We start from the raw sequence: 115,343 nt of genomic DNA, 5'->3' as shown, positions 1-115,343 counted from the left end.
GCGAAACGTATGAAATTTTATTAGAATCTAAACTTATACAACCGCTATCAGGTTTTAGAAGACCTAATATAAGTTTTACTAGTGTACTCTTACAGCTTCCGTTTTCACCAAGTATAGATAGATAAATTCCAGTAGGTATATTAAGATTAATATTTTTTAATAAATCTGTTCCTTTTGTATAGGAAAATGATAGATTTTTTATAGTAATCAAATAATCAACTCCTTAAAGCATTATTATATTATACACTCAAATGCAAATAATTTGCAATAGAATATATTTTTATATTATGATTAATATCCAATACAATAACTATTTTATACTACAGTACTATAAAAATTTGTCATAGAAAGCCGCCTTTGATTATGAAAATATATTCTAATCATATGATTTTATATACTATGATAGAAGGGACTTTTGCATTGAAATATGTCTTAAATTAGTATAGAATTAAATGGAAATCGTAGTAGAAAAACAAGAAATAGGAGGGACAAATGAAAAAAAAGCTTATATATATGTTATTCCCTATTATTACAGCTGTAGTAACCGTTATGTTACTTAATATTTTTTTGGATAAAGAAATAGGAGCTATGTTAAAAAGCAAGGATTTAACTGAAATAAATATAGAGTATGGGAGCAGCTATAAAGATAGAGGACTCGTATATAATGAATTTGTTACAAATAATAACTATCAAATATTAGAGGGGTCATCAGAGTTAGGGGCACCAGTCTCACAATTAGCTACAACCTTTTTCCCTGTAGAAGGAATGGATACAATCGTAACTAATGGTAGAGCATATTGCCAGGACTTGACTCAGATATCTAATTTAGGAAGCCAGAATACCCAGAGGAAACCAAATGTTGCATTTATAATTTCACTTCAGTGGTTTATGAGTGATCATGGTGTTGACGGGACAGACTTTCAAGCTAATTTTGCACCAGTGCAATTTTATAAATTTTTATCAAATAAGGAAATAAGTGAAGAACATAAAAAGACATATACAGCTAGAGTGGATAAGCTTTTATCAGGAAGCTCACAATATATACCAGAAAAGCTTTATGCAAAACTTTATACAAACGATAATTTAATATCTAAAGTATCAAGTGTTATATTTAAGCCATATTTTGTTGCAAGGGAAAATATTGTTGAACTTAAAGACAAAGGTCTATTATATAGAAGGTTAAAGAAACTACCTGAAAAATCAGAAAAACAGCTAAGAACAGTTGATTGGAATGAAGAGCATAAGAAGGCCGAGGAAGAAGCAAAGAAACAAGTAACTAATAATGAGTTCTACGTATATGACACATATTATGACAAGAATTTAAAAAATAATTTACAATCTCAAAAAGATATAAATAAAAATGTTGATTTAATGAATTCAAAAGAATTTGATGACTATGAATTATATTTAGACACTTGTGTTGATCTTGGTATAAAGCCATATATAATTTTAGCACCAACTAATGGAAGATGGTATGATTACACTGGAATGACTAAGCAAAGTAGAGATGAGTTTTTCGATAAAGTGGAAGAAATGGCTAAAGAAAGAGGATTTGAAGTTTTGAACTTAAAAGATCAAGAATATACGCCTTATTTTATGTGTGATGTAATGCATCTAGGATGGAAAGGATGGCTTGAAATTGATGAGCAACTTTATAAACGAAATAAAGAAAAATAGAGCTTTAGGATTTGCATTAGTAAGTTCAATTGTAGTTATTTTAGCAATTCTAGTATTAACATTTGAACCATTTGCTGAAATACCATTTGTATATAATCAATTTTAAGGGAGATATAAATAATGAAGATTTTAGAAGGCATAAAAAAATACTCAAATAGTAATAGAATCGCATTAAAATGTGATGGAAATATTATGACATATGCAGAATTAGATACAATATCAGAATGCATAGCAGCTTTTTTATTAAGGGAATTTAAAGATGATAGAACGCCTATTATTATATATGGTAATAAGGAAAATTTAATGATGGCAGTTATGATGGCTTCTTTAAAGTCAGGAAGAGCTTATATACCAATAGATATTAGCTATCCAAAAGAGAGAGTGGAGGCAATTATCAGTGAGGTTCATCCAAAGGTTCTTATTGATTTTAGTAAAGAAAGCAATTTCGAAAGTATAAGGATCTTAAAAGATAAAGATATTGAAGAAATAGTAAAAGAATATAAAGATGTTAAAGTAGAAAAAGAAAATTGGGTAAAAGAAGATGAAAATGCATACATATTATTCACTTCTGGAAGTACTGGAAAGCCAAAAGGTGTTCAAATAAGCAGTAACAATTTAGATAATTTTGTTGAGTGGATTGCAGAATATTTAAATTTAGATGAAAAAGAAGAAGTATTCATGAATCAGGCTGCATACTCTTTTGATTTATCTGTAACATCAATTTACCCAGGATTATGTTATGGGAAAACATTACATGGTTTTTCAAAAGAAACACTTTCAAACTTAAAGAATATGTTTGATGACATAAGAAAATCTGATATTAATATATGGGTATCAACTCCTTCATTTGCAGGAATGTGTGTTGCAGAAAAAGATTTTGATTCTACAATGCTTCAGAATTTAAAAGCGATGATATTTGTAGGAGAGGTATTACCAAAGCCATTATGCGAGGAACTTATAAATAGATTCCCAGGAACAAGAGTGGTAAATGGATATGGTCCAACAGAGGCAACTGTAGCAGTTTCGGCTAATGATATGAGCAAAGAATTATTGTTAGAAGAAGGAAGCTTGCCTATTGGATATCCAATGAAAACATCAGTTGTAAAGATTGTTGATGATGAAGGCAACGTGTTAGGTGATGGAGAAAAAGGAGAAATAGTAATTGTAGGTCCTAGTGTAAGCAAAGGATACTTTAATAATGAACAAGTTACTGCAAAAGCATTTTTCTATGATGATTATAATGGATCTAAATGTAGAGCATATAGAACAGGTGATTTAGGTTATTATGTAAATGGAAATTTATATTATTGTGGAAGAAAGGATTTCCAAATAAAGCTTAATGGTTTTAGAATAGAAATAGAAGATATAGAAAATAACTTAGTTAAAGTTAGTAATATAAAAAATGCAGCTGTTGTTCCAATAGAGAAAGATGGAAAAATTGCATATTTAACTGCGTTTATTGAGTTAAAAGAAGATAATGGCTTAAGTGGATTAAAAAATGGAATAATGATAAAGAAAGAGTTGGCCAATTTGATTCCTTCATACATGGTACCTAGAAATATAAAAATTGTTAAGCAATTTCCGACTAATGTAAATGGAAAGATTGATAGGAAAAAACTATTGGAGGAAGTATAATGAAGTTGACACAATACGGAGATTACTTTTACTTATATATCTTGCTACTAACATTTATTCCTGCCATAGTTTTAGGGCTAAATGGGATTAAATCAAAATATTATGGAATAATCGCTTCGGCTTTAATGATATATTTGATTATGGGAAAAAGTTTAGGATTAGCTTTATTTTCAATGTTTTTAGTTGGCGAAATTTTTGTTATATACTTATATTTGTTTGTTAGAAAAAAAACAGATAACAAATATTTATATTGGTTATTCTTATTTGCATCAATAATTCCGCTTATATTAACTAAAGTAGCAGGGGTTACACATTATGCTTCATACATTGGGTTTATTGGTTTATCATATCTAAACTTTAAGGCAATACAGGTAGTAATAGAAATTTATGATGGTAGAATAACTCAAATAAATTTTATGACATTTATTCATTTTATAACATTTTTTCCGACCCTAAGTTCTGGACCTATAGACAGATGGAAAAGATTTGAGGATGATTTAAATAGAAAAGTAGAAAAGAATATATATTTAGAAGAATATTTAATTCCAGGTCTGAAAAAGATATTTATTGCAATTGCTTATAAATTTATACTAGCATATTTAATTGATACATATTGGTTGTTAAAAATACCTTCAGGTATTACACTATTAAATAGTGTAAATTATATGTATGCTTACACGATGTATTTATTCTTTGATTTTGCGGGATACAGCTTATTTGCGGTTGGATCAAGTTATATCTTTGGAATTAAAACACCAGATAACTTTAATAAACCTTTCTTAAGTAAGGATATGAAAGAATTTTGGACACGATGGCATATATCTTTATCACGATGGTTTGGAGATTATATTTTCTCAAGATTTGTGTTAAATTCTATGAGAAAAAAGAGGTTTAAGAATAGGTTTATCGCTTCCCACGTGGCTCAAATTATCACTATGTTTATAATGGGATTATGGCATGGACTAACTGCATACTATATAATTTATGGATTATATCAAGGAATTGCATTAGTTCTAACTGATATTTATCAGAGGAAATCAAGTTTTTATAAGAAACATAAAAAAGAGAAATGGTTTAATTATGCTCAGGTTTTAATAACATTTCACATAGTATGTTTTGGTATGCTGATATTTTCAGGATATTTATTTAAATAGAAATAATCAAGCTAAGAAATTAAAAAAATTAGTACTATAAGAAGGAGTATACTATTATGAAAGACAAAGTTTTAGAAATATTTACTGAAGTTACAGGAAATGATGAAATAGCAGAAGATTTTGATTTAGATCTTTTTGAAGCTGGATTACTAGATTCTCTAGCAATAATTGAAGTTTTAATTCAAATAGAAGAAAAGCTAGGAATCAAATTACAACCTACAGATTTAGAAAGAGAAGATATGTCAACTGTTAATAAGTTGGCTGCGTTCTTAGAAACTAGATAAAATCTATGATATCTAAATGTGAACTCGCATTTAGGCACAATCAAAAAAATAATAAACCAGTATGCTTGCCGAAATGAATAATATACTTTTGTTCCGGTTTCTAGGTAATTCTGATGGGGGATTCTAAGGCTATAAAGTTGCACCCAAAGTGCTAGCCTCAAAGAACAAGCTTTGAACTAGCACGTTTGGAACAACTTATAGCCAAAGAATCACATCCATCAAAATTACCAATGAAACATTCCACAAAAGTATATTACTCATTTCTGATTGTGTTATCTATATAGATATCCAATTTAAGAATTCAACTTAGTAGATGAATGTATTTACAAATTTGCTAAAACTTTAAGTTCATATCTTCACTAGAAATCATAAATATATTTGTGAAGAAAACATTTGAAAATGAGCTGTTAAAGGTTCTTAGCTGTAGGTTGTTCCATTTTAGCTTGTCAAACTGAAAGTTGGAGCGTGCTAAGGTGGCTACAACCTGCTGCTTAGAACCTTCAGCGATATTTTCATAGCTTTTCGGAATCAAAATATTTATGATTTCGGTAAGTTATCACATAAATGTAGTTTTAAATTTGGATATCTATATACAAAAAAAGAATCAGATTTATGATATGAAATTCTAGATACTAGAAAAAGGGTTAATCTTTTGTGCAGTGTTGCATTGAGAATAAGGCTGTAGGATTTCTTCATTGGAAATTGTTCCACTTTTTGCTTGTCATGTGCTTGCCACAGGAGCATGCAGAAATGGGTGCAACTTCTAATGTTAGAAATCCACAGCCCTATTCTCTAGCATACCGAAATAAAAGATTAACCCTTATTTCGGCTATTTTATTGCATAAGTATGAATTTATTTATTCGTCAAATATTTTTTCTAAGCACCAGCTTTTCTTATCATCCTTTTTAAAGCTTCCTTTAACTGAAATGGTTTTATGGGGAGCAGCCTTAGAAAGTCCAGATGCTTCAACAACAGCAGTTTCACCATCATTATATAGCAGTGACATTTTTTGAACTCTAAGGAGTTTGTTTTCTGATGAGAAGCCAGAAGTAAAGTTATGTTCTACAGAAAATCCGAGGTCCTTGGAATTGTTTGATATATAAATATCACGAGTCATAAAGAATGAAGCTATAATTATTATTCCGAAAGAAATAGTTAAAGATAACATGAGTCTTCTTTTATTTTTTAGAGTAATATTTTTCTGGAGTCTTCGTCTTCTTCTTTTTTTATAAACAAAGTACTCTTCTTGAATCTGTGCGCTATTCAGCATACTGTATACCTCCTTTATTTTTGATGTACCTAAAGTATAGTTTGAAGAAATTAATAAATAAGATTAAATTCACAGTATATGAGTGAACATAAGAAAATATTACCATATAATTCCATATAATAAAAACAAAAGCGTATGACAAAGTTAAGGAAAAAATATTATTATCTGAGTGGATTCTGAATATAGTCTTATATTTGGAAAAAAGTTTACCAGGTTTTATTTTTATGGTTATAAAATGTCTTTTTTGATATAATTTTATATGAGAAATTAACTATATATGTTTTAAATTAAGTCTATACTTTATTGAACTATGGCTAAAAATAGTAATGTAGGAGATTTCATAAAACTTATATATGTTTTGATTTACTAATATAAAAATAATTATTATAAAAATAACAGGATGGTGGAACTATGGATTTTTCAAGTTTAGTATTAATAGAAAAAGATAAAGAAACAGGATTTATAAAGAAAGAGCTAGGAAGTTTTGAAGTAAATGAAGGAGCATTGTTTGTAAAAAAACTTTATGTGTTGGATGATATTGTATATATGTATTTCGATACAAATAAAAATGTAGAAGAATGGGAATACTCAGCAATATATGATTTATTTAATAATAAAGCATTTACTGAAAAAGGATATGAAATTGAAGAGGATTTAGAAGAATACAATCCTACATATATAATAAAATTTAATTATGTGGATGACTATGATGTAATGAAAGGGAAGATACAAGAAGTGGTATCTATAATAGATAATGAGATGAATGCAGTATTTGAAGCTATTAAAGGAAAAGAATCTGAATATACTGAATAGATAAAAGATATTTTATAGTCATTTGTGTGCATTTCGAAAGCATATTCTTAAGAATATATATGGTAATATTCTTGAGATAAATAAGGTTTAGAATTTTACTAAAATTTTTGTAAAGAAAGGTGTATTTATATGAGTGATTTAAAGAAAAGAGAAGAAATAGAAGATAAGTTTAAATGGAAGGTTGATAAGATTTATAAAAGCATAGAGGATTGGGAAAAGGACTTTGAAGATGTAAAAAATGAAGCGGTTAAATTAAAAGATTTTTCAGGAAAACTTGTGAATGGAGAAGCAATACTAGATTATTTAAAATTCAATGAAAAAGTATCTAGGAAGGCAGAAAACTTATTTATTTATGCTCATTTAAAGTGTGATGAAGATACTTCAAATACCACTTATCAAAGTTTAATGAGTAAAGTTGATATATATATGGCAGAGCTTGCAAGTTACACAGCATTCTTTGTACCGGAAATTTTAAGTTTAGATGATAGCTTTATTAAAAGTGAAATAAACAGATTAGATGGATTAAAACAATTTGAATTCTTAATCGAAGATATATTAAAAGAAAAGCCACACATATTATCTAAAGAGATGGAAGAATTGTTAGCAGCGGCATCAGATTGTTTGGATGCCCCTTCAGCAATACACAATATATTAACTAATGCAGATATGACATTTGGAAAAATAGAAGATGAAGATGGTAATGAAGTTGAATTAACAGAAGGAAACTATTCTTCATTCATAAGAGGTAAAAATAGAGAGGTAAGAAAAGCAGCATTTGAAAGATTATTTGGGGAATATGATAAGTTGAAAAATACTCTAGCAACGTCCCTAAGTGCATCAATAAAAACTTTCAATTTTAGCAGCAGAGTTAGAAAATATAATAATGCATTGGAAGCATCATTGAAACCTAATAATATTCCTTTAGAAGTTTACAAAAATGCAATTAAAGTAATAAATAATAATTTAGATTCACTTCATAGATATGTAAAAATTAAGAAAAAACTATTAGGATTAGATGAAATTCATATGTATGATTTATATGTTCCAGTCATTGAAATTCCGAAAGAAAAAATTGAGTTTAATGATGGAGTAAATATAGTATTGAAAGCGTTAAGTCCTTTAGGAACAGAGTATTTAGATATCTTTAAAAGTGGAGTTAATAATGGTTGGATAGATATATATGAAAACAAAGGAAAAAGAGGAGGAGCATATTCTTGGGGTGGATATGATACTATGCCTTATGTTTTGTTAAATTATAATAATGAGCTAGGAGATGTTTCGACTTTAGCACATGAAATGGGGCATTCAATTCATTCATATTATTCAAGAAAAGAGCAGACATATTACTATGCAAATTACACATTATTCTGCGCAGAAGTTGCATCCACAACAAATGAATCATTACTTATTCACTATCTAATTGAAAATGAAAAGGATGAAAAGAAAAAATTATATTTAATAAATCAAGAATTAGAACAAATAAGAACAACTGTATTTAGACAACTGATGTTTGCAGAATTTGAGTTATATACACATGAGACTCTAGAAAAAGGAATACCATTAACAGCAGAAGATTACAATAAGGCTTGGCATGATCTAAATGTTAAGTACTTTGGAAATGAAATTGTTATAGATAAAGAAGTAGATGTCGAATGGTCAAGAATTCCTCATTTTTATTCAGATTTCTATGTTTATCAATACGCTACAGGTTACGCAGCGGCATCAGCTTTTTCTAAGGCTATCTTAGATGGTAAAGAAAATGCAGTAGAAAAGTATAAAGGTTTCTTAAAATCTGGTGGAAGTGATTATCCGATAAATATTTTAAGAAATGCAGGAGTAGATATGACAACAGATGCACCAATAGAAGCTACAATAAAGAGATTTAATGAGCTTTTAGATATGATAGATAACTAGGGTTTACAAGGTAATTCAGAAACCCAAGATGTATTTCAATAAGGCATATGAAAGAAAATAACGAGTCCCAAATGCCATGATTATTTTTCATTAGGAGAAGAAGCAGATTGGACTCATAGCGAGTCTATTACTGCAATCTGCTGATGAAGTATAATGGAAAATGGGCACTTATGAAAAGAGTAGCTATGCTGCAACAAGGAACTTTTCTTGGCAGATAGACTTGTTATTTTTTTGATTATGCCTAATATATATGTTGCAATTCACAATGCACATTTCACAATTACGGCTAAAATTCTTGCAATAGTTTTAGAATCATGATGAAGAATTATTTTTGCGATATATATAGAATGTGAAATTCACAATTGTGACATAAAATAAAATTGTCTATAATTGTGAATTTGCATTATAAAATAATAAGTTATGAATTTTTATATAAGAATAGGTAAGGTATTATGAATAACTTTAAAGAAGAATTTTATAAAATTTTAGTAAATGCAGAGAATTTCTATATGAAACAATATTATAGTGATTTTCATAAAAGAGAAATATTTCTTGCAATTAAAGAGTTATCAAATGGAATATACTGCGTTTTGATAAGCGAGGATGAAAATGAAAATATAGACTTTTTAGAAGCTTTTGAATATATAAAAACCTTAGGAAAAGACTTTTCTCTAAATATGATAGTTTTATCTAAAGGCGAATATACAAATGTAAATAAAACAGTTATGGTAAATAAACTTATTGTGGATAAAGAAAACTATACAGTTATTAAGTATGATGAATCATGTCTTCCCTTAAAAGAAATACTTGAACTATATATAAATAAAAGTAAAGTGAAAAATATTGATAATAAGAGAGAATTTTTTAGGTATAAAATTCCAACTATGATTTTAATATTGATAAATGTAATAATATTTATAATAATGCAAATTGATATTTATAATATTAAACATTCATTAGGTTCATCTCAGTTGTTGTCAGAGGAAATTATAAATGCAATAAATAATTCAGTACTAGTGACCTTTGGAGCTAAATATAATGCACTTATAAATAATGGAGAAGTATGGCGGTTATTAACTTGTGCCTTTTTACATTCTAGCATTATACATATAGCATTTAATATGTATTCTTTATATATAGTAGGTCCACAAATTCAGCAGATTTATGGGGCTAAAAAGTATCTAGTTATTTACATCACTTCTTGTATAACAGCATCAATATTAAGTTATCTAGCAAGTCCATATACTATATCAGTAGGAGCATCAGGCGGCATATTTGGTCTTTTGGGAGCTTTGTTAGCTTTTGCAATTATGGAAAGACATAGATTGCAGAAAAAATATATATCTAGCTTACTACAGATAATACTTATAAATTTATTTATAGGATTAAGTGTGAAAAATATTGATAATTATGCACACATAGGTGGACTTATTGGAGGAGCATTGATTGGATATGTCTCTTACAAAATATTAAATAAACAGTTGAAAAATTAGATAAATTTATATATTTTTATTGCTTGGGAAATATCATGAATTGAGCTAGAAAAAATCAAATGTAAAGGATTTTATTAAGGCAATATTAATTTTATCTTAAGAAAATAGGGTTGATTTTTTATTTTTATTGAAATATTATTAAATAGGTATAGTATGATGATAGATATAAAATAATAAATGGGAATATATCTCATTAAATATTAGGAGTGAATGTAATGGGAAAATACATTTTTACCATAACAGCATTTTTTCAAATTTTTGTTTTTGCAATAACATGTTACTATTTAGCTTTAGGACTTATAGGGCTTTTCAGAAAGAAAGAAAATAAGAACTATGAACCTAAAAATAAATTTGCATTGTTAATAGCAGCACATAATGAAGAAGTTGTTATTGGTAGTCTCATAGAGAGTATGCTAAAACTAGATTATCCTAAGGAAATGTATGATGTTTTCGTTATTGCAGATAATTGTACAGATGATACAGCTAAGATATCTAAAGGTTACGGGGTAAATGTTTGTGAAAGATTTGCAAAAGATAAAAGAGGAAAAGGTTATGCGTTAGAGTGGATGTTTGCAAAGTTATTTGCAATGGAAAAACAATATGATGCTATTGCTATCTTCGATGCAGATAATCTTGTACATAAAGATTTCTTAAAAGAGATTAATTCAAAGATGCAGGAAGGTTACAAAGTTGTTCAAGGATATATAGACAGTAAGAATCCAGATGATTCATGGATTGCTGCTGCTTATTCAATAGCTTTTTGGACTCAAAATAGAATGTTCCAGTTAGCTAGAGCTAATATAGGATTTTCTAATCAAATTGGTGGAACAGGATTTGCTATTGAAACTAAGACATTGAAGAAGTTAGGCTGGGGTGCCACTTGTTTGACAGAGGATTTAGAATTCTCATGTAAGCTTGTACTAAATGGAGAAAAAGTTGGTTGGGCTCATGATGCGATTATATATGATGAAAAACCACTAAAGCTTAAACAATCATGGACTCAAAGAAAAAGATGGATGCAAGGTTTTACAGATGTTGCTTCAAGATATTTCTTTAAGCTTGTTAAGAAGTCAATAATGGAAAGAAAGTTTTATATATTTGACTGCGCACTATATGTATTGCAGCCTTTTGTAACGTTATTACTTGGTATTTCAGCAGTTTTAACTTTAATACAGGCAAATACTACAGGCGTAAATATATTTATTATAAATTATTTGTTTAGTGATGTTGGATTTAAGACATTTGCGGCTATTCAATTTTTGATTACTCCGTTAATATTAACAATTGATAAAAAAATTACAAAACCATTCTTAGTTATGATGGTATTATATTCTAGTAATGTTTTCGTAGTTCCTTATTTAACAGCTAATATGGATAATTGGATTATTGCTTGGGTGAGTGGCTTAGCTTATAACTTAGCATTCTTGATATTAACAGGAATATTACTAGGAAAGAAAGAATTAATTTTATTCTTTAGATTCTGGTTATATGCGTTATATACATTAACATGGATACCAATTACAATTCAAGGTATATTAAATAAGAATAATAAAGAGTGGAGTCATACTAAGCATGTTAGAAAGATAGAAATATGTGATGTGTAATACTCTAAACAAAAGTATAAATTAGAAATCAGGATGTCGTAAAATGGTTAAAAGACCTTTTTGACATCCTATTTTTATTAGGATAAGGTATATGTTTTATGAAAATGTCAAATAAATATATATAAGTAGTAAGTATTGTTAGAAATATATATTTTAATATAAATATTAATGAGATATAATAATGAAATATTGTTTGTTTCATGCAATGCAAGGAACAGAGATCTTAGAAGATTAAAAAAATAAGAAATGTCAGAGCGTTTTTTATAAGGAGGCTCGACTCACGTTTGCTTATTTAGGGCTCACAGAGTAAGCGACCATCATAAAATTATAGATTAGAGATGTCTGCTTAAGTTTTTTTTGACATTAAAGCAGAAAGGCAGTATATTTTATAGAGCGAAATAATTACGAAAAAATAAGAACTGGTGTTCAGATGGAGGAGTTTTATGGAATTAAAAAATACTAATGCTTATGATGTAACAGATTTAACATCACTTGAAAAGCTAGAACCTGTAAGAATAAGACCGGGTATGTATATAGGATCTACAGGTAGTAAGGGGTTACATCACTGTATATGGGAAATAATAGATAACTCCATAGATGAAATAGCTAACGGATATGGTAACAAAGTAACCATAACGTTAAATGAAGATAAAAGTGTAACCGTATTGGATAACGGAAGAGGTATCCCTACAGGAATTCATCCAATCAAAAAGAAATCTGGAGTTGAAATGGTATTTACTGAACTTCATACAGGAGGAAAGTTTGATAATAAAAATTATAAAACATCTGGAGGACTTCATGGAGTTGGAGCAGCAGTAGTAAATGCTTTATCAGAATGGTTAGAGGTTGAAGTTTACCAAAACGGGAATATATACAGACAAAGATTTGAATATGCTTTTGATAAAGAATTAAAAAGAGAAATGCCAGGAACATCTGTTGGCAGCTTGAAGGTGATTGGAAAAACAGATAAAGTTGGAACAAAGATCACATTTAAGCCGGATAAAGAAATCTTCTCAACTACTGATTTTAAATTTGATATAATAGATAGCCGATTACAGGAATTGGCATTCCAAAATAAAGGGATAAGATTAGAATTAATAGATAAAAGAAAAGGACAAGAAATCACTAAAGAATATTACTCAGAAAATGGTCTTTTAGATTTCATAAATTATCTAAATGAAAGTAAAACACCAATTCATGAAGAGCCCATAATTTTTGACGGTGAAAGAACTGTTGGGGAACTTCAATTATATGGTGAAGTATGTATTCAATTTACAGATTCAACTACTGAATATATTGCAAGTTATGTAAATAACATTCCAACAACAGAAGCAGGGACTCATGAAACTGGATTTAAGACTGGAATGACAAGATCTTTTAAAGAATGGTCTAAAAAGTTAGGATTGGTTAAGGAAAAAGATAAGGAATTTGAAGGCGATGATTTAAGAGAAGGTATGACTGCTATTGTAAGAATTAAAATCACGAATCCTATCTTTGAAGGTCAAACTAAGACTAAACTTGGAAATAATGAAGCATATACTATGATGAATGATTTAGTGTATACTAAATTTTCTGAATGGATAGAAGATAATAAAACTTTAGCAACAAGTATAATTAATAACGCATTAGAAGCAGCTAAAAGAAGAGACAAGATTAAGAAAATAAATGAAGCAGAAAAAAAGAAAATAGGAAAAGGTACAGCACCGCTTGCAGGAAAAGTTGCTGTGTGTACATTGAAAGATAAAACTGTGAATGAATTTATAGTTGTGGAAGGAGATTCGGCAGGAGGATCTGCAAAGCAAGCCAGAGATAGAAGATTTCAAACTATCATGCCTTCAAAGGGTAAGATAATGAATACTGAAAAACAAAAACTTGAAAATGTATTGGCTTCTGAAGAATTAAAAATATTTAACACTGCTGTTGGAACAGGTACTTTGGATAATTATAGAGAAGAAGATTTAAAATATGACAAGATAATAATAATGAGTGATGCTGATGTGGATGGATATCATATTAGGACATTATGGATGACTTATATTTATAGATATATGAGACCGCTTATTGCTAATGGACATTTATATTTAGCGCAGCCCCCATTGTATAAAGTGTATAGGGAAACTAAAGGAAAAACTATAGTTAAGTATGCGTATAGTGATGACGAACTTGAAAATACAAAGAAACAAGTTGGAAAAGGTGCACTGATTCAAAGATATAAAGGACTAGGAGAAATGAATCCCGATCAATTATGGGATACAACACTAAATCCAGAAAGTAGAACTCTGCTTCAAGTAACTATAGAAGATGCGGCAAAAGCAGAAAAGATGGTTTCGTTACTTATGGGAGATATTGTTGAACCTAGAAAGAACTATATGTATAAATACGGAGAATTTTAAATCAATTCACAATTAACAATTTGAACAAGTTCCCATGGAACTTGAAAAATTTATATACTTTAAAAAGTTACTAACTACAGGAAAAACTTTCTTATTTAGAAATAGAGAGTTATGAATTAAAAGAAATTCCATAGGAATTTCACCATTAATTGTGAACTGTGCATTATGCATCAAAAAAGGAGAAGAGTATGGCAAAAAAGAATGAAAATATTATACCTAAAGATAATAATATAATTGGTATTCCTCTAGAAGAAGCAATGCCAGAAAATTATTTACCATATGCTATAGAAGTTGCTAAAGATAGAGCGCTTCCTGATGTTAGGGATGGTCTTAAGCCTGTGCATAGAAGAATTTTATATGGTTCATATATGCTTAAGGCTTTTCCAGATAGACCTTATTATAAATCTGCAAGAATAGTTGGAGATATCTTAGGTAAGTATCACCCTCATGGTGATTCATCTGTATACGAATCTATGGTAATACTAGCTCAAGATTTCTCAACTAGGGCGCCGTTAATTGAAGGTCACGGGAACTGGGGATCTATCGATGGTGATGGGGCTGCAGCTATGAGGTATACAGAGGCTAGATTATCTCCTATTGCAATGGAAATGCTAAGAGATATTGAAAAGGATACGGTAGAAATGGTTCCAAACTATTCTGATAGTGAAATGGAACCTAAAGTATTACCAAGTAGATATCCTAATTTACTAGTAAATGGGGCGTTTGGTATAGCTGTAGGGCTTGCAACCAATATACCTCCACATAATTTGGGAGAGGTAACAGAAGGAGTTCTAGCGTATATTGATAATAATGAAATAACTACTTCTGAACTCATGAAATATATAAAAGGACCAGATCTACCTACTGGAGGAATCTTGATAGGGGAAAAATCCATTTTATCAGCATATGAAACTGGTGAAGGAAAAGTAGCTTATAGAGCAAAGACTTCAATTGAAAAATTAGAAAATGGAAGAATCGGAATAATTATAACTGAATTCCCATATAGAAGAAATAAGTCTAGGATTCTCCAAACAATATCTGAAATGACTGGAGATAAGAGACATGCAAAAGCATTGGAATCTATAACAGATATTAGAGATGAGTCTGATAGAAGTGGAATAAGAGCTGTAATTGAATTAAAGAAAAATGCAGATGAAGATGTTGCAGATAAAGTGCTAAAGTATTTGTTCAAAAAAACTGATTTACAATGTAACATAAGTTTTAACATGGTAGCCCTTGCAAATGGAAAGCCAGAAACTATGAGTTTAAAGGCTATAATAAGATATTATGTAGAGCACCAGAAAGAAATAATAACTAGAAGAACCCAAAAAGAACTTGATGTGGCAAAAAAGAGGCATCATATTGTTGAAGGATTTATTAAAGCTATAAGTGTTTTGGATGAAGTTATAGCAACCATTAGAAGTTCAAAGTCTAAAAAGGATGCATCGGAAAACTTGATAAGCAAATTTGGATTTTCTGAGGCTCAAGCACAAGCTATATTAGAACTTATGTTATATAGGTTAACAGGTCTTGAAATAGAAATATTTGAAAAAGAATATGCTCAACTTGAGAAACTTATAAAAAAACTTGAGAAGATTTTATCTAGTGAAAAAGAGCTTTTGAAAGTTGTTAAAAGTGAATTAAAAGAAATAAGCGATAAGTACGGAAATGATAGAAGAACTGAAATTATACATGATGATAATGAAAGTAAAATTGATGTTGAAGAATTAATTATTGTAGAAGAAGTTATGATAACAATATCTAAAGATGGATTCGTAAAAAGAATACCATTAAAAAATTACACTAGATCTAGCTCTAATCCAGAAGATATTGAATATAGAGAAGGAGATTCTTTAAAATATTTAATAAATTCTAATACTAAGGATACACTTCTTGTATTTACGGATAAAGGTTTCATGTACCAAACGAAGGGTATTAATATTCCTGAAATGAAATGGAAAGAAAAAGGGGATAGATTAGATGATATTATTAAATCATTAAATCTTGATAATGAGAAGATAATTGCAGCTATATCCATAGATAATTTCAATCCTAGCAAAGCATTTAGATTTATAACGAAACATGGAGGAATTAAGTTAAGTTCTTTAGATAAATTCCAAACTGCATATGGTAAACTTCAAGCGTTAAAACTTAGAGATGGCGATGAGTTGATTGACGTATCCATGAGAGAATTGGAAGAAGAAGAGAAGTTCTTAAAAGTTAAGAGTAAACTAGGATTAGAATTTACTCTTGAAATAAAAAATCTAGAGGAAACGGCTAGAAATATTTTACCTACTCAGCTATTTAATTTCTCAGAAGAAGATGAAATTAGCCAGGTAGAAGATACTAGTGAAATTGAATATTTTGAATTAAGTGTTGGAGTTACGGATAAGAATAAGTTTAAATCCTATGAGAGGATAAAAGAAGATTCATTAAAAGTTAAAACAAATTCTTTAAAGGAACTACTTATCTTTAGCAATAGAGGATATGTTTATAAAATACCAGTATTTTTAATGAGAAATGTTTTAAATAAAGAAATAAATGTAGAAGCATTTATAGGTAAAATGGAAAAAGGGGAAAAGATAATAAGTTTAATCTCTATTGATTCTTATGACGAAGACTTAGGAGTATACACGTTTACGAAAAAAGGAATGGTTAAGAAAACATTATTAAAAGAATTTGAAGGCGACTTTTTAAGGCAAGCATGCTATAAGTTTAAGTTTGAAGATGATGAAGTTGTATCTGTAGAAATGAATCAAATAAAAATTGGTCACTTGATTATGATAACTAAAAAAGGAATGGCAATAAGATTCCCGGTTGAAAATGTAAATATTATGGGTAAAATAGCTTCGGGAGTAACTGGAATAAGTCTAAGGGATGAAGATCAAGTCATTTTTGGAAAGTATCATAGTAATTACAAGAAAAGTGATGATAATACCGTAATTTTATCTTCGGATGATACAAAAATTACACTTGTTTCTAAAGGCAAGGAAAGATCAGTAATGGATATAAGTGATATTAAACTTCAAAATAGAGCTGGAAGAGGAACGAGTATAATGATGGTTTCACTTGATGATGAAATAAAAGATGTACACATATAAAAGAAGTGCGAAGCACAATTAAGAACCTAGCACCTATAAAAAGGTGCGAAGCACAACCAAGAACTTATAACCTATAAAAAGTGCGCACTGCTAAGAAGAATACGAAGAACAATGGGAAACTTACTAAACATAACAAGTTATGTTGTATATAAAATAAAAATTTCTGATTCTTACTTTTTAGCAAAGTGAATGTCTCACACAAAATATATCATTATGTGTGAATCGTTTATGGCAGGTGGTTGGAAGAAAGTAAAGAAAATTATAGATTGGAAAGTTATAATTCTGACAATTAAGTTGTGGTAGTTAAACAATAAATGGGGTATAATGTAGGTATAAATTGAAGAGAAGCAGAATGAGGGTGTTCTAAAAAATAGTTTAGGATATCCTCATTGTTTAGATTTAAGGAGGAATTGATATGAAGAAAGTATGCGTTTTGTTAGCCGAAGGTTTTGAGGAAATAGAGGCTTTAACTGTATCTGATATAATAAGAAGGGCAGATGTAACTTGTGATTTAGTATCAATTGCAGAAAAGCAAGTTAAGTCAAGTCATGGTGTGGTAGTTCAGGCAGATAAGATTTTTGATGAAAATATGGAATATGATTTAGTGGTAATACCAGGAGGTATTCCAGGAGCTACTAACTTAAGAGATGATGAGAGAGTAATAAAATTTGTTAAAAAGCAAAACAAAGATGGAAAATTAATTGGAGCGATTTGTGCAGGACCAATAGTTCTTGGAAGAGCGGGAATCACAGAAGGAAGAAATATAACTTCTTATCCTGGATATGAAGATGAATTACCAAATTGTGAATATTTAGAAGATGCTGTAGTAGTTGATAAGAATATAGTAACCAGCAGAGGTCCAGCAACAGCAATGGCATTTGCATATAAGTTATTAGATATTCTTGGATATGAGAATAAAGTAGAAAGTATTTCATCTGGTATGTTATATAAGATGTTTATAGGGTAAAAGCTATCAAATTTACTAGGAAATTTTTTACTTTATTTCAGTATAAGAGAAATGAAAAATATAGAAATCTAAAGTATATAACCTCTAGGATCAAAGGTCTTAGGGGTATTGTTGCGGCATGCTGTGAGGGGAGAAGAAATGGCAGAAAGATGGTTTATAAAAAATATAAAAGCTGATTATAAATACATATCTAAAAAATATGCACTTTCAGAATTGGTTAGTAGGCTTATAGTAAACAGGAATATTATAAGCGATGAAATGATAAGAAGTTATATTAATCCGGATTTTGATAAATTTCATGAGGCCAGAGAGATGAAAGATTTAGAAAAATCAGTTGATATACTGAGTGAGAAAATAAAAGCTCAGAATAAGATACGAATTGTTGGAGATTACGATGTTGATGGTGTAATAAGTATTTATATTTTATACTCAGCTTTAAAAAGGTGCAATGCAAATGTAGATTATGAAATTCCAGATAGAATAAAAGATGGATATGGAATTAATATGAATATTATAAAGCAGGCGAAAGAAGATGGGGTTGATACCATACTAACTTGCGATAATGGTATATCGGCTATAGACCAAATAAAATACGCAAAAGAATTAGGAATTACAGTAATAGTTACAGATCATCATGATATACAATTTGTTGAGAAAGAAAATAACGTCAGAGAATTTATAAGTTTAAGTGCTGATGCTGTAGTAAATCCAAAGCAAAGTGAATGCAATTATAAATTTAAACAATTGTGTGGAGCGGGTGTAGCATTTAAGCTTGTAGAAATTCTTTATGAGACTTTTAATATAGATAAAAAAGAATGCTACAAATTCATAGAATTTTTGGCAATAGCGACAGTTTGCGATGTTGTAGATTTAGTTGATGAGAATAGGATATTTGTTAAAAAGGGATTAGAACTTATTAACAGTACAACTAACTTAGGACTACAAGAATTAATAAGAGAATGCGAATTAACAGAAAAAACTTTATCGGTATATCATCTTGGATTTATTATAGGACCATGCATAAATGCTTCAGGAAGGCTAGATTCGGCCAAAAGAGGATTGGAATTATTGCTCTCAGATGATGAAGAGGAGGCAGTAAGGCTCGCAAAAGAATTAGTTAAATTAAATGAAGATAGAAAAGATATGACCATGAAGGGCGTCGAAACTGCTGTTGAAATTATAGAGAAAAGTGGAATGATAAATGATAAAGTATTTGTTATCTATATTCCTGATATACATGAAAGTTTAGCAGGTATAATAGCTGGAAGAATAAAAGAAAAATATAATGTTCCAACTTTGGTTATAACAAAAGCAGAACATGGTGTGAAGGGTTCAGGAAGATCAATAGAAGAATACAATATGTTTGAAGAACTTATTAAGTGCAAGGATCTGCTTGAAAAGTTTGGTGGGCACCCTATGGCTGCAGGTTTTTCATTAAAAGAAGAAAATATAGATGAATTTAGGCGAAGATTAAATGAAAATACAATTTTAAAAGACGAGGATTTATTGAGAAAAGTTACTATAGACTCGGTTTTGCCGCTTGATGCTATAAGCTATGATGTGATAAATGATTTAGAAAGATTAGAGCCTTTTGGTAAATCAAACTCTAAACCATTGTTTGCTGAGAAAAATATTAATTTATTAAAGGCAACAATACTTGGGAAGAATAGGAATGTGCTAAAATTAAAACTCAAGACCAGGATGAATAAAGCTCTGGATGCCATTTATTTTGGCGATATTGAAAAGTTTGAAGAAGAAGTTAGCAGTAAATATGGAAATGAAGAATTGCAAAAACTCTATAATGGAGAATATAATCATGTGAACCTTGATTTAGTATTTTATCCAAATGTTAATGAATATAATGGTAATACTACTATACAAATAGTAATACAAAATTATAGGTAAAAGAATAGAGTTTTCGGTTAAGCATAAAAAGATGTTATGAATTTAAGATCATATATTTTGAGTTATTATAAGAAAGGATGATAGTTTTTGGCTAAGTATAAAATAATAATGACAGGAGGAGGAACTGCTGGTCACGTTACTCCTAATCTGGCTTTAGTTCCTAAACTAAAGCAAAAGGACTTTGAGATAAAATATATCGGAAGTTTTGACGGCATTGAAAAAGAAATAATAACTAAAAACAATATACCTTTTTTCGGAATTTCGTGCGGGAAATTACGAAGATATTTTGATGTGAAAAATTTTACTGATCCATTCAAAATTTTAAAGGGAATTGCTCAAGCACTAAAAATATTATCAAAAGAAAAACCAGATGTGATTTTTTCAAAGGGTGGTTTTGTAGCTGTTCCAGTTGTAATAGCAGCATCTATTAAAAAAATACCAGTGGTTGCGCATGAATCAGATATGACTCCAGGGCTTGCAAATAAACTTTCGGCACCATTTTGTGATAAACTATGTGTCACATTTAGAGAAAGTCTAAAGTTTATAAAGGATGATAAAGGAGTCCTTACAGGAAGCCCAATCAGAGAAGAAATACTTAACGGAGATAAGACTAGAGGGAAAAAGATATGTGAATTTTCTGACAATAAGGAGATTCTCTTTATTATGGGGGGGAGTCTGGGTTCTAAGCTCATAAATGAAGAAATAAGAAAAAATCTAGATAAGCTTTTAAAAGATTTTAATATAATTCATATTTGCGGAAAAGGTAATGTAGATAATAATTTTTTAAATAAAAAAGGGTATAAGCAATTTGAATATGTAACCGAAGAATTGCCTGACCTTATGAAGGCTTGTGACTATATAATTTCAAGAGCAGGTGCTAATTCTATATTTGAATTTTTAGCATTAAAAAAACCAACACTATTAATACCACTTTCAAAAAAGGCAAGTAGAGGGGATCAAATATTAAATGCTAAGTCGTTTGAAAAAGAAGGGTATTCATTAATGCTGCAAGAAGAAGAAATTAAAAATAATGTATTATATGAAAAAGTTCTTGAGCTAAAAAAAAGAAAAGATGAATTAATTAATAATATGGAAAAGAGTCAAGCCAAAAGCGGTGTTGAAGCAATAATAAACGTATTATTAAGAAGTGTTAAGGTAAAAAAATAAATTATTAAATTTGTAATTATTATTTAAATAAAGCACAAATTATACAATCAAATCTTGCAAAAAAAAATATGTGAGATATAATAAAAGAGTAAGTTCATTTTAGTGAAAACATAAGTTAATTATTTAACAAGAAGATGAGGTGCATTACAATGAAAAAAGTTTCAATCATTTATTGGAGTTGTGGAGGAAATATAGAAGCACTTGCGAACACTATGGCAGATGGTGCTAGGGAGCAAGGAGCGGAAGTAAGTGTGAAGCACGTTGCAGATGCCACATTGGAAGATGTTTTAGAAGCTGATTCTATTGCTTTTGGAAGTCCAGCAGTAGATGCCACTAAAATCGAGCAGGAAGAAATGAAACCATTTTTAGATCAATTACAAAACTATAAAGATGTAAACATAAATAAAAATTGTATTTTATTTGCAACTTACGGGTGGATTGAAGATACTTTTATGAAATTATGGAAAGATGAAATGTCATCTTATGGTTTTAATGTAATTGGAGATTTAACAATTAAAGATTCACCAACTAAAACGCAGGCAAACATTATTAAACAATTAGGAAAAAAACTAGTTAATTAATATAAGGTTTGTCATATTGTTTCGTGCGTCTATTGTTAAAAATCTCTTAAGCTAAATATTAATATGTTTATTAGGTGGTCTTTAAGACTAACTTATTAATAAATTTAAATTACTAATTTATGTTTAAAATTAGAAAGAGGGGTCAACGCGATGAGAAAAATGAAAACTATGGACGGTAATACTGCAGCAGCTCATATATCTTATGCATTTACAGAAGTTTCTGCAATATTCCCAATTACACCATCATCACCAATGGCAGAACATGTAGATGAATGGGTAGCACAAGGAAGAAAGAACATATTTGGACAACCTGTAAAAGTTATGGAAATGCAATCAGAAGCTGGAGCAGCTGGTGCAGTTCACGGATCTTTACAAGCTGGAGCTTTAACAACAACTTATACAGCTTCACAAGGTTTATTATTAATGATACCAAACATGTACAAAATTTCTGGTGAAATGTTACCAGGAGTATTCCACGTATCAGCTAGAGCATTAGCTACTTCTGCTTTAAACATATTTGGAGATCACCAAGATGTTATGGCAGCAAGACAAACTGGTTTTGCAATGCTTGCAGAAGGATCAGTTCAAGAAGTTATGGATTTAGCAGCAGTAGCACATTTAACTGCTATTAAAACAAGAATTCCATTCTTAAACTTCTTTGATGGATTCAGAACTTCTCATGAAGTACAAAAAATTGAAGTTTTAGAATATGATGAATTAGCAAGCTTACTTGATTGGGATTCAGTTAAAGCTTTCAGAGAAAGAGCATTAAACCCAAATCATCCTGTAACTAGAGGAACTGCTCAAAATGCAGATATCTATTTCCAAGAAAGAGAATCTGTTAATAAATTCTATAATGAATTACCAGAAACAGTTGAAAATTACATGGCTGAAATCACTAAGTTAACTGGTAGAGAATATCACTGTTTCGATTACTATGGAGCACCAGATGCTGATAGAGTAATTATAGCTATGGGTTCTGCTACAGACGTTTGTGAAGAAACTATAGATTACTTAAATGCTAATGGACAAAAAGTTGGTGTTATTAAAGTAAGATTATTCAGACCATTCTCAAATGAAAGATTATTAGCTGCTATTCCAAAGACAGTTAAGAAAATTGCTGTTTTAGATAGAACTAAGGAACCAGGATCAACTGGAGAACCATTGTACTTAGATGTAAGAAATGCATTCTATGGACAAGCTGATGCACCACTTATTGTTGGTGGAAGATTTGGTTTAGGTTCAAAAGATCCAAATCCAGGACATATTGCTGCAGTTTATGCTAACTTAGCACAAGATGCTCCTAAGAACGGATTCACAATCGGAATCGTTGATGACGTTACAAATACTTCATTAGAAGTAACTGAAGATATAGATGCTACTCCAGAAGGAACTACATCTTGTAAGTTCTGGGGATTAGGATCAGATGGTACTGTTGGAGCAAACAAGAGTGCAATCAAGATCATTGGAGATAATACAGACATGTATGCTCAAGCGTACTTCTTCTATGATTCAAAGAAATCAGGTGGAATTACAGTATCTCACTTAAGATTTGGTAAGAAAGCAATTAAGTCACCATACTTAATAAACAAAGCAGACTTTGTTTCATGTTCTAACCAATCATACATCCACAAATACAATGTACTTGAAGGTTTAAAACCAGGTTCTACTTTCTTATTAAATACTATCTGGTCTCCAGAAGATTTAGAAGAAAAATTACCAGCTTCATATAAGAGATTCTTAGCAAACAACAACATTAAGTTCTACACTATCAATGCTGTAGGTATTGCTCAAGAAATCGGTCTTGGTGGAAGAATCAACATGATAATGCAATCAGCTTTCTTCAAGTTAGCTAACATTATTCCAGTTGAAGATGCTATTAAGCACTTAAAAGATTCAGTTGTAACTTCTTACGGTAAGAAGGGTGAAAAAGTTGTTAACATGAACAACGCTGCTATCGATAAAGGTGTTGAATCAATTGTTGCAATAGACATTCCAGAAGCTTGGAAGACAGTTGCAGATGAAGCTCCAGTAGAAATTAAACATGCTACTAAGTTTGTTAAAGATATAGTTATTCCAATGAACAGACAAGAAGGAGATCAACTTCCAGTTTCAGCATTTGCAGGTATGGAAGATGGTACTTTTGAAAATGGTACTGCTGCTTTCGAAAAGAGAGGAATTGCAGTAAATGTTCCTGAATGGGATAAAGATAAATGTATTCAATGTAACCAATGTTCAATGGTATGTCCACATGCTTCTATAAGACCATTCTTATTAACTGAAGCAGAAAAGAATGCTGCGCCAAGTGCAAATAAGGCTGTAGCTGCTAAAGGATTAAAGACAGAAGAACCATTATTCTATACAATGGGTGTAACACCACTTGACTGTTCAGGTTGTGGAAACTGTGCTCAAGTATGTCCAGCACCAGGAAAAGCATTAGTTATGAAACCACAAGAATCTCAACATGATCAAATAGAAGCTTGGGATTACTTAACTCATGATATATCAGTTAAGAAGAACCCAATGAACAAGAAGACAGTTAAAGGTAGCCAATTTGAGCAACCATTGCTTGAGTTCTCAGGAGCTTGTGCAGGTTGTGGAGAAACTCCATATGTTAAAGCTATAACTCAATTAGTTGGTGATAGAATGATGGTTGCTAATGCAACTGGATGTACATCAATATGGGGAGGATCAGCTCCTTCAACTCCATACACTAAGAATAAAAATGGACATGGTCCAGCTTGGGCTAACTCATTATTCGAAGATAATGCTGAATATGGATTAGGTATGTTCTTAGGAGTTAAGGCTATAAGAGAAAGAATTGCAGAAAAAGCTGAAGCTGCTATAGCTGCAAATGATCCAGCAAAAGCTGAATTACAAGAATGGTTAGATAACGTAAATGAAGGTGAAGGAACTAGAGAAAGAGCTGATAAATTAACAGCTGCTTTAGAAGCATCTAACACTGAATTAGCTAAAGAAATATTAGCTGAAAAAGACTACTTCGTTAAGAGATCACAATGGATCTTCGGAGGAGACGGATGGGCTTACGATATCGGATACGGTGGAGTTGACCATGTATTAGCTTCAGGAGAAGATGTGAATATATTAGTAGTAGATACAGAAGTTTACTCAAACACTGGTGGTCAATCATCTAAAGCTACTCCAACTGCTGCAATCGCTAAGTTTGCTGCAAGTGGTAAGAAGACTAAGAAGAAAGATCTTGGAATGATGGCTATGAGTTATGGTTATGTATATGTAGCTCAAATTAACATGGGTGCTGATAAGAACCAAGTTATGAAAGCTATTGCAGAAGCTGAAGCTTATAAAGGACCATCATTAATAATAGCTTATGCACCATGTATAAATCATGGATTAAGAATTGGTATGGGTAACAGCCAAGAAGAAGCTAAGAGAGCTACTGCATGTGGTTACTGGCAAATGTACAGATTCAACCCAGAATTAAAAGATGCTGGAAAGAATCCATTCTCATTAGATTCAAAAGAACCAACTGCAGACTTCAAGGAATTCTTAATGGGAGAAGTTAGATACTCTTCATTAGCTAAGGCATTCCCAGAACAAGCTGATGCTTTATTTGAAAAGACTAAGAAAGATGCTATGGAAAGATTAGAAGGATACAAGAAATTAGCTAATCAACAATAGTAATTAAAATATTGAAATAACTAAATTTGCGCGAAAAGAGGAGTCACTTCTTTGTAGAAATTATTCTATAGGAAGTGGCTTCTTTTTTACATGCATTCGAAAAAGCAGATCCTTAAAAGATCCAAATCCAAAGTGATCTGAGATCTGATTTTTAGAAGAAACTTAATATAATGGTTGAAATAATAAAATTATATTTTCTTGTAAGAACTGTTTATTTTCTAATAAATTGTAATTTGAATTGAATTTTGATGAATAAAATGTTCTAGAACATATGTAATTAGAATATTTATTAAAATTACTTTACAATTTTTTTATTTAAGGGTTTTAATTTTTATGATTTAAGGGTAAAATTAATTAAGAACCAAAAGGAGGTTGAAACATGGAAAAAGATTTAGAAAAATGTGGATGCAATAGTGAAGAAGGAAGTTGTGGATGCGGTGGACATCACCATGATGAAGATCATGAATGTGGATGTGGATGCAATGATGAAGAAAACTTCGTTATAGATTTAGAAGATGAAAATGGAAATGTAGTTACATGCCCTATAATCGACGAATTTGAATATGAAGGAAAAGCATATTATTTAGCTCAAAATCCAGAAGAAGATTCAGTTTATCTTTTCAGACTTGATGAAGATGAACTTGTTGTTCCGGATGAAGAAGAATTTGATAGAGTATCAGCTTATTATCAAAATGAGTTAGTAGGCGAAGAATAAGAAGTTAAAGACTTTAGTAATTTATTACTAAGGTCTTTTGTTTAATATGTCTTAGGGACATTCAAAAAAATAACAAGTGAATCTGCTAAGAAAAGTTCCTTATTGCAGCATAGCTGCTCTTTTCATAAGTGCCCATTTTCCATTATACTGCTTCAGTAGATTGTCCTAATAGGCCCACTATGAGACCAATCTGCTTCATTGTCTAATGAAAAATAATCATTGCATTTTGACTTGTTATTTTCCTTCATGTCCCTTAAATATTCCATATTGTTTACAATTCAATATATTAATGATATATTTTTATTATGCGACAAAAGTATATATAAATGAATTAGAACATTTTTTATAATTCATTTTAAGGTCAAAATTGGAGGGAAAAAGCAATGCAATTATCTAAAAAAGCGGGGAATATCACACCATCAATTACATTAGCAATCACAGCTAAAGCTAATGAACTAAAAAGTCAAGGGATTGATGTAGTAAGTTTTGGAGCAGGGGAACCAGACTTTAATACACCAGAAAACATAATTCAAGCAGCTATAAAAGCTATGAATGACGGGAAAACTAAGTATACTCCAGCAGGAGGTTTGTTAGAATTAAAAACTACTATATGCAGTAAGTTTAAAAATGATAATAACTTAGAATATAAGCCAAGTCAAATAATAATTTCTACAGGTGCAAAACAATGTCTTGCAAATGTATTTATGGCAACTTTGAATCCAGGAGATGAAGTATTAATTCCTGTACCATATTGGGTTAGTTATCCTGAATTAGTTAAGTTAGCTGATGGAGTTCCAGTGTTTGTTGAAACATTAAAAGAAAATAATTATAAATATACAGTTGCTGATCTAGAAAAAGCTTTAACTAGTAAAACTAAAGCGCTTTTATTAAATAGCCCTAATAATCCTACAGGAACAATTTATCACGAAGATGAATTGTTAGAAATTGCTAATTTTGCAAAAGAACATGATTTAATAATTATATCAGATGAAATTTATGAAAAACTAATATATGATGGAGAAAAGCATATAAGTATAGCAGCATTAAATGAGGATGCCTATGAAAGAACCATAGTAATAAACGGCGTTTCTAAGACATATGCAATGACAGGGTGGAGGCTAGGATATGCAGCTGCAAGTGAAAGCATAACTAAGCTTATGACAAGCATTCAAAGTCACATGACATCTAATGTGAATACAATAGCTCAATATGCTGCAATAGAGGCATTAAATGGTCCAGTAGAAGATTTAAACAATATGATTAAAGAATTTGAGAATAGAAGAAATTTCATGATATATAAATTAGAAAAGTTAAATGAAATATCAATTATAAAGCCTAATGGTGCATTTTATATAATGGTTAATATATCTTCGTACTTGAATACTACATTTAAGGATCAAACTATTAACAACTCTGTAGATTTTGCAAAGGTATTACTAGAAGAAGAGAAAGTTGCAGTAATACCAGGTTCTGGTTTTGGTTTAGATGATTATATAAGATTATCATATGCGACATCTATGGATATAATAGAAACTGGAATAGATAGAATTTCAACATTCTTAAGCAAAATTAAATAATGTATATAGATATCCAACTTTAAAACTAAATTTATTTGGCAACTTACCGAAATCGTAAATATTTTGATTCCGAAAAGCTATGAAAATATCGCTGAAGGTTCTAAGCAGCAGGTTGTATCTATTTTAGCATGCTCCAACTTTCAGTTTGACAAGCTAAAATAGAACAACCTACAGCTAAGAACTTTTAGCAGCTCATTTTCAAATGTTTTCTCCACAAATATATTTATGATTTCTAGTGAAGATATGAACTTAAAGTTTTAGTAACTTTGTAAATATGTTAATCTAATAAGTCGAGTTCTTAAATACTTTATTTATGTAGATAAAGTATTAAGAATTATATTTATAGTATGCAGTTTATGGCTTAGATTGATTAAATAAAAAGTTGGTATTAGTTATAAGTTTCAAGTGATAAGTTAATTAAGAAAAGCCATCGGCTTTTCTTAAAATAATATTTTTAGAAATTTCTAAAGGAAATTCCATCCTTAACTTGTCACTTATCTCTTGTTACTTGTCTATAATCAAGAGATTATCTTCAGCTTATGAAAAATATGATTTGTAAATTGTAAATCGTATTGTTGATTTATTTGTCTATAAATACTAAATATGAAGAAAGAATATTATAGTTAGAATTGATTTTTAATTTTTGTATATATGTTGCAAAGATAGTTCTTCATCATAATTCTAAAAATGTTGTGAGAATTTTAGCTGTAATTGTGCATTGTGAAATATACATTGTGAATTGCAACATATATATTTACGATTTTCTTGTAATAATTAAAGTTATTATTACTTAAAATAAAAGAGTGATAAAAAGAATACTGAAATTGAGTTAAAAAAAGCCCAAGGATTTTTAATCAAAATTAATCATTAATAATATTTAGCTCTAAATACTTAAGGATTTAAAGTAAAATTAAATGATATGCTTGAGTGTTAAGAATTAAATATTAAAAAGGTAGGTATTTGTGTTTTGAAGAAACTTGCTATATTTGACATAGATTATACCATCACTAAAAAAGAAACCTTAATGGAATTATTTAAGTATGTAATTAAAAAAGATAAAAAAAATCTTAGATTCTTACCAAGAGCTATATACTGTGGAATTATGTACGCAATTGGAATATATGATGAGAGAAAAGTAAAAGAGACATTTTTAAGGTTTATAGATGGAATAAAAGAAGAAGAGTTAGCTGAACTTGTTAAAGAGTTTTATGATGAAAGGCTAAAAAATATTTTATATGATGATGCGTTGAAAATGATTAAAAAACTTAAAAATGAGGGGTATGATATATACCTGATTTCAGCATCTCCTGAATTTTACGTTAATGAATTTTACAATATAAAAGAAGTTGACAAAGTAATAGGAACTAAATTTGGATTTGAAAATGGAACTTTCGTAAGAAAAATGGTAGGGAATAACTGCAAGGGAGAAGAGAAGGTTAGAAGATTGAAAGAAGTACTTAAAGATGAAAAAATTGAGGTGGATTTTAAGGAATCGTATATGTTTTCTGATTCCTTATCAGATAAACCATTATTGGATCTAGTAGGTAAGCCATATTTAATAAACTATAAAAAGAATCATGATATAGAGATACTAAGATGGAAATAAAATATAAATTAAGATATCAGTCTTATTAAGAAATAAAATTGATTTGATTACATAGTATAAGCTGTGTTAAAGAATTTACATTAGTATATGATTAAAGTTTAGGCTTATGCAATTAATAATATTAATTTAATATTACAGATTATATATATATAATATATACATTGCAAAAATGATTCTTTATCATGATTCTAAAAATATTGCAGGAATTTTAGCAATGATTCTGAATTGTGAAATGTGCATTGTGCATTGTGAATTGCAATATCTATATATAGTAGAAAGGGATGGCAAGGCATGGAAGATAAAATAATTTATGAAGTTTTAAGAGTAATAGATAGAAAGTCAATTTTTCTAGAAAGTCATTTAAAAAGAATGAAAAATTCTTTTAATTTAATAAATGAAGAATTTTTAGTAAGTTACGAAGAAATAAGTAAGGAAATTGAGGAACTAATAGAAAGTGAAAATAGATCTGAAGGAAATATAAAAATAACATTTGGAGTAAATGAAAAAAAGCTAAGAGTATTTTTTATTGAACACTCATATCCATCTGATGAAATGTATATGAATGGGGTTAACACTATACTTTATTTTGGAGAAAGAGAAAATCCTAATGCGAAAATAATAAATGATACCTTTAGAGAAAGAGTTAATAAAGAGATAAAGGATAATAATGCGTATGAAGCTATTTTAGTCGATTCAAATGGGCATGTAACAGAAGGCAGCAGATCAAATATTTTCATGGTTAAAGGAAATAAACTTCTTACATCACCTGTAAAAGCTGTACTACCGGGAGTAACTAGAGGAGAAATAATAGATATTGCAAATAAGGTTGGGGTTGAAGTCGAGGAAGTAGAATATAAATATTCTGATATAGATAAATTGGATGGAATGTTTATTTCGGGTACATCCCCTAAAATATTACCAATAAAAACACTAAATAGCATAAATTTTAATGCAGATAATAACTTGATTAGAAAATTGATGAAAGAATATGATGATGAGATAGAAAAATATATAAAAAATCATTAAAATTAAGTTAATTTGTATTTTCATGTAAAATAATATAGATTAATATAAATAATGGATATAAAATTAAAATAGGCTGTGGTATACTTAGATAAAGGAGTATTTTAGGGGGAGATATTTATGGACTTGAAGTTTTCTGGATCATCCTTAAATGAATGTCTTGAAAAAGCATCTTCTGAATTAAATCTTTCGAAAGAAGTTTTAAAATATAGAATAATTAAGGAAGAAAAGAAGTTTTTTAGAAAGAAAGTAGAGATAGAAATAATAGAAGTTGACGAAAATAAGAGCAGCATTGAAGAAAAGGAAATAATTGAAGAATTACCAGAAACTAAAGAAGAATTTGGAGCTAAGATTGAGAATGGGAAAATAATAATAACAGAATATGATAATAAAGATGAAATTATTACTATAAAAACTTGTCCGGGTGTAATTTTAATTATTAATGGGCAAAAATGTGATGGAATAACGCCTGTAACATCACGAGATAAAATTGAATATAAATTTGAAGAGAACGAGCCTACAAGAAACATAAATATATCAATTACAGATGATAAAATGGAGGCATATGTTGATATAAAATCAACCCCAGCTCATATATATGAATTAGTTAACCAAGAATATCAAAAAAATTTAACAATCAAAAAGAAGAATGTTGATGATAAATATCCACCAAAATATACAGTAAAAGAATTAAAAGAGTTGCTAAAGAGTAATGGTATTAAATATGGAATTATTGAAAAAGAATTAGAAAGTATATGCAATGAACATAATATAGAAAAAAAGTTAGTTGCAAAAGGAGTGCCTGCTGTAGATGACATTCCAGATGAGATTCAAGTTCTATTTCACGATTCAGAAGAATTAATTCATTACAAAGACTCAGAAGAAAAAGTTGATTATAGAAATAGATTTCTAATTGCAAATGTTAAAGTTGGAGACGTTATAGGCGAAATAATACCTGGAAAATCGGGAAATGATGGACAAGATATATATGGTGTTCCTGTTAAAAGAAAGACTTTTAAAAAGACGGGAGTAAGACTTGGAGAGGGATGTAAACTTGAAAACAATAGTATTATAGCAACGTCTGAGGGTAAGCCAGCTTATAAAGCAAATACATTTGTAGTAAATAAATTATACAAGGTAGATCAAGTAGATTTAAAAAGCGGAAACATAGATTTTGTTGGCAATGTTGAAGTTGTTGGTAATATTTTAGAAGGAATGGAAGTTAAAGCAGGGAATGAGCTTCATGTTGGCAAAAATGTAGAATCTGCAATGATCAGGTCTTCAGGAGAAATTTTTATAGGCGGAAATATATTGAATTCAACAGTGACAGCTGGATGTGAGAATGTTGAGAAAAAGCAGTATTTAGAAAGTTTGAAGAGTCTGGCTCATATTATTGATGATTTAGTTGATTCAACAGTGCAAGTAAAAGAACATAACTTACTAGGTTCAAAAAAAGATGGAGAAATAATTAAAATATTAATAGAGAATAAGTTGAAATCATTACCTAAAATATGTAGAAATATTTTGAATTATAATATGTCTGAAGGAATTCAGCATAGTGACGTTACAACATTTATAATAAATAAGCTATTGGGCTTGGGCCCACTTAAAATAAATAATATTAATGAATTTGATATTTTTAAGGAATTGTTAGATGAAGAAATTTGCGAAATGGAAGATTTGATGGTAATTCCTACAAACGTGCATTTAGCGTATGCTCAAGGGTCTACCATAGAAGCATCAGGGAGTGTTTTTGTTACAGGTAAAGGACAGTATACCTGTAACATAATAGCATTGGAAAATATAGAGTTTACCAGTGAAAAAGCTGTTTGTAGAGGTGGCACACTTTCAGCAGGATCTGAAATAAAGTTAAAGACAGTGGGAAGTGCAGCTGGAGTTAGTACTGTTTTAAAAGTCTCTAAAAAAGGAAGAATTACAGCTGATATAGCTTATAACAATACTATTTTCTGCTTTGGAGAAAAACAAATTATGTTAGAGGTTTCTTCTAAAAATGTAGAGGCATATATAGATAAAACTGGAGAAATAACAATTGATAAATTTATACTATAGGAGGGTTCAAAGTAATGTCAAGTAATGAAGTGAAAATTTTAATATTTGGATTAAATGGAGAACATTACGCAACAGATATAAAAGAAGTTGAGAGGATTTTAGGATATGAAGAACCAACAATTCTTCCTGATTCGCCTAGTTTTGTAAAGGGAGTAATAAATTATGAACAAAGTATACTTCCAATAATTAGCTTATCCAAAAAGTTTAATTTTGGAGAAGATGAAGAAAATGAAAATAGAAAAATAATAGTTGTAAAAAGAGATGAAAATAAATTCGGAATTATTGTAGAAAATGTTTACGAAGTGCGAGATGTTAGTAGTGATTTGATGGAAGAAGCACCTCCTATAACAGCAACAATAGACAAAAGATATATAGCAGGTTTGATAAAATTAAAAGATAATATTGTTATTTTATTAGACTTAGAAAAGATACTGTCTTCAGAGGATGAAGAAAAAATCTTTTAGGGGGTAAAGATGGTAAGTGCAGAAGTAAAAGTTGGAATAGCTGATCTAAATTTAGTACTCGACCCAGGAACAATAATGACAATAGGACTCGGATCATGTATAGGAATCGCCTTATATGATAGAACAGTTAAGGTGGCAGGATTAGCACATATAATGCTTCCTGATAGTACACAATTTAAAAGTAGTACAAACCCCATGAAATTTGCAGATTTAGCTATTCCACTATTAATTGATAAAATGGAAAAGCAAGGGTGTAAAAAGAGAAATCTCGTGGCTAAAATAGCTGGCGGAGCTTCAATGTTTAATTTTTCTGATAAGAGCATAATAAGCGATATTGGAAAAAGGAATAGTGATGCAGTGAAGAAAAGTTTAAAAGAAGAATCTATACCTATAATTGCTGAGGAGATAGGTGGAAATAAAGGTAGAACTATGATCCTTTATGCAAGCGATGGAAAGGTAATACTTAAAGTTGTAGGGCTTGGAATTGTAGAATTGTAGAATTGTAGAATAAAGAGAGAGGTGTGATTAGGTGGGTAAGATAAAGATTATTGTTGTTGATGATTCGGCTTTTATGAGGAAGGCGATATCAGATATGATAGAATCAGAAAGTAATTTTGAAGTTATAGCTAAATTTAGAGATGGAAGAGAATTGGTTGAGAAGGTAGAGAAGTACAATCCGGACCTTATCACATTAGATGTACATATGAGGGATTTAGACGGACTTGCAACTCTTAAAGAATTAAAAAGACTTGGGAAAAGTTATCCTGTAATAATGCTTAGTAGTTCAACGACAGAAGGATCGGAACTAACTTTAGAATGTTTGGATAATGGAGCTATTAGCTTTATAACTAAGCCATCAGGAAGTATTTCGCTAGATATAGCAAAAGTTAAAAATAACTTAATAGAACAAATAAAAAGTATAACTAGCAATGTTAATTCTAGAAAGAAGTTAACAAGTTTAGAAACTAATAAAAATAACCCAATAACTAATAATGAGATTGGGTTAAATAATCCTAATATAATAAAAGAAAAAACTATACATAGGGTGAATAGTATACCTAAAAATAAAAAGATAGATGCAGTTGTAATTGGGGCATCTACTGGAGGTCCTAAGGCTCTTCAGGAGGTATTAACCCAATTACCTAAAAATTTAGGTGTACCAGTTTTTGTGGTTCAGCACATGCCAGAAGGCTTTACAAAAGTATTTTCTGAAAGACTAGATAAAGCTTGCAATATGAAAGTGGTTGAGGCAGCAGAAGGTATGAGGATTAGTAATGATACAATATATATTGCTAAGGGTGGTCAACATATGACTGTAGGATCAAATAATTTAATTCACTTAAATGAAGAGCCACCTATATGGGGAGTAAGACCAGCAGTTGACAAGTTATTTAATTCTGCTATAAAAGTGTACAGAGGAAATTTAATATCTGTAATTCTTACAGGAATGGGCAGAGATGGTGCTGATGGAACTGCAAACATAAAAGATAATGGTGGTATAACAATTTCAGAGGATAAATCTACATGTACAATTTATGGTATGCCAAAGGCTGCGTTTGAAACTGGAAAAGTAGATTTAGTGGCTCCGCTTAATGAAATAGCTGAAAATATAGTAAAAATAATTAAACAGTTATAGGAGGAAATATGGATTTTAATGAATTTCACAAATGGGTTCATAAAGAGTTGGGTATAAATTTATCAGCATATAAGCCAGAACAGCTAAATAGAAGAATAAACAGCTTAATGACAAGAGTTGGTATAAAAACATTAGATGAATATTCCAAGTCTATAAAAAGTAATCCAGAGCAAAGACAAAAGTTTTTAGATTTCATAACAATAAACGTAACAGAATTTTTTAGAAATCCAGAATTATTTACTGATTTAGAAAAACAAATTGCAAAGGAGTTACTACCAAATAATTCAAGTCTAAAAATTTGGAGTGCAGCTTGTTCAATAGGCTGTGAACCATACTCATTAGGAATAATATTGGATAAGTTAGCACCAAATGGAAGACATAATATAATAGCTACAGATATAGATGATACTATACTTTCTAGAGCAAAGCTTGGAGAATATACTCAAAATGAAATGAAAGGTGTAAATAATACAGATTTAAGTAAATATTTTAAAGTAAGGGACGATAAATACTATGTAGAGTCTAAAATTAAGAATATGGTAACTTTTAAGAAACATGATTTGATTTTAGATCGATATGATACTGGCTTTGATTTAATTGTTTGTAGAAATGTAGTTATTTATTTTAATAATGATGTTAAACAGGAAATTTATAAAAAATTCAGTAACTCATTAAAAAAGGGTGGGCTTTTATTTGTAGGAGCTACAGAGAGCATTTATAATTATAGAGACTATGGATTTGAAAAAGCATCAACCTTTATTTATAAAAAGATATAGAGGAGGAGTAAGGATGGATACATCTCAATATATGTCAATGTTTTTAGAGGAGTCATTAGAAAATTTACAAACATTGAATGAATCACTATTAGATTTAGAACAAAATCCAGATGATACAGATAAGGTTAATGAAATATTTAGAGTTGCTCACACAATTAAGGGAATGGCAGCGACTATGGGATTTACTGATTTAGCAGAACTTACCCATAAGATGGAAGATGTATTAGCTGAATTCAGAGAAGGAAAACTAAAAGTAACTCAGGATGTAGTGACAGTATTGTTTGATTGTCTTGATACATTAGAAAAGATGGTTGACAACGTTCAAGAAGGTTCTGAGGAAAAAATAGATATAGATGGAATAATGAAAGCTTTAGCTGATATAAAAGAAAATGGAAACAAGAGTAACGTACAAGAAGAAACACAAGCTAGTGAAATTAAGTCAGAAGATGAAAATAAAATGATATCAGGTGATGAATTTGATTTAGATTTAAATCAATATGACACATCTGTTATTAGACAAGCTAGAGAAAAAGGATTTAACTCCATTGAATTAAAAGTAACATTAAGTGAAAACACTTTATTAAAATCAGCAAGAGCATTTCTAATAGTTAAAGATCTTGAAGATCACGGAGAAATATTAAAATCAGACCCATCAACTCAAGAAATTGAAAATGAAGAGTTTGATTTTGAATTGAAATTTATCTTAGTAACTAAAAATACTGTAGATGAAATATTAACTGTTGTAAATGGAATTTCAGAAGTTGCAAAAGTTGAAGCTTCTTTAATAGAATTAGAAAGTTTAGATATAGCTCCAAAGGAAGCAGAAGTAAAAGAAGTGCCACAGTTACCAGTTATAGAAAAAGCTCTAGAAGAAAAGCCAGCTGAAGCAAAAGTTGAGACAAAGCAACCAGTTGCTAAAAAGCCTACTCAAAAGAAAGAAGTTAAGAAAGCACATCAATCAGTAAGAGTTGATTTAGAGAGAATAGATAATTTAATGAATATGGTTTCTGAGCTTGTAATTTATAGAACTCGATTAGAACAAATTGTAAATGTTCATAAATCGCAAGAGTTAAATGAAACATTGGAACAAGTAGGAAGAACAACATCTGATCTTCAAGATTTGGTTATGAAGATTAGAATGCTTCCACTAGATACAGTATTCAATAGATTCCCAAGAATGATAAGGGATATATCAGTAGAATTAAATAAGGAAATTAACTTTGTTATAGAAGGTGCTGATACTGAACTTGATAGAACTGTTATTGATGAAATAGGTGAACCATTAATACATTTATTAAGAAATGCAGCGGATCATGGTATAGAATCTGCTGAAAAGAGAATTGCACAAGGTAAGCCTCCAGTTGGAACTGTTAAGCTTGTTGCATACCAAGAAGGAACAAAAGCATTAATAAAGGTATCAGATGATGGTGCAGGAATAAATCTTGAAAGAGTAAAAGCTAAAGCAGAGCAAAAGGGAATAAACACAGAAGGATTATCAGATAGTGATATTAAGAACTTGATTTTTGCTCAAGGATTTAGTACTAATGAAGTTGTAACAGATATCTCAGGAAGAGGAGTTGGAATGGATGTTGTTAAAACAAAAATTGCAGCACTCGGTGGTACTGTAGATCTACTAAGTGAAGAAGGTAAAGGTTCAACTTTTGTAATTAAGCTTCCACTTACATTACAAATAATACAAGCTTTACTTGTAAAGGTAGGAGAGGAAACATTAGCAATATCATTAGGATTTATTGATAGAGTAATTGACTATAAAGAGGAAAATATAAAGAAAAGTAATGGAAAAGAAGTTATTATTTATAGAGAAAATGTAATTCCATTAGTAAGATTAAATGAAACTTTAGATATAGAGGCTAGTAATACTGATAAGAAATTTGTTATAATAGTTAATGTAGGTGATAAAACTATAGGTTTATTAGTCGATTCATTACTTGGACAACAAGAAATAGTTATAAAACCACTCGGAAAAACATTAAAGAATTTAGATCAGTATATTGGTGCGACTATACTTGGTAATGGTTTAGTAACGCTGATACTAGATGTAGGGGCATTATTATAAAGTGAAATTTTTAAGTAAGATTTTTAAATCTAATTAAAATTAGTTTGACTTATAATTCCATAAAAATGAGCAAAAGGCTAAAGGTTTGGAGTGGACAAGATATGTTATTATTGTTATGTTATAAAGGCAATAATAATATATAAATGTGAGATGATTGGCCCTTTAGGGTGAAAAATTTTAAAGGAGGGTTATAAGTGGAGTATTCTAATTTAAGCACTTTGCAATTAGATGCACTTAAAGAAGTTTCTAACATAGGTGCAGGTAATGCAGCAACTGCTCTTTCTATGATGATGGGAAAAAAAGTAGATATGACAGTACCAGCAGTAAATGTAGTAAAACTAGAAGAAGTATTTCAAGAAAGTGGAGAATGTGCTGTAGCTGGAACAGTTGTAAGAGTGCTAGGCGATATTTCGGGAAATATGCTTTTAGTATTCGAACAGGAAACAGCTGAAAATGTAATAAAAAAATTAGTTGGAAGCAAGCAGTCTCCAGAAAGTGAAATGGGAAGTTCTGTATTATGCGAGATAGCAAATATAATATCAGCATCATATATGAATGCTATTGCACAGTTAACTAATCTTGTTATGGCACCATCAGTGCCTGCAACTTCATTTGATATGTTAGGTGCAATACTCACAACTACATTTATTGAGTCCAATCAATATGATGAATATATACTAGATATTGAAACTGTATTCTTAGACAGTGATACAGAAGAGAATATAGGTGGACATTTTTATTATATCCCTATGCCGGGTTCGTTAGAGAAAATATTGAAATCTATAGGAATAAATTAAATTTTGGAGGTAAAATTGTATGGCTAGAGTTTTAATTGTGGATGATGCAGCGTTCATGAGAATGATGATAAAGGATATCTTAGAAAAGAATGATTTTGAAATAGTAGGTGAAGCAAATAACGGAATAGTTGCAGTAGACCTTTATAAAAAAGAAAAACCAGACGTAGTAACAATGGATATAACTATGCCAGATATGGATGGAATTGAAGCAGTTAAACAAATAAAAGCATTCGATCCAGATGCTAAAGTAATCATGTGTTCAGCAATGGGACAACAATCAATGGTTATGGATGCAATAAGAGCTGGAGCAAAAGACTTTATAGTAAAACCATTCCAAGCGGATAGAGTTTTAGAAGCTATAAAGAAAGTTGTAGGTTAATATAAAAGCAATAATACAAGAAATGAATTATAACAGGCTATAAATAAATCTTTGCAAATTTTAAAGAAATTTTAATTTAAGTGTCAATTATTAATGGTTGATTGTATATTATTGTAGAGGAGGAGTATGAATGCAAATAGTAGTATTCAAACTAGGAGAAGAACATTTTGCAGTAGAAACAGATAGAGTCCAAAGTATCAATGATACTATGGGGATTACAAAAGTTCCTAAGGCTCCGAGTTATATTAAAGGATTAATAAATTTACGTGGGAGCATTAAATCTCTTGTTGACATAAATTTATTACTTGATGTAACTCCTGGGAAAGAACAAAATAATATAATTATTTTAACAGTAGAAGATGAAGAAATTGGAATATCAGTAGATGAGGTTGAAGAAGTTTTAGATATAGATGAGAAAAATATACAAAAAATAGAAAAAGATGCAGGTAAAGCACAGCCTTATATTAAAGGTATATTAAATTATGATGAAAAACTTCTTACAATAATAGATATCGACAAATTATTAAATTAGTTTATTGAAATGAGGGAAAAGTATGGCAGATGTCTTATCGCAAAGTGAAATAGATGCCTTATTATCTGCCTTATCTACAGGTGAAATAGAGTCAGAAGATGTTGGTAAAGATGAAGAAAAACATAAAGTTAAGCTTTATGATTTTAGGAGTCCTCAAAAATTTTCAAAAGAGCATATAAGGACACTTGAATTAGTTCATGATAATTATGCGAGAATTATTTCCAACTACTTAACAGGTCAAACTAGGCAAAATGTTAAGGTGAAGATAGAATCTGTAGAGCAGATAACATATGAGGAATTTATTCACTCTGTGCAAAACCCTACCATTATTACAATATTTAAAATGGCTCCATTATCAGGGACAATAATATTCGAAACTAATCCTCAATTTTCTCTTCAAGTAATAGATGTTTTACTTGGGGGGAAGGGAAATAGAAAAGCTGAAACAAAAGAATTTACAGATATAGACAAGAATATAATGCGACAAGTAACTACCGGAATGATAAGCAATTTAAAGTTAGCATGGGATTCGGTAATAGAAGTTGAGCCAGAAGTAGAAGCAATTGAAACTAATCCGGCAATCAATCAAACACTAGCACCTAATGATCCTGTGGCATTAATAACATTTTCAGTAGAAATGAATAAGAGAAGCACATTTATTAATATGTGTCTTCCTTATTTAAGCGTAGAGAAAATACTAGATAAATTAGTAGTACAATATGCATTTAAGAATGATAATGAGGCTTCGATGGCTGAATCGAGAGAAAAAATAGAAAAAGGAATCAATAAGGTTGATGTTGAAATTATAGCGGAACTTGGAACTGCTAATATAACAGTAGATGATTTCTTGAAACTAACAGTAGGTGATGTAATTAAACTTGATAATAAAAGTTCATCACCAATAAAAGTATATGTAGGTAATGAAGAATGTTATTATGCTAAGCCGGGTGTAGTAGGAAAAAATGCAGGTGTTATGATTTTAGATATAACGGATAAGGAAGTGAATGGGTATGGGCAATAACTTTTTATCGCAAGAAGAAATAAATGCGTTATTAGCAGGTGAAGATTTAGCTTCTACTGAAGCTGAAAGTGCAGATGCGTCAGCTGATGATAATAAAATAGATACTGGAGTTATAACTGATATTGATAAGGATCTGCTTGGAGAGATCGGGAATATTTCTATGGGATCAGCTTCAACTGCCTTATATCAGCTTATAAATCAACAAGTTAACATAACTACTCCAGTAGTTAGTGTGACTACTTTGAAGGAAATAAAAGAAGGCTTTGAAACACCGAATATTGTATTAGATATTGAATATGTAGCGGGAATAATAGGAAGAAATATTTTAATCATAAAGACATTAGATGGATTGGTTATATCTAACCTTATGATGGGCGGAGATGGAAATGTAACTGAGACTCATGAGTTATCTGAAATAGAGATTAGTGCAGTTTCAGAAGCTATGAATCAAATGATAGGATCTGCGGCTACATCTATGGCTACTATGTTTGGAAGAAAAGTAGATATATCACCACCATCAGCTAAGGTTGTGGTTGATGGATCTATACCAATCTCTGATGCAATACCAGAAGATCAACCAATAGTAAGAGTATCGTTTAGAATGACTATTGGAGATATTGTAGATAGTAATATAATGCAAATATTTCCAATAGAGACAGCTAAAAATATTGTTGCGATAATGACTGGAGAAGATAAGGCAAAAGAAGTGGCAGCATCAGAACCAGCAAAAGACAATAAAAAAGATACAATTGTAAATAAAGAAATATACGAACAGCCAGCGCCTGTTCAACAGCAGCCACAACAACAATATCAACCAGAACCTCAATATCAACAACCACAATATGAGCAGCCAAGAATGCAGCAGCCGGTAGAAGTTCATGCGGCAACGTTTGAACCATTAGTACCGCAAAATAGCGTTCCGCCAATAAAGAATATTGACTTGATATTAGATGTTCCTTTAGATATATCCGTAGTTCTAGGAAGAACAAAGAAAAGTATACAGGATATTTTAAATTTAGGAACAGGTTCCTTAATAGAGTTAGATAAACTTGCAGAAGAACCAGTTGAAATATTAGTTAATGGAAAACAAATAGCTTTAGGTGAAGTTGTTGTAGTTGATGAAAACTTTGGAATAAGAATAACAAATATAGTAAGCAGTGTTGAAAGAATAAAGAGACTAAAATAAAAACTCCCGAGAGGGAGTTTTTATTTTTGGATATAGATAAACCAACTAAGACCTAAAATTATGCATATAGCTCGCCGAAATGAATAACATACTTTTGTTCCAGTTTCTAGGTAATTGTGATGGGTGATTCTAAGGCTATAAAGTTGCACCCAAAGTGCTAGCCTCAAAGAACAAGCGCTCACAGAGAAAGTTCGAAGAACGAAATATAAAATTTCGATTCTCAATTTTTGAACGAGCACATTTGGAACAGTTCAAAGGAAACTCGACTCACTTCGTTCACTGAGTAATTTCAATTGACCAAATCATAGATTTGGAATTTCAATTAAGAATCACATCCATCATAATTACCAATGAAACATTCCACAAAAGTATATTACTCATTTCTGATTGGAAAATATTTAATAGTTTAAGTATAGTTTATGATTGTTTTATCTATACTTTGAAAATTAAACATATGCGGAAAAAACGAAATTAGATACAAATCTGTTTCGGTGGACTAATGAAATTTTCGATGGATAGTTTTAAGTGGAAGGTTGAACCCATTTCTGCATGCTCCAAAAACAAGTTTAGGACAAGCAAAAAATGGAACAACCTTCAACTAATAACTATCATAACTCAATTTCGAATGCCGCTTTCACAAACATGTATCTAATTTCTAGTATAATTCACAAAAATTAAAGTATAAGTATATCGTTTGGTTTGAATATCCATATGTTGCAATTCACAATTACGACTAAAATTTTTTTAATATTTTTGAATTATGATGAAAGATTATTTTTGGACTTTTTGCAATATGTATACATTAAAAATAATAGTAGAACTAATATAAAATTATGATATAATTAATTTACTTACTAATAAATATGTGAGGTGAGAAAGTGGAAGATAAAGTTTTAGATATCCTTGAAAGGCTTGAACTAAGATTTACATCAATGGAAAATAAAATTGGTGGAATAGAAGCTAAAATTAGCGGAATAGAAACTAGAATTATTGGGATAGAAACTAAAATTAGTGGAATCGAAGAAGATGTTAAAGTACTTAAACAAGATGTTAGAGAGCTTAAAGAAGGTCAAGAGAGAATTGAGAAGAAATTGGAATCAACACATGAACAAGTGGAGAGAACTGCGGAAGATATAACAAGCATAAAGCATGATCTTAATAGTGTTGAAATGATAACATCTAAAAATTGGTATGATATAGCTAAAATAAAAGCAATTAAATAATAATGTGATTTGAAAAGTTTGATATTCGCTTAGTGTTATATAGCGCTGAGCTTTTTTTGCGTCTAAATAATTACGCATAACTTAGTTATAAAAATATAATTTAATAAAAAATTTTGTTAGAACCCTTTATATATTTCTTTTTTTGCGTATATATTAATTGGAGGGATAAATATACACTTATAAAAAGAGCAGCTATGCACTACTGAAAAGAGCAGCTATGCTGCAATACGGAACATTTCTGCAATACGGAACTTTTTTGAGTGTAAGAGCACTTTTGTAAATTTGATTTGTTAACATATAAATATGCCCCGATAAAAAGAGCAGCTATGCACTACTGAAAAGAGCAGCTATGCTGCAATACAGAACATTTCTACAATGCGGAACTTTTTAAGTGTAAGAAACTTTTGTGAATTAAATTATTAATATATGTGAAAGGGATTGATGAATATGAAAGAGAGAAGATATGTGAGATTTAGAGTTGATATGTATGAGGATACAAAATTTAAAATAATAGATAGGATGACTAATAGAGATCTTATTCACTATGTTTGGAACAGGGTAGTTGTTCTAGCTGGAAAGGTAAATCAAGAGGGAGAGCTATATATGTCAAGAAATATTCCATACACAGTAGAGACTTTATCAATAGAATTTAATAGAGATATCAGTGAAGTAAAATCTGCATTAGATGTTCTAATAAATTTAGAAATGATTGAAATCGTAGATAATAATATATACAAGGTGAAAAACTTTGTAAAGCATCAAAATATTAAAGTTAAAGAAAAAAATGAAATTGTGAAAAAAGAAAATGAGGTAAAAATTGCAGATGATATTTACATTGATAAAAATGAGAGCATAGAAGTAAGTCCGAAAAATGTGATTCCTATAAAAGAAAAAGAGGAAGTAGATACTAAAGAAAATAAGGACAATGAAATAGCGATTTTAAAAGTAGATGATCAGAAATCAAATAGTGAAAATGAAAGTGATGATAATAGTAATGTGATTGAAGCAAAGAAGGAGGAGAGTGATCAACATAATAATTCTACTGTAATTTTTGAGGTTAAGAAAAATTCAAGTAAGAAGAAGAAAAGAGTAAACAAAAAGAAAAACGAGAGCGATATAGAATCTTATGATGAAGATGTTTCTGATAATATTACAGATAGAGGAAATAAAGATAATGATATCTTTTGGTTTAGTGAAGGCGAAATCATATTGGGGGAAGGAGAACGTACGATAGCAGAGTGGTCTTTTGATTAATAATAACATATATTATGAATATTTTCTTAAAATAGTTGCATAAATTATTTTTTATTGACTTTTCTATAAACTTATAAAAGAAAAGTACGATAAGTATATTAATGAAGTAGTAAGGCGCAATTAAATAACAAGTGTTATTTTCTTTCAGGAGCCTAAGAAATGGAGAAATGTATTATGAGTATTGATAGAATAAGTAGATCGACATATATAAATGCATATAACTCAAATAGCAGTAAAGCTGTCGAAAAGACAAAGAAAACTAATGATGTAGATAGAATTGAAATTTCAGAACTTGGAAAAAGTCTTAAAGGTTACTCATTAGATAGTAATATACAAAGTGCAAAAAAAATAGCAGATATTAAAAATAAAATAGATAGTGGAACATACAGCGTTGATGCAAGATTAACTGCAAAAAGTATGTTAGATGCAATGAAGGAGAGTAAGGCATAAGTATGATAAATGAACTTATTAAATTAATACAAAGCCAAGAGGAAGAGTTACAAAGACTTTTAGAATTGTTAGAAACTCAATATAAAATGATAATGAGTAAAGATGTATTTGGTTTAGAGGGATTAGTTGATAAGATTAATGAATCTGGTAAGAAAATAGCTAAACAGGAAATTGAGAGAAGAAATATACTTGGTGATAAGGGAATAACTGAAGTTGTAAGGAATTCAAATAGTAAAGAGTTAAAAGAAGAATATAATAAGATAAAAATGCTATTGAATTCAGTTATTTCTCAAAAAGAAACAAATGATATATTATTAAAACAACAAATAATATTTAATAACAAAATGCTAGAAATAATAAATCCAAGAAGGGAAATAAAGACATATAATTCATATGGAAATTTATCTAGATAAATCTTTATATGAACTTTTGTATATTTTAATAAATGTTGTCAATTCAACGATTACAAATTTTAAAATAGATTATTTCTATATTAATGAATTTATGATTGAAAAATAATAAGGAAGTTATAATATACTACATGGAAGTTGGAATCATTGAAAGGTAGGAAAAAAACATATGGCAGGATTATTTGATACGTTTACCATTGCTAAAAGAGGGCTAAATGTGCAACAAGGTGCGATAAATACAACATCTCATAATATAGCTAATGCAAATACAGTTGGATTTTCGAGGCAAAGAGCCGTTGCAGAAACTACAAGACCATTTGGAGGGATGTCAAGATTTGATACAACTGGAGCTGGACAAGTTGGAACTGGTGCTGAAATAACATCAATACAAAGAATTAGAGATTATTTTATAGATTATCAGGTAAGAAGTGAGTCGGGAACATCTGGATATTACACACAAGCAAGTAATACCTTATCAAAGGCAGAAGATATTTTTGGAGAACCATCAGATACAGGAATTCAAGAACTAACAAATCAATTTTTTAATGCATTTCAAGAAGTATCTAAAAGTCCGGGTAAATCAGACGTTAAAACAGTAGCCATTAAAGATGCTTCTGCACTTGCAGATGCGTTAAATTATACTTACAATCAATTAAAAAAGACTCAAGATGATAGTCAATCACTTCTTCAAACTAATGTTACTGACGTAAATAGCTATCTCGATCAAATAAATGAATTGAATAAGCAGATAAGAGGTATTTCAGCAGTCGGACAAACACCAAATGATTTAATGGATAAAAGAGATAATCTTTTAGATCAATTAAGTTATAAATTTGGAATAAAAGTCGATAGAGATAACCTTGATACTATAAATCTTTCATCAACAGAGTATCCGGATGCATCTTTAGTTAATTCAGATCCAAATGATACAGATTATTCTAGGCTTTCATATGTTAAAAGTGCGGTAGCGACTACAGATGCATCTGGAAATTTTACCGGAGAGGTTACGGTAGAATATTATCCTTTAGGAAATGAAAATTTACCAACTAAGTCATTTAAGGTTACAACGGATCCGGCTAAGGCCAAAGATTTAGCGGATAATTTAATGCAAAATAGAATTTTAATTGCAGATAAAGACGGGAATGCAGAAGGATTAAGTAAAACTGAATTAAAGATAAATGCGGGTGATACAACTACACCTAAACCTACAGTTGGAACAACAACTTCAACTGTATCTGGAGTAACGACAATAACGAAGGTAACAGCATTAACAAATACAGATGGGTCAGTTGTATATACAACATTAGTAAAATCAATACCACCAGTAACGGATACGGAGTTAAAAGGTGGCATGTTTCAAACTTATAAATATGACAGTGAAAGTGGAGTAAATAATGTAGATAATAACCATGTAAGAGGAGAAATAGCTGCAAACCAATCAGTTCAGCAAACTATAAAAGGATACATGGATAGTTTAGATAGACTTGCTGCAGGTTTAGCTTATTCAGTTAATGCAATTCAAACTGGAAGTTTAGACTCTAGTGCTTCGTCTCAAGGATTGAACAATAATTTAATATTTATTACCAATGGAGCTAGCAGTAAAACAGATACTGGGATCACAGCAGCAACAATAAAAGTAAATGACGATTTAGTAAAAGATCCAACTTTGTTAAACTGTAATACAACTTCAGTCAGTGGTGAAGGCGATGGAAAGAGAGCAAGTGCAATAGCTAATCTTAACTCAATGAAGATGAACTTAAGTAACGTTAAATCTACAGAAGATTTAACTAAAATGACTAGAAAAGAATTTCTGGAGGAGATAGGGATAGATGATGCATCTGGAACAGGATTTTCGGATAGTACTTGCTTAAATTTAAATGCTGGAACAAATGGATCAACAGTGGATAGTTATTATAAAACTATAATAAATAATATTGCGACAACTACACAAGAGGCTGGTAGGCAGGTTGACAATCAGGAGGCGGTACTGTCAGATTTGGAAAATCAAAAAGCATCAGTTTCAGGAGTATCCTTGGATGAAGAAATGACAAATTTAATACAATTTCAACATGCTTATCAAGCAAATGCGAAGATGATATCAACAATAGATGAACTATTAGATGTAGTTATAAATGGATTAAAAAAATAGGAGGTGATTAGATGTCATTTAGAATAACAAATAGCATGTTAAGTAGCAATTATTTAAGAAATGTGAAAAGAAATATGAATAATATGCAGACATTACAAAATCAATTGTCTTCAGGAAAGGAAATAAGCAAAGCATCAGATAATCCTTATGTAGCATCAAGAAGTATGCAGTTAAATGGAGAAATATCGTATAATAAGCAATATGATGAGAATATTAAGGATACATCGAATTGGCTTGATACAACGGATACAGCATTATCTCAGATGGGAAATATCTTTGGAAGAATAGAGACATTACTTGTAAGTGCTGGAAATGGTACTTATAAAGAAGATGAAAGAACAGCAATTCAAGATGAAGTTAAAGAAAAAGTTAATGAATTATCACAAGTTTTAAATACCAGCTTCGATGGTTCGTATATATTTGGAGGAACTAAAATTACTTCAAAACCAACTACTGTTGTAAATGGAGTTTTGAAATATGCTGATAAGGCTGGAAATGGAATATCTAGAACTGCTACAGGGATGAACATAGATTTATCTGTTAATCCGATCGAAAGCAGTGTCACACCTACAACGAAGATTGATGGAATTGAAAAAAACGGAACTAATGTGATAATAACAGTAAATGATCATTCCACTAATCCGGCAACACCAGTGACACCATCACCTACAATTGATCTTACGACTTTGGGTACTGGAACCCCTCCTGCAACTATAGAGTCGCTATTTAATGATGCGTTAACTCCAACATTCAGTTCGGATGATGCTATGAAGGCACTTTCTTCATATAGTTCGTTAGATCAAATAAATTCAGACTTGCAAGTTGATATTTCAAGCGGAGTTAAAAGTGATTATAATAAAACGGCAGTTGATGTTTTAGAATTTACAGATAAAGATGGAAAATCTATAAATATTTCAGATCTTTTAAATAAAATAATAAATGATCTGGGGCCAAGCGGAAATATAAGTGATTTAACAACAGTTGACTTAAAAGATATACAATCTGTAACAGCTAATTTATTACAACAAAGATCAGAAGTTGGGTCTATGCAAAACAGAATGGATTCAGCACAAACAAATAATGAAAGCCAAAATTATAATATGACAGATATATTGTCTAAAACAGAAGATATAGATTTTGCAGAAAAGACTATGGAATATTCAATTATGCAAACAGTATATACAGCTTCACTTCAAACTAGCGCGAAAATCTTGCCGATGAGCATATTAAATTATTTATAGTTAGGAGAAGATAAAATATGAGATTTCTTTCAAAAGTTCATGGTGAAATGGAATATGAAGAAAATAATATAATTACCTTTAATAAAGGAATTCCAGGGTTTAATGATTTGAGGAATTTTATTCTCTTAGATTTACAAGAATATGAGCCATTTAAACTTCTACAATCTTTAGAGAATGATGAAATTTCATTAATTGTAACTTCACCATACGAATTTTATAATGATTATGAAATTAAATTAAGTGAAGAAATAATTAAAAATCTTAAAATTGATTCTCCAAAACAAGTAAATATAATTACTACAGTAACATTGAATTCAGATGTAAAAAAAATAACTACTAATTTGCAAGGACCTATAGTTATAAATACTTCTAATAATCTTGGGGAACAAATAATATTAGATAATTCTAAATATAAAGTAAAAAGTCCCTTAATATGAGGAGGTAGGAAATGCTAATTATAACTAGAAAAAAAGGTGAATCTCTTATGATTGGAGATGATATAGAAGTTATTATAAGTAGAATAGATGATGGAAGTGTAAAAATTGGAATAAAGGCTCCAAAAGATGTATCAATACTTAGAAAAGAATTATATGAAGAAGTGGAAAAGGAAAATAAAGAGGCGACCAAAATTGACCTCAGTATGTTAAAGAATATAAAGAAGAGATAGGAATGGAATATTAAGGGTAAAAACAAGGAGGTATAATAAACATGGATGTTAATAACTTAGGACAAAACTCAATTAATATAAATGCGTATAAATCAAATTTATCAGATTATGCAGAAGCTAATACAGAAGTGGCAGTTCCACAAGTTCAACAAATTGAAACTAAGTCATCAGGAGAAAATGCTGCAAACAGTCAGGAGTATAGTAAGAAAGATTTGGATGATGCAATAAAAAAAATTAATAACTTTTTAAAAGGCGAACATACACATGCAGAATATTCTTATCATAAAGAAATGAAAACAACGATGATAAAAATAGTAGATGAGGATACAAAAGAAGTTATATTAGAGATTCCACCAAAAAAGATTTTAGATATGGTTGCCAGCATGATTAAACAAGTTGGTCTGTTAGATAGAAAGGCTTGATTTAAAATAAAGTCTAAGGAGGCTATTTTAATTGGAGTTTAAACTAAATAAGATTGACACAGATATTAGAAAAAAGATGCAAGAAGAAATAAAAGAAGAAAAAGTTCATTCGGGTAAAAACATAACTATAAAAAAAGATGTAAAAGATGAAAAGAATGAAGATGTAAACACAAAAGATTTTGATAAGAATGAACATGAAAAAAGATATATTACAATTGATGGTGTGAAACTTAGTAATAAAAATATAAACATAAAAGTAGAAAAAGTAGAAAAGATTAATGAAGAAAATTCAAAGGGAAGACTTTTAGATACAACAAAATAGGAGGAGTCATAATGTATTCTAATGGATATAATGTATATAAAAATAATACTGTAAATTATGCATCGAAAGAGCAATTACTTTTAATGTTAGTTGAAGGTGCCGTTAGGTTCTGTAAAATGGGCAGACAAGCTATAATAGATAAAGATGTTAAAAAAGCACATGATGCATTAATAAGAACTCAAGACATATTTTCAGAGCTTATGATAAGTTTAGACACAAGCCAAGGAGATTGGGCAGTTCAATTATTTAATGTATATGCGTTCATCAAAGAAAAGTTAGCTGAGGCGAATATGACTAAAAATGTAGAGATAATAGATGAAATTTTACCTCTTGTTGAAGACGTAAGTGAAACGTGGCATGAGGCATACAAGAGAGCTAAGAAATAACAATACGGAATTGTGTTAAATGGTGAAAGTTTAAAACTTTTAGTATTTCTAAAAAAATGATTTTAATTAGTCCTATAATGAATTTTCTTTGAGACTATTTTAGAGTTTAACTATCTGTAAAAAGGAGTGGAATAAAATGTCAACAATACAAAGAGTAACAGGAACGAATTCTGGGTTAGATGTAGATGCATTGGTTAAATCAGCAATGCAATCTTATCAAAGTCAAATAGATAAAGAAACTCAAAATGAAAAAGTTTTAGAATATCAACAACAACAATATAAACAAATAATGAGTGATGCATCAGATTTCTATGATAAATATTTTGACGTATTAAAAACAGGAAACTTAATGTCATCAAGTAGTTATCAAACTCAAACCTTTACATCTACTGATGGTTCAAAAGTAAGTGCAAGGGGTTTAGCAGGAGCAACTCTTGATAATTACTCAGTAAATGTAAGCCAATTAGCATCTACTGCATCAGACACGTTACTTAGTAGTGAAACAGGGGTAAAATCAATAACAATTGGTACATCAACAATAACTTTTAATGCAACTTCTGATGGAAGCGCAACAGTTGCAAATTATAATAAAGCAATAGCAGATAGAAAAGCTGCATTAAATGCTATAGTAAATCCAAGCGATGCACAAAAACAAGAATTGTCAGATTTGAACAATAAGGTTGTAACAGCAAAATATAGTCAATTCAGTGGAAATGTAACCTTTACAGCAAGTTCATTTGGTGGAGGCGGCTTTACAATTAAAGATACCAACGATTCAACTAAAAATCATGCTAAAGCAGAAGACAAATATCTTGAGGCTACTGTGAAAAATAGTAAAGGCGAAGTATATACAATAAGTAGTGCTGATAAAAAAACAAGCAACAGTGTAACGGTTGATAATGTAGTATTTGATTTTAAAGGAATTAGTAATTCAACTTCTGTGGCAGCATCAGGTACGGTGGTACCAGTATCAGCATTAGATGAAAAGAGTTTAACACAAACAAATTTGGAATTGACCCCATTAATAGATTTAACACCACTAGCAGAAGATGGAACAACTCAAAAGACAACAGCAGCTGATGGTACCGTAACAACAGTAACGACTTCAGGTGGTAAAACAACTAAAACAGTGACTGCACCAGATAAATCAACAACGGTTACAACTACTCAAGGAGCAGTAACGACAGTAACGAATGCAAATGGAGTAACGACTACTACTGATACAAGCAATTTAGCTGCAGATGGTAAAAGTGGATATACATTACAAACTATAAAGAGTGGATCAACAACGTCAACAACAACTATGATTAATTATGATGGCACAATACCAGTAGCTAAAACTATACAAAAAGTTTCAGGAACAACAACAACAACGACAACATTAAAAAGTGGAGATACAACTACAGTTAAACAAGATGTTGATGATGGAACAACGACAACAACAACATCAACAACAGAAAAACAGGGAACTGATGGTTCAACAACAACAGTGGAAAATTCAACAAAAAATGACACAACTGGAGTAATAACAGTATCTTCATCAACTACAACACAATTAAAAGTTGGAACTGATGGGAAAACAACTAAAACAGTATCAACATATACTGGAATTCCGGCACTAACAGCATTAACAGCATCAGCTGATTTGCCAGATGATGTGACAACAACACCGGATGTGCCAACAGCTGGAGCGAAAACAACAACACAATATGCATCAGACGGAATTACAAAGGCTAAGACAACAGTAACTGATGCGGATGGAACAAAGACAACAACGCAATATGCATCAGATGGAATTACTAAGGCTAAGACAACAGTAACTGATGCGGGTGGAACAAAGACAACAACACAATATGCATCAGATGGAACCACACCAATAGAAACAACTGTAACAGAATCTAATGGAAGAAAAACAACGACACAATATGCATCAAATGGAACAATACCAACAAAAACAACAGTAATAGGAACAGATGGGATAGTAACAACAACACAATATGCATCAGATGGGACAACGGTAACAGGAACATCAACTACGTCAACTACAGCAGCTACTTATGATACTCCAACTTCCTTAACTGGAGCAACTGATGCTAGTGCGCTAAAAGATAAAATTGTAGGCTTTGTTAATGACTATAATAAATTATTGTCAGAAATTAATACAAAGATTTATGAAACAAGAGATAAAAATTATATGCCTTTAACAGATGAACAAAAAAAGGCTATGACTGATGACCAAATTACAGCTTGGGAGAAAAAAGCGCAGACAGGATTGCTTAGAAAAGATAACGATCTTGAAAGAATAGCAAGCGAAATGAAAAGTGCAATGTCAACTGTAATATCTGGAAGTGGTCTAAGCTTAGAAAAGATAGGAATAACACCGGTTAAAGATTATACAGATAAAAATGGAATGTTTACTATAGATGAAGAAAAATTAACAACAGCATTAGAAGAAAATGGTGGAGATGTAAAGGACTTGTTTACGCGATTGGCATCGGGTACAGATAAAGGTGGAGCATTAACTCAGCTTAAGTCATCTTTATATAGTGAATTTAAAACAAGTAGCTCTTCATTATCTAAAAAAGCCGGATTAACTGGAGGTAGTACTGAGTTTGACAATACTATAACTAAAAATATAAATGATAAAAAGAAATTAATAACCCAGTTAAATAGCCAATTTACAGATAAGGAAAATGCATTATATAATAAATATTCGGCACTAGAAACAGCAATGGAACAGTTGAATGCACAAAAATCATCATTAGCTAGTATGCTTGGTCAAGGCTAAGTTATAGATAAGTTGAATCTTAATTAAATAAGAATAAAGAGGATATAAATTATGAATTTATATGAGTATTTAGAAGAATATAAAACTTTAACTTTAGAAATGATAGATAAAATTAGGAAAGATGGAAATTTAGATGTTTTAGTTAATAAAAGAGAAGAAATATTAAAAGCAATTAATGAACTTGGTTTTGATAAAGAAGATATTAAAAGAATAGGCAATTTATTAAATTTATTAGAATTGGAAGAAGAGCTAGAGCTTTTAATTAAAAAAGAAAAGGTTGAAGTAAAGAAGAAAATAGAAAGTCTAAAGAAGACCAGACAAGCTAATGCAAATTATAACAAGATTGAATATAGAGCCAGAGTGTTTAATAAAACAATTTAAAAATAATATTCAAAATATTATAAAGTCTTGAATTAAAAAGACGAATATAGAAATATAGGATTTAAATAATATTACTTAAAGTAGTGAAAAGAATAATAAAAAAAGTTGAAAAAACTTAAATAAAGGCTAAAGTAATATATTTTTAAGCCGAACATATAAATATAAAGTTTGCAAGCTATTAACTCTTAAGAGTTGATATAAATAAAAAAATGGACAGGGAAGTCCAATACTTAAAAATCAAGGAGGAATATATTATGGTAATCAATCACAATATGATGGCAGCAAATGCCAACAGAAACATGAACATTAATTCAGGTGCAGCAAGTAAATCAATGGAAAAACTTTCTTCAGGTTTAAGAATTAACAGAGCTGGAGATGACGCTGCAGGTCTTGCAATATCAGAAAAAATGAGAAGCCAAATCAGAGGTTTAGACCAAGCTTCTGCAAATGCGCAAGATGGTATCTCGATGATACAAACAGCTGAAGGGGCATTAAATGAAACTCATTCAATTCTTCAAAGAATGAGAGAATTAGCAGACCAAGCAGCTAATGGAACTAACACTGATGCTGATAGATCATCAATCCAAGATGAAGTTAACCAATTAACTTCAGAAGTAAACAGAATAGGTAATACTACAGAATTCAATACTCAAAAGGTATTAAATGGTGGTATAGATGCAAGTAATGGAGATAAGATAACTAAAGCTACAAGCGCTAAAGTTGCTAATACAGCAGCAGCAACAGCAGCAGCTATATCTGCAGGTGTTACAATTACTGTAGATAATATAACATTCCAATTATCAGCAGCAGGAACAATGAAAGTTGTAGCAGCTGATGGAGATGCTAATGAACTTGCAAATATAGCAGCATTAGGAAATGTTACTTCTGGAGGCGTAAAACTATCAGACTTAGTAGATATTGATTTTACAACAGCAGGATCTACATTTACAGCTAAATCTTCAGGGTCAACTAGTAAGATTACATTTAATGGAGCGTCAGCAGCACTAGGAGTTACTACTGTAGCACTTACTGCAACTGGTGGTGATACTACTGTAGAAAAAGTAGGAGTACAAGGTACAGCTTCTTTATCAGCTGCAGCTACAACTATTACTAAGAATGATTCTATTAAAATAACAATAGGTAGTGACAGTGCTGTTGAAGTTGTATTAAATAAAGATGCGAATAAGACTTATGACACAGCAAATGCAGATGCTAATGTAGCTAAAGCTGCAATGCAGGATTTAGTTAAAGATTTAAATGCTGCTATTCAAGATGCAGGATTAGGAGATAAAGTTAATGTGGCGCTTTCATCAACTAATACACTTCAATTTATATCTACAACAGGAAAGGATATAAATATTGCGAATGGAGTTGGTACTGAAATATCGACAACATTAACATTTACTGCAAGTGTTACTCCAGCATCTGCCGGAGGTAATGTTCAACAAATTGTAGGACCAGGAGCTCAAGGGAGCGGATTCCACACTGTTTTACAAGTAGGTGCTAATAAAGGTCAATCAATATCAGTAAATATTGAAGATATGAGATCAGCAGCTATTGGAATTACAGGAAATGCAGGACAAGCAGGATTTACTAGTACAAATGTGGTAACTAACGGTACAACAGATGTTAAGCAAGAAGCTGCATTAAATGTTATGGATAAAACAGATGCGACTAATGCACTTTCTGTTCTTGATAAAGCTATAGCTAAGGTATCAGAACAAAGAGGTAGCTTAGGTGCAATTCAAAATAGATTAGAACATACAATAAATAATCTTGGAACTTCTTCTGAAAACTTAACTTCAGCAGAATCAAGAATTAGAGATGTTGATATGGCTAAAGAAATGTCAACATATTCAAAGAATAATATTCTTTCTCAAGCTGCTCAAGCTATGCTTGCTCAAGCTAACCAACAACCACAACAAGTTCTTCAATTATTAAGATAATTTTAATGAATCCATAAGGCTCTGGTGTCCCAGAGCCTTTTTGTGTATAATAGATTTAAGGTGGTGTTAAAATGAATGATGTTTTATTTAGAATGAATACAAAAATACTTGAACAATTTAATAAGGAAGATGTAATTATGGATAAATATTACCAAGTTGAAGATACTAAAGATGGGCACCATACTTTTAGATATAACAATAACGGTAAAAAAATATATATAAATAGCAAATATAATGTAAAAAATGAAGTTGATATGCTTATTAAAGATATAGATTTTAATAAAGATTCGTTATTTATAGTTTATGGTATAGGCTTGGGATATCATATAAAAGAGTTAATAAAAAGAAGTTCTGATAAAAGTAAAATATTTGTAATTGAATCTGATATGGAAATTTTAAATACATATTTAAGAAATGAGAATATATTAGAGATAGGTGGGGAAAAAGTATTTTTATTTTTCGGGGATGAACAAAAGATAATAGCGGAGATTAATTCGCACATTTTTAGTTTTTCTATAATGCCGTTAAGTGTTAATTGTATACCTGTAATATTGTTATCGTATTATTCAATATATGGTGAATGGATAAAAAGTATAAATAAAAGAATAGCTGATTTATTTAAGCATGCATTATTTAATTTGGGAAATGATATTGATGACACCATAATTGGATTGAGAAATAATTTTAAAAATATAAAAGAATTGATAAAAAGCCCAAGTATAGAAATTTTAAAAGATAAGTATAAAAATATGCCTGCAATTGTTGTAAGTGCAGGTCCGTCTTTAGATAAAAATATAGATGAATTAAAAAAAGCACAAGGTAAAGCGTTGATACTAGCTACAGATGCTGTGATAAGTACTTTGGAAAAAAACAACATTATACCGGATGCAGTTTTTACTATAGAAAGAATATTTGAATCATATGAAATTTTTTATAAAAATAATAATATAAATGAAGAAACAGTATTTATTGGGCCTCCAGTTGTTGTGACAGAGCTTTTGGATAAGTTTGAAGATAAAAAGAAATTACTATGTTTAAAACAAGGTGAAAAAATTAATGAATGGATTAACGATGACATATTAGGTGAAGATAGATTACTTTATATGGGAACATCGTGCGCTCATGTGGCTTTTGCTTTTGCGAAATATGTTGGAGCAAATCCATTAGTTTTTGTAGGTCAAGATTTAGCATATACAAAAGACGGTGTTACTCATTCAGAAGATGTAGAAGTAAAGGCTAAGGTTGAAAAAAGTGAAGAGTTGTTATATGTGAAAGGTATAGATGGGGACATGCTGCCTACTGATTATGCGTTTAAAAACTTTTTAGTGTTTTTAGAAGCTGAAATAGCAAAAGATGATAGCGATAGGCTTTATATTGATGCTACTGAAGGTGGAGCATTTAAACATGGAACCCAAATTATGAAATTGAAAGAAGTTATTTTAGAATATTGTACTAGAAATATAACTAAACTATATGATTTAGTACCAAGTCCTAATGAATTAGATATAAATAAATATAATACAGCTATTGATGAACTTAATAAATTAGCTCAAAAGTTTAATAATCTCAAAGTGGATTGTGAAAAATTACTAAAAACTTTTACAAAATTAGAAAAAGATATTAATGATAATAATATTACTTTAAAAGAAACATTTAAAACTTTAAAAAAGGAAGAAAAAATTGAGCAAATTATATTTAAAGAAGATGTAATAAGAACATTTTTGCAAGGTGTTTTAATGAACTGCAATATAAAAGAAACATCTCTAGGTAACAAACAAAGTTATGATACAGCAATTGAAAAGATTAAAATTTATAAAAATCTTATGAGATCCATAATTATTGCATGCACTGCCACATATAAGTCTATAGGTGATATACTAGATGGAATGAATGAAAGTAATTAACTGATAAAAATGAAATATATATGGAAAGAGGATAATATGGATAAGTTTATAATGGATGAAAACAATAGTGATATAATTACTAATTTAATAGAACTTATAGAAGAATTTTCAGCTATAATATATAAATTGGAGAATAGTGAAACATATAAATTATTAATGAATATAATTGATAAATTAGACTTAATTATTAATTTAAAATCAATTTGTGTATTGGAAAATGATTTTAAAATTCATATTGATAAATTAAAAAGTAAATTGCCAGAATTGTTAGAAGCCTTCGAAAATAATGATAAAATACTTATAAGTGATATTCTTAAATATGATATTAAGCCTTTATTGGAAAGAATTATTTAAATGATATCCTGGAAAAAAATTAGTTGGCAAAAAGAAAGGTGAGATAAAATTGGAGAATAATTATCAAGAAACTATTTGGAGTGGGAGTTTTGGTAAAGAATATACAGAAAGGAATATATATAGTCCTGAAGAATTAGATAAATTCTATATAGATACATATGGAGTTTCTAGAACATATATGAATTCATTATTTTTAGATAAAATAGACAAAGAAAGTTGCAAGATTCTTGAGATAGGCTGCAATGTAGGAAATCAATTAAGACTGCTGCAAAATATGGGCTTTAAACAATTATACGGAATTGAATTGCAAAAATATGCGGTGGAGAAAGCTAAGGAATTAACTAGTAACATTAACATAATGCAAGGATCAGCAGAAGATATACCGTTTAAGGATGGATATTTTGATTTAGTTTTTACTAGTGGCGTTTTAATACATATAAATCCAAAAGATATTAAAAAAGTCTTAAAAGAAATTTATAGATGTAGTAATAATTATATTTGGGGATTTGAGTATTATTCTGATAATTATGAACAAATAAATTACAGAGGAAACAATGAGTTATTGTGGAAAGCTGATTTTTCAAAGCAATATTTGAATGAATTTAAAAAATTAAAAATTGAAAAGTATGAAAAATTTAAATACATGAGTAATGATAATCAAGATTTAATGTTTTTACTAAAAAAATGAAAGAGGTATAATAATGATTAAATATTGTAAAAGATGCTTACTTCCAGATACAAAGCCACACCTATATATAGATGAAGATGGGATTTGTAATGCGTGTAGAAATTATGAAGAACGTAAAGAGGTAAACTGGAATGAAAGAAAAGAGAATTTAAAGAAATTATTAGATAAATATAAATCTAAAGATGAATCAAATTGGGATTGTATAATTCCGGTGAGCGGAGGGAAGGATAGCACATATCAGGTAATAAAAATTCTTGAACTTGGTATGAATCCTTTATGTGTAACTGCAACTACATGCGATTTATCTGATATAGGAAGAAAAAATATAGAGAATATTAAAAGATTAGGTGTTGACTATATGGAATTCACCAATAATAGAATTCTGCGAGCAAAATTAAATAAACTTGGATTGAAGCAAGTAGGGGACATATCATGGCCTGAACATGCTAGTATATTTACGATTCCTGTTAGAGCAGCAGTACAATTTAATGTTCCTCTTATAATATGGGGGGAAAATTCTCAAAATGAGTATGGAGGCCCTGCAGCAGCAAGTGAAAATAATGTTTTAGACAGAAGATGGCTTGAAGAATTTGGTGGGCTTTTAGGAATGAGAGTTACTGATTTAGTCGGAATAGATGGAATAGAAAGAAGGGAAATAATTCCATATACATACCCTGCAGATGATGAGCTTAAGAGAGTAGGAGTTACAGGATTATTTTTAGGTTACTATATTCCGTGGGATGGGTATAATAATGCATTGATAGCGGAAAATAATGGATTTACAACATATCATACAACAGTAGAAGGTTCAATAGTTGATTATGAAAATTTAGACAACTATCAAACAGGAATACATGATTATTTTAAATTTTTGAAGTTTGGATTTGGTAGAGCTACAGACATCGCATCATTACATATAAGAAGAGGTAGACTTACTAGAGAAGATGCAATAGAAATTGTTAAGAAACATGATGGTAAATTTCCATGGACTTATTTAGGAAAATCTTTAGATAAAATACTTGAGCCTTTAGATATTACTGTTGATGAATTTATAAAGATATGTGACAAATTTACTAATAAAAAAGTATTTTTAACAGATAAGAACGGTAATCTAATAAAAGATAAACATGGAAACTTGACTAAAATTAATTACGATAATGAATAATTTGCAATTAAAAAGGTGTTAAATATGAAAGTTTATATAGTTGATTATGGTATGGGAAATTTAATGTCAGTGAAGAGGGCATTTGAAGAGTGTGAGGCTGATGAAGTGTGTATATGTAATAATCCAGAAGAATTGTTTAATGCTGATAGAATAGTTCTTCCAGGAGTAGGAAGTTTTTATGAAGGTATGAATAATCTTAATAGTAAAGGCTGGACTAGAATAATAAAACAGATTGCAAAGGAAAGACAAATTCCCATTTTAGGGATTTGCCTTGGAATGCAATTATTTGCAAGTAAAGGATATGAAGGAAAAGAAATTGAAGGATTAAACTTAATTGACGGAGAAGTAAAAAAGCTTATACCTAGTAATGGAAATGAAAGAATACCCCATATAGGCTGGAACGAAATATATAAATTTAATGATAGTGGCTTATTTTTAGGAATAGATGACGGAACGGATTTTTATTTTGTTCATAGCTATCATTTTATACCTAAAAATGAATCAGATATAATGACAAAAACTTTATATTGTGGAGAGTTTGTTTCAAGTATCTCAAATGGTAAAATATATGGAGTTCAATTCCATCCAGAAAAAAGCCATAAATCAGGTTTTATGATTATTAAGAACTTTTTGAGTATAAATTAATACAAGGAGAATGATTTATGTTAAAAACTAGAGTTATACCTACACTTTTATGGAAGGATGTTGGACTTATTAAGGGAGTTGGATTCAATAGTTGGCGGAGGGTAGATACGGTTTTGCCTGCTATCAAAGTTTATAATATGAGGGAAGTAGATGAACTAATATTATTAGATATAACTTCAAACCAAGAAAACAGAGAACCGGATTATGAATCCATAAAAGAATTTTCGCAGGAATGTTTTATACCATTTACTGTTGGCGGTGGGATAAAGTCTATTGAGAATATAAAGAAACTGTTAAGGTCAGGAGCAGATAAAGTTGCTATAAATACAGAGGCTTTTAATAACATTAATGTAATTAAAGAAGGAGCAAAAATATTTGGAAGTCAGTGTATAGTAGTAAGCATAGATGCAAGGAAAGAGAATGGAAAATACTATTGTTATTCTCATTCTGGTACTAAGTGTACTGGAATTGAAGTTTCAAAATGGGCAAAAGAGGTAGAAAGTAACGGAGCAGGAGAAATATTGATTACATCTATAGAAAGAGATGGAACTATGGAGGGATATGATATAGAATTAATAAAAGAAGTTACAGATAATGTAAAAATTCCGGTTATAGCTTCAGGGGGAGCTGGAAATTACGAAGATTTGTATATGGCTATTAATGAGGGGAAAGTTTCAGCAGTTGCGGCAGCAAGTATATTTCATTTCACTGAAAAAACACCTAGAGAAGCAAAGATATTTTTGGCAAGTAAAGGCGTGCCTGTTAGAAAGTAAAGGTGATATTTAATGAAGATAGCTTGCATAGTACAAGCAAGAATGGGTTCTACTAGATTATCAGGTAAAGTTTTAAAAAAAATATGTGGGAAAACAGTTTTAGAACATGATATTGACAGATTAAGAAGAGTAGAAAATATAAATGAAATAGTGGTAGCAACTACTAATTTAGAGAAAGATCATGTTATTATTGAGGAGGCAAATAAGTTAGGTGTAAAATATTTTAGAGGTTCTGAAAAAGATGTATTATCAAGATATTATTATGCTGCAAAAGAAAACAATGTGGATATAATTGTAAGGGTTACCAGTGATTGTCCTCTTATAGATAGTGAAGTAACAGAGAAAATAATACAGTATTATATTGACAGTAACGATAAATATGACTATGTCAGTAATACGATAGATAGAACTTATCCTCGAGGATTAGATACAGAAGTTTTTAGTTTTAAAGTATTAGAAAAGGCGTTTAATGAAGCTAAAAATATGAGAGATAGGGAACATGTGACGCCATATATATGGGATAATCCTAATTTATTTAAATTAGCACAATATAAAAATGATACAGACTATTCAGAGTTTAGATGGACATTGGATACTAAAGAAGATTTTGAATTGATAAATAGAATATATAGTATCTTTTATTCAAACAAAAAAAATACTTTTAATATGAATGATATACTTGAGTTATATGAACAATATTCTGATTTAAATAGTATTAACAATACAATTAAGCAAAAAGATATACAGTAATTAAGTGAAAGAAGTGATATTTTGGATATAGCACTTAAAATGGCTTCGAAACAAGATTGCGATTTATTATTTGATTGGGCGAATGATAAAGCGGTTAGAGAAAATTCTTTTTCTTCGCATAAAATATTATATGAAGATCATATTAAATGGTTTAATGATAAGATAAATTCTAATAAATGTTTTGTTTTTATACTAAAATTTAAGGGAAATTCAGCAGGACTGGTAAGAATAGATGTTGAAGACAAAAAAGCTATTATTAGCTATAGTATTGATAAGAATTATAGGGGAAGAGGGTTATCTAAAGTCATGCTTGATTTGTTAGAAACAGAAGTAGTAAACAATAAAATTAGTATTAATAACTTAATTGGCCTTGTTAAATTTGAGAACGTTGCATCACAAAAGGTTTTTGAGAGTCTTAAATATAACAAAATCATTTGTAATGAATTTTTAGAATATGAAAAATACTTAGAATAATATTGGATGACGGAGAATATTATGAAAATTGATAATAAAATAATTGACAAAAACAATCCGACATTTATTGTAGCTGAAATATCAGCTAATCATAATGGCATCTTTGAAAATGCGGTAAAATTGATTAAAGAGGCTTCAAAAGCAGGAGTAGATGCCATAAAACTTCAAACTTATACAGCTGACACTATAACTATTGATTGCGATAATGAGTACTTTAAAATAAAGCAAGGAACTTTATGGGATGGTAAAACATTACATAACCTTTATAAAGAAGCATATACTCCTTGGGAGTGGCAAGTAAAATTAAAAAAAATTGCAAAGGAAGAAGGGCTAATTTGTTTTTCATCTCCATTTGATAAAACCGCAGTAGATTTTCTTGAAGATATGAACGTACCAGCATATAAAGTAGCTTCTTTTGAGATAACAGATATACCATTAATAGAATATATAGCTTCTAAGGGGAAGCCTGTTATATTAGCAACAGGGATAGCAACATTAACTGATATAGAGGGAGCAATAAATGCTTGCAGGAGAGTAGGAAATAATGAAATAGCTGTATTAAAATGTACATCAGCATATCCATCACCTTTTGAGGAGATGAATTTAAAGACTATTCCTAATTTAGCAAAAACTTTTGGAGTGATTTCAGGCTTATCAGATCATACTTTAGGAATAACTATACCAGTAGCAGCAGTTGCATTAGGAGCAAAAATAGTTGAAAAACATTTTACATTGAGTAGAGCAGATGGAGGTCCTGACGCAGCATTTTCTTTGGAACCAGATGAACTTAAAGTTATGGTAAGATCAATAAGAGAAACCGAAAAGGCATTAGGTGAGATTAGCTATAGTTTAACGGATAAAATGAAGAGTAGTAGAGAATTTTCTCGTTCCTTATTTGTAGTAAAGGATGTTAGAAAGGGAGAAATCTTTACAAAAGAAAATATTAGATCAATAAGACCAGGATTTGGGATGCATCCTAAGTATTATGAAAGTGTTATAGGAAAATGTGCAAAATTGGATATTAAAAGAGGAACTCCTATGGACTGGACATTTTTAGAATAGACATAGGGTTAATTAATACAATAGTATGTAATATTAAAATTAAATTTTTGATATTACATTTTTTTGAAAATGTAAGTAGTCACAAGGAGGTTTAATTGTGGGATATTATACAGGTAAAAAAATTCTTATTATTGGAGGGACGGGTACAATCGGTCAAGGATTAGTAAATAAATTACTAAAGGAAAATCCAAAGGTAATAAGAATTCTTAGCAGAGACGAATATAAACAATTTATTATGGAAAACCAAATTAATGATAGAAAAATGATTAGATTTTTAATTGGGGATGTAAGGGATTATGAAAGAGTCGAAAGGGCAATGAATGATATTGATGTGGTATTTAATCTGGCTGCAATGAAGCACGTGCCAGCTTGTGAGTATAATCCATCTGAAGCAATAAAAACAAATATTATCGGTATGGAAAACGTGATTAAAGCAGCAACTACTAATAATGTAGATAGTGTAATATTTACAAGTTCAGATAAAGCTATTAATCCTTCAAATTCTTATGGAGCTACAAAACTTCTTGCAGAAAAAATTGTACAAGCAGCTAATTTTAGTAAAGGTAATGCAAAAACGAGATTTATGGCTGTAAGATTTGGAAATGTTATGGGGTCAAGAGGATCTGTAATACCCTTATTTAAAAAACAGATACAAGAAAACAGAAAAATTACAGTGACTGACCATGAAATGACTAGGTTTATGATGACATTGAGTCAGGCGGTAAATTTAATTATGGAAGCTCCTAAGATTTCTATAGGAGGAGAGGTATTTATTTTAAAAATGCCTGTAATACGATTATGTGATTTAGCGCAAGTTATAATTGAAGAAACTTGTTTAAAATTTAATATAAAAAAAGAGGAAGTAGAATTGAAAACTATTGGATTAAGAGCTGGTGAAAGAAGATTTGAAGAACTTATGACAAAAGATGAGTCATGTTGTGCTTTTGATTTGGGCAATATGTATTCAGTAATACCATCAATAAATTCGGAATTTCTACTAGAATTTTATGAAAAATATAATCATGTAAGAGTTGGAAGTTATAATTCAAATGACGAAGTATTTTTAAGTAAAGAAGAAGTTAGAATATTACTTAAAGAAGAGGGATTAGTATAATGAAGAACCTTTTAAAATAAAAAAGAGATGGCAGAGGAGTGGTGTGTATACATGAAAATAGCGATTCGAGCAGATGGTGGTTCTAATATAGGCATGGGGCACATTATGCGGACATTGGTTTTAGCAAAAGAGCTATCAAAAGAAAATGATGTTTTTTATGTGTGTAGAGTTGAGACAATACTTGGTTTTAAGTGTTATGTTAAAGATAACTATTGTGAAGTTACATCTTTAAATCAACTCATAAAGTTCAAAATAAATCATAGTGAATATATTCAGGGCATAGAAAAAATACTTTGTGATGGTTTCAAAGTGATACTTTTGAATGAAGATATGCTAATAAATGAATTGCAACATATAGGAGCAGATTTGCTAATAACAGATAGCTATGCTGTAAATGAAAAATATTTTGAAGAAACTAAAAAAATATTTAAAAAAACAGCTTATATTGATGACATGAATAAGGATTATTTTAATGTAGATTTTTTAATAAATCAAAATGCAGATTCAGAAGATTTTGAGTATAATGTTAATAGTAATACAAAATTGTTGTTAGGTACAGATTATATATTACTAAGGGATGAGTTTAAAAATAACATTAACAAACATACAAAACAAAAAGTATGTAATATACTTATTACAGTTGGGGGCGCTGATCCATACAACTTAACAGAAAGAATTGTGAATTATATTAATGAGTTGGATTATAATTTTCATGTAGTTATAGGGCCTTCTTTTAGCGATACTTCTTTTGTAGAAAATTTTAAAACTTCTAATATAAAGTTTTATTATAATGCTGATATGTGTGAAATAATGAAAAAATGTGATATAGCAATATCAGCCTGTGGTAGTACTTTATATGAGTTAGTTGCATGTGGTGTTCCAACATTGGGAATAATAATTGCAGAGAATCAGCAAGGAATTGCTAATAAATTAGATAAGATGGGGATTATAAAAAGCTTAGGTTGGTATGATAAAATAAGTAAAGAAGAATTAATATACAATATTGATAAGTTAGCTAATGATTATGTATTAAGAAAATCCTTAAGTGAAAAAGCGTCTAAACTTGTAGATGGTAAAGGTGCAGAACGAATAGCAAAAGTGCTATGTGAAAATATATAAATATAAAATAACAGTATTGATTTCAAAGGAGATAAAACATGAATATATTAGTTACTGGCGGAGCAGGATTTATTGGAAGATGGGTCGTTAAGAGATTATTAGATAATGGTCATAGAGTAGTAGCTTTAGACAATTTATCAAATGGACAAATTGAAAATATAGAAGAATTTAATGAAAGAAATTTTAAATTCATTAAAGGCGATATAAAAAATGAAGTGGATTTAGGTAAGGTATTTGAAGAAAAGTATGATATTATATATCATTTAGGAGCATCTATAAATGTACAAGATAGTATTGATGATCCTAAAACTACTTTTTATAACGATACAGTAGGAACTTTTAATATTCTTGAAAAAGCAAAAAATCAAATGTTTGGAAAGAATGCTAAAATGGAAGGTGAAAAATGGGTTTTGGATTCAAATGAAGATACTCATCCTTGTAAAGTGGTATTTATGAGTACTTGTATGGTCTATGACGTAGCAAGTGAAGATGGTATAAATGAAATGCATCCAACTAAACCGATCTCACCTTATGGAGGAAGTAAAATAGCAGCAGAAAATATAGTACTTTCATATTATAATGCATATAAACTTCCAACAGTTGTTATAAGGCCATTTAATACATATGGACCTTTCCAAAAAACAGGTGGAGAAGGTGGAGTTGTAGCTATATTCATTAATAACTCTATAGCTGGAAAAGATATAAATATATATGGCAGTGGAGAACAGACTAGAGATTTATTATATGTTAAAGATTGTGCTAGATTTGTAGTTGAATCAGGTTATAGTGATAACGTAAATGGAGAAATAGTTAATGCAGGAACAGGAAGAGATGTATCTATTAATGAACTTGCCGAAATAATTTCTAATAATAGAGTAAACATAAATCATGTTGAGCACATTCATCCTCAAAGTGAAATAATGAAATTAAAATGTAATTATAATAAGGCTAAAAAGCTTATTAGTTGGGAACCAGAATATAGTTTAGAAGAAGGCATAAAAGAGACTGAAGGGTGGATAAAAAATAAATAGTTCGAGTTGTAACTAAAAAAGAATTAGTAGGATAGATTCATTATTGCATTAAAAATTTTAGAATATTAGAAAATTTTCAATGTACTTTTTATTAAGAAAAGGAATCAAAACAATATGGATGAACGAGAAGAACTAATACACCAATTAAAAGCCGAGCTTCAATGGATAAAATATAGAATGCGAATGTTAGATATCATCGAAGAAAAGTTATTGCAGATGAGAATGATGACAGAAACGGCTAAAGAATTAAACCTTAGTGCAGAAGAAATTAATTTTTTAAATATTGAGATTCATAATTTGGAAAAGAAGGTCAAAGCACTCGATAGTGAAAGCAGAAAAACAAAAGATGATGAAATATTATAATAAGTATAAGTGGTTATGTAAAAATAACTATTGATGCTTATTTTAATTTATATACTAGATTTGATTAGATAAAATAGCACTAAAGCAAATTCATGCTTAAGGTATTTCATGTTTGCACGATAATAAATTAGAGTATTAAAGTATAAATTAAGAAAGGATTGGATTTTATGGATATAGGTGCGATGTCAATGGCTATGAATCAAGCATCTCTTCAAAGCGTAGTTTCTGTATCAGTAATGAAAATGGCTATGAATAGTGAGAAAGTAGCAGCTGTTCAAGTAACAGACATGATGAGCAATATGGCTGTAGACACAAGTAAAGGAACTAATATAGATGTAAGAGCATAACTCGTACTAAAAGAGAGGAGGTTTTATATAGTGAGATTAAATCACAATATGTTTTCGCTAAACATATATAAATCTTATAAAAATTCGCTTGTAGATAATTCTAAAGCATTGAATAACATTAGTACTGGTCAAGTTTTAAATTCTGCAAAGGATAATCCTAATAAAATAGGTAAGAACGAGACTTTGAAGATACAATTATTAACTAATGATGCGGCAAGTAAGAATATTCAAGATACTAACTCTATGATACAAACCTTTGATGGTTCGCTTCAAGAAATGAATAATAGTTTAGCTAGAATGAAAGAATTAGCGGTTAGTGCTGGATCTGGGAGTTTAACTGATGAAGATAGACAAATTATTCAAAATGAAATTGATAGTGTCAAGTCTGATATAAAAGATTTAGCAAATAATACACAGTTTAATGGAATTAAATTATCTGATTCCACTTTAACAGGTGAAAATACTTCTATGTTAAAAGCTGTTATTGGAAATATGGATGATGAAAATATGGATATACCAATTTATAATGTTAGCCCAGAAAATTTGGGGGTTAGTGGAGTTGACGTAGTAAATGAATTGGATGAATCTAACGAAGCTATTGATAAAGCAACGCAAATGGTTAGTAGGATAAGAAGTAGATATGGTGCTTTGCAAAACAGATTAGATGGAACTGGTGATTACTTATCAAGTAAAGCGTGTACTATTGAAAAGGTTCAAAGTAATATTGGTGATGCTGATATTGCTGGAGAAATGATGAATTATTCAAAAAGTGGAATATTAATTCAATCTTCTATTGCATTGATGGCACAAAGCAACAATTTTCCTAAAGATGCATTAAATATTTTAGCTAATGTTAAATAATCTATTAATAATAGAATACTTACAAAATGAACTGTAGTAGATTTTGAATGTTGAAATTTACTACAGTTCATTTTTAAAAATTAAAATAAATGATTTGAGTAATTTTAATGGATAATTTTGTGAAATTCTAGATTTATATTTATACAAAATTCCATTATCTAAAATTATCTAACAAATTATAATGAAATTTATAATTTATTAGATGATTTTATCGAAAATTAAAAAATAATTGTGGTTAAATAAACAAAAATACATTATAATTTAAAAGGACAAATTATATTGATACTAGCACACTTATTGAAAAATAAGGCCGCAAAGCCATGAGTCTAAGGAAAAATTTATTTTCTATGATTGTCAGGTTGCCAAAATATAAAGTGAAACTTAGTTCTTAGCTTCATAAAAAGAATTTTATATTGAAGACTAATTGAACTTATTTAATGTCGTGTTATTGTTATCTCGAATATTAATGAAGAATATTGGAAAATAAGATTTTTCATTTTGTTTGATTTGTTTTATTGTTTGTTAATATGCGAGTATTACAAAACTAGGCATAAGATAATTATATATATGTTGCCCAAATAATTCTTCATGATAATTCTAGAGATATTGCAAGAATTTTAGCTGTAATTATGAATTGAGAAATGTGTATTGTGAATTGCAACATATTAATAAAGTTTATATTTATTTTGCTTTAAACATTTTTGGTGCCTATAATTTATAGACACCTTTTATTTTTTAGATATATGGTAGGCCACAGTACGGATAAATACGGCAGAAAGTCTAAAAATGGCATTTAATTTATTTTAGAAGATTTATTATGTGGGGGAATATTACAATAAAACCAAAAAAAATCGGAATTAGTAAATAAATTGGAAAACATTTTTCAAAAAATTATAGATAAAATTGCATAGTTATTCTATAATTAAATTATTAATTGGTCAAAATAAATTGTAATATTTTACTCAAGTAAAAATTGTGAGGAAAAAAGCATTTTATTTTACATATTTCTAATAATGTGTGAAATAAAATATTTGTACTGAAAGTTTTAGATATTTATGCAAGTAGAAGGCGAAATGTAAGGATGTGAATTTATGGCAATACAATCTATTAGTTCAGATGCTACTTATGATTTGATTAAACAAGGCATTAAAGCATCAAATGTTAGAGCTAAAACAATTGCTAATAATATGGCAAATGTCAATACGAAAGATTATAAGAGATTTAATGTAGTATTTGAGGAAAATTTAAAGAATCAGGGAGATTTTTCAAAATTAGAGTTAAAACGCACTAATCCACGTCACTTTTCAAGTAGTGATTCAAATAGCGGTGATAATATATCAATTGAACAGGATAAGAGTACTAGCATGAGAAGTGATGGAAATAATGTTGATTTAGATATAGAAAAGGTAAATCAAGCGGCAAATACTCTTAAATATAATGCGTTAATAACTGACATAAATAATAAATTTAATAATTTAAAAACTGTTATTAAATAGTGATAAACAATACATAATTAGGAATTATATTTAGACAAGCTAGGAAATTTGGAATTATTGATTAGATAAAGGAGGATTATAAATGAATGCATTTACTTCCATGCAAATAAGTGCAACGGGTCTTTCAGCAGAAAGATTAAGAATGGATACTATAACTTCTAATATGGCGAATGCAAGTACAACAAGAAGTGCAGATGGCAAAGGCCCATATGTAAGAAAAGTAGCTGTATTTCAAGAGGCTCTTGATGCTAATAAGGATATGGCAGGAGTTAAAGCAGTTAAAATTGAAAATGATCCATCACCTTTAAGGAAGGTATATGACCCAACGCATCCAGATGCAGATAGCAATGGATACGTTACAATGCCAAATGTGAATGTATTAAATGAAATGGCAGATATGATGGTAGCAACTAGATCTTACGAGGCAAATGTTGATACTTTTAATGCTTTAAAGAGCATGTTTTCAAAGGCTTTAGAAATTGGTAAGTAGGGGGATGAAAAATGAGAATAGAAGATAAGTTTGCACAAAATGAAATTATATTTAATAATAAATTTAAAGATATCAATAGTGATAAGAGCAATAATGAAAGCAATAACTCAGTTAATTTTGGAGATGTCTTAAAAAAGGCAGTAGATGATACCAACGGTAAGATGACACAAGCTGATGAAACTGCAACAAAGTTTATTAAAGGTGATGATGTTAATATTGATGAAGTTATGGTTAAGAATCAGGAGGCTAGTTTGAGTCTTCAGTTTTTAGCACAAACTAGAGACAAGTTATTGGACGGATATAATCAATTATCGAGGTTGCAATTGTAGTAAGGTGAGGAGAGCTTAATAATGAAAAAACTTTTAGAAAAAGTTAAGGGGCTTTTGGAAAAGTTTAAATCCAAGAATAAGAAGATAAAAGCTGCTATAATAGTAGCAATCGTGGCAGTTATTATTGCAATTATAAGTGGGATTTTTTACTCATCTTCTAACAAATATCAAGTACTATTTTCTGATCTTGATGCAGCTGATGCTCAAACTGTCGTTAATAGTTTAAATGAAAAAAAAGTTGATACTAAAATAGATAGTAACACAAATACGATTTGGGTTCCTAAGGATCAAGTGGATAAATTAAGGTTGGAGCTAGCACCAACTTTGACATCTGGAAGTAAAGGCTATGAATTAATGGATAGTGGAAGTTCCTTTGGAATGACGGATGAAGAATTTAAAATAAAAAAAGTTAGAATGCAGCAAGGTGAGTTGGAAAAGACAATAAAAAGTTTTCCACAAGTAGAAGAAGCAAGAGTACATATAACTGAAGCTAAGGATTCTGTTTTTGTAAAGGACAAAGAACCTGGAAAAGCAGCAGTTTACCTAAAATTAAAAAAGGGGACAACTATTGGTGAAGATCAAGTCAAATCAATAGTAGCTCTGGTATCTGGAGCAACTGAAAACATACCAAGAGAAAATATAGATGTTATAGACGATAACATGAATTTACTTACTAAGGATATAAATTCAGATCAAAATAATTCAGTAAGTTCTGAAGCAATATCAAAGCAACAAGATGCTGAAAAAGCATATGAAGATAGGATGCAAAAGGCAATTGTTAGTTTATTAGAACCAATCGTTGGTAAAGGGAAAGTTAAGGCTACTGTTAATGTAAACTTAGATTTTGATTCAAAACAAAAGACACAAACAGTAGTAGATCCGAATAAAGTAATTGTAAGCCAAGAAAATTCAAAGGAATCAAATAACTCAGGATCAACAACTACAAGTCAAAGTCCTGTTGATAATAATATGAGTAATACAACTACAGCTACAAATAATAACCCTTCGACTTCAAGTAAGGAAGATCAGAAGACAAATTATGAAGTGGGCAAAAGTGAATCTAAAGTTATTAGCGCACCAGGAGAAGTTAAAAGACTTACAGCATCAGTTGTGATTGATGGAAATTTAGATGCTGCGACGCAACAGACACTTGAAAATACAGTTGGAAATGCAATTGGATTGGATACACTTAGAGGAGATAAAGTTTCGGTGCTTGGAATGGCATTTGACACAACAGCTCAGGATCAAGCTAAGGCAGAAATTGATGCTATGAATGCAGAGACAGCTACAGCTAGCAAGAATAAGATGATGATTGTTGCAGGAATTTTGGGAGCATTGCTTTTAGGTATTATTATTTACTTCGTCGCAAAGAGAAGAAAGAAGAAGAAAGAAGAAAATGAACAATTATTAAATACTTTAATTGATGATACTATATTACCTAAAGAACCAACAGATGATGTTTTTGAACCAATAGAATTTGAGGCTAAAACTAAAAAATCACACTTAGAAGAAGAGATAAAGAAATATGCAACAGAAAAACCAGAGCAAGTAGTAGAAATAATCAAGTCATGGTTGACTGAAAATGAGAGGTGATGGCTATGTCAAAAGAACCAAATCAATTGACAGGGGTGCATAAGGCAGCAATATTATTTATAACTCTTGGACCTGAAGCCTCATCGGGGATATTGAAAAAACTACCAGAGGCAGATATACAAAAAATAACTTATGAAATTGCTAATATTACGTCTGTTACACCAGAACAAAGAGAAGAAATATTAAATGAGTTTTATCAGATGAATAAAGCCCGAGATTATATAATTGAGGGCGGTATGGATTATGCTAAAACATTATTATCAAAAGCGTTAGGAACTCAAAGAGCTAGTGAAATATTAGATAAGGTATCAGAAGCTACAGCTCAATATAGACCTTTTTCAATTGCAAGAAAGGCAGATTCTCATCAATTGTTAAATGTAATTATATCAGAGCAGCCTCAAACTATAGCTTTAATTTTATGTTACTTGCAGCCAGATAAAGCTGCACAAGTTATGGCTGAATTACCAGAAGAAACTCAAAGCGAGGTTGCTTATAGAATAGCAACTATGAGCAATACGTCACCAATGGTAATTAAAGAAATTGAAGCTGTACTTGAGAGCAAGTTGTCTTCTGTAGTAAGAACTGAAATGACGACTTTAGGTGGCGTAGAAACTTTAGTTAGCATATTAAATGCAGTTGATAGAACAACAGAAAAGAATATTACAGAAGGCCTAGAAAGAGAAGATGCAGAACTTGCAGATAAAGTTAAGAGTTCAATGTTTGTATTTGAAGATATTATATCTCTTGATGATGTATCTATCCAAAGAATTCTTCGAGAAGTGGAAGTTGGAGATCTTGCACTTGCACTTAAGGGATGTTCTGATGAAGTTGCAAATTCTATATATAGGAATCAGTCTAAGAGAGCTGCTGCTTCATTAAAGGAAGATATGGAATTCTTAGGACCAGTAAGGCTTATGGATGTTGAAAAGGCACAACAAAAGATTGTTTCTGTTATTAGAAGGTTAGATGATGCTAATGAAATCATCATTGCAAGAGGTGGAGAAGATGCAATCATCGTATAGATTAATAAAAAAGGACTTTGCAAAGTCAGGAACAAGTAAAGTTATTTCAACAGAGTATGTTAGTAAAAAGGCAGCATCTGAAGAAATAGAAGAGGAAAAAGAGGAAGAAGAAATTGTAGTAAAAGCTCCGCAGATTGATCCAGAAGAACTTCTAAAAAGATATGAAGATATTGGACAAAGGATAATACAGGATGCTAAAAACGAAAAACAGATTATTGTTTTGAGGGCACAAATGGATGCCAATGCTTCAGAGAAAAAAGCATATGAAAAGGGATATGCTCAAGGATTAGAAAATGGATATGATGATGGATATAAGAAAGCTTATGATGAAACAATTGAAAGTGCAAGAGCAGAGGCGGCAGAGATTGTTAATAAAGCAGAATTGATGCTAAAATCTGCGCATGAGAACTATGAAAGATATCTAGAAAGTAAGAAAAGCGAGATAGTACAATTAGCGTTAGAAATTGCGGAAAATATTACAAAGAAAACACTGAGTACCAATGAAGCGATGAATAATATTATTGAAGAAGCTTTTAAGATCTCAAAAGGAGAAGAAAATGTTATTTTAAAGGTGAATTCAGCCCATATTGAAGAATTAAAATCGCAGGTGGAAAGATGGAAGGTATCATACAATATAAAAAATGAAATTTTTGTGCTTGCAGATGATTTTATGGAACCGGGAAATGCAGTTTTGGAAAAAAACAGTGGCATAGTAAAAGTGGGCGTGGATATTGGAATGGAACAAATACGAAAAGCAATATTTGGATAAATAATTCACAATTCATAATTCACGATTCACAATTGAGAGCAAGTTTCTATAGAGTTTGAAAAATTTTTAAAAACAATTTCAGTGGGTTATCAATAATTGTGAATTGTGCACTGTGCATTGGAAACTGTAAAGGAGTAGTTATAAGTGCTGGATTTAGACTTGGATTTCGATAAACTTATTAAAAAAGCAAGTGATACTTCGACAATATATAGTGAAGGCGTTGTTAAGAAAGTAATAGGACTTACTATTGAAGTACAAGGTATTAAGGCTTTTGTAGGTGAACTTTGCATAATATATAATGAGAAAAATGTTCCTGTAAATTGTGAAGTTGTTGGCTTTAGAGATGAATTTGTAATATTAATGCCTCTTGATGAGCTTATAGGAATTTCACCTGGATGCAGAGTTGTACCGCAACGTAAGCCGCTGAGTGTAAAATGTTCAGATAAGCTACTTGGACATATAATAGATGGACTTGGAAATCCTTTAGACTGCGACAGTATATCTATGGATGGAGAAGAGTATCCATTAGAAAATGATGCACCAGATCCATTAAAGAGAAAAAGAATAAAAGAAATAATGCCTACTGGAGTTAGAGCAATAGATGGTTTCTTAACTTGTGGAGATGGGCAGAGAATTGGCATCTTTGCAGGTAGTGGAGTTGGAAAAAGTACTACACTAGGAATGATAGCGAGAGAGGCAAAAGCTGATGTTAATGTTATTTCACTAATAGGTGAAAGAGGTAGAGAGGTTCTAGAATTTATAGAAAAAGATCTAGGACCAGAAGGTATGAAAAAATCTGTTGTAGTGTGTGCTACATCAGATAAACCGGCATTAATAAGACTCAAAGGAGCATTAACAGCTACAGCTATTGCTGAATATTTCAGAGATAAAGGTAAAAAAGTAATTCTTATGATGGATTCAGTTACAAGATTTGCAATGGCACAAAGAGAAGTTGGACTTGCAATAGGGGAGCCACCAGCTACTAAAGGATATACGCCTTCAGTATTTGCTAAATTACCTAAACTTATGGAGAGATCTGGAACATCTATAGATGGTTCAATAACTGCCTTTTATACAGTGCTTGTTGATGGAGATGATTTTAATGAACCTATAGCAGATGCTGTTAGAGGTATATTAGATGGACATATAGTTTTATCAAGAGCTTTGGCTCATAAAAATCATTATCCAGCTATTGATATTTTAAATAGTGTCAGCAGACTTATGAACACAATAGCACCTAAAGAACATAAAGAAGCCGCATCTATGGCAAGAGATCTTTTAGCAACTTATAAGGACTCTGAGGATTTAATAAATATAGGGGCTTATGTTAAAGGAAGCAATAAAAAGATTGATATGGCAATTAACTATAATGAATCATTAAATGATTTTCTATGTCAGGGAATTGATGAAAAAACTTCTTTTGAAGGTACACAAAATTCTTTAATATCAATGTTTAAATAAAGGAGGTTTTATTTTGGCTGAGAGATTTAAGTTTGGCTTAGAAAAGCTCCTTGAAATGAGAATGGAAAAAGAAGAAGAAAGTAAAAGATTATTTACTGAAAGTCAGAGAGAGAAAAAGAAGATTGAAGAAAAGTTAGAAGAACTTAAGGCAAATTATCAAAAATATAACGGTATATCTCCTAATGAGGATGTTGTATATCAGAAATTAAAAAGATATTACATTCAAGGTGTTCAAAGTGGAATAAAATCTACGGAGAAGGATTTAGCGGTCAAAAATCAAGAGATTGAAAATAGAAGAAAAGATTTAACGGCTAAACAGATGGAAAGAAAGACGGTTCAGACCTTAAAAGAAAAGAAGTATTCTGAATATGTAAAAGAGCAGGATAGAATAGAACAAATCAATATTGATGAGTTAGCTCTTTATGCATATGTAAGAAATCAAAAAAATTAAAAAATATTAATCTATGATTTGGAGGTTGAGATGCAGTTAATCTTAATTGAATTTCATCTAAATAGAATTAAACTGCTTGAAGGGAGGTGAAAATAATGGTTACAGCTACAAAAGATTCAAATAGTTCGTCAAACAGCTTAGATAGTATGGTGAAGTCATTTACTTCTAATACAAATTTTGCAAGCAAATCTACTTCAGAAGTTACTAAGACGCTGAATAATTCATACACTTCTAGGAAAGATGATTTTAAAAATGTATTAAAATCAAAAAGTGATTATAAGGATCATGAGGATAATGGATATGTATCTTCTGCAAATCAAAAACAAAATTCAACTGAAGTTAAAGATACTGATAAGGATACAAAAGAATTAAATGAAAAGCTTGAGGAACTAGAAAAGGAAAGTAAGACAGCATCTAAGGATAAACTGAAGGACATATTATCAGAATTGTTAAGCTTACTTGCTAAATTGGGAATAAAACAAGATAGCATAAATGCCAATGGAGCAATTAATTCTAAAGTTGGAATTGATGGAGCTAACAGTACACTATCTAATAGTAGTTTAAATGGTATTATGGAAAAAATAATGGAATTACTAAAAAATGATTCTGTAAAAAGTAAGTTAGATTCTAATTCACTAAACTTAATGGAAAAGCTTTTAGGAAATTTAAATGGTACTATTAAAGAAAATGCTACAGAATCTACTAAAAGTAGTTTAAAAGGAATAATGTCTGAAATATCTGATTTGCTAGAAAATAATCAGAATGCAGGTAATAAAGTTTTAACACTTGAAGATATGTTAAGTAAAAGTTATTCTCAAGATAATAGTGAAAGTGATAATTCTTCAGCATCAAAAAATAATACTCCGACAGCTTCAAAAGAGGAGAAGTTCTTAAATTCTTTAGTTGATGATAATAAAGATGACTCATTAAATAAAATCAATTTGTTTGCATCTAGAACTTCAACAATACAGAATCAAGGTGTAAATAATACTAGAGGACTTACAATCAATAAGGCTACTTTTGCTGATGATTTAATAAAAGACGTTAAGTTTATGAACACTAATTCACTTAAGGAATTAACAGTAAAAGTTAATCCGGGAAATTTAGGTGAGATAACTATAAAGCTGGTTCAAGAGGATGGAGTAATAAAAGCTAATTTAAAAGCTAATTCAAAAGATACAACTGCTTTAATTTCTCAAAATTTATCTGATATTAAAAAGCAGCTTGGAGAGCAAAATTTAAAAATAGCAGATGTAAATATTGAACTTTATCAAGATGATACTACATTTTTTAGTGAACAAAGTTTTGGCGGACAGCTTTCAGAAGAGCAAAGAAGAAACAATACTAGAAATAGTAATGCAGCAAATAATTTAGCATCTAGTGAAGAAGAGCTAGTGGAGAATATTGAAGCTAATGATAATAATATAGAATTTTTTGCATAGGAGGTATAAGTATGAGTACTACATTAAGTCCATTAAATGATTCGACAGTAAATGTTGCAAGTTCAGGTACAACTGCGAATGGAACTAAGATCTTAAAGAAAAATGATAATACTATGGATAAAAATTCATTTTTAAAGATATTATCTGCTCAATTAAGTAATTTAGATCCAACCCAAAATCAAGATTCAAGTGCATATGTAAGTCAGATGGCTCAATTCGCATCAATGGAACAAATGCAGAATTTAAATACTACTATGTCAGACTCAGCATACCAGCAAATGATTGGTAGAACAGTAATAACTAATGAAAAAGACGATAATGGCTCTTATATACAGGGGTATGTAACTCAGGTATTGAAAGAATCTGGTGGAACATATTTAGGAATGTTGATTAATGGGAAAGAAGCAAAAATTGCAGTTGAAAATATAATTGGAACTGTACAAACAACTGATTCTAATACTAATGCAAATAGTAGAACTGCTCTTAATTCTGATTTCTTAGCCGCCTCAGCTTTAGCAGATAAACAAGAAAAAGTTGTGATTGCAACTTTAGATGATAAAAAGAAGACTGTTTTAATAAAAGGAAAGATTACTGGTGCTTATATTGATACTGTCAGTGGTGCTACTGTAAAGATAAAAGTTGATGTTTTGGATGATAACGGTAAGCCAACAGGAGAAAATAAGACTTACGATTATGGAGATATAGTAAGAGCTGGAGATCTGGCAGATGATGATATGAAAGTGAATTTAAATAACAATACTGCTAATGAAAGTACAAGTGAAACAGGTACAAATGGTTCAAGTAACAGTAATTCTAGTGGCAGCGGAACAACTTCTGATTCTGGTTCTACAGACACTAATACTAATACAGGAACAGCAGGTGATACTACGAATGCATCTTCAAATGGAACAATAAATACAATTTCAAGTGCAACTAATGATTCGACAGATGCAGAAAATGCAATTCTAGCTAAAATAGCAGGTGTATAAATGAGTTATAGAATTATTAATGGACAAGCTTATTCTGTAGGGAATATTGGGCAATTTGCAAATTCTCAAAAGGCTATAGGTGATAGTCCTAATAGCAAGCAGAAGGAAGCAAAATTTCAGGATGTACTAGATGGTGTTAAAAATAGAGATCAGAGTTTTACTGTATCAAAGCATGCTGCTTCAAGATTAAATGAGATTAATTTTACTAAAGAAGATATGGAACAAATACAAAAGGGTTTTAAAATAGCTCAGGATAAAAATTCTAAAAATACAGTTATGTTATATAAAGATATTGCATTAATTGCTAGTGTTGAAAACAAGACTCTAATAACAGCTGTAGAAAAGGATAGAGCGAAAGATAATATATTTACGAACGTAGATAGCGTAGTAATTTTATAGGCTGGACCTTTAGACAATGCATAATTCACAATGCACAATTCACAATGTACAATCATTGTGAATTAGAAATTGATAATTGTGAATTGGTTACGGAAGCCTGAACTTGTGGATCGACAGAAGCAAGTTATATAAATTGAAAAAAGATTGGGAGGTATGTTTATGTTAAGATGTATGTATTCTGGGATAAGCGGAATGAAGGTTAACCAAACTAAATTGGATGTTATAGGTAATAATATAGCAAACGTAGGAACAACAGCTTTTAAATCTTCAAGTGCAAGATTTAAGGATATGCTTTATCAAAATTCTTCTGAGGCAACAGCACCTACTTCAGTACTTGGAGGTACAAATGCTAAGCAGATAGGGTTAGGAGCACAACTTTCAAGTATTAACAAAGTTATGGGACAAGGTAATGCATTATCAACAGGTAGAAGCCTTGATGTATGTATTGATGGTGATGGATACCTAGTAGTATCTAAAGGCGATTTGAATTCTGGAATTGGTGCTGATCAAGCTACAGGTGCACCAAATGCGGCAGCCTCTGATGCCACTGGACAAATTTCAGAAACTTTGTTTACAAGGGATGGAAATCTTACATTGGATTATCAAGGAAATTTATTAACATCTGATGGGCATAGAATTATGGGATATTATTTAACTAGCGCTACAAATGATGGTGGAACTGCTAGTGCTAAAAGTTTAGCTTATGATTCAACAAATAATGTTATAGGTGCTAACTATGTAAATGCAGATTCTAAAGATTTAAAAGTATCTGATAATACAATGAGACCTTTAGTAATACCAGATAGTGTCACTATTTCAGGAACTCCAGGTGCATCAGGTGCTGTAACACAGCCTGTTAAGAAATTTGAAATCGGAAAAGATGGTATTATTACTGCTGTATTAGGAGATGGTAAGAGAGCTGCAATTGGTCAAATTGCTATGGCAAGTTTTAAAAATCCAGAAGGATTGACTGATCTTGGTGGTAATATGTGCATAAATTCTTCTAACTCAGGGCCTATAGTTTATAAAACTGGAAAGATAGATACTAGTACATCATCTTCAACAACTACTGCAACAGGGAATCAAGGCGGTTTCGGATCATTAATTCAAGGAGCTCTTGAAGGTTCAAATGTAGATTTAACAGAACAATTTACAGATATGATCACAGCAACTAGAAGTTTCCAAGCTGCATCAAAGATGGTAACTACAGGAGATGAAATTCTACAAACAATTACTGGGCTTATGAGATAACCTAGATAATAAAGATAGTTAATATTACATTAAAGCAGGTTGGGTGAAAGCCCAGCTTGCAACTAAATGCTATTAGGGGATTTTATTTATAAGTAATATTTTTCTATAGTGCACAATTCACAATGCACAATTGGTAAGTTATTGTATTATAAAAAACCTATATACTTTAAATAATATAGTGAATATAATAATAATTAAGTGTGTATTGTGAACTGTACAGTTTATTATTAAAGGGGGAGAATTTTATGATAGATGTAACTGGAATGAACCATGAGCACTTCATATTAAATGCAGATCATATAGAAAAGATAGAAGAAGTGCCTGAAACAATAATTACATTAACCAATGGAAGAAAATATATAGTACTTGAAAGCGTAGAAGAAGTTAGGCAGGCGGTTATAAAATACAAAAACAAAATTTTTACTTATAAAATATAATTATAGGGACTTTATTAAAATAAAGCTAATAATAAAAAGGTTAATACTTTAATTGTTGCAAGTGGTGAGGAGTGGTAATAGTGGCTTTAGGAAAAGGTAAGGACAAGGAAAAAGAAAAAGGTGAAAAGTCAGGTAAAAGTGGAAAAGGTCTTATGATAGTTTTATTTATTTTAGGATTATTAGTATTAGGATCAGCAGCTTTCGGTGGAGTGTATTTATTTATGAAAACTAAAAATACAGTAGATGCTCAAGAAGTTGTTGTTGAAAATGAGTATATGGATTTAGCTGAATTCACAGTAAATTTAGGTGATGAAGGTGGTAAAAGATTTTTTAAGGGAGAACTTGCTTTAGGCTATGATAAGACTAAGACTAAACTAAAGGAAGAATTGACAGCTAATCAAGTGGTTGTAAGAGATGATATTATATTTTTCTTTAAGAGCCAAAAGGCTGATTATTTAAATAATGTAGCGAATAGGGATGCTATAAAAAGACAATTAATTGATTCTATTAATAAGGATTTAACAAAAGGCAAGATTACTGATGTTAGATTTAAAAGTATGATAATTCAGTAGGTAAGAGATATGAATTTTGGATTTTTAGGAATGATTGTACAGCTTATTTTGGCCTTGGGAGTTACTTTAGGATTAATATTTTTAAGTTTTAAGTTAGCAAATTCAAAATTTAATGTTATTAATAATAATAAATATATTAAGGTTATTGAAAGAGTGCAAGTAACAAAAGATAATTCTATATTAATAGTTAAAATCGGAGAAAAAGGATATATAATGACTAGTACTGCAGGGCATATGGAAAAATTATCAGAGTTATCAAGAGAAGAAATTGATAATATTGAAGAAGATAAAAAGAAAGCATCGCAGGAAATGGCAGAATATTATACTAATTTAGTATTAAAATCGAAAAAGAACTTTTCTAAGATTACAAAGAATATAAAATCAAAGGAAGAGAAGCATGAAAAATAATAAAAAGAGAATTGCATTTACCTTCATGATGGCTCTTGGAATTATGATGTTTTGCACTATAAGTGCATATGCAGCTCCAAGTAGTACAAGCGTGCCGCAACTAAATGTATCTTTTGGAGACGGAAATAGCACACCGCAGGATTATGTATCGAGTATTAAAATATTAATATTTTTTACGATCCTAGCATTATTGCCATCAATAGTGATAATGATGACATCTTTTACCAGAATAGTGGTAGTGTTTTCATTTCTTAAGAGTGCAATGGGAGTACAACAAGCTGTTCCAAATCAAATATTGACAGGACTTGCTATATTTTTAACTTTGTTTATTATGAATCCTGTTTATAATGAGGTAAATACTAAAGCAATACAGCCATATTTGGAGAATAAAATAACTCAAGACCAAGCTTTTGAAGAGGCATCTAAACCTCTAAAATCATTTATGCTCAAACAAACGAGGGAAAAGGATTTAGAGTTATTTGTTGAAATAGGTGGAGTAGATAAAGAGAATTTAACAAAAGAGAATGTTTCATTTACAACGTTAATCCCAGCATTTGCGATAAGTGAATTAAAGACAGCATTTCAAATAGGATTTTTAATATATTTACCGTTTTTAGTTATAGACATGGTAGTATCTAGTGTTCTAATGTCTATGGGTATGTTCATGCTACCTCCTACAATGGTATCATTACCTTTTAAATTGATATTATTTGTAATGGTAGATGGATGGTATTTACTGGTGAAATCTTTGATACAGAGTTTTATGTGAGGTGAAATAAGATGACGCAGACAATGCTTAATGCTGTAGTTAAGGATACAATAATAACAGCGGCGAAAGTATCAGCCCCTATATTAATAGTAGTTCTAGTATTGGGGTTAGCAATAAGTATTATACAAGCTACAACTCAAATACAAGAGCAGACATTAACTTTTGTTCCTAAATTAATAGCAGCAGCAATTGTTGGAATATTTTTGGGGAGCTGGATGCTTGAAACAATTATGTCTTTCACAAATAGGATTTTTGATTTGATTTCAAAAGTTATTACATAGGGGGTAGGACTGTATGGTGGATGTATCCTACTTTCTTGCATTGTTTCTAATTTTTTTGAGGATAACCTCATATTTTATATCTGTTCAAATATTTTTCCCAGCTGGAACACCACAAATTATGCAAGGAGTATTTTCACTTATATTATCATTTGGAATTGTAGCAGGGATAGATCATTCTACATTGAGTGCTTTAAATAGTGGCTACATGCTGGTGTTTTATGCCATAAGTGAGATAATGTCTGGCTTAATATTAGGATATATAACTAATTTAATTTTCCAAGTGGTAAAGCTTGCGGGAGAATGGATGGATATTCATGCAGGTTTCTCAATGGTATCAGTGCTAGATCCAACAACTCAGACTACATCGACTTTACTTGGAAATTTATCATATTTTGTTTCTTTAGCATTCTTTTTTATAGTTGATGGACATCATGTTGTTATAAATATGCTGGTGGAAAGCACAAAGATAGTACCTATTGGTAAAACTATAGTCTATCAAGAAACCTTAATGGGGGTTATGAAGACTATTTTTGACTATTTTGCTTTAGGTGTGAAAATAGCAATACCAATAGTTTTGATAATTGTTATAACTGACGTGTGTTTGGGATTGATTTCTAGAACAGTACCAACAATTCCAATCATGATTTTTGGAATGCCTATAAAAAATTTATTAGGACTTATTACATATATTATATTGCTTCCATTAATGTTGAAGTTAATTGGAACAGCTATATACAATCTACCAAGTATTTTCCGGGAAATAGTTAATTTGATACCTGCGGTACCTTTAGTTCTAATTTTTGCTGGTGATGATAAGACTGAAGAAGCAACACCTAAGAAAAAGTCAGAATCTAGAAATAAAGGACAAATAGCAAGAAGTAAGGATGTATCTGTAGCAATTACAATGGTTATTTGTACGTTATTAATATCATCTTTATGGGGGATGTTAACAAGTGGATTTAAAGATGTTTTAATCTATTTTTTGAATTTTCCCATGATAAAAGATTTTGATAATGCAACTATTTCTAATTTAGCAATTACTACTGTTATAAAGATAGGAAGTTATTTATTACCCTTTGCATTACCTATAATGGTTGGAGGAATTATTGCAAGTTTGCTGCAAACAGGTTTTATAATAACTGCTGAACCTTTAAAACCATCATTTGGAAAGTTAAATCCTTTAAATGGCCTAAAGAATATGATATCAAAAAGAAGCATGGTAGACTTATCTAAAAATTTAATTATAATAACTATAATATCAATTATTTGTTATAAATACATATCAGGAAATTACCAAAGTATATTGGGAATTTCAAATTTATATCTACCTTCCCTAAGCGACGAAGTTAAAAATTTAGTTGTGGGAATATTTAAGCAGATATGCATTGTATTGGTAATCATTGCAGCTATTGATTACTTTTTACAAGTTAGAATGCATAATAAAGAGATGAGAATGACTAAGCAGGAAATTAAAGATGAGTACAAACAATCTGAAGGAGATCCTAAGCTAAAAGGGAAAATTAAGCAAAGGCAAAGGGAATTAGGAATGAAAAGAATGATGCAATCTGTTGCAGATGCTACAGTTGTAATAACAAATCCTACTCACTTAGCTATTGCTATAAAATATGAAGAAGGAAAAGATATGGAGGCACCTAAAATTGTAGCAAAGGGTGCTGATTATGTAGCATTTAAAATAAAAAGTATTGCGAAAGAAAATGAAGTGCCGGTTATCGAAAATAAGCCTCTTGCAAGGCTGATGTACGATAGGGTAGAAATAGATGAAGATATACCCCAAGATTTATATCAAGCTGTAGCGGAAATATTGGTAGTAGTAATGAAGCTCAAGAAGAAATAAAATTTAAATACGCAATGCACAATGCACAATGTACAATTCACAATTTGAGTTGAAATTCTTACAGAATTTCTAATATATATTGCAAAAATAATTCTTCATAATATTTCTAAAAATATTGCAAGAATTTTAGTCGTAATTGTGCATTGTGAATTGATCAAAAAGGGAGGTTTGATCTTTGGAGTTTGGCAATAGAAAATTAAAGGTAAAAGATAATCTAGATGTATTAATTGCATTTGGTGTTATAGCGATAGTTCTTATGATAATAATACCTTTACCTAAACAGGTAATAGATTTACTTTTAGCTTTAAATATAACAATTTCAATAATCATAATTTTAATTACAATGTTCACAACTAATGTATTGCAGCTTTCAGTCTTCCTTACATTATTGCTGGTTACAACATTATTTAGATTGGCACTTAACATCTCATCAACAAGACTAATACTTACAGAAGCAGATGCAGGAACTATTATAACGGCATTTGGAAACTTTGTTATACGTGGTAATTATGTAGTTGGTATTATAATATTTTTGATTATAGTAGTAATTCAATTTATGGTTATTACTAACGGTGCAGGAAGAGTTGCAGAAGTATCTGCAAGATTTACACTTGATGCAATGCCAGGTAAGCAAATGAGTATTGATGCTGATTTAAACTCTGGAATAATAGATGAAGCTATGGCAAAAAAGAAAAGAAAAGACTTGCAATCAGAAGCCGATTTTTATGGGGCTATGGATGGTGCGTCTAAGTTCGTTAAAGGTGATGCAATAGCTGGTATTGTAATTACTATTATAAATATAATAGGTGGAATTATCATTGGAGTACTTCAAAAAAATATGACGGCTGCGACTGCCGCTCAAACATACACCATTTTATCTGTTGGAGACGGTCTTGTGAGCCAGGTTCCAGCGCTACTAGTATCTACGGCTTCAGGTATTTTGGTAACACGTTCAGGAAGTGAAGAGAATTTAGGAAATACATTGTCTGCTCAATTGACAGCTTTTCCAGTAGCTACAGGAATTGCCAGCGCTATAATGTTGTTTTTAGGCATTATACCTAGCATGCCTAAAATTCCATTTTTTACAGCATCTTTAGCAATGGGGACGTTAACATACCTGCTTTATAAAGATGCAGCTGCCAAAGAGATACAAGAATTTGTATCGGAAGAAGAAGAAATTATCCAAGCAGAGCGTAAAGAGCCAGAAAATGTTATGAATTTAATTTCAGTAGAGCCAATGGAGGTTGAAATTGGATATGGACTTATACCACTTGCAGATGAGGCATCTGGTGGAGATTTACTTCAAAGAATTGCATCTGTTAGAAGACAATGTGCTATAGAAATGGGTATCGTTGTTCAACCTATAAGAATCAGAGATAATCTTCAATTAAAGACAAATGAGTACATAGTAAAAATTAGAGGAACCATGGTTGTTTCTTCAGAATTAATGCCGAGTATGCTTCTTTGCATGGATCCAACAGGAGAAAATTCAGAGATGCCAGGTATAAAAACAATTGAGCCGACTTTTGGACTTCCAGCAGTATGGATAAATAAAGATCAAAGGGAAGAGGCTGAAATTAAGGGATTAACTGTAGTTGATCCAACAACGGTAATGGTAACTCACTTAACTGAAACTATAAAGAGCCATTCATATGAATTGCTTGGAAGACAAGAGGTTAAACTTATTGTTGATAATGCGAAAGAAAAATATAGCGCAGTTGTTGAAGAACTTATTCCAGATCTACTAAGTATCGGAGAACTTCAAAAAGTACTACAAAATTTACTTAGAGAAAAAGTTCCAATTAAGGATATTGTTACGATAATGGAATCTCTAGCAGATAACGCTAAAAATACTAGAGATTTAGAGGTTCTAACAGAATATGTTAGATTCTCATTAGCTAGAACGATTTGTAATCAAGTGGTTGATGAAAATAGAACAATTACTGTAGTAACTTTGGATCCAAGTATAGAAGAGATAATAGCAAATAATACTCAGAAATCAGTGCAAGGGTCATTCCCAACAGTAGATCCAGATACAACTACCAAAATACTTACAGGAATAAAGAATACTATAGAATCAGTTTATTTTTACAACAATCAACCTCTTATACTTGTTTCACCAAATATAAGACCTGTATTTAGAAAGTTAATCGAAATGGTATTTCCTCACATTATGGTAATTTCTTTAAATGAAGTACCTAATGATGTTCAAATTAATAGTGAAGGAGTCGTAAGAATATAGATGATTATAAAAAAATATCTTGTAGCAAATATGAACGAAGGTTTGACTCGGATTAGATATGAACTAGGAAAAGATGCTATTATAATAAGTCAGAGAAAGGTTAGAAAACCAGGACTAAAAGGCTTATTTTCTAAGAAAGTGATAGAGGTTACAGCTGCTATTGAAAATTCACAAAGTGATGACAATAGTAGTTCTAATAAGTACAGCAGTAAGTACAACAAAATGGATGAAGAGTTTCAAAATTCATTAGAAAGTATTAAAAAGTTAATGCAGGATGAAGTATCAGCTTCAAAAGATTTGAGAGAAATTCCTAAGGCTGATACCATAAGAGATAAGATATTAGAACATAATGCTAATCTTGAAAAGGAAGCGTCTAGTAATAATATATACGAAGAAAATATTAATAAACAGGAAATTAAAAGTAGTTCTACAAAAATGGAAAATAGCAGTAAAGAACAAAAGGGAATGGATTATATAGATAAGGCCATAAATAATGAGGCGAATATAGAATCAATACATAAAGAAGTTAATGAATTAAAGAGTTTATTAAGCAAGGTTATAAAAAATACGTCCAACGAAGATGTATCAGTAAGCTTTATAAAAGAAAGATTAAAAAGTTTGGACATTGATGAAGAATTGCAGGATGGAGTTATAGAGTCAGTAGAGAATATAAATTCTGGAGAGGCTTTAAATGAAGTAGAAGTTTTAAGAGAAGTTTTTGAGAGAGATATCTTAGTATCCACTAAGAGCTTGAATGGGCGCGTTGTATTAGTAGGGCCAACTGGTGTAGGGAAAACAACTACAATAGCAAAGCTTGCTGGAAGACTTGCACTTATCGAAAAAAAGAAGGTAGGATTAATTACAGTAGATACATATAGAATTGGAGCTATTGAGCAACTTAAAACATATGCAGAAATAATGAATATACCTTTTAAAGTTGTAATTACAATGAAGGAAATGGAAGATGCTATTGAAGCAATGAGTAACTGTGACGTTGTTCTTATAGATACTACAGGAAGAAGCAGCAAAAATGCGATGCAAATTTCAGAGCTTAGAGCATTTGTACAAAAAGCAAACCCTGACCATGTAAATATGGTAATAAGTGCAACTACTAAAAATAGTGATATAAAATCCATACTTACAGGCTATTCAGGGCTTGAGTATGATAATATTATTATTACTAAACTTGATGAGACTACTGTGTATGGTTCTTTATATAATATTGCTAAAATTGCTAACAAGCCAGTTAGCTTTGTAACTATAGGGCAAAATGTTCCAGATGATATAATGGTACCTACAAAGGAAGAAATTGCTAATTTTATCCTAGGGGAGGAGATTCTATGCTAGATCAGGCTGAATCATTACGAAAATTGATTAACAATGAAGAACAAGAAATAAATAAGACAACTACAAAAATAATAACAGTAACGTCTGGAAAAGGCGGAGTTGGAAAAAGTAATTTTGTTGTGAACCTAGCAATATTACTTCAAAATAAAGGAAAGAAAGTTTTGGTTTTTGATGCTGATTTGGGTATGGGAAATGATGATGTATTAATGGGATTATATCCCAAGCACAATATATTTGATATTATATTTACTGGATTGGAAATAAAAGATATAATTATAACAGGAACCAATGGAGTTGATTTAATTCCAGCAGGGTCTGCTTTAAGTAAAGCTCAAGAATTAGAAGAAGATCAAAAGAAATTATTTATAGAAAAACTCGAGACATTGGATGAGTATGATTATATATTAATGGATACAGGAGCTGGAGTTAATAAAGATGTCTTATCTTTTATAGCAGCTTCAGAAGAATTAATTATTGTAACTACTCCTGAGCCTACGTCGTTAACAGACGGATATAGTTTAATTAAAGCAACAGATCACTATAATCTCAAGACTAAGGCGAAAATAATTGTAAATAAAGCCTTTACTAAAGAGGAAGGCGAAGAAACTTATAATAAATTTAATAGGGCAGTTACTAAATTTTTAAAGATAGATGTTGAATACTTGGGATGCATATTAGAAGATAAAAAATTAGTGCAAAGTGTTAGGCAGCAAAAACCTTTTGTTATATTATATCCTAATTGTGATGCGTCTAAAGATATAGAAAAAATAGCTTCGAAACTTTTGGGACAAGAAGTGGATTCATCAGATGGAGCAAAAGGAATGTTTAAAAGATTATTTAATATATTTTCATAGGAGGATTTTAAGGTGCTTAATTTTAACTTAAAAGTTAATGATAGAGTGGAAGTAATAATAGGAGAAAAAGCATATAAAGCTCTAATAATGGATGTAGAGGATGACTTTTTAAAAATGAATGTTCCTGTTTGTGATGGTGATTATTTAATGCTTCACGCAGGAGAAAAGATCGAAATGAATACTTACTTAAGTGAAAATGGATGTTTTAACTTTTCATGCGAAGTAATTTCAAGAGGTAAAGAAGGAAGCATAATATACTATAAAATCTCAACACCATTTAATATTGTAAAAATACAAAGAAGGAATTTTTTCAGAGTTGGGTTATTAAATCCAGTTAAATATAAAAAGATTACTGGGATCGATGAGGAAGATATTCCTAAGATACCTTATAAAGATGGATTAATGGTTGATTTGAGTGCTGGTGGATTAAAATTTAAAATAAATGAAGAAATTACTAAAGAAGATTTGATATTGGTTAGCTTAAAATTAAGCAAAATTGAAGTCGAAATTAAGTGTGATATTGTAAGAATTGAAAACACTCCAGATAAAGAAAAATTGTGTGGATTAAGATTTATTGATATTACTCCAGCTCAAAGTGAAAAAATGATTCAAGAGCTTTTCGAAATAATGAGAAGGCAAAGAGCTAATATGTAAATTTAGTGAATTAAATTTTGGATTTTTAAGGCTAGTTTTGTTCGAATGGCTTAAAAGTAAAAATTGAAAGAGTTTGCGAATATAAATTGAGAAATGAGTTTATGGGGAGGTAATAAGGATATGCACGCATTAAAAGACGTTGATGGAAAAGAGCAGATCATACAAGAATATATCCCGTTAGTAAAGTATATTGCCTCGAGGGTTATGTTTGGAAAGAACAAATACATGGAATATGAGGACTTAGTTAGTTATGGTATGGTTGGGCTTATGGATGCGTTAAATAAGTTTGACAATACGAAAGGAATGAAATTTTCATCATATGCGTCTATAAGAATAAAAGGTGCTATGATAGATGAGCTGAGGAAAAATAGACCTATATCTAAAGGGGCAATGGACAAACTAAATAGATACAATAAAGCGATAGACACATTGCAGTTAGAACTATTAAGGGAACCTACTAATGATGAGATTGCAAAATATCTTGGGATATCTATAAGTGAAGTAGGAGAAATTGAAAATTACATAAATTATATTTCAATGGTATCACTGGAAAATGTAATTTTTTCGGATGATGAGGATGTAAACCTTATTGGAATTATAGAAGATAAAAATAGTCCAAGTCCTGATGCTCACTTACAAGATAAGGAGCAACTAGAGATTTTAACAAAGGCAATTGATCTCCTTAAAGAAAAAGATAGAATAGTATTAAATCTTTATTATTATGAGGGATTAACTTTAAAAGAGATAGGAACAGTATTAAGCGTTTCCGAATCTAGAGTTTGCCAATTACATAGTAGAGCTATTAGTAGCTTGAGAGAGTGCATGAGAAAATTGCATTATATTGATTAATATATAATTCACAGTGCACAATTTACAATTCAAATTGCATAATTAAGATTGGACAGAGATATATGTGTTGATTAGGTTAAAAGAGATTGTGAGTTGTAGATAATCGTTAAAAATTTAAGCACTGGAATATAAAAAGTTGGAATTACATTTTGCTATGGCTTAAAAAATTAAATATATTTTCGAAGTGTGAAAATATAACATGAAGTGTGGCATAATAAATTGTGGACTAAAAACTGTAAATGAATAAATGTGTATTGTGCATTCAATAAATAACTATGCATTGTGAACTGAGCAGTGTGAATTTAACAAATAATTGTGCATTGTGAAATGTGAATTGAGCATTAAGCATTGTGCATTGAACAGAGGTGTTTTATGCCATTAATATTACTGATAATAGGATTCAGTTTAATAGTTTATAATTATCGTGTTATCAAGAGAGAAAATAATATAAATAAAGAAAATGATGCATTAAATATATCATTTCAAAGTGTGTTACAAGATAGTAAAGAGGAATTAAATGATTATAAAATGGAAATAGGACTTTTAAGAAGAGATATTGCAGAAAGTCTAACTGAATTACAGGAAGAAATTATTAAAATAAAAAGTGATTTAAAAGAGCTTAAGAATGGTGAAGAAGGATACGAAAATAAAGAAGATCTAGAAATTGAAGATTTTCTAGATAAATATGATATAGATGACAGTATAAATTATGGCGAAGATAGAGAAGAACATAAAAAATCTAAAAGACTGTACATTGTGGATGATAGTATAATGGATCTGGATGATGAATATACTGAATCTTTAACAGATACTGATATAGACGAAGAAATTGGAGTGATATCTGAAATTAATTTTTCAGAAAGTGCGGATAGTAACAAGACTCAGAGCATAAAAAGACTTTTAAATGCAGGGTTAACAGAAGATGAAATATGTCGCGAATTATCTGTGAGTAAGGGGGAAGTATTATTAGTAAAAGGCTTATTCAAAAAATAAAAAATAAATTTATATTTCTCATGGATAGGAAGATCTTATTGGGTATAGGAATAGGATTGGTTTTAGGAGTTATATTTATGTTTGGATATAAATATACTGCTAGTCTTTCGGATAGCCAGATAGAGGAAAAGGCTAGAGCTTTAGGTATGATTTATGAAAGCGAACGCAAATCTATTTTGAAAGGGGACAATTAAAGTGATAAGAGGATTCTATACTTCTGTTTCAGGATTAATAGCGCTTCAAAATGATCAGGAAGTAGTAACTAATAATATAGCTAATGTTAATAATACAGGATATAAAAAACGTGAGCTTACAAAAAGTAGCTTTGAAGACGTGATGATATCTAACAGACAAAAGCTTGTAGGAGATAAATACGTTAAAAATGACATTGGAAATTTAAATATGGGCGTAAAAGTTAATGATGTTGAAACAGTTTTTACACAAGGAGCATTTAAATCAACAGATAGTATGACGGATTTTGCTATAGATGGTAGAGGATTTTTTGTAGCTCAAAATGGAAATAAAGAAGTTTATACAAGAGACGGAAATTTCAAAATCAATAATGAAGGCTATCTAATAACAAATGATGGATCACAAGTATTGGGAATAAATAACTCTACAGGTGCAAGAGAACCAATATATGTTGGCGATTCAAAGTTTTCAATAGACGGTGACAACAACATTAATATAGATGGAGTTGGAGCTGCAGATAAGTTATTAACAGCAGACTTTCAGAATTATAATAATTTAGAACCAATTGGCGATAATTATAGCACTATGGATAACCCTATTTATAATGCAAAAGTAAATGTAAGACAGAACTTTCTTGAAAGCTCAAATGTTGATCCATCAACAGAACTAGTAAAACTTATGGAAATAAAAAGACAATTTGAAACAAACCAAAAATTTGTAAAAATGCAGGATGAAACAGTACAAAAGGCGGCAAGTGAATTAGGTCGAGTATAATAGGATAAGGCAAATTAGAGAAAATAAAATGTTCAAAGTGGTTAAGAGAAATTTATTGATTTTGCCTAATGTAAAGGAGGAAAATTATGTTTAATATTTTTGCTACAGCAAAGAGTGGAATGAATGCGTATCAAGAGAAGCTAGATTATCTTTCTAATGACCTAGTTAATATTTCAACAACAGGTTATAAGAGTACAGATGTTAACTTTAAAGATTTATTAACTGAATCACTTGATAGAAGGGGAACACCACTTGTGGAAAAAAAGGCGATTACTGGAACTGGAGTTAAATTAGGAGTAAATTATGCTAATAACAAACAAGGGAATCTCTTAACAACAGGTCAAAAAACAGATCTTGCTATAGATGGAAAAGGATATTTTGCACTTTCAAAGGAAGATGGAAGCATAGTATATACTAGAGATGGTAATTTTAAAATAGATTCGAATGGAGCTTTAGTAGACTCAAATGGAACTAAAGTTTATGTTCAATATGAGAATGGATTTTCAGAGGGAAATCCAGCTTTAGATAGGGAGAAGATGTCTATAGATAAAGATGGAGGAATATCTATGGAAGTTGATGGACAAGCAACTAAAATAGGTACAATTCCTGTCTTTACAGCTATAGGTGATAAGAGCTTTATACCTATTGGAAACAGTTATTTTGTTCCAAGCTCAGATGCACAGGTTGCACTAAGTAGTAACTATAATATAGAACAAGGTATGTTAGAAGGTTCAAATGTAGATGCAGGAGAAACATTTTCAGATATAGTACTTACACAAAGAGCTTTTCAACTTAGTTCAAAGGCTGTAACTACAGCGGATGATCTTTGGAGTATGATAAATAATATGAGATAAAAGGTGGCTTAGCCACCTTTTTCAATGCACAATTATGGTACAATTTCCATTGGAAATTGGATTGGAAAAAGAAATTTCAACGCATTGGTTGTCCTAGCTCAGATAGTAAAACTGAAAGTTGGAGAATGCTAAAGTGAATACAACCAATGATTATAACCTTCAGCGATACTTGCATAGATTTTCGGAATCAAAATATTTATGATTTTGATAAGTTTCCACATAAGTCTAGCTTTAAAATCGGATATTTATATAATTTCAAAAAATTTATTTATTAATTGTGAATTGTGCATTATGCATTGTGAATTGAATAAGGTCTTTACAATAATTAACTTTATAAGTAAAATAAATATGTGTGAATTAAGTAATATACTTGTTCTAATATGTCAATTTATATATAAGCCAATTATAAGTTAGATTTATACTATGAAATATATCCCAACTAGAAATGGGTAATATATTTTTGTGGAATGTTTCATTGGTAATTTTGATGGATGTGATTCTTTGGCTATAAGTTGTTCCAAATGTGCTAGTTCACAGCTTGTTCTTTGAGGCTAGCACTTTGAGTGCAACTTTATAGCCTTAGAATCACCCATCATAATTACCTAGAAACTGGAACAAAAGTATGTTATTCATTTCGGTGAGTTATATGCATAAGTTCAGGTCTTAGTTGGTTATCTATATATAAGGCACATGAAAATAGCAAATTCATTATTTTATGTGCCTAATGTACTAAAGTAAAACAAAAAATTTAGGAGGAATTATTTTGGAAAATGTAGTTTACGTAACTGGACATAAAAATCCTGATTCAGACTCTATTTGTGCTGCATATGGTTACGCAGAGTTTAAAAATAAGACTGGTAATATTCCGGCTATACCTGTGAGATTAGGAAATGTAAATGCAGAAACACAATTTATATTAGATCATTTTGGTGTTAAGGCTCCAAGACTTTTAGAAACAGTTAGATTAAAAGTAGAAGATTTAGATATTGATACAATTGGACCTATAACTTCTAATATTTCTTTAAAAGCAGCATGGAATATAATGAGAGACAATCATTTGAAATCACTACCTGTAGTTGGAAATGATAGTAGATTAGTGGGAATTCTTTCGATTTCAAACTTAACTTCATCATTTATGGATATATGGGATAATAATATATTAGGAAAAAGTAATACATCAATTGAAAATATATTAGATACGCTTTCTGCTACTAGTGTATATATAAATGAAAATTGCAAAACATTCCCTGGAAAAATTGCAGTTACAGCAATGCAACCAGATAGTTTAAAAGAAATTGTAGATAAAGATGATATTGCTATTGTAGGAGATAGACCAGATGTACAAGAAGCTTTAATTGATATTAATACATCATTAATAATAATTACAGGAGCACATAAGCTTGCTGAGAATTTACTTTCTAAAGCTAGAGAAAAAGGAGTTACTATAATAAGTACACCTCATGATTCTTTCACAGCTTCAAGATTATTAATTCAAAGTATACCTGTAAGTCATGTTATGGCTACTAAAGATTTAATATCATTTTCTAAAGACGATTTAGTTGATGATATCAAAGATGTTATGGCTGAAACTAGATATCACAGTTATCCTGTAACTGATGAAGATGGAAGAGTAATAGGAACAGTCTCAAGATATCACCTTATTTCAAAGCATAAGAAAAAAGTTATTCAAGTAGATCATAATGAAAGAGGCCAATCAGTTGATGGATTAGAAGATGCTGAAGTACTTGAAATTATAGATCACCATAGAGTTGCTGATATACAAACAAGTAACCCTATATTCTTTAGAAATGAACCACTAGGAAGCTCTTCAACTATAGTTGGAAAAAGCTTTTTTGAACGTAATATAACACCACCTAAAGAAGTTGCTGGATTATTATGTGGTGCAATAATTTCAGATACTTTATTATTCAAGAGTCCAACTTGTACAGAACAAGATAAAGACATATGTCATAAGTTGGCTGAAATAGCTGGTATTTCAAGTTTAGAAGAATTTGCAAAAGAGATGTTTAAAGCTGGAACTTCCTTAAAAGGAAAGACTGTATCTCAAATATTTAATCAAGACTTTAAGCCTTTTAATATGGGAGAATCAAGAGTTGGAGTAGCTCAAGTAAACACAATGGACATCGATGGATTTATGCCATTAAAAGATGAAATGTTAAGTTACATGAAGAGCGAAGCAGATAGCAAAGGTTATGCTGTAGTAATGTTACTTTTAACAGATATATTAAAAGAAGGTTCACAAGTTCTAGTTGCTGGTGAAAGACATGATTATGTTGAAAAGACATTTAATATTCAATTAGTAGATTCAATGGCATTTTTACCAGGAGTTCTATCAAGAAAGAAACAAGTAATACCACCACTTACAAATGTAGTTAACTCGATGAAATAAATTTAAAGAAGAAAAAATCCTTTAGGGGATTTTTTCTTTTTTTAAAACAATAAAGGTATTGAGCATTAGATACCTAAAGCAAGCTTAAAGTTATATATGTAAATACCGAAATGAAGGTCATGCATTTGTTCGGGTTACTGAGGATTTAGTTGTGAATTTCTAACAGTAGAAAGTTGTACCCATTCCTGCATGCTCCTGTGACAAAGCACAGGACAAGCAAAAACGTAACAACTTCTACTGAAGAAATGTCTACAGCAAAATCCTCTATGTAACACTTCCACAAAGGCAAGACCTTCATTTCTGGTGAATATAATAATTAAAAATATATGTTTTACTTTTGATTCGGTATCTAGGTGTGAAATACTTAGGAATCAATATGGTGGATTGAGGTTCTGATATTTATTTGTATATTTAGTATGCTCCAGAATATTTTTATTTAATGTGAAAAGGATTAGTAAGAACCACAGTACTTTTCTTTTTTGTGTGGAAAGACTTTATAAGTGCTTACGCACTTTTATTTTTTTTAGGTGATAGGAATTTATAAGTGCTTACGCACTTTTTTTTTTTATGTGCATAACTTTTGTAATGGAAAATATATATATTATATAAAGTTCTATATTTAGGAGGAAAAGTTGTGGTACAGGAAAAAGAGTTGACATCTGGTCTTAGCACTAAGGAAGCGGAAAAGAGGATTAAGAACTTTGGACTTAATGAATTGAAGCACCATAATAAAGCATCAGCATTCAAAATATTTCTATCTCAATTTAATGACTTCATTGTTTGGGTGTTAATTGCATCTACTATAATTTCCGGGATAATTGGAGATAAGGCAGATGCCATTACAATACTTATAATAATAGTTATTAATGCAATACTAGGATTTGTCCAAGAATTTAAAACAGAGAAATCTTTAGAAGCGTTGAAAGAATTAGCGGCACCTACATGTAAAGTTTTGAGGGATTCAAGTATACAGATTATAAATTCTATCTACTTAACAATAGGGGATATTGTTATTTTGGAGGCTGGAGATAGGATACCTGCTGACGGATTCTTTATAGAAAGTTCATCAGTAGTCGTTGATGAATCACTATTAACAGGTGAGTCAGTTGGTGTAAACAAAGAAGCCAATCCATATAAAGCTGATGGTAAAAAGACAAAGAAGAATAACGAAGGATTTATGGGAACTACTGTAGTAAAAGGAAAAGGATTATTTAAAGTTGATTGTATAGGAATGAACACCGAAATGGGGAAGATTGCAGACCTAATTCAAAATATTGAAGAAGAAAAATCCCCTTTAAATAAAAGATTAGACTCTCTAGGGAAAGTACTAGTTGTAATTTGCCTTGTGATATGTGCAATTGTTACTGCAATGGGAATAATTAGAGGAAATGATATAACAGAGATGTTCTTACTTGGCGTTAGCTTAGCAGTTGCTGCAATTCCAGAAGGTTTAGCTGCTATTGTTACTGTTTCACTGGCTCTAGGTGTGTCTAGAATGCTTAAGAAAAATGCACTCGTAAGAAAACTTCCAGCTGTAGAGACACTTGGATGTACATCTGTAATATGTTCTGATAAGACAGGAACATTAACTCAAAATAAGATGACTGTAAAAGAGGTATATTTAAATGGCAGAATTCATGAACTTGAAAAAGAAAAGCTAAGTAATTATACAAAGTTCATGAAAGCTCTTGTATATTGTAATGACTGTAATTATGATTTTACAAAGAAAAAAATGAGTGAAGCACTTCATGGTGATCCAACAGAAACTGCACTAATAAATATGTTCTTTAATGATGTTAATGATTTAGAAGATTTTATAAATGATGCAAATAGGATATATGATATACCATTTGATTCAAATAGAAAGATGATGTCGGTTATAATCAAGGAAGGCGCTAAGGAGGGAGCAAATGAAACATGTTACGTTAAGGGAGCTCCTGAAAGAGTAATAGATAGATGTGAATTTATACTAGAGAATAACAAAATAAAACCATTCACATATCAAAAGAAAAAGCAAGTTAGTGATTTTATTACAGCAATGTCATCTAGAGCACTTAGATGTATAGCAGCAGCATATAAGGAAGATAATCTAACAAAAAGTGATAAGTTAGAACAGAATTTAATTTTTATAGGTATAGCAGGAAGTATTGATCCACCAAGAGAAGAAGCTAGAGATGCAGTTTTAAAATGCAAACTTGCAGGAATAAAACCTATAATGATAACAGGAGATCATCAGAATACTGCACTTGCAATAGCAAAATCTTTGAATATATGTAATACAGCAGATCAGGTAATGACAGGTGATGAAATTGAGGCTATAAGTGATTTAGAATTAGAGGGAAGAATAAAAAAAGTAAGAGTTTTTGCGCGGGTTTCACCTAACCATAAGTTAAGAATTGTAAGGGCTTTTAAGAAAAAAGGAAATATCGTTGCAATGACAGGCGATGGTGTAAATGATGCACCTGCTATTAAGGAATCAGATATAGGAGTTGCAATGGGAATTTCGGGTACAGATGTAACGAAGGAAGCATCATCTATGATTCTTATGGATGATAATTTCTCAACTATAGTTGCAGCTGTAGAAGAAGGAAGAATAATATATGATAACATAAGAAAATTTATAAGATACTTACTATCTTGTAACCTTGGAGAAGTGTTAACAATGTTTTTGGCAACTTTATTCTATTTACCTAATCCATTAAGCCCAATACAAATATTACTTGTAAATCTAGCTACTGATGGACTTCCAGCTATAGCACTTGGAGTTGATCCACCAGAGCAAGACATAATGAGACAATCTCCAAGAGAAAAAAAGGAAAGTATATTTGCAAGAGGATTAGTTGAAAAAATAGTAATAAGAGGAACATTAATAGGATTATGTACCTTACTATCATTCATGGTAGGAAGATACTACAAAATGGATTTGGAAACATGCCGAACTTTAGCATTATGTACATTAATTTTATCTCAATTAATACACGTATTTGAATGTAGATCAGAAAGATACTCCATATTCCAAATTAAATTATTTACAAATCCTTATTTAGTTGGAGCTGTTTTAATATCCATATTACTAATGTGCTCAGTTTTATATGTACCATTTTTACAAAATGTATTTCATACAGTAGCATTATCTCTTAATCAATGGCTTATAGTCCTATTCTTTTCAGGGATAATAGCATTTATTAACAGTGTATATTTATTAATAAAGACAAAATAAAAAAAGGGCTTAGCCCTTTTTTTATCTTCTCATCATATTGTTTGCTTGTTGACGTGATTTTTTTATTTGGCTATGATCTATTGGTACTAAGTCTTTCTTAGTTGTAAGATTTAATAAGTTAAATATTTGAACTTCTTGAGAATTTTCCTTCTTACTATCCTTATCACCTGTAACACCCATAACAATAACTTTGTTACCTTGCTTTACAGCAATGAATTCAGGTTTCTTAAACCATCTATTCTTTTTATACCAACACTTAACAACTTTTTTTCCAACTTCAGGCTTTATAACCATTTCAACCATTAATCTATTGAAGATAACATAACTTTTTTCAATAAGCTTTACAGATAAAACAGTTCCAGATATGCTTGTAATTCTGTCACCATACTTTTCCATATAAGCATTTTGGAAATAGTTACTGAATTTACTACCTATTTTTTCTTTAAGACCCATAATAATTACTCCTTTACATAAAAATATCGCTAATAACGCTATTATACTTAAAATACTTTATTATTATACCATATGTCAAATAAAATTAGCTAACTTTTTAATATGTATATGTTGCAATTTACAATGCACATTTCACAATTCACAATTACAGCTAAAATTCTTGTAATGTTTCTAGAATTATGATGAAGTATTATTTTTGCAATATATATGTATAGCAATTAATATAAATATAAGATTTATGCCATATATTATTGTTTCATTAACTAATGATTTATATGTTAAAATACTTATAGATTATTTTGTATAATAATATACAGATTTTTTTATAAGCTATATAAAAAAAACGAGTGCAATTTGTTTATAGATAAACTAGATTTAATACCATGAAATATTATCCCAACTGGAACAAAAGTATGTTATTCATTTCGGCGAGTTATATGTATAAGTTCAGGTCTCAGTCGGGTTATCTATATAGGTATCCAATTTAAGAATTCGACTTATTAGATGAACAGATTTACAAAATTGCTAGAATTTTAAGCTCATATCGTTACTAGAAATCATAAATATATTTGTGAAGAAAACATTTGAAAATGAGCTGTTAAAGGTTCTTAGCTGTAGGTTGTTCCAATTTAGCTTGTCAAACTGAAAGTTGGAGCATGCTAAATTGGATATAACCTGCTGCTTAGAACCTTCAGCGATATTTTCATAGCTTTTCGGAACAAAATATTTATGATTTCGGTAAGTTACCACATAAATCTAGTTTCAAATTTGGATATCTATATGCATGATCAATTAAATATTGAAAATTAGTTAATCATAAAGAGGTGATTTTATAAAAATGGATAATGTAATATTGCACGTAGATATGGATGCTTTTTTTGCATCTGTTGAGCAAAGAGACAATCCAGATATTAAAGGTAAGCCCGTTATAGTAGGCGGGATAAGTGAAAGGGGAGTAGTATCAACTTGTTCTTATGAAGCAAGAAAATACGGCGTTCATTCAGCCATGCCGATGTTCATGGCTAGAGAGAAATGTCCAAATGGAATCTTTGTATCTGGGAGATATGGAAAGTATGCTAAAGTATCTCAGGAGATATTTGAAATATTTAATGAAGTAACGCCACTAGTAGAACCTGTATCTATTGATGAAGGTTTCTTAGATTTGTCTCAAGGAAAAATAAAAGATGGAATTGAGGCTGCAAGGTATATTAAAAATAGAGTATTTAAGGAAGTTGGTTTAACTTTATCTATTGGTATATCTTATAATAAATTCTTGGCAAAGCTTGCTTCTGAATGGAATAAACCAAATGGAATCAAAGAAATAAGAAAAGAAATGATTCCTGATATATTATTTCCTCTTCCTATATCTAAGGTTCATGGTTTAGGTAAAGTATCAGTAGCAAAGCTAAATAATATGGGGATATATTATATTGAAGAATTATATAAGATGCCTAAAGAATTTTATATAGAGTATCTAGGCAAGAATGGTATTGAGATATACGATAGAATAAGAGGAATTGATGGTAGGAAAGTTGAGTTAATTCGTGAAAGGAAGTCTATAGGAAAAGAAAGGACTTTAAAATTCGATACTAAGAATAAAGAAGAATTGAGAGAATACATTAAAGAATTTTCTTTTGAAATCGAAGAGATTTTAAATAGAAAAAATGTCAGTGGAAAAACTGTAACACTTAAATTTAAAACCAAGGATTTTGAAAATCATACAAGAAGTAAAACATTAAATTATTATATTGGCACTCAGCTTGAAATATATAAAGTTGCAGAAGAGCTATTAGATAGTGAGCAATTGAAAGAAGAAGTAAGGCTGATTGGAGTCAGCATATCTTCATTCAAAGAAACAGAAGTACAGCAAATGAGTTTGTTATAATGAAGTTCGCGCTAGATACTATAGTTAGGTATATAAACAACGAAAGGAAGGTCATGCATTTGTTCCGGTTGCCAGAATATTTAACCGTGAATTTCCAATAGCATAAGTTGTCCTATTTCTGCGTGTTCCCGAGACAAGCTCGTGACAAGCAAAAATAATACAACTTCTACTAAGGAAATGTCTGCGGTTAAATATTCAATGCAACACTTCCACAAAAGCATGACCTTCCTTTCTGGCATATACTACAATATATAAGATAGTGTTTAACTTTACACTCGTTATCTAGGCGCGAAATAATCAAAGGTATATGTGAAATACTTAAAGTGATAGCAAAACAAAGAAATAGAATACATATATGTGAAGTCAGGCATTGAAAAATGAGCTGTTGGTATGTCTTAATGGGACGTTGTTCCATTTTGCTTGTCCAAATAAATTTGGAGCACGCATAAATGGGCACTACGTCCCATTTAGATATACCTAGCGAAATTTTTCTAGTCCTGTGGAACATATATGTATTCTATTTCGGGTGTTTATCGATTCACTTTAAGTTCTGCACAATACCAATACCTTATGACTGTGATTAAAGAGCATATTCAAGAATTGCTCTTAAAACTCCATGTTCTACATTACTTGCAGCTATGTACTTACCATATTGCTTCATGTCCTCTGGAGCGTTTTCCATGACAAAGCTATACTCAGCTTCAGCGAGCATTTCTATATCATTGTAATAATCTCCGAATACCATAGTTTCTTCTTTTGATATATTATCAGTATCCATAAGACTCTTTAAAGCAACACCTTTGTTAACGCCTTTGTTTGAAATATCAGTCCAAATTGCAGCTGTTGAAACTATATTAAGATCGTTGGTTAATTCACTGTCAGTTATATTATTAGTGCCTTCCAAATTACAAATACTAATTTTAATTATATCATCATCAATTTTACTTAAATCATCTACAATTTCTAATGTTGTATAATATTTCTTTATTTCAGTCAAATATTCTTCAGAATAATTTTCAATATATGCACAATTTGGAGAGCATACTACTAATGCATTTGCTTTGACTTTTTTAGCTTCACTGATTACATTTTGAACCATATCTTTAGCTAAAACACTTTTATAAATTATCTCATTATTATCAACAACTAAAGCTCCATTTTCACAAATAAAAGATAAATATCTTCCTACAGGGCCAAAGTTAGTTTGTAGCGTATAATAAGGTCTTCCGCTAGCAGCAACAAGTTTTATGTTTTTTGCTCTTAAACGGTCCAAGATATCAGTAAATCCATCTGGTAAGTGACCATTCTCATCTAGTAAAGTTCCATCCATATCTGTTACAACTAATTTAATCATAAAATCTCCTTCCAATGCTTCGAATTTTAAAATATATACATTTAAAATGATAACACATATTTAAGAACTAATAAAGGTGATGATTCTACCATGGAAGATATGTACATATAGATTACATTTTAAAGAATAATTTATAACTTGTTTCACATCCTATAAGTAAAGGAAAATCAAATTATTATTTATGAAGGAGAAAGATGAAAAATATTTTGAATAGAATAAATAGTATTTTTAAAAATATCAATTATCCATTAGCAGCTTTTTTCCTAGTAATAATAATAGGCATATTTACTTTATTTATTAAACCTATTATTGGCATGGCTGATAATGGGGATTTCTATAGAGTGATAAGTTCAAATGGTGTATATGAATTAAATCCCAATGATAGTGATTTATATAATGGATATTTTTATAGGCATTATGGAATTTATAAATACAATAATGATATAGAAAAAAACTTTATATCAACTCAGGGGATTTTTATTAAGATAGCAGTTTACATAAGCCAGATGATTAATAAAAATTTCATTTTAGATATAAGATTCATGTCATGGATGTTTTTATTTGTAGAGGCAATTGGAATTTATTTAATTGTAAAGGTATTAATAAATCAAGTTAGTGAAGAAAAACATAAATTAATAATAACGTTAGTAACCATTTTTATATTTTGTGACACAACATATTTAGCTTATTATAATTCCTTTTATGGGGAAGCTATTAATATAAGTTTCTTTCTGCTCAGCATAGGAATTTTATTAAATATGGCAGAATTCAATAAGTTTAGCAAGCTGAATATATTGTTGTTTGGAATCTCATCTTTTATATTTTTAGGTTCAAAACAGCAGCTTTCTCCAGTTGGTATTTTAATTGCAGTATTATGTCTTAGAATAGGATTTAAAAATAAGGAAAAATTATTTAAGGGGCTATCTATGGTTTTAGCTATTGGATTTGTGATAAGTTCAATATTGTTCTATAAGCAAATAACTGGGGATTTTCAATATATTAATGGATATCATGCAATGAATAGAGGGATTTTATTATATGAAGAAGACCCTGATGAAGTTATGAAATTTTTTAACTTAAATGAGCAGTATTCCTTATTAAAAGATACAACTTTCTATGATGATGTGACTTTAGTTAATTTATATGATAAACAGCTTATAGAGGATTATTATAAAAAATTTACTACAACAAAAATAATCTCTTATTATATTACAAATCCAAGGGCATTTTTTAAAATGTTAAAAATAGCTTTTGATAATGGATATTCCATAAGACCTAATGCAATGGGGAATTACGAGAAATCTGAAAACAAAGAATTTGGGGCTAAATCATATTTTTTTGCATTATATAGCACAGTAAAAGAAAAAGTATTTACAGGAAATATTGTACTATCAATTATTGTGATAATAGGGTATTGTTATTCTTCAGCTGTTAGATACATAAAGGCGAGAAAAATCAACTGTGATACTATGATTTTCAAAGAAGAGGCATATTTTTATATATTTTTAGTTGGAATATCTCAAATTATAATATCTGTTATAGGGGCAGGAGATGCAGATTTAGCTAAACATGTTTTTATGTATAATATGAGTTTTGATTTGATTTTAATATATTTTATATCTATAAAATTACAAAAGCATCAAGTTAAGATAAAATCAAAAAACAATAAATAGATATATATGTTTTAATTTACAATGCACAATTGCAGCTGAAATTCCTGTAACATTTTTACAACATATATGTTTAAGTTATTAAGCTCATATCTTTACTAGAAATCATAAATATATTTGTAACCACAAGGGTCATAATATGGAGAAAACATTTGAAAATTAGCGTTTGATTTATACTTTGAAATATATTCTATACTAGAAAGTAGAAACATTTTTGCGCAGCAGGCATTTAAAAATGAGATGTTAAAAGTGCTTTATTGTAGGTTGTTCCACTTGTGATTGTCACACTGAAAGTGGGAGCAAGCACGAGTGGCGACAACCTGCAATTTAGCACTTTCAGCGAAATTTTTATAGTCCTGCGAAGCAACAATGTCTTTACTTTCGGTTGGCTATATGTATAAGTCTAATCCATACTTGTGTTATCTATATAGATAAGTCAATTATAAGTTAGATTTATACTATGAAATATATCTCAACTAGAAATGAGTAATATACTTTTGTGGAATGTTTCATTGGTAATTTTGATGGATGTGATTCTTTGGCTATAAGTTGTTCCAAATGTGCTAGTTCAAAAAGTGAGAATCGAAATTTTATATTTCGTTCTTCGAACTTTCTCTGTGAGCGCTTGTTCTTTGAGGCCAGCACTTTGGGTACAACTTTATAGCCTTAGAATCACCCATCATAATTACCTAGAAACTGGAACAAAAGTATGTTATTCATTTCGGCGAGTTATATGCATAAGTTCAGGTCTTAGTTGAATTATCTATATATGAAAGAAACAATAAGTAAAATTTGATTTTGTATTCACTTTCAAGTGTTTTGAACTGGAGGAATGATATGTGGAACCAGTTAATGTAAGAAAAAAGGTTGATATCCTAATAACTATACTTATAGCGTATTTCTTTGTTTTATGTTTAAGCTATAAAGTTTTTGAATTAGATAATTCTTTTGAAAATTATATTATGCTCGAAGTTGTAATGATAATAGCCCTTGTAAGCTATTATACTAATGTTACATTGGCTTTAGTTGTTACTCTTACAGCTGATTTTATTTATATGAGTTACAAATTATATTTAAATTTCTGGGGAAATGTAAATATTGATTTTTACTCATATTACTGGATTTTTCTAATTCCAAGTACAGCTATTTTAATGTCTTTAGTTTCAAGAAATATTTTTGCGCTTCAAACAGAAAATGAAAGTTTGATAAATGAAAATTTAGAATTAGTCATGATAGATGAGGAAACAAATATTAAAAATCAAAGAGCTCTTTTAATGGAGCTGCCAATATATATGAAGCTTAGCACAAGACATAAAATTCCTGTTACCTTACTTATTGTAAAGATTAAGTTTGCAGAAAAACTTAGAAGTATATTAGGAAAAGAAGGATATAAGCTTTTGCTGATTCAGGCAAGTCAGGTTCTTGAAAAAAGTTTAAGAGAAGAAGATATTAAATATATAATAGATGATAAGACTTTTGGGTTTTTGACAATTACTGATATGAGTGGAGCGAAAGTTGTAAAGGAGAGATTTAGAGAGAACATTAATAAATATGATTTTACTACAGGATCTCATTATAAAAAAGTGAAGCTTGATATTCAAATTGGCAGTTATACCTTTGATAATTCTATAAAAGATCCATTGGAACTCATTAGACTGGCAGAGAAGGAATTGGAATATGATATACATGAATAAATGTTTTATTTATAGAGTTATAACAATTTTGATTTGCTTTATAGGCGCTGAGTATTTTATTAACCCCATGAAATGTTATGGAGAAAACGAGAAAATACTTATTTTGTATGATAAAAGTAAGGAATATGGAAGTGAAAAAAATTTATTGAGTGCTTTAGTTAAAAGTCAGTTATCAAAAGAAAAGGAAATTAACATAGCTAAAATTAATATAAATAATTCAAAAGATTTAGGGCAGTACAATGAAATATTCATTTTAAATATAGGAGAAGAAAATCATAGTATAGAGGTATTAAGAGAGGAATTAAAATCATATGAAAGAAAGGTTGACTGGATTAAAAAATCTTCTGAACTTTTAGATAAAAAGGATTTGAAATTAAAAGCTGAAACTTACTTTTATCTTGATAATGTAACTCCTTTTAATGATTTAAATAATTTAATAGGCGAAGTAGATTATTTAAAAGATAAGGGGATTAAATTTTTTATAGAAGCAGCGCCGGTATTTGTAAATGAAAACTTGAAAGCCATGGGCAGATTTTCAGAAGCTCTAAGATATGCACAGGCAAATGGAGGAAAAGTAATACTTAAGTTTCCTATAATTAATTCTAAAGGAGTAAATGGAACAGATACAGGGGGAAAAATAATTGGAGATAAACTTAAAGAGGCCTTTAAGAATTATACTAATTATTGGATTTATCCAGTTGGAATAAATGCTGATGAAGAATTTCTCTATAGAGAAGATTTGAAAAATATTTTAGAAAGCACTAATACTTTATTTCTAAATTACAATGAAGATATTAACATTGATATAGATAATTATGAAATCAAAGCTTATACCAATTTTATTCAAAAAGTTGATTTAAACGACTATATTAATAATGAAAAAATAAGCGGTAAAAATGCAATAAAAATAGAAAGTAACTGCAATTTAGAAGAATTTAAAAATAATGTTGATAAAGTTTTAAGTAAAGAAATTAATCTTATTCCAAGTAATAAAATGAGCACTTATATAAAATTTGAAAGTGAAATTAAGAATGATAATGTAAGAGTTTTTTTTAACAATCAAGAGGTAACTCAGGATAGATTTATTAATGCAGAAGAATATGAAAATGCTGTTAACAAAACGATTAATAAAGAAAATCCAATTAAAGAGGATTTAACTCTTACTAATAGAAGACTGGAAATATTCAGTGGAGCAGCTTTAATAATATTTATAGGAATACTTATAATAAGCAGAAATATAGAAAGAAAAAGGTTTTTTAAATAATGGTATGAATATTTTAGATTATTTAGTTATATATTCACTCATAGTAATATGGATAACAATTTTTATGAATGTGATATTAGTAATAGCCGGATATATGTATTATTCAAAAGTAAACAAGGAATATATGTATGAAGAGCTTGAAAGCTATCCATTTGTATCAATATTAGTTCCAGCTCATAATGAAGCTGTAGTAATAAAAAAGACAGTAATTTCTTTATTAGAATTGGATTATCCAAATGATAAATATGAAATTATAGTAATAAATGATAATTCAAGCGACAATTCTAAAGATGTACTTGAAAATGTCCAAAAAACTTATTATGGCAGAAATCTTATAGTGATTAATACTGATAATATAATAGGGGGAAAAGGAAAATCAAATGCTTTAAACATAGGTCTTCAAAGAAGCAAGGGAGAAATTTTGGCGGTTTATGATGCAGATAATACTCCTGATAAAAATGCTCTTAAGTATTTGGTGCAGACTTTGATAAAAGATAAGAAATTAGGAGCAGTTATTGGAAAGTTTAGATGCAGAAATAAGGATGTAAATTTACTTACAAACTTTGTTAATATAGAAACTCTTACATATCAATGGATGGCGCAGGCAGGAAGATGGTATATGCTTAAACTTTGCACTATTCCAGGAACTAATTTTGTAGTTAGAAGAGAAGTAATGGAAGAAATGGGAGGTTGGGATACAAAAGCTATAACAGAAGATACAGAAGTCAGCTTTAGAATTTACAGAATGGGATATAAAATAAAATTTATGCCTCTTGCAGTAACTTATGAACAAGAACCTCAGACTATTAAAGTATGGTTTAAGCAGAGAAACAGATGGGCAAAAGGAAATATATATGTGGTAATAAAAAATCTGAAATATTTATTTGGACTAGAAGCAGGAGTGACAAAATTTGATATTCTATATTATACTTTGGTTTATTTCTTTTTTTTATCTGCAAGTGTAATATCAGACTGTTTATTTTTGCTTGGAGGAGCAAATTTAATTGAACTTCATATTGGAGGGTATGAGATTATTTTATGGTTTATGGCATTATTAGTATTTGTCTTATCAGTAATGGTAGCAATTTCAACGGAAAAAGGAGAATTGAATGTAAAAAATGTATTGATTATATTTTTAAGCTATTTTACTTATTGCAAAATGTGGGCTATAGTTTCGGTGGCTGGTTTTTACAATTATATAAGGGATGTTGTATTGAAAAAGGAAGCAAAGTGGTATAAGACAGAAAGATTTTCTTAAGGAGGAGCAGCATGAAAGGATATATTTCAAATAAAGTAATGAGGAACAATGAAAAGCACATCTTTGGAGTATTATTTTTTTTCGTGTGTTTTATTTTTTCTACAGCGATTTTGATATTTAATACAGGTGCTGAAGTATTTGCTGCATCTGAAGGAAATAATATAGAAACAACTGAAAGTATAAAAACTTATAGTTTAAGTAATGACATATCCTTTAATGGAACTTTTTCAAGTAATAGTATATATTTCAATGTAGATAAATGGTGGGAAAATACTAAAGCTGAAGTTCAAGTGAATTTTTCTATAAATCAATTAATTGATAATAGTAAAAATTCCTATATAAAATTATCCGTTAATGGAACTCCTTTTTATTCTCAAAAAGTTTATTACAGAGCAGATTCAGAGGTTCAGCAGTTAACGGTATCTATACCAAAGGAGCTAATAAAAACTGGATCTAGTGAATTAAAAATAGAAGCTTACTTAAGATCATCATCTGAGGACCCATGTGTAGATGATGTTAATTCAGCTAATTGGTTTGTAATAAAAGATGGTACTAACATAAAAACAACCTTTAACAATATTATTTCCAATAATAAAATATCTGATATTCCATATCCATTTTTAAAAAATTATGATAATGATAGTGATTTAGAGGATTTATTAATTATAATTCCAGATGATTACACTGATTCAGAGCTTAGTGCTGCATACATCTTAAATTCATATTTACAAAAACTAAATGATAAATATGAAAATAAAATAAGTATAACTAAGTATGGAGATTTTCAAAAAGGAGAAAATACCAATAATATATTTATTGGAAAATTTAATAGTTTTCCTAATGAGTATACAGAAGAAAATGATCAAAGTGATGAATGTCTTATAAAAATATCAAATTCATTGTATTCAAAAAATACAAATATTAAAAACATGATGATTTTGTGTAATGATGATGACAACTTAATAAGAGGAGTTAAAGCACTGGGAAACCAAGAGTTAATATCTCAGTTAAGTGGTGATACTTATAAAGTAAATAAAGATTTAAAGGTAGATACAGTTCCAGATACTAAAAGTGGAAAAATCACTTTTGACAATATGGGAATTGGTGAAATACAGTTAAAAGGTGTTTTTAGAAGAGAAGCTGGAATAAGCTATAGTATTCCTAAAAATAAGGTTTTTTCTCAAAGCGATAAGCTTAAAATTTTTATGAGATATTCAGATAATCTTGATTTTGATAAATCTTTAGTTACAGTGTACGTTAATAATACACCTATAGGAAGTAAAAAACTTGATAAGGGTAAGGCTTTAAATGATGAATTGGAGCTTAGTTTACCAAATGATATAAGTTACACAAACTATTTAGATATAAAGCTTGGTTTTGATTTAATTTTAAAAGATACATATTGTGAAAAAAGAGAAGAGGCTATGCCTTGGGCCCTTGTTACAAGAGATTCGTATTTATATATTGGTGATAACGATACGGAAGGATATTATTTTTCAAGTTACAGTGCACCATTTGTAAAAGACGAAATGTTTAATGATGTTGCGATGATTGTGCCTGATAGTCTAAGTTCTAAAGAAATGAATTCATTAGGAAAAGTTATTGGTTTTTTAGGAAAAGATGTTGCCTACAACAATGGAGATCTTAAAGTTATCAGTAATTCAAATGTGACAGCTGATGATAAAAAGAAAAATGTAATAGTCTATGGAACACCAAAAACTAATAAATTGATTTCAGAGATAAATGATAAATTATGGTTTAAGTATGATGAAAGCTATTCAAAATTTTTATCAAATGAAAAGCTTCAATTAACAGACCCTTTTAGCTATAAGATTGCAAACTTCCAATTTGATATATCAAAATATAATAGCCAAAAGGTAATGCTTGTATTAACATCACCAAATAATAAAGTATTAGAGGACTCACTAAATTACTTAAGTGTAACGGATATGTTTCAAAAACTTAATGGAGACTGCGCAATAATAGATGAAGAGGGTAATATTAAAACATATAAAATGAAAAAAGAAACTACAAAGCCAGTTTATGAAAAGGTAGAGGAATTAGGCAGCAATGCCAAGATAATGCTTATAATAATAGGTTTGTTTATAATATTTGCAGTAATTGCTATAGTTCTATATTTATATAAAAACAAAAGCAAAGACAAGAGCGATAAAGGTAAAATAGGAAGTAGAAGAAGACGATACAATAAAAAATAATAAGTTAGTATATTGAGTTTATTTTTCATCATACTGATTCTATAACAATAAGGTTCTGTATAGTAATTTGCATTGTTCACATTAACAGTCGTTCTGTTTGGCACAATTCAATTAATATCATATTCTGTTCTGTTGGGGAATTATAGTTGTATAACTTAACCACATCTCCGCTAAGTATATTGAACTAATAGAGAATATAAGAGAACAATATACTTATTATGAAAAATAATTATAGTATTTTGTATTTGTTATTTTATGTTTATAAATGCATCCAACTTTTAATTATTTTTAAGTAAATGTTTTCTGAGGCCTGATCGTATTTGAATAAAAATTTAAATATGATAACATAGTAATTGAGAAAAATAATAATTAAATACTTTATAAACTATATTTGTTGTAATGTACAATTCACATTTCACAACGCACAATTAATTGTAGCTAAAGTTCTTGTAATATTTTTAGAATTACGATGAAGAATTATTTTTGCAACATATATAGTTTTGCCAAAAATAGATAAATGGGGTGATATAATGAAATATGCATTAGATGTGCATACTCATACTATAGCAAGCGGCCATGCTTACTCAACCTTAATGGAAAATGCAAAAGCTGCTTCGGAGAAAGGAATAAAGGTGCTTGGTACTACAGAGCACGGAATTACTATGCCACATTCTCCGCATATATGGTATTTCAATAATTATAAGGTGCTGCCAAGAGAACTTTTTGGAGTTACAATGCTTTATGGAACTGAGGCTAACATAATTGATTATGATGGAAGCTTAGACATGGATGATTTAACATTAGAGAAATTGGACATTGTAATTGGAAGTATACATGATGAAGTTTACAAAGTTGGAAATATTGCAGAAAATACACGAGCTTTTATAAACGTAATAAAGAGTGGAAAAGTTGATATAATTGGTCATCTTGGAAATCCAGGAGTTCCAGTTGACTTTGAAGAAGTAATAAAGTGTGCTAAGGAAAATGATGTTTTAATAGAAATTAACAATAGCTCATTTACAACATCTAGAATTGGAAGTTTAGGTAATTGTACAAAAATAGCATCGCTATGTAAGGAACATGAGACTAAGCTAATAATAAATAGTGATGCGCACTTTTGTACTCGTATTGGGGAATTTACAGAAGCTATTAATATGCTAGAATCAATAGAATTCCCGGAAGAACTTATAATAAATAATGATCCAAAGGAATTATTATTGAGATTAAAGAAAAGAGGTAGAATAAAAGATTTAGAAGTAGAATAATTGCAATAGAAATTAAACAATAGAATGTATGATAAGCTAAATTCTTATAGATATCCAAATTTAAAATTATATTTATGTGTGGGAAAACCGAAATTAGATACAAATTTGTTCCAGCGGACTAGTGAAATTTTCGCTGGATAGTTCTAAGTGGAAGGTTGAACTCATTTCTGCATGCTCCAAAAACAAGTTTAGGACAAGCAGAAAATGGAACAACCTTCAACTAAGAACTATCACAACTCAATTTCAAATGCCGCTTTCTCAAACATGTATCTAATTTCTAGTATAATTCACAAAGATTAAAGTATAGGTATATCTTTTGGGTTGGATATCTATAGTATGGATACCCAATCATAAACTATACGTAAACTATGAAATATCCTCCAGATAGAAATGAGTAATATACTTTTGTGGAATGTTTCATTGGTAATTATGATGGATGTGATTCTTTGGCTATAAGTTGTTCCAAATGTGCTAGTTCAAAGCTTATTCTTTGAGGCTAGCACTTTGGATGCAACTTTATAGACTTAGAATCACCCATCAGAATTACCTAGAAACTGGAACAAAAGTATGTTATTCATTTCGGAGAGTTATCTGTATAAGTTCAGGTATTAGTTGGGTTATGTATACATTCTATTTTTTGACTAATATTTAATTGAAAACTTTTTTTCACCATCTAATACTGGAAGTATATTTAAATCTATATCGGAAACTTTAGCAAATCCATTTCCTTTTTTTATTTCGGAAACGAAAGATAAGACATTAGTTTCTAGTCCTTGAACCTCAATTTCTACATTTCCGTTCATAAGATTCCTACACCAACCAGTTAAATTTAGTTTGCAAGCTGTAAGTTGAATAAAATATCTAAAACCAACACCTTGTACTCTTCCTTGTACTATTGCTGAATATCTAATCATGTGTTTATCCTCCAATTCCTTTATAAATCGATACTTTTGATAAAATATGTTTTTCTCATATCAGGCCTATTAGGTCAATTTGCTGATGAGCAGAGAAACCAAATCTATGATTTGGTGTGAATTAGTTAAGCAGACATTCAAATCTGTGATTTGATGATGGCCGCTTACTCTGTGAATACTCAGTGAGCGCATGTGAGTCGAGCTTCCAATGATGTAAAATAGGATGGCAAATATACTTGTTATTTATTTGATTGTTCCTAGCTATAGTGATTCATATAACTTAACATATATTTCATTATTTATTTTTTTATTATATCATAATACATCTAAAAATTAGATGATAATCACAAAAGTATTTAAAATTTTCAGAATCTTTAGTATAATGTATATGTATTAGGGAATAATATGAATTAATTACACTATATGGAGGTCTTCGTATGATTGAAAGAAGCGTAGTATTAGTTAAACCAGATGGAGTAGAAAGAAATATAATAGGAAATATTTTAAGTTGTTATGAAGATAATGGTTTAAAAATAGTAGCCCTAAAGCTTATGAGAGCTACAAGAGAAATTGCTGAAAAGCATTATAGTCAACATAAAGGAAAAGACTTTTATGAGGAACTTATAACGTTTATAACAAGGAGCCCACTATGTGCATTAATATTGCAAGGTGAAGATGCTGTAGCAAGAATAAGAAAGATTAATGGAGCAACTAGTCCAACAGATGCAGAAGAAGGAACAATAAGACATAGATATGCTAGAAGTAAGACAGAAAATTGTGTTCATGCATCAGACACTGTAGAAAGTGCTAAAGAAGAAATTGCTTTATGGTTTCCGGAAATATAAAATACGGACTTTAAATGAATGAATAATTGAATATTAGATTTAAAAAGGCCTACTTAGAATACAATTAGTATTTAAAGTAGGCCTTTTTGTGTGTGGAGAATATAGATATCCAACTGTAAAACTAAATTTATGTGGTAACTTACCGAAATCATAAATATTTTGTTCCGAAAAGCTATGAAAATATTGCTGAAGGTTCTAAGCAGCAGGGTGTATCCACTTTAGCATGCTCCAACTTTCAGTTTGACAAGCTAAAATGGAACAACCTACAGCTAAGAACCTTTAACAGCTCATTTTCAAATGTTTTCTACACAAATATATTTATGATTTCTAGTGAAGATACGAGCTTAAAGTATTAGAAATTTTACAAATATATTCATCTAATAAATCTAGTTTTGAAGTTGAACACCATGGAAATTGAAAGTACAAAGTTCTAATATATATTACGAAAATAATCCTTCATAATAATTCCTAAAATACTATAAGAATTTTAGTTGTAATTGTGAAATGTGCATTTTGAATTGCAACATATATGAGTTCTAAATTATATAGTCATTCTTTATAAAATTATTCAGTTTGTAGTGTCTAATAGTCTAAATAAGGCTCTGATGAATTAAATTTGGATTGGCTGTTGGAACAGATGGAATTGTTATTTTTTTGAATGTGACTAGTATAAAAATATGGTATAATAAAATAGAATAGCAATGTTAAGTCTGCAAGGGAGGTAATTAATGAAGTTAAGGAAAGCGAGTATTATAGGGGGAATAATTTTAGTTTGTCTCATCATAATAATAGTCATAATACTGTATAATCTGATTGGTCCAGGTGCAAAAGATATTAGGGCATCTAAGGATTTTATGGCTAGGTTATATTCAATTAATGCAATAAATACTGAACAAAATTTAGAATCTATAAAATATGAAAGAAGAAGGACGCTAAATAGTCAGAATGAATTAGTTCATAGAAGTATAGTAACTCAAGGTTTTGGTATAGATTTAGATAAAGATAATAATGTAATAGGTTTTGCAAAAAAAGAAATTCCAGCAAATGCAACAAAAATTAATTTACAAGATGCTAGAACTTTAGCAGAAGGGTACTTAAAGAACATATATGATGGAGAAGTGGTCTTAAAGACAATTAATAGCAATGAGGATGCTAAAAAGCTGCCATATTACTCATTCATATATACAAAGCAAAAGAATGGATATCCGTTTTATTTCGATGAAATAAAATTAAATATTGATAAAGAAAGTGGATTTCTAGATGGGTATTCCAACTCTACAATGCAAAGGGAATGTAAAGATCCTGTAATAAATATTTCTAGTGGAGAAGCAAAAAAAATATCCGTTGACTCTTTTGAAAAATACAATAAAGAAACTGTAGTTAAAGATGAAACTGATTTAGTTTATGCAGATAATAGAATGGAAAAAGAAAAAAATCCAATATATGAAGTCTGTTACATTGTAACTATAGATGGTAAAAATGATAAGGAGGCAAATATTAGTTGGAAGTTTTTTATTAGCGCTGAGAGCGGTAATGTTTTAAATATATTAAAAGATGGCGCTGAAAAAGAAGTTATTACAAATAAATAAAAAGATAGAGGATAATCTGATATTTGATTATCCTCTATTTTTATTTATTTTATAGAAATTTAAAATTTAGCAAATTCATAACATACTTGAGCTATTTAATTATTTGTTGGTGGATGCTGATTGTTACTACCAGGTCCGTAAGAATTATGTGTAGTATTCTTGTTACCACCAGTGCTAGCATTATTAGAATTTGAATTATTATTCTCATTATTATTTTCAGTTTTCTGTGAAGGTTCCGTACTACCAACGACAGGTGGAGCTAGTGCGTCATTATTAGTTGCAGGAGGAGTCTCGGAATCTGCTGGGGCATTACCCGAATTTGAATTATTATCTGCAGGGTTTAAATTAGCCGAAGATCCGTTATTAAAATTATATCGATTAGTACCAGAGTGTATTGTGCAATTTGAAGTTGGTTGTGTTCCATCGATGAATAATTCTTCATAAACCCTGCTTCCTCTAAGGTCAAAATTACAGAAAAGGGTTGAAAGTTCACCAGAATCCTTACAAACACTAGCTTTTACTATTCCGCTAGGCTCTTCTATATCTTTTACCTCTAACTTTGCATGAGCTTTAGCCATTAATTTTCCCCAAACAACAGCGCACCCACTTGAACTACCATGGAGTTCTTTAGGATTATCATATCCAATCCAAACAGAAGCTGATAAGTAAGGTGAAAGTCCTGCAAACCATAAATCTGTGGAATTAGAAGTAGTACCAGTTTTACCAGCAACAGGCATATTGCCCCACTTTGCACCAGTAGCATTGT

104 protein-coding genes and 1 riboswitch (2 of these 105 only partly in view) are annotated in these 115,343 nt (G+C 30.0%); of the genes, 98 read left to right on the top strand and 6 right to left on the bottom strand.

Translation table 11 applies throughout. The features are described 5' to 3' along the window. Positions 1–211: the 5' portion of a metal ABC transporter ATP-binding protein gene (locus F3K33_RS22165; protein WP_012060491.1), read on the bottom strand. The gene continues 461 nt to the left of window position 1, outside the view; the window shows 211 of its 672 coding nt (coding positions 1–211); it begins with the start codon at positions 209–211; its stop codon lies beyond the left edge, outside the window. A gap of 281 nt (positions 212–492) precedes the next feature. Here F3K33_RS22165 and dltD point away from each other — a divergent pair, with 281 nt between their 5' ends. Genes dltD through dltC form a run of 5 tightly spaced genes read left to right on the top strand, consistent with a single transcriptional unit; the run spans position 493 to position 4,750 of the window. Further along, entirely contained in the window at positions 493–1,677 is a 1,185-nt protein-coding gene (dltD, locus tag F3K33_RS22160) for a D-alanyl-lipoteichoic acid biosynthesis protein DltD (protein ID WP_023973539.1), read from the top strand. Then, on the top strand, positions 1,643–1,783 hold the full coding sequence (locus tag F3K33_RS26530) for a hypothetical protein (protein WP_017212532.1): 141 nt from the start codon (positions 1,643–1,645) through the stop codon (positions 1,781–1,783). Before dltD ends, F3K33_RS26530 begins: the two co-directional genes overlap by 35 nt. A 14-nt stretch (positions 1,784–1,797) precedes the next feature. After that, entirely contained in the window at positions 1,798–3,312 is a 1,515-nt protein-coding gene (gene dltA / locus F3K33_RS22155; RefSeq protein ID WP_039770165.1) for a D-alanine--poly(phosphoribitol) ligase subunit DltA, read from the top strand. Further along, entirely contained in the window at positions 3,312–4,466 is a 1,155-nt protein-coding gene (dltB, locus tag F3K33_RS22150; RefSeq protein ID WP_039770166.1) for a D-alanyl-lipoteichoic acid biosynthesis protein DltB, read from the top strand. Before dltA ends, dltB begins: the two co-directional genes overlap by 1 nt. Positions 4,467–4,522: 56 nt before the next feature. Further along, positions 4,523–4,750 (top strand): D-alanine--poly(phosphoribitol) ligase subunit DltC, encoded by a 228-nt coding sequence (gene dltC / locus F3K33_RS22145; RefSeq protein WP_017212529.1) that lies wholly within the window; start codon positions 4,523–4,525, stop codon positions 4,748–4,750. Between the two features lie 857 nt (positions 4,751–5,607). Here the strand turns inward: dltC and F3K33_RS22140 are convergent. Further along, the gene (locus F3K33_RS22140; RefSeq protein WP_017212528.1) at positions 5,608–6,021 is read right to left on the bottom strand and encodes a hypothetical protein; all 414 of its coding nucleotides are present in this window, start codon (positions 6,019–6,021) and stop codon (positions 5,608–5,610) included. 411 nt (positions 6,022–6,432) lie between these two features. Between F3K33_RS22140 and F3K33_RS22135 the strand changes: the two genes are divergently transcribed. From F3K33_RS22135 to F3K33_RS21725, 84 genes are all read left to right on the top strand, one after another. Beyond that, entirely contained in the window at positions 6,433–6,834 is a 402-nt protein-coding gene (locus F3K33_RS22135; RefSeq protein ID WP_023973534.1) for a DUF6762 family protein, read from the top strand. 129 nt (positions 6,835–6,963) lie between these two features. Next, the gene (gene pepF / locus F3K33_RS22130; protein WP_039770169.1) at positions 6,964–8,748 is read left to right on the top strand and encodes an oligoendopeptidase F; all 1,785 of its coding nucleotides are present in this window, start codon (positions 6,964–6,966) and stop codon (positions 8,746–8,748) included. A gap of 452 nt (positions 8,749–9,200) precedes the next feature. Then, positions 9,201–10,241, top strand: coding sequence for a rhomboid family intramembrane serine protease (locus tag F3K33_RS22125; RefSeq protein WP_039770171.1), 1,041 nt, complete (start codon positions 9,201–9,203; stop codon positions 10,239–10,241). Between the two features lie 215 nt (positions 10,242–10,456). Then, positions 10,457–11,845: a glycosyltransferase family 2 protein gene (locus tag F3K33_RS22120; RefSeq protein WP_012060482.1), complete on the top strand. Its 1,389-nt coding sequence runs from the start codon at positions 10,457–10,459 to the stop codon at positions 11,843–11,845. 443 nt (positions 11,846–12,288) lie between these two features. Beyond that, positions 12,289–14,238 carry a DNA gyrase/topoisomerase IV subunit B gene (locus F3K33_RS22115; protein ID WP_012060481.1) on the top strand — a complete coding sequence of 650 codons (1,950 nt, stop codon included), beginning with the start codon at positions 12,289–12,291 and terminating at the stop codon, positions 14,236–14,238. A 188-nt stretch (positions 14,239–14,426) separates the two neighbouring features. After that, positions 14,427–17,339, top strand: a complete 2,913-nt coding sequence (locus F3K33_RS22110; RefSeq protein WP_039770172.1) for a DNA topoisomerase IV subunit A — start codon at positions 14,427–14,429, stop codon at positions 17,337–17,339. Positions 17,340–17,754: 415 nt separating this feature from the next. Further along, positions 17,755–18,306: a DJ-1 family glyoxalase III gene (locus F3K33_RS22105; protein ID WP_039770174.1), complete on the top strand. Its 552-nt coding sequence runs from the start codon at positions 17,755–17,757 to the stop codon at positions 18,304–18,306. Between the two features lie 138 nt (positions 18,307–18,444). After that, the gene (gene recJ, locus F3K33_RS22100) at positions 18,445–20,211 is read left to right on the top strand and encodes a single-stranded-DNA-specific exonuclease RecJ (RefSeq protein WP_039770177.1); all 1,767 of its coding nucleotides are present in this window, start codon (positions 18,445–18,447) and stop codon (positions 20,209–20,211) included. A 108-nt stretch (positions 20,212–20,319) separates the two neighbouring features. Next, positions 20,320–21,378, top strand: coding sequence for an undecaprenyldiphospho-muramoylpentapeptide beta-N-acetylglucosaminyltransferase (locus F3K33_RS22095; protein ID WP_373866468.1), 1,059 nt, complete (start codon positions 20,320–20,322; stop codon positions 21,376–21,378). Positions 21,379–21,527: 149 nt separating this feature from the next. Further along, positions 21,528–21,959, top strand: coding sequence for a flavodoxin domain-containing protein (locus F3K33_RS22090; RefSeq protein ID WP_012060476.1), 432 nt, complete (start codon positions 21,528–21,530; stop codon positions 21,957–21,959). 150 nt (positions 21,960–22,109) lie between these two features. Beyond that, on the top strand, positions 22,110–25,619 hold the full coding sequence (nifJ, locus tag F3K33_RS22085) for a pyruvate:ferredoxin (flavodoxin) oxidoreductase (protein ID WP_023973527.1): 3,510 nt from the start codon (positions 22,110–22,112) through the stop codon (positions 25,617–25,619). 379 nt (positions 25,620–25,998) lie between these two features. Next, positions 25,999–26,334 (top strand): DUF1292 domain-containing protein, encoded by a 336-nt coding sequence (locus F3K33_RS22080; protein ID WP_012060474.1) that lies wholly within the window; start codon positions 25,999–26,001, stop codon positions 26,332–26,334. 383 nt (positions 26,335–26,717) lie between these two features. Further along, a complete protein-coding gene (locus F3K33_RS22075) occupies positions 26,718–27,911 on the top strand; it encodes a pyridoxal phosphate-dependent aminotransferase (RefSeq protein WP_023973526.1) in 1,194 nt (397 codons plus the stop codon). Between the two features lie 967 nt (positions 27,912–28,878). Continuing rightward, positions 28,879–29,517 (top strand): HAD family hydrolase, encoded by a 639-nt coding sequence (locus F3K33_RS22070; protein WP_023973525.1) that lies wholly within the window; start codon positions 28,879–28,881, stop codon positions 29,515–29,517. Between the two features lie 291 nt (positions 29,518–29,808). After that, complete coding sequence (locus F3K33_RS22065; protein ID WP_039770180.1) at positions 29,809–30,543, top strand: aminotransferase class IV; 735 nt, start codon at positions 29,809–29,811, stop codon at positions 30,541–30,543. Positions 30,544–30,660: 117 nt separating this feature from the next. Next, positions 30,661–32,610: a flagellar assembly protein A gene (locus tag F3K33_RS22060; RefSeq protein ID WP_039770182.1), complete on the top strand. Its 1,950-nt coding sequence runs from the start codon at positions 30,661–30,663 to the stop codon at positions 32,608–32,610. A 14-nt stretch (positions 32,611–32,624) separates the two neighbouring features. Continuing rightward, positions 32,625–33,074 carry a chemotaxis protein CheW gene (locus F3K33_RS22055; RefSeq protein WP_017211291.1) on the top strand — a complete coding sequence of 150 codons (450 nt, stop codon included), beginning with the start codon at positions 32,625–32,627 and terminating at the stop codon, positions 33,072–33,074. Positions 33,075–33,083: 9 nt separating this feature from the next. Continuing rightward, positions 33,084–33,572: a chemotaxis protein CheD gene (locus F3K33_RS22050; RefSeq protein ID WP_017211292.1), complete on the top strand. Its 489-nt coding sequence runs from the start codon at positions 33,084–33,086 to the stop codon at positions 33,570–33,572. Positions 33,573–33,603: 31 nt separating this feature from the next. Continuing rightward, positions 33,604–34,710, top strand: coding sequence for a protein-glutamate methylesterase/protein-glutamine glutaminase (locus F3K33_RS22045; protein WP_039770184.1), 1,107 nt, complete (start codon positions 33,604–33,606; stop codon positions 34,708–34,710). 8 nt (positions 34,711–34,718) lie between these two features. Next, positions 34,719–35,486 (top strand): CheR family methyltransferase, encoded by a 768-nt coding sequence (locus F3K33_RS22040; RefSeq protein WP_023973520.1) that lies wholly within the window; start codon positions 34,719–34,721, stop codon positions 35,484–35,486. Between the two features lie 13 nt (positions 35,487–35,499). Then, the gene (locus tag F3K33_RS22035) at positions 35,500–37,563 is read left to right on the top strand and encodes a chemotaxis protein CheA (protein WP_031275604.1); all 2,064 of its coding nucleotides are present in this window, start codon (positions 35,500–35,502) and stop codon (positions 37,561–37,563) included. 194 nt (positions 37,564–37,757) lie between these two features. Then, positions 37,758–38,360 (top strand): chemotaxis protein CheC, encoded by a 603-nt coding sequence (locus tag F3K33_RS22030; RefSeq protein WP_012060463.1) that lies wholly within the window; start codon positions 37,758–37,760, stop codon positions 38,358–38,360. 19 nt (positions 38,361–38,379) lie between these two features. After that, entirely contained in the window at positions 38,380–38,739 is a 360-nt protein-coding gene (locus F3K33_RS22025; RefSeq protein ID WP_017211295.1) for a response regulator, read from the top strand. Positions 38,740–38,869: 130 nt separating this feature from the next. After that, on the top strand, positions 38,870–39,271 hold the full coding sequence (locus tag F3K33_RS22020) for a chemotaxis protein CheW (RefSeq protein WP_017211296.1): 402 nt from the start codon (positions 38,870–38,872) through the stop codon (positions 39,269–39,271). A 22-nt stretch (positions 39,272–39,293) separates the two neighbouring features. After that, positions 39,294–40,292 (top strand): flagellar motor switch protein FliM, encoded by a 999-nt coding sequence (gene fliM / locus F3K33_RS22015; protein ID WP_039770186.1) that lies wholly within the window; start codon positions 39,294–39,296, stop codon positions 40,290–40,292. Beyond that, a complete protein-coding gene (gene fliY, locus F3K33_RS22010; protein WP_174775799.1) occupies positions 40,276–41,478 on the top strand; it encodes a flagellar motor switch phosphatase FliY in 1,203 nt (400 codons plus the stop codon). Before fliM ends, fliY begins: the two co-directional genes overlap by 17 nt. 878 nt (positions 41,479–42,356) lie before the next feature. Then, positions 42,357–42,701 (top strand): hypothetical protein, encoded by a 345-nt coding sequence (locus F3K33_RS22005; RefSeq protein WP_039770189.1) that lies wholly within the window; start codon positions 42,357–42,359, stop codon positions 42,699–42,701. Positions 42,702–43,142: 441 nt separating this feature from the next. Continuing rightward, positions 43,143–43,955, top strand: a complete 813-nt coding sequence (locus F3K33_RS22000; protein ID WP_051144786.1) for a putative phage replisome organizer — start codon at positions 43,143–43,145, stop codon at positions 43,953–43,955. A gap of 174 nt (positions 43,956–44,129) precedes the next feature. Beyond that, positions 44,130–44,405 carry a flagellar biosynthesis anti-sigma factor FlgM gene (locus F3K33_RS21995; RefSeq protein ID WP_039770191.1) on the top strand — a complete coding sequence of 92 codons (276 nt, stop codon included), beginning with the start codon at positions 44,130–44,132 and terminating at the stop codon, positions 44,403–44,405. Positions 44,406–44,407: 2 nt separating this feature from the next. Further along, positions 44,408–44,818 carry a flagellar export chaperone FlgN gene (gene flgN, locus F3K33_RS21990; RefSeq protein ID WP_039770192.1) on the top strand — a complete coding sequence of 137 codons (411 nt, stop codon included), beginning with the start codon at positions 44,408–44,410 and terminating at the stop codon, positions 44,816–44,818. Positions 44,819–44,984: 166 nt separating this feature from the next. Continuing rightward, complete coding sequence (gene flgK / locus F3K33_RS21985; RefSeq protein ID WP_039770193.1) at positions 44,985–46,964, top strand: flagellar hook-associated protein FlgK; 1,980 nt, start codon at positions 44,985–44,987, stop codon at positions 46,962–46,964. A gap of 11 nt (positions 46,965–46,975) precedes the next feature. Next, on the top strand, positions 46,976–48,205 hold the full coding sequence (gene flgL, locus F3K33_RS21980; RefSeq protein ID WP_039770194.1) for a flagellar hook-associated protein FlgL: 1,230 nt from the start codon (positions 46,976–46,978) through the stop codon (positions 48,203–48,205). A gap of 17 nt (positions 48,206–48,222) precedes the next feature. After that, a complete protein-coding gene (gene fliW, locus F3K33_RS21975; RefSeq protein ID WP_039770195.1) occupies positions 48,223–48,642 on the top strand; it encodes a flagellar assembly protein FliW in 420 nt (139 codons plus the stop codon). Between the two features lie 11 nt (positions 48,643–48,653). Further along, a complete protein-coding gene (csrA, locus tag F3K33_RS21970) occupies positions 48,654–48,872 on the top strand; it encodes a carbon storage regulator CsrA (RefSeq protein ID WP_039770196.1) in 219 nt (72 codons plus the stop codon). A 41-nt stretch (positions 48,873–48,913) separates the two neighbouring features. After that, complete coding sequence (locus F3K33_RS21965) at positions 48,914–49,294, top strand: flagellar protein FlaG (protein ID WP_039770197.1); 381 nt, start codon at positions 48,914–48,916, stop codon at positions 49,292–49,294. Between the two features lie 31 nt (positions 49,295–49,325). Then, the gene (locus tag F3K33_RS21960) at positions 49,326–49,616 is read left to right on the top strand and encodes a hypothetical protein (RefSeq protein ID WP_039770198.1); all 291 of its coding nucleotides are present in this window, start codon (positions 49,326–49,328) and stop codon (positions 49,614–49,616) included. Between the two features lie 11 nt (positions 49,617–49,627). Then, a complete protein-coding gene (fliS, locus tag F3K33_RS21955; protein ID WP_039770199.1) occupies positions 49,628–50,002 on the top strand; it encodes a flagellar export chaperone FliS in 375 nt (124 codons plus the stop codon). A 136-nt stretch (positions 50,003–50,138) separates the two neighbouring features. After that, a complete protein-coding gene (gene fliD / locus F3K33_RS21950) occupies positions 50,139–52,790 on the top strand; it encodes a flagellar filament capping protein FliD (protein ID WP_051144787.1) in 2,652 nt (883 codons plus the stop codon). Between the two features lie 51 nt (positions 52,791–52,841). Beyond that, entirely contained in the window at positions 52,842–53,171 is a 330-nt protein-coding gene (fliT, locus tag F3K33_RS21945; RefSeq protein WP_051144788.1) for a flagellar protein FliT, read from the top strand. Positions 53,172–53,425: 254 nt separating this feature from the next. Continuing rightward, positions 53,426–55,117 carry a flagellin N-terminal helical domain-containing protein gene (locus F3K33_RS21940; protein ID WP_039770201.1) on the top strand — a complete coding sequence of 564 codons (1,692 nt, stop codon included), beginning with the start codon at positions 53,426–53,428 and terminating at the stop codon, positions 55,115–55,117. Between the two features lie 71 nt (positions 55,118–55,188). Beyond that, a complete protein-coding gene (locus F3K33_RS21935; protein ID WP_039770202.1) occupies positions 55,189–57,021 on the top strand; it encodes a motility associated factor glycosyltransferase family protein in 1,833 nt (610 codons plus the stop codon). A 36-nt stretch (positions 57,022–57,057) separates the two neighbouring features. Then, positions 57,058–57,375: a DUF8042 domain-containing protein gene (locus F3K33_RS21930; RefSeq protein WP_039770203.1), complete on the top strand. Its 318-nt coding sequence runs from the start codon at positions 57,058–57,060 to the stop codon at positions 57,373–57,375. A 49-nt stretch (positions 57,376–57,424) separates the two neighbouring features. Then, a complete protein-coding gene (locus F3K33_RS21925; protein ID WP_039770205.1) occupies positions 57,425–58,063 on the top strand; it encodes a pseudaminic acid biosynthesis-associated methylase in 639 nt (212 codons plus the stop codon). Positions 58,064–58,076: 13 nt separating this feature from the next. Next, positions 58,077–59,228: an N-acetyl sugar amidotransferase gene (locus F3K33_RS21920; RefSeq protein ID WP_039770207.1), complete on the top strand. Its 1,152-nt coding sequence runs from the start codon at positions 58,077–58,079 to the stop codon at positions 59,226–59,228. 24 nt (positions 59,229–59,252) lie between these two features. Then, positions 59,253–59,873, top strand: a complete 621-nt coding sequence (hisH, locus tag F3K33_RS21915; protein ID WP_039770209.1) for an imidazole glycerol phosphate synthase subunit HisH — start codon at positions 59,253–59,255, stop codon at positions 59,871–59,873. A 17-nt stretch (positions 59,874–59,890) separates the two neighbouring features. Beyond that, positions 59,891–60,646 (top strand): imidazole glycerol phosphate synthase subunit HisF, encoded by a 756-nt coding sequence (hisF, locus tag F3K33_RS21910; protein ID WP_039770211.1) that lies wholly within the window; start codon positions 59,891–59,893, stop codon positions 60,644–60,646. 12 nt (positions 60,647–60,658) lie between these two features. After that, positions 60,659–61,396: a cytidylyltransferase domain-containing protein gene (locus F3K33_RS21905; RefSeq protein WP_039770213.1), complete on the top strand. Its 738-nt coding sequence runs from the start codon at positions 60,659–60,661 to the stop codon at positions 61,394–61,396. 21 nt (positions 61,397–61,417) lie between these two features. Beyond that, positions 61,418–61,870 (top strand): GNAT family N-acetyltransferase, encoded by a 453-nt coding sequence (locus F3K33_RS21900; protein ID WP_051144789.1) that lies wholly within the window; start codon positions 61,418–61,420, stop codon positions 61,868–61,870. A 6-nt stretch (positions 61,871–61,876) separates the two neighbouring features. Continuing rightward, positions 61,877–62,932, top strand: a complete 1,056-nt coding sequence (gene pseI / locus F3K33_RS21895) for a pseudaminic acid synthase (protein ID WP_039770215.1) — start codon at positions 61,877–61,879, stop codon at positions 62,930–62,932. Positions 62,933–63,029: 97 nt separating this feature from the next. Continuing rightward, positions 63,030–64,046, top strand: a complete 1,017-nt coding sequence (locus tag F3K33_RS21890; RefSeq protein ID WP_039770217.1) for an SDR family NAD(P)-dependent oxidoreductase — start codon at positions 63,030–63,032, stop codon at positions 64,044–64,046. Positions 64,047–64,097: 51 nt separating this feature from the next. Continuing rightward, entirely contained in the window at positions 64,098–65,165 is a 1,068-nt protein-coding gene (gene pseG / locus F3K33_RS21885) for a UDP-2,4-diacetamido-2,4,6-trideoxy-beta-L-altropyranose hydrolase (RefSeq protein WP_039770219.1), read from the top strand. A 38-nt stretch (positions 65,166–65,203) separates the two neighbouring features. After that, on the top strand, positions 65,204–66,196 hold the full coding sequence (locus F3K33_RS21880) for an SDR family NAD(P)-dependent oxidoreductase (protein WP_039770222.1): 993 nt from the start codon (positions 65,204–65,206) through the stop codon (positions 66,194–66,196). A gap of 114 nt (positions 66,197–66,310) precedes the next feature. After that, positions 66,311–66,559 carry a hypothetical protein gene (locus F3K33_RS21875; RefSeq protein ID WP_039770224.1) on the top strand — a complete coding sequence of 83 codons (249 nt, stop codon included), beginning with the start codon at positions 66,311–66,313 and terminating at the stop codon, positions 66,557–66,559. Between the two features lie 167 nt (positions 66,560–66,726). Next, entirely contained in the window at positions 66,727–66,906 is a 180-nt protein-coding gene (locus F3K33_RS21870; protein ID WP_039770225.1) for a YjfB family protein, read from the top strand. 30 nt (positions 66,907–66,936) lie between these two features. Beyond that, on the top strand, positions 66,937–67,767 hold the full coding sequence (locus tag F3K33_RS21865; protein ID WP_039770227.1) for a flagellin: 831 nt from the start codon (positions 66,937–66,939) through the stop codon (positions 67,765–67,767). Positions 67,768–68,044: 277 nt separating this feature from the next. Then, positions 68,045–68,134, top strand: a riboswitch (cyclic di-GMP riboswitch). A gap of 724 nt (positions 68,135–68,858) precedes the next feature. Further along, positions 68,859–69,263, top strand: a complete 405-nt coding sequence (flgB, locus tag F3K33_RS21860; protein WP_017211327.1) for a flagellar basal body rod protein FlgB — start codon at positions 68,859–68,861, stop codon at positions 69,261–69,263. Between the two features lie 82 nt (positions 69,264–69,345). Then, positions 69,346–69,753 carry a flagellar basal body rod protein FlgC gene (gene flgC, locus F3K33_RS21855; RefSeq protein WP_023973285.1) on the top strand — a complete coding sequence of 136 codons (408 nt, stop codon included), beginning with the start codon at positions 69,346–69,348 and terminating at the stop codon, positions 69,751–69,753. Positions 69,754–69,764: 11 nt separating this feature from the next. Beyond that, positions 69,765–70,082 (top strand): flagellar hook-basal body complex protein FliE, encoded by a 318-nt coding sequence (gene fliE, locus F3K33_RS21850; RefSeq protein ID WP_023973284.1) that lies wholly within the window; start codon positions 69,765–69,767, stop codon positions 70,080–70,082. 21 nt (positions 70,083–70,103) lie between these two features. Further along, positions 70,104–71,675 (top strand): flagellar basal-body MS-ring/collar protein FliF, encoded by a 1,572-nt coding sequence (gene fliF, locus F3K33_RS21845; RefSeq protein ID WP_039770230.1) that lies wholly within the window; start codon positions 70,104–70,106, stop codon positions 71,673–71,675. Between the two features lie 5 nt (positions 71,676–71,680). Continuing rightward, positions 71,681–72,697 (top strand): flagellar motor switch protein FliG, encoded by a 1,017-nt coding sequence (gene fliG / locus F3K33_RS21840; RefSeq protein ID WP_017211330.1) that lies wholly within the window; start codon positions 71,681–71,683, stop codon positions 72,695–72,697. Beyond that, the gene (locus tag F3K33_RS21835; RefSeq protein ID WP_039770233.1) at positions 72,681–73,466 is read left to right on the top strand and encodes a FliH/SctL family protein; all 786 of its coding nucleotides are present in this window, start codon (positions 72,681–72,683) and stop codon (positions 73,464–73,466) included. Before fliG ends, F3K33_RS21835 begins: the two co-directional genes overlap by 17 nt. Before the next feature lie 144 nt (positions 73,467–73,610). After that, positions 73,611–74,927 carry a flagellar protein export ATPase FliI gene (gene fliI / locus F3K33_RS21830; protein ID WP_023973281.1) on the top strand — a complete coding sequence of 439 codons (1,317 nt, stop codon included), beginning with the start codon at positions 73,611–73,613 and terminating at the stop codon, positions 74,925–74,927. Between the two features lie 13 nt (positions 74,928–74,940). Beyond that, positions 74,941–75,378 (top strand): flagellar export protein FliJ, encoded by a 438-nt coding sequence (gene fliJ, locus F3K33_RS21825; protein ID WP_039770235.1) that lies wholly within the window; start codon positions 74,941–74,943, stop codon positions 75,376–75,378. Between the two features lie 95 nt (positions 75,379–75,473). Next, positions 75,474–76,820, top strand: coding sequence for a flagellar hook-length control protein FliK (locus tag F3K33_RS21820; RefSeq protein WP_039770237.1), 1,347 nt, complete (start codon positions 75,474–75,476; stop codon positions 76,818–76,820). Positions 76,821–76,831: 11 nt separating this feature from the next. Further along, positions 76,832–77,809, top strand: a complete 978-nt coding sequence (locus tag F3K33_RS21815) for a flagellar hook capping FlgD N-terminal domain-containing protein (RefSeq protein WP_039770239.1) — start codon at positions 76,832–76,834, stop codon at positions 77,807–77,809. Continuing rightward, positions 77,810–78,208, top strand: a complete 399-nt coding sequence (locus F3K33_RS21810) for a flagellar biosynthesis protein (RefSeq protein ID WP_023973277.1) — start codon at positions 77,810–77,812, stop codon at positions 78,206–78,208. 159 nt (positions 78,209–78,367) lie between these two features. Then, the gene (locus F3K33_RS21805) at positions 78,368–79,459 is read left to right on the top strand and encodes a flagellar hook-basal body complex protein (protein WP_023973276.1); all 1,092 of its coding nucleotides are present in this window, start codon (positions 78,368–78,370) and stop codon (positions 79,457–79,459) included. A 245-nt stretch (positions 79,460–79,704) separates the two neighbouring features. Beyond that, positions 79,705–79,896 (top strand): flagellar FlbD family protein, encoded by a 192-nt coding sequence (locus F3K33_RS21800; RefSeq protein ID WP_017211338.1) that lies wholly within the window; start codon positions 79,705–79,707, stop codon positions 79,894–79,896. Positions 79,897–79,976: 80 nt separating this feature from the next. Next, positions 79,977–80,468 carry a flagellar basal body-associated FliL family protein gene (locus F3K33_RS21795; RefSeq protein WP_017211339.1) on the top strand — a complete coding sequence of 164 codons (492 nt, stop codon included), beginning with the start codon at positions 79,977–79,979 and terminating at the stop codon, positions 80,466–80,468. Between the two features lie 9 nt (positions 80,469–80,477). Continuing rightward, positions 80,478–80,876, top strand: coding sequence for a FliO/MopB family protein (locus F3K33_RS21790; protein ID WP_023973274.1), 399 nt, complete (start codon positions 80,478–80,480; stop codon positions 80,874–80,876). Continuing rightward, positions 80,866–81,645: a flagellar type III secretion system pore protein FliP gene (fliP, locus tag F3K33_RS21785; RefSeq protein WP_017211341.1), complete on the top strand. Its 780-nt coding sequence runs from the start codon at positions 80,866–80,868 to the stop codon at positions 81,643–81,645. The genes F3K33_RS21790 and fliP overlap by 11 nt, the downstream gene beginning before the upstream one ends. An 11-nt stretch (positions 81,646–81,656) precedes the next feature. After that, entirely contained in the window at positions 81,657–81,926 is a 270-nt protein-coding gene (locus F3K33_RS21780; RefSeq protein ID WP_012060412.1) for a flagellar biosynthetic protein FliQ, read from the top strand. Between the two features lie 13 nt (positions 81,927–81,939). Next, the gene (locus F3K33_RS21775; RefSeq protein ID WP_039770241.1) at positions 81,940–83,781 is read left to right on the top strand and encodes a fused FliR family export protein/FlhB family type III secretion system protein; all 1,842 of its coding nucleotides are present in this window, start codon (positions 81,940–81,942) and stop codon (positions 83,779–83,781) included. Positions 83,782–83,956: 175 nt separating this feature from the next. After that, positions 83,957–86,023 (top strand): flagellar biosynthesis protein FlhA, encoded by a 2,067-nt coding sequence (gene flhA / locus F3K33_RS21770; RefSeq protein ID WP_154861592.1) that lies wholly within the window; start codon positions 83,957–83,959, stop codon positions 86,021–86,023. Beyond that, positions 86,024–87,370, top strand: coding sequence for a flagellar biosynthesis GTPase FlhF (gene flhF, locus F3K33_RS21765; RefSeq protein WP_039770244.1), 1,347 nt, complete (start codon positions 86,024–86,026; stop codon positions 87,368–87,370). It abuts the gene before it with no gap. Beyond that, the gene (locus F3K33_RS21760; protein WP_039770246.1) at positions 87,364–88,224 is read left to right on the top strand and encodes a MinD/ParA family protein; all 861 of its coding nucleotides are present in this window, start codon (positions 87,364–87,366) and stop codon (positions 88,222–88,224) included. Before flhF ends, F3K33_RS21760 begins: the two co-directional genes overlap by 7 nt. A 12-nt stretch (positions 88,225–88,236) precedes the next feature. Continuing rightward, a complete protein-coding gene (locus F3K33_RS21755) occupies positions 88,237–88,878 on the top strand; it encodes a flagellar brake protein (protein ID WP_039770248.1) in 642 nt (213 codons plus the stop codon). Positions 88,879–88,998: 120 nt separating this feature from the next. Beyond that, the gene (locus tag F3K33_RS21750; RefSeq protein ID WP_023973269.1) at positions 88,999–89,727 is read left to right on the top strand and encodes a FliA/WhiG family RNA polymerase sigma factor; all 729 of its coding nucleotides are present in this window, start codon (positions 88,999–89,001) and stop codon (positions 89,725–89,727) included. 372 nt (positions 89,728–90,099) lie between these two features. Continuing rightward, positions 90,100–90,720: a hypothetical protein gene (locus F3K33_RS21745; protein WP_039770250.1), complete on the top strand. Its 621-nt coding sequence runs from the start codon at positions 90,100–90,102 to the stop codon at positions 90,718–90,720. A 38-nt stretch (positions 90,721–90,758) separates the two neighbouring features. Further along, positions 90,759–90,914 (top strand): hypothetical protein, encoded by a 156-nt coding sequence (locus F3K33_RS26525; RefSeq protein ID WP_167514399.1) that lies wholly within the window; start codon positions 90,759–90,761, stop codon positions 90,912–90,914. A 1-nt stretch (position 90,915) separates the two neighbouring features. After that, complete coding sequence (locus F3K33_RS21740) at positions 90,916–91,686, top strand: flagellar basal-body rod protein FlgG (RefSeq protein ID WP_039770252.1); 771 nt, start codon at positions 90,916–90,918, stop codon at positions 91,684–91,686. 86 nt (positions 91,687–91,772) lie between these two features. Further along, complete coding sequence (locus F3K33_RS21735; RefSeq protein ID WP_023973266.1) at positions 91,773–92,540, top strand: flagellar basal-body rod protein FlgG; 768 nt, start codon at positions 91,773–91,775, stop codon at positions 92,538–92,540. Positions 92,541–93,303: 763 nt separating this feature from the next. Continuing rightward, positions 93,304–94,950 (top strand): putative manganese-dependent inorganic diphosphatase, encoded by a 1,647-nt coding sequence (locus tag F3K33_RS21730; protein WP_012060402.1) that lies wholly within the window; start codon positions 93,304–93,306, stop codon positions 94,948–94,950. Positions 94,951–95,584: 634 nt separating this feature from the next. Beyond that, complete coding sequence (locus F3K33_RS21725) at positions 95,585–98,170, top strand: calcium-translocating P-type ATPase, SERCA-type (protein ID WP_023973265.1); 2,586 nt, start codon at positions 95,585–95,587, stop codon at positions 98,168–98,170. A 21-nt stretch (positions 98,171–98,191) separates the two neighbouring features. Here F3K33_RS21725 and F3K33_RS21720 read toward each other — a convergent pair whose 3' ends face one another. Further along, positions 98,192–98,623, bottom strand: coding sequence for a hypothetical protein (locus F3K33_RS21720; RefSeq protein WP_012060399.1), 432 nt, complete (start codon positions 98,621–98,623; stop codon positions 98,192–98,194). A gap of 838 nt (positions 98,624–99,461) precedes the next feature. On the opposite strand from F3K33_RS21720, the gene F3K33_RS21715 reads away from it, so the two are divergent. Then, complete coding sequence (locus F3K33_RS21715; protein WP_012060398.1) at positions 99,462–100,508, top strand: DNA polymerase IV; 1,047 nt, start codon at positions 99,462–99,464, stop codon at positions 100,506–100,508. A gap of 580 nt (positions 100,509–101,088) precedes the next feature. On the opposite strand, the gene F3K33_RS21710 is transcribed toward F3K33_RS21715, so the two are convergent. Continuing rightward, on the bottom strand, positions 101,089–101,862 hold the full coding sequence (locus F3K33_RS21710) for an HAD family hydrolase (RefSeq protein ID WP_039769557.1): 774 nt from the start codon (positions 101,860–101,862) through the stop codon (positions 101,089–101,091). A gap of 194 nt (positions 101,863–102,056) precedes the next feature. Here F3K33_RS21710 and wsfD point away from each other — a divergent pair, with 194 nt between their 5' ends. The 6 genes from wsfD (at position 102,057) to F3K33_RS21680 (ending at position 111,229) form a co-directional block, all read left to right on the top strand. Further along, on the top strand, positions 102,057–103,535 hold the full coding sequence (gene wsfD, locus F3K33_RS21705; RefSeq protein ID WP_039769555.1) for a glycan biosynthesis hexose transferase WsfD: 1,479 nt from the start codon (positions 102,057–102,059) through the stop codon (positions 103,533–103,535). 836 nt (positions 103,536–104,371) lie between these two features. Then, the gene (locus F3K33_RS21700; protein ID WP_039769554.1) at positions 104,372–105,226 is read left to right on the top strand and encodes a diguanylate cyclase domain-containing protein; all 855 of its coding nucleotides are present in this window, start codon (positions 104,372–104,374) and stop codon (positions 105,224–105,226) included. Beyond that, complete coding sequence (locus F3K33_RS21695) at positions 105,210–106,490, top strand: polysaccharide deacetylase family protein (protein ID WP_039769552.1); 1,281 nt, start codon at positions 105,210–105,212, stop codon at positions 106,488–106,490. The genes F3K33_RS21700 and F3K33_RS21695 overlap by 17 nt, the downstream gene beginning before the upstream one ends. Before the next feature lie 4 nt (positions 106,491–106,494). After that, positions 106,495–107,748, top strand: a complete 1,254-nt coding sequence (locus F3K33_RS21690; RefSeq protein WP_039769550.1) for a glycosyltransferase family 2 protein — start codon at positions 106,495–106,497, stop codon at positions 107,746–107,748. Positions 107,749–107,759: 11 nt separating this feature from the next. Continuing rightward, positions 107,760–109,964 (top strand): cellulose biosynthesis cyclic di-GMP-binding regulatory protein BcsB, encoded by a 2,205-nt coding sequence (locus tag F3K33_RS21685; protein WP_039769547.1) that lies wholly within the window; start codon positions 107,760–107,762, stop codon positions 109,962–109,964. Positions 109,965–110,494: 530 nt separating this feature from the next. Next, the gene (locus tag F3K33_RS21680) at positions 110,495–111,229 is read left to right on the top strand and encodes a phosphatase (protein WP_039769544.1); all 735 of its coding nucleotides are present in this window, start codon (positions 110,495–110,497) and stop codon (positions 111,227–111,229) included. A gap of 641 nt (positions 111,230–111,870) precedes the next feature. Here the strand turns inward: F3K33_RS21680 and F3K33_RS21675 are convergent. Next, positions 111,871–112,143, bottom strand: a complete 273-nt coding sequence (locus tag F3K33_RS21675; protein ID WP_039769542.1) for an acylphosphatase — start codon at positions 112,141–112,143, stop codon at positions 111,871–111,873. A gap of 437 nt (positions 112,144–112,580) precedes the next feature. Here F3K33_RS21675 and ndk point away from each other — a divergent pair, with 437 nt between their 5' ends. Continuing rightward, on the top strand, positions 112,581–112,988 hold the full coding sequence (gene ndk, locus F3K33_RS21670) for a nucleoside-diphosphate kinase (protein WP_012060389.1): 408 nt from the start codon (positions 112,581–112,583) through the stop codon (positions 112,986–112,988). A 728-nt stretch (positions 112,989–113,716) separates the two neighbouring features. Beyond that, positions 113,717–114,577, top strand: coding sequence for a YcdB/YcdC domain-containing protein (locus F3K33_RS21665; RefSeq protein ID WP_012060388.1), 861 nt, complete (start codon positions 113,717–113,719; stop codon positions 114,575–114,577). A 95-nt stretch (positions 114,578–114,672) separates the two neighbouring features. Here F3K33_RS21665 and F3K33_RS21660 read toward each other — a convergent pair whose 3' ends face one another. Then, positions 114,673–115,343 carry the end of a transglycosylase domain-containing protein gene (locus F3K33_RS21660; RefSeq protein ID WP_023973255.1) on the bottom strand. Its footprint extends 1,804 nt past the window's final position, so 671 of the gene's 2,475 nt are visible here — the last part of the coding sequence; its start codon lies off the right edge, out of view; its stop codon occupies positions 114,673–114,675.

The organism is Clostridium beijerinckii (genome assembly GCF_008705175.1).
Classification (GTDB): domain Bacteria; phylum Bacillota; class Clostridia; order Clostridiales; family Clostridiaceae; genus Clostridium; species Clostridium beijerinckii.
Note: the sequence above shows the minus strand (reverse complement) of the source record. Positions and strands in the feature narration are given on the sequence as shown.

Excerpts from the sequence above, each read along its gene's own strand:
- dltD (WP_023973539.1), top strand. The coding sequence starts at position 493 with ATGAAAAAAAAGCTTATATATATGTTATTCCCTATTATTACAGCTGTA.
- F3K33_RS26530 (WP_017212532.1), top strand. The coding sequence starts at position 1,643 with ATGAGCAACTTTATAAACGAAATAAAGAAAAATAGAGCTTTAGGATTT.
- dltA (WP_039770165.1), top strand. The coding sequence starts at position 1,798 with ATGAAGATTTTAGAAGGCATAAAAAAATACTCAAATAGTAATAGAATC.
- dltB (WP_039770166.1), top strand. The coding sequence starts at position 3,312 with ATGAAGTTGACACAATACGGAGATTACTTTTACTTATATATCTTGCTA.
- dltC (WP_017212529.1), top strand. The coding sequence starts at position 4,523 with ATGAAAGACAAAGTTTTAGAAATATTTACTGAAGTTACAGGAAATGAT.
- F3K33_RS22140 (WP_017212528.1), bottom strand. The coding sequence starts at position 6,021 with ATGCTGAATAGCGCACAGATTCAAGAAGAGTACTTTGTTTATAAAAAA.
- F3K33_RS22135 (WP_023973534.1), top strand. The coding sequence starts at position 6,433 with ATGGATTTTTCAAGTTTAGTATTAATAGAAAAAGATAAAGAAACAGGA.
- pepF (WP_039770169.1), top strand. The coding sequence starts at position 6,964 with ATGAGTGATTTAAAGAAAAGAGAAGAAATAGAAGATAAGTTTAAATGG.
- F3K33_RS22125 (WP_039770171.1), top strand. The coding sequence starts at position 9,201 with ATGAATAACTTTAAAGAAGAATTTTATAAAATTTTAGTAAATGCAGAG.
- F3K33_RS22120 (WP_012060482.1), top strand. The coding sequence starts at position 10,457 with ATGGGAAAATACATTTTTACCATAACAGCATTTTTTCAAATTTTTGTT.
- F3K33_RS22115 (WP_012060481.1), top strand. The coding sequence starts at position 12,289 with ATGGAATTAAAAAATACTAATGCTTATGATGTAACAGATTTAACATCA.
- F3K33_RS22110 (WP_039770172.1), top strand. The coding sequence starts at position 14,427 with ATGGCAAAAAAGAATGAAAATATTATACCTAAAGATAATAATATAATT.
- F3K33_RS22105 (WP_039770174.1), top strand. The coding sequence starts at position 17,755 with ATGAAGAAAGTATGCGTTTTGTTAGCCGAAGGTTTTGAGGAAATAGAG.
- recJ (WP_039770177.1), top strand. The coding sequence starts at position 18,445 with ATGGCAGAAAGATGGTTTATAAAAAATATAAAAGCTGATTATAAATAC.
- F3K33_RS22095 (WP_373866468.1), top strand. The coding sequence starts at position 20,320 with ATGACAGGAGGAGGAACTGCTGGTCACGTTACTCCTAATCTGGCTTTA.
- F3K33_RS22090 (WP_012060476.1), top strand. The coding sequence starts at position 21,528 with ATGAAAAAAGTTTCAATCATTTATTGGAGTTGTGGAGGAAATATAGAA.
- nifJ (WP_023973527.1), top strand. The coding sequence starts at position 22,110 with ATGAGAAAAATGAAAACTATGGACGGTAATACTGCAGCAGCTCATATA.
- F3K33_RS22080 (WP_012060474.1), top strand. The coding sequence starts at position 25,999 with ATGGAAAAAGATTTAGAAAAATGTGGATGCAATAGTGAAGAAGGAAGT.
- F3K33_RS22075 (WP_023973526.1), top strand. The coding sequence starts at position 26,718 with ATGCAATTATCTAAAAAAGCGGGGAATATCACACCATCAATTACATTA.
- F3K33_RS22065 (WP_039770180.1), top strand. The coding sequence starts at position 29,809 with ATGGAAGATAAAATAATTTATGAAGTTTTAAGAGTAATAGATAGAAAG.
- F3K33_RS22060 (WP_039770182.1), top strand. The coding sequence starts at position 30,661 with ATGGACTTGAAGTTTTCTGGATCATCCTTAAATGAATGTCTTGAAAAA.
- F3K33_RS22055 (WP_017211291.1), top strand. The coding sequence starts at position 32,625 with ATGTCAAGTAATGAAGTGAAAATTTTAATATTTGGATTAAATGGAGAA.
- F3K33_RS22050 (WP_017211292.1), top strand. The coding sequence starts at position 33,084 with ATGGTAAGTGCAGAAGTAAAAGTTGGAATAGCTGATCTAAATTTAGTA.
- F3K33_RS22040 (WP_023973520.1), top strand. The coding sequence starts at position 34,719 with ATGGATTTTAATGAATTTCACAAATGGGTTCATAAAGAGTTGGGTATA.
- F3K33_RS22035 (WP_031275604.1), top strand. The coding sequence starts at position 35,500 with ATGGATACATCTCAATATATGTCAATGTTTTTAGAGGAGTCATTAGAA.
- F3K33_RS22025 (WP_017211295.1), top strand. The coding sequence starts at position 38,380 with ATGGCTAGAGTTTTAATTGTGGATGATGCAGCGTTCATGAGAATGATG.
- F3K33_RS22020 (WP_017211296.1), top strand. The coding sequence starts at position 38,870 with ATGCAAATAGTAGTATTCAAACTAGGAGAAGAACATTTTGCAGTAGAA.
- fliM (WP_039770186.1), top strand. The coding sequence starts at position 39,294 with ATGGCAGATGTCTTATCGCAAAGTGAAATAGATGCCTTATTATCTGCC.
- fliY (WP_174775799.1), top strand. The coding sequence starts at position 40,276 with ATGGGTATGGGCAATAACTTTTTATCGCAAGAAGAAATAAATGCGTTA.
- F3K33_RS22000 (WP_051144786.1), top strand. The coding sequence starts at position 43,143 with ATGAATATGAAAGAGAGAAGATATGTGAGATTTAGAGTTGATATGTAT.
- F3K33_RS21995 (WP_039770191.1), top strand. The coding sequence starts at position 44,130 with ATGAGTATTGATAGAATAAGTAGATCGACATATATAAATGCATATAAC.
- flgN (WP_039770192.1), top strand. The coding sequence starts at position 44,408 with ATGATAAATGAACTTATTAAATTAATACAAAGCCAAGAGGAAGAGTTA.
- flgK (WP_039770193.1), top strand. The coding sequence starts at position 44,985 with ATGGCAGGATTATTTGATACGTTTACCATTGCTAAAAGAGGGCTAAAT.
- flgL (WP_039770194.1), top strand. The coding sequence starts at position 46,976 with ATGTCATTTAGAATAACAAATAGCATGTTAAGTAGCAATTATTTAAGA.
- fliW (WP_039770195.1), top strand. The coding sequence starts at position 48,223 with ATGAGATTTCTTTCAAAAGTTCATGGTGAAATGGAATATGAAGAAAAT.
- csrA (WP_039770196.1), top strand. The coding sequence starts at position 48,654 with ATGCTAATTATAACTAGAAAAAAAGGTGAATCTCTTATGATTGGAGAT.
- F3K33_RS21965 (WP_039770197.1), top strand. The coding sequence starts at position 48,914 with ATGGATGTTAATAACTTAGGACAAAACTCAATTAATATAAATGCGTAT.
- fliS (WP_039770199.1), top strand. The coding sequence starts at position 49,628 with ATGTATTCTAATGGATATAATGTATATAAAAATAATACTGTAAATTAT.
- fliD (WP_051144787.1), top strand. The coding sequence starts at position 50,139 with ATGTCAACAATACAAAGAGTAACAGGAACGAATTCTGGGTTAGATGTA.
- fliT (WP_051144788.1), top strand. The coding sequence starts at position 52,842 with ATGAATTTATATGAGTATTTAGAAGAATATAAAACTTTAACTTTAGAA.
- F3K33_RS21940 (WP_039770201.1), top strand. The coding sequence starts at position 53,426 with ATGGTAATCAATCACAATATGATGGCAGCAAATGCCAACAGAAACATG.
- F3K33_RS21935 (WP_039770202.1), top strand. The coding sequence starts at position 55,189 with ATGAATGATGTTTTATTTAGAATGAATACAAAAATACTTGAACAATTT.
- F3K33_RS21930 (WP_039770203.1), top strand. The coding sequence starts at position 57,058 with ATGGATAAGTTTATAATGGATGAAAACAATAGTGATATAATTACTAAT.
- F3K33_RS21920 (WP_039770207.1), top strand. The coding sequence starts at position 58,077 with ATGATTAAATATTGTAAAAGATGCTTACTTCCAGATACAAAGCCACAC.
- hisH (WP_039770209.1), top strand. The coding sequence starts at position 59,253 with ATGAAAGTTTATATAGTTGATTATGGTATGGGAAATTTAATGTCAGTG.
- hisF (WP_039770211.1), top strand. The coding sequence starts at position 59,891 with ATGTTAAAAACTAGAGTTATACCTACACTTTTATGGAAGGATGTTGGA.
- F3K33_RS21905 (WP_039770213.1), top strand. The coding sequence starts at position 60,659 with ATGAAGATAGCTTGCATAGTACAAGCAAGAATGGGTTCTACTAGATTA.
- pseI (WP_039770215.1), top strand. The coding sequence starts at position 61,877 with ATGACGGAGAATATTATGAAAATTGATAATAAAATAATTGACAAAAAC.
- pseG (WP_039770219.1), top strand. The coding sequence starts at position 64,098 with ATGAAAATAGCGATTCGAGCAGATGGTGGTTCTAATATAGGCATGGGG.
- F3K33_RS21880 (WP_039770222.1), top strand. The coding sequence starts at position 65,204 with ATGAATATATTAGTTACTGGCGGAGCAGGATTTATTGGAAGATGGGTC.
- F3K33_RS21875 (WP_039770224.1), top strand. The coding sequence starts at position 66,311 with ATGGATGAACGAGAAGAACTAATACACCAATTAAAAGCCGAGCTTCAA.
- F3K33_RS21870 (WP_039770225.1), top strand. The coding sequence starts at position 66,727 with ATGGATATAGGTGCGATGTCAATGGCTATGAATCAAGCATCTCTTCAA.
- flgB (WP_017211327.1), top strand. The coding sequence starts at position 68,859 with ATGGCAATACAATCTATTAGTTCAGATGCTACTTATGATTTGATTAAA.
- flgC (WP_023973285.1), top strand. The coding sequence starts at position 69,346 with ATGAATGCATTTACTTCCATGCAAATAAGTGCAACGGGTCTTTCAGCA.
- fliE (WP_023973284.1), top strand. The coding sequence starts at position 69,765 with ATGAGAATAGAAGATAAGTTTGCACAAAATGAAATTATATTTAATAAT.
- fliF (WP_039770230.1), top strand. The coding sequence starts at position 70,104 with ATGAAAAAACTTTTAGAAAAAGTTAAGGGGCTTTTGGAAAAGTTTAAA.
- fliG (WP_017211330.1), top strand. The coding sequence starts at position 71,681 with ATGTCAAAAGAACCAAATCAATTGACAGGGGTGCATAAGGCAGCAATA.
- F3K33_RS21835 (WP_039770233.1), top strand. The coding sequence starts at position 72,681 with ATGCAATCATCGTATAGATTAATAAAAAAGGACTTTGCAAAGTCAGGA.
- F3K33_RS21820 (WP_039770237.1), top strand. The coding sequence starts at position 75,474 with ATGGTTACAGCTACAAAAGATTCAAATAGTTCGTCAAACAGCTTAGAT.
- F3K33_RS21815 (WP_039770239.1), top strand. The coding sequence starts at position 76,832 with ATGAGTACTACATTAAGTCCATTAAATGATTCGACAGTAAATGTTGCA.
- F3K33_RS21810 (WP_023973277.1), top strand. The coding sequence starts at position 77,810 with ATGAGTTATAGAATTATTAATGGACAAGCTTATTCTGTAGGGAATATT.
- F3K33_RS21805 (WP_023973276.1), top strand. The coding sequence starts at position 78,368 with ATGTTAAGATGTATGTATTCTGGGATAAGCGGAATGAAGGTTAACCAA.
- F3K33_RS21800 (WP_017211338.1), top strand. The coding sequence starts at position 79,705 with ATGATAGATGTAACTGGAATGAACCATGAGCACTTCATATTAAATGCA.
- F3K33_RS21790 (WP_023973274.1), top strand. The coding sequence starts at position 80,478 with ATGAATTTTGGATTTTTAGGAATGATTGTACAGCTTATTTTGGCCTTG.
- fliP (WP_017211341.1), top strand. The coding sequence starts at position 80,866 with ATGAAAAATAATAAAAAGAGAATTGCATTTACCTTCATGATGGCTCTT.
- F3K33_RS21780 (WP_012060412.1), top strand. The coding sequence starts at position 81,657 with ATGACGCAGACAATGCTTAATGCTGTAGTTAAGGATACAATAATAACA.
- F3K33_RS21775 (WP_039770241.1), top strand. The coding sequence starts at position 81,940 with ATGGTGGATGTATCCTACTTTCTTGCATTGTTTCTAATTTTTTTGAGG.
- flhF (WP_039770244.1), top strand. The coding sequence starts at position 86,024 with ATGATTATAAAAAAATATCTTGTAGCAAATATGAACGAAGGTTTGACT.
- F3K33_RS21760 (WP_039770246.1), top strand. The coding sequence starts at position 87,364 with ATGCTAGATCAGGCTGAATCATTACGAAAATTGATTAACAATGAAGAA.
- F3K33_RS21750 (WP_023973269.1), top strand. The coding sequence starts at position 88,999 with ATGCACGCATTAAAAGACGTTGATGGAAAAGAGCAGATCATACAAGAA.
- F3K33_RS21745 (WP_039770250.1), top strand. The coding sequence starts at position 90,100 with ATGCCATTAATATTACTGATAATAGGATTCAGTTTAATAGTTTATAAT.
- F3K33_RS21735 (WP_023973266.1), top strand. The coding sequence starts at position 91,773 with ATGTTTAATATTTTTGCTACAGCAAAGAGTGGAATGAATGCGTATCAA.
- F3K33_RS21720 (WP_012060399.1), bottom strand. The coding sequence starts at position 98,623 with ATGGGTCTTAAAGAAAAAATAGGTAGTAAATTCAGTAACTATTTCCAA.
- F3K33_RS21715 (WP_012060398.1), top strand. The coding sequence starts at position 99,462 with ATGGATAATGTAATATTGCACGTAGATATGGATGCTTTTTTTGCATCT.
- F3K33_RS21710 (WP_039769557.1), bottom strand. The coding sequence starts at position 101,862 with ATGATTAAATTAGTTGTAACAGATATGGATGGAACTTTACTAGATGAG.
- wsfD (WP_039769555.1), top strand. The coding sequence starts at position 102,057 with ATGAAAAATATTTTGAATAGAATAAATAGTATTTTTAAAAATATCAAT.
- F3K33_RS21695 (WP_039769552.1), top strand. The coding sequence starts at position 105,210 with ATGATATACATGAATAAATGTTTTATTTATAGAGTTATAACAATTTTG.
- F3K33_RS21690 (WP_039769550.1), top strand. The coding sequence starts at position 106,495 with ATGAATATTTTAGATTATTTAGTTATATATTCACTCATAGTAATATGG.
- F3K33_RS21685 (WP_039769547.1), top strand. The coding sequence starts at position 107,760 with ATGAAAGGATATATTTCAAATAAAGTAATGAGGAACAATGAAAAGCAC.
- F3K33_RS21680 (WP_039769544.1), top strand. The coding sequence starts at position 110,495 with ATGAAATATGCATTAGATGTGCATACTCATACTATAGCAAGCGGCCAT.
- F3K33_RS21675 (WP_039769542.1), bottom strand. The coding sequence starts at position 112,143 with ATGATTAGATATTCAGCAATAGTACAAGGAAGAGTACAAGGTGTTGGT.
- ndk (WP_012060389.1), top strand. The coding sequence starts at position 112,581 with ATGATTGAAAGAAGCGTAGTATTAGTTAAACCAGATGGAGTAGAAAGA.
- F3K33_RS21665 (WP_012060388.1), top strand. The coding sequence starts at position 113,717 with ATGAAGTTAAGGAAAGCGAGTATTATAGGGGGAATAATTTTAGTTTGT.